The sequence below is a fragment of the Flagellimonas sp. 2504JD1-5 genome (assembly GCF_053618295.1).
Genome location: NZ_JBSIOU010000002.1, coordinates 459,360 through 574,702, shown reverse-complemented (window position 1 = coordinate 574,702; position 115,343 = coordinate 459,360). Strand labels below are relative to the sequence as shown.

The window sequence follows — 115,343 nt, the reverse complement described above, 5'->3', positions numbered from 1 at the left end:
ATTGGCAGCTCGACTTCCATAAATACCGGTCACCTCATCTCCTTTTAAGACTTCAACATTTTGAATCTCATTTTCATCCAGATCATCTTCCATAAATCCAGTCAAAGGAACACCATCTACAATATATAATGGAGGTTGTATTTTCGGTATACTGTTATGACCTCTAATGTTGACCCCTGCTACTCTTCCATTCAATGTTTCTGACGCACTATAACTGTAAGATTTTCTCTGAGACGTACCCAGTGAGGTCACCACCACCTCGTCCAACCTTGAAGCATCTTCTTCCATTTGTATATTTATGACTGATGAGTAAATGGGAATTTCATGTGTTACAAAACCGATATAGGAAATGGAAAGGTCTTTTCCGGATGCCACATCGAGCTCAAAATTCCCATCAAAATCGGTTGTGGTTCCCTTTGATGTTCCTTTTACAACCACGTTGGCTCCCGGAAGTGGGGCACCGGAAGCATCAACAACAGTTCCTGTAATTTTTCGAACCAATGGGTTATATGCGTATCCCTTTCGTTTTGGAGCAATATTTTTGCGCTTAACATAGCGGCTTACAAAGTTGAGGTACTTAGTGCCCAAGTTTGGTTTGCTCACGTTGATATTTGGATTTCCCGTGGAAAGCGTCACTTTTACGTTGTCCCAGTCCTTTCCGGTTTTTTGATATACGTGTGCCTTGTAGGCCAAATCTATGGGAGCATTGAGTTTTTTTGACTTGATATCGTAATTTGGAATCCAACCGGCATCCCTAACCAAATAAGAAATTGATAGGTCTAAGTTGGTAGATAGGGGAGCATCAAAGGTTATGGTTAGCTCACCTTGTTCTTCCTCAGGAGCATTATTGATTTCAGCCAGCTGTTTTTGAAGCTTGTTGATTTCTAATTTATGCGCATTGATTTTCAGGTTCGTTTTAAAAATTTCGTTCCGAATTGCTGTGATGCGCTCCCTGTAATAAGCACTGACTTGTTTCACTTTTTCTAAATCCAAAGCCTGTAACCTATTGTTTATGGACCTATTGGTAGTGATGACCTTTTCTTCTTCATCCAATCCTGCAATTGAATTGTTGTGCATTGTTATTTGATGTTGGCGCTCAATAATTTCATCTTCCCATTTTTTTATTTGAGGGTCACTTTCAGTTTTTTCTAAATAATTCAAGTCGTAAGACATGGATAAAATGGAAACAGATTGCAAACCTGAGATTTGAATACTGCTTTCGTCTACCTTATGGGAAAGTCCGGTGAACACAAGCTTGTTTTTGCCTTCTCTAAGTTGACATTGGGCCTTACGATAAATTTGAGCTCCACTAAGGTAAACGGTTACATCTTTTATTGTTGATGGAATCTTTTTGTCATTCCCAAGTGTCAAAAGAGGACAAAGGACCAATAAGAATAGTAGTTTTTTCATGACTGTTGGATTTAAAGTTTTGGTGAACTTAAACCCTAACTATTCGTATTCAAACCTAAAATGTGTGAACCAAGCCGGTTGTTAGGTGAAGTAGTTTTCTGGTTGAGTGATTAAAATTGGTTAAAGTTGAATGGTAACACCGAACACTACAATTTTGTTCAAATTTTAACTTTTTTATTGCCACTCTGCAATTTAAGTATTGAATAATGCAAGTATTTTGGTAAAGCACAGCGTTTTATTGGATTAATTTTGATACAATAAGTCATTTATATCTGACTTTGAATTCAAATTTGGACGATTCTAACAAACTTGACCCTAGATGAAAAGCAATAGCTTGATTTATATTGTAGCGCTCTCCATTGTGCTTGTGGCAATTCCCTTCTTACCTATAAAAGGTGGTGAAATACCTTGGTTTTTAGATTTCTTTGGAAAATTCCACCCTATTTTGGTACATCTGCCTATAGGTGCCCTATTGTGTCTTTTCATTCTTGAAATAGTGGTGCCAAAGCCACATATGTCGCATATCCGTGGTGTAATTTTAAAGTTTGTTGTTGTTACGGCCATACCTTCAGTACTGGCCGGAACTTTCTTGGCTGCCTCTGGTAGTTATGGGAGTGATGTTTTTGCGCTGCACAAGTGGTTTGGCTTAGCTACCGCTTTGTTAAGCATTTGGCTTTATGTGATCCATAAAAAGGAAATAACAAAAAAAATAGGACGATTCTCAGTATATCAACTTGCCCTTTTTACCAATGTTGCTCTCCTTACCATCGCTGGGCATTATGGTGGTTCTGTCACACATGGTTCAGATTATTTAACCAAAAATCTTCCAGATGGTTTCCGTTCATTCTTTGGGGATGACCCTTATGCATTAAAAGGGTTGGTGGCGATGGATAATTCCAAAGTGAACAAAACCCTTAGCGCCTATGATTTCGATACGGATATTAACCCTGTTATTGAAAAATACTGTGTGCAATGTCATGGATCAGAAGAACAAAAAGCGGGTCTTCGCTTGGATGGGATTGACCCGGACTTGATAAACGGGGAAGATGCAGCCACCTGGCGTGGAATGCTCGATATGATCAATAGTGGTGAAATGCCTCCTGAAGAGGAGGAACAACTTACGGACGAAGAACGTAGAATGCTTGTGGATTGGGTTACGGCTTCGGTGCAGAATGCGATAAAAATTAAAAAATCCAATCAAACTGCGGTAATTCGAAGGTTGACCAAAAAACAGTACACCAACTCTTTAAATCAGTTGTTGGATGTTACCGTTGATTTTGGTGAGGTGCTTCCCGATGATGAAAAATCTGAAATGGGTTTCAGCAACAACGGACATGAACTGCAAATTTCTCCGCTGCACATAGAATACTATAAAAAAATAGCTCGTGATGCATTGGATAAGGCCATTGCACCAGTTGAAAAGCCAAGGGCCACACACTATAGAATCAAGTTTGGTAAAGGAATAGGCGTAGACTTGCCCTCTGCCATGATTGGAGGGTACCAGAGTGCCCCAATAAGTTCAGATGATCTTATAGTTGATATCTTGGACGAAAATGGATTACCAGTTCAGCCAACGGACAGTATAGAAGAAGCCCTATATACCGAAATCAAAAAAAACATTGGAATAGGAATGCGGGGATCTCATGCAGATCGTTACGAAGTGGTCGAAAATGGGATTATCCTATATTCCGCATTGCCTCACAAAGAGGTAAGCCCAAAGTCATGGCAGGGCCCTTCACCAAACCTAAAATTATTGGTCAAGGACCATTTTCCCATGGAAGGAGACTTTGAGTTTCGAGTAAAAGCTTCCAAAGGGTACCAAGAGCATGTAAAAAAAGAAGGCTTGATCAGTCTAAGAACACCTGTTCCTGCTGAGAAATTGGAAAGCACCATATCACTTCGGTCCAATGCATTTACAAATAAAACCAACCTCGTGAACAAAGGCAAGTATACTCTTGCCGAGGACTTGACCAAATACAGTTACGCAAAAACCACCTTTTTTGCCCCCAAAACGGGATATTATCAGTTTGATTTTACGCACCCCTATGCAGCTCAAGATGGCATGCCCTCTGTAAATATTCGGTTAGATCAATTCCGTTTGCAAGAGCGGCTGCACTTGATAAAACCGGAAGATGGGCAACAGGACATGATTACTCCATTGACCTTGGCCTATTTAGAAGAAGGAAAACATACTCTTGAAATTGGCGGTCGATTTTTCGTGGGTTTTGGCGAAGTAATCGTGACCCCGTTCCCGGATGATCATCCAGTCTCCATACAGCTGGACAATGAGGAAGAAGAAAGTAGGTTGAAATATGAGATGGCTTCACCTATCATGCGGGTATTTGCTGGTTCTAGAACGGATGATGGCATCGATTATAAGAACTTTGATGACTTTAGAAATGTTATCAATTCTGAAACCCCAAGGCAATACATATTTAAAGGAAGACTTGAAGATTTGCCCATTCCAGTGATAGACACCTTGGAAACCGAAATCTTGGCCAATATTATGGGGATGGGAATCTGGAACGATTATTTGGTGAAAGATAACAGAGATTCCGGTCCGCCATTGCTGGTCCATGAACTGGAATTTGAAGCCCCGTATTATGCAGAATGGCCACCAAAAAGCCATACTGCCATATTTTTTGATTCCCCAGATAGTACCGATAAAGAAAAGTACACGGCACAAATACTGTCCAGATTTATGGAGAGAGCTTTTAGGCGTCCTTTGGAAAAAGAAGAAATAACGCCCTATCTAGAGTTTTGGAGAAGCATTAAGGGCGATTACGAACAATATGAAGATGGCGTCAAAGAAGTGCTTGTAGCGATATTGTGTTCGCCTAGCTTCATCTATTTGGCCGAACCGGAAGAAGGCACATCCGATGATGAAATGGAATTTTTCTTGGCTTCACGTTTATCCTATTTCCTTTGGGATTCTCCTCCAGATCAAGAATTGCTAGCACTGGCCGATAAAGGAAAACTTCATCGCAAAAAAGAGTTGAAAAAACAAGTGCAGCGGATGCTCCAAGACGACAAAATTTGGGAAATGGTCCGTAATTTCTCCAAAGAATGGCTTCGTCTTGACCGACACGAAACCATGAGTACCAATGTAAATGAGTATGCAGCTTATAGCCGATTTGTAAAAAGGGATATGGCCGAGGAAACCTATCAATTTGTGCACCATGTGCTCAATTGTAACATGTACATCGGTAATTTGATTGAATCCGACTTTGCCATGCTAAACCAAAATTTAGCAGAATTCTATGGCATCGAGAATGTAAAAGGCAATCACTTTAGGCCGGTTGCTTTGGCACCCGATTCAAAAAGGGGAGGATTACTTTCACAAGGTTCTTTCCTAAGCGGACATTCCGATGGAACACAAGCACACGCTATAAAACGTGCGGTATGGCTCCGTTCTAGAATTTTAGGCGACCGTCCACCAGATCCACCGCCAAACGTGCCAGAACTGGATCCCGAGACGCCCGGTTTTGAAAAGTTGACCTTGAAAGAGCAACTCTTTTTACATCGAAATAAAGTTTCATGCATGGATTGTCATGCTAAGATAGATCCCTACGGAATCGTGTTTGAAAACTATAATGCGGTCGGACTTTTCCAAACAGTGGCCAACAACGGAAACCCCATCGATGTAAAGGCGGAACTGCCTGATGGTAAGGTTGTTGATGGAATTGACGAAATAAAAGCGTATATTTTAAATGAGAAAATAGACGACTTTACACGCTCATTGGTAAAACATCTGTTCTCCTATGCAATCGGACGCGATATAACCTTTGTTGATGAACCCGAAATTGAATCCATAGTTAGCGCCATTAAGGAAGATGGCTATCGTTTTCAATCTGTATTTGAACATATTATTACAAGCAAATCGTTTATTGGTGATTTTTAAAAATTAGACTATGGCTCGCAAATCATGGCATTTAGATAGAAGAACATTCGTCAAAGGATTGGGTGTTAGTTGCATGATTCCGTATATGGAAGCAATGGGAATGGGAACCATGCTAAAAAGCACAAATACACCCAGCGAGGCAATGAAAAGGCTTTGCTGCGTATATTTTCCGAATGGTGTCGGACTACCTCCAGTCGAAAGTTCATTTCATAAGAAATGGAGCTGGTTTCCCATGGGAGAAGGTCGAGATTATCAAGTTACACAAACCTTAAAACCTTTGATAGAACATCGTGAGAACATGTCCATAATTGGTGGACTCAGTCACCCTAGAAGTAGAGCATTGCTGGGCCATTTGGCGGGCGACACCTGGTTAACAGGAGGTGATGTAAGAGGTAGTGCCTATATGAACAGTATTTCCCTTGACCAGTTGGTGGCTCAAAAATTCAGTAAACATACGCGTTATCCATATTTGGCCTTGTCTACTGATGGTGGAATTGGCTATAAATCAAGGGTTTCGACCTTGTCATTTGATTTATCAGGTAAACCTATCCCGTCAGAGCATAGGCATCGTGAAATCTTCGAACGCTATTTTGCGCCCGGAGGTGGGGCAACCACCCAAGCACGTCGAAAAAGTATTCAGCAAGACAAGAAAATTGTCGATTTGATACTGGAGGATAGCAAACGATTGCATAAACGTTTAGGAAAGCACGATCAGACCAAAATGGATGAATACATGCATTCTTTGAACTCTGTGGAGGAACAAGTAAAGCGAAATGAACAGTGGTTAGACATTCCGATGAAAGATTTTGATGCTGGCCACATTAATTTCAATGCAGATGTCAAAGTAGACCCCGAAGCATACATCAAAACCACCTTTGATCTAATGGTTTTGGGTATGGAAGTAGACCTTACTCGAGTAATGACCTATATGATGGCCCGGGAAGATGGGCTAGGTCTTGGCGAGAACTTCCCCAAATTGGCTTTAGGGCTTAGCAAAGGCCACCACACCATAAGTCATGATCTTAGTACCGGACATTGGGAAGAGTGGGGGCGTTACGATCAATGGTTGTCCAAACAATTTGCGTACTTCCTTGATCGGATGAAGAATACACATGATGAGCACGGATCACTATTGGACAATACCATGATTCTTTATGGAAGTGCCTGCAGTACTACCCATAATGCTGTCAATTATCCGACGATTTTGGCTGGAGGTGCCAATATGGGCTTGAACCATGGCACTTATGAGAAGTTTGACGAAGAACCAATGTCCAATTTATTTGTGAATATGTTGAATAGATTGGGTATTGAAACCGAAAGTTTTTCAGATAGCACTGAAGAACTACACTCAAAAGTATTGTAAACCAAGTTTGGGTGTCACCTCGAGCGCCGCGCCTTCCGAAGTTTCGTCCGGAGGACAGGCAGTCGAGAGGTCTTACTCCCTTACCAGTTGAAAATCCTTTTTATCCAACTCAACCCCATTTACAATTAGTGAAACTTGGTGCAATCCTACATGAAACTTTCGGGTTGTAATTATTTTAAAAGACTGTTTTCGCAAGATAGGAGTAGATGAACTTCCATCATAGTCCTTTTCACTGATTTTGAACACTTTTTTAGATAGAGTACCGTTGGCCTTTTGGTAATACAGACCATATTCCAAACGGATTTTAGTGCTTTTCCGATTGGTGTTGTTCAGTAAAAATGAGAAATTCATATCCTTACCAATGGTCACAACCGGAGTTAGGACCTCAAACTTTTCAATTTTAATGTTGTTGGTCTTTCCAAAACCAAACAATTGCATTACTTCTGGAATACCTTGTTTTAGCAATGTTCTGCAAGCATGTTTCACCACCCAATCCACTTCCTTGCTTTTTCCTTTCCATTTTTTGGCCAGGCGGATGACGATTTTGGGATTGTCTTTCGAAATATCATTCAAATTATTGGCAACGCTGCGTCGAACAGATTCCGATTCATCGGATTTTAATTTTTCAAGAATGGGAAGTATGGGGGTTGGGTCTTTTTTAAGGTCAGGTAGAGCCATGGCCCAAGGTAATCGTGGTCTACATCCTTCGGATGCAAGCCGTCGTACCATAGGGTGCTCATGATGGGACCAACGTATCATTTGTTGTAGCATTTTTTGCGGATGCTTAATGATAAATGGCCGCACAGCAAACTCACAACTTACAAACTTGGTAATCTCCTCAAATGCGTCTATGGAAATATCGTAATCATCGGCTCCATAGATTTCCACAAAATCTGGAAGGAAAATGAACTCCAGATTATCCGATCTAAAATCATTTTGCTTTAAAATGGGAATAAGATTGAGCAATAGCTTCACATTGGTATTTAGATCGGCTGTCAAATGGTCTTTAATCACATGGGTTATATGGCGCATCCGCTGCTTTAGTTCCTTGTTGTCCCAATCATCATTATAAATTGCGTTTAAAAAGGTATTTGTATCAAATTCAGGAAATACTTGTTCCATACATTCCGTAAATCGTTTAAAGAAGTCCGGATTGTAAATATTTTTAAAAAGTTCTGCCATAACTATAATTGCTGTACATAATTTTCCAATATTCGGCCTCCAAACTTTCGGATTAGATTGTTGGCAATGTCCTCGTTAAGTGCCAACCTAAAGCCTTCGATGTTCATTTTTAGTGATTCCTCGCTGTCTGCATCAAAATACTGACTCCATAGAAGTATTGTCTTTGCACCCTCACTTTTCAGCAGCAAGAAACCCAGTGAGTTTTTAAGGCCCAGTGCGTTGGGCTCTTCCGCCATTGAAGCTAAACCAACATTGGGTTGATACCATTTCATGATTTCGGTATGGGTGGTTTCTGGCATTCCTTCCTCCATGGGAAAAAAGGTACAGGTAAAACGTTGGCAATGATTGGAGTCATTATACTTGGCTTCCACTTTTTTTAATCCACTACTGTATTCTGGCATTCGTTCTAGTTTTCCAATTAGCTCCCAAACCTCTGTGGTCGAAGCATTCAGTTCTAATTCAATGCTATTTCTGAGTGGACTGGAAACAAAATCCGAGGCCAAAGGCACTTTAGGAGAGTGTCCGGAATTTTGTCCATAACCTGTTAATACTTGGCCCAATGCCAGGCAAATAATTGGGATTGATTTGTTTGCTATCATTGTTGTTATTTTGTTTGAAAGCAAAACTAAATCGAGTGGGTGACAGCCCTATGTCAGTGGTTGTAGAATTTTCCCATTTACTGTCAGGTCGAGCGGAGTCGAGACCTGTAAACAGAGAAATTGGTGCTATAATACCTCTCGACTTCGCTCGAGGTGACTTTTAAGTTACCCTAAAAATTTGGCCTTCAGCTCCGGGGTGGGAATCATACAAGCATCCTTTCTACCAAACCATTTGTAACGATTTTTTGCAATCAGGTCGTAAATCCCATCTCTAAATATCTTGGGGATCCAGGTGAAGATGGTCATGGCTTTCCAAAGCCCACCAAAATCTTGACTTATCTGTATTGCTGCGTCCGATTTGGTAAAATAGGCGACACTAGGCTCAATTAAGATTATGGAATCCACTTTGGACGTATCAATGGCACGTTCTGCGATCAGTTGTTTTCCAACCTCACTTTGCAGGGCCGCATAGCGGAACACATCCTTTTTATCCCGCTTAATAATAAATTGAACCGCTCCATTACAGAGGTTGCAGACTCCGTCAAACAAGATAATCTTCTTACTTTCTATGTCATTCCCACTAAAGTGGGAATCTATTGTTTTCATAACACAAAGATACGTCCCTTGAAGATCAAAGCCTAGTAAAGATAGAAGAGGAGCCCACAAGATGCAACCTTACGGGAACGAGATTATATCCACCTTCTGACTTTTTTCCTGTATTCTGAAAATTCTTTGGGAAATTTTGATGTCAAATATTTTTCCTCGGGTAATACTAGGAGCATATGCATCAAAATCAAAGCGAATAGAGAGCCGATTGCCCAAGTAAAAAAATTAAAAGTAATACCAAGCCCCAGCAACAGAATTGCGCATCCAAAATAAGTGGGATTACGGGTTAGGGCATAAATTCCCGTTTGTATGATTTGAGTGGTTGGTTTCCCTGGTTCGGAAGGTTGTTCTGCTTTATCCAATTCTGATTTGCTTTTCGCAATCAATGAAATACCAAACAGGAGCAATACGGTTCCCAATATGATTCTGAGGTATTCAGGTATCGGTAGCGACCAATGCCAAATAAAAAAATATTCAACCAACCCTCCAATAACTATAATAATGGTTAGAATAAAATCGGACGTGCGTAAAATTGATTTGTGGGCGTAATCTTGTGTCATGATTTAATCTTATTTCCTCTGGGTTAGCACAATGTCCTTGTACCAAACCTCATAAGGTCCTCTAGCCTGTATTTGCAAACAAATACATCCGTCTGTAGACTCATTGTCTTTCTCAGTGTATTTCGCTGTTTTAATTTCTCGGCCAATTACTTTGATATGAACATCATTCAAATGTTTATTAACTCCCAATTATCAATAGTATTCCGATTACGAATAGCACTATCCATCCGGGATGTTTTCCTTTTGTCCCGACCAAAACCAGTAGGGAACCTGTAAATATGGTACAAATTATGGCCCTAACTATGAATGTCCCAATTTCGTGATTCAAATCGTTGTAGGTTAAGGCAATCTTTATAAGTATTGCACCCAAACACCATCCGAAAACAGAGGATAAATGCCAATTGGCCCAAATTATGCGAAGGTGCCTTGTTCTCAATCCTGGATTTTTTTTAGTGGGGACAATACTTCCTTTATTCCTTTTACCATTAAATATTAGAATCTCGCCAAAAATGGAATGTGCGAGTCCCAATAGTATGCAAAGAATCCCAGCAGCTAAAAAGTATGTGTTCATATTGATTTATAATATGGGTGTTACTTTGTAAAATCATCCACTTCCCTAAATATCTCCACAGAAACACGTTCGCCCAGATTGTGCATAGAGCCCATTTGGCTGGGATTGCTATCCTGCCAAAATTGCTCCCAATCTTTGAGGGAATCCCACCGTGCTATGGTCTTTATTTCTGTAGGGTCTTTATCATTTTGTAACATAAAACTGCCTCTGGCACCTTTTACCGTTTCGTGGATATTGTTGGTGGTTTTTTTCCAGATCTCAATAAAAAGGTCCAATTTTTCAGGCGCTACTTTCCAATTATAGAGGATTCGAATCATTTCTGTTTTTAGGATTACAAGATACGACCTTGGGGAATTCTAAAGCTCATTTTTTGGCCTGATAATTTCGTCCAGCTTTAAAACCACAATACCCAAGAAATACCAAAAGTACTACCTGAAATACCTTTATCATGGTTAAAAGAACGGACATCATTCGTTCAACGGGATAACTTGCCCTGGAAAGCAGCTCACGTTCCATAGGGTCGTATGGAGTGATGAGAGCATCCATAAATGAAACAAAACCATCCAAGACCAACAGCATTACAATGGTGGCGACCATAGCAATGATGTTCATGGTTAAATTTTTAAAACCGTTTCGGAAAGTTCTATAAAGGTAGATTGTAAAGAATACGAAAACAGGGATAAGAAGCGTGAACTGAACCTTGGAAATTACCAAATAGGTGTCATGGATATTGATATCGAAAGTTGCATCTGGGTCAAACCCATCCAAACCGAAGAGCAGTACGGTAATTAGAAATACCAGACCCAAAGTGCCCAAAAACCAATAAAGTTCTCTTTTTGTCAAATGTAGGTTTGTTACTGTTTAAAATGATAGCCTTTAAGGGTTGAAGTTAGGCAAATCAGTAATAAGCTGTAAATCTATTTTCAAGGCATACAATCTTTCGGAAGTTAGGAGGAAAGAAACTATCCAAGCAATGTAACCAAACAGATAATATTCGCTGCTCCCAAAACAAGCTCGAACACAATACCTTGTTTAATTTTTTTATTGGGTTGGCCATCTGCGGCAATGCTCACAAATCTGCCTAAAGCAAAGCCCAAAAAGAGCAAAATGGCAATTGCATGTGAGGTGAGGGTCACTTCGGGGACAAAGATGCCCAGGAGAACGATAATTGCACCGATCAGCATATCGGCGCTGGTACCTCTAACCTCATTCAACAGGTCAACATCGTTGGTAATGGTAATTCCGGAGTTTTTAGCGTAGTTCTTTATAGGGTTGCTCAGTCGTGCTATGCCGACCATCAACAATAAAAGACCAGAAAGTATCAGTGTTACGATAGCAAATATTTCCATTTGTATTGGTTTTTAGTTATGATGCGCAAAAATAGAACCGTGTAATGACAAAGGTATGTCAGGGGGTATTTTATGCTTTTTGCAAAAATTATATGTTTAAATTAGGCTATTGAGGGCAGTGCTCCAGATAAAATTCGTAAAGCCCAACAATATCGGGAGTGCTGGAGTTTTTGGCAGATAAAGCTTGAATCATCTGTGGGCACTCGGAAAAATATTCGAGCAATCTCTTTTTTTTGAACCCCAAAATGCCCTGGGTAACCCTTACCATTTGATTGGAGCCAGGTTTGTGAAAAAAAGGAATGGAGTCCAAATAAAAGTTGTCGTCATGTACAAACAACTGCTCGTAATACACCAGATTTTCTGATTGTTTGATTACTTTCAAGAACTTCCGGGGCGCTCCCAAGTCTGAATAATACCTAATGACCCACATTTCTTGCTCTTCCCTAAAGGGAACGGATAGAAAATGATTTTCACCAAAACCATATCCCAAAATATCATCGGCATCATATTTTTTTAGTCTAGATGAGCCCTCTTGCTTAAATCGGATTTTGGAATAAAGTGATACAAAGGGTTCTGCAGACTTATCCTTGACAAAACCTGTTATGGTGTAGCCGCTGTGCTCAATAATGTAGCCTTCCTTAAAGGATTTGTTCTGCGCCGATAGAGTTTGTAGGCAAAATAAAAGAGCCAACAAAAAGAATGTTCTGCTTAAAATTACATGCATAGCACATGCTGGTCGCAAAAGTCATACCAAGACCGCGCACAAAGATAGACTGCGTTATCGTTCTTACAGTTTAAACTCAGCCATCACTGGATAATGATCCGATAATCCGTGCGTTTCTTTTTGGTTAAAGATTTCAAAGCCCTCACAGGTTGCTCCTAAACGTGGGCTAGCCAAAATATAGTCGATACGCACCCGGTTTTCCATTATGGATCTGTCATTATGGTCATATTTGCCAACTAAGACCGGAGAGGGAAAAGTATAGCCTTTGTTGACTAAATCCACTTTGTTTAAGGCGAGGTCCACAGCTGGGCAGGCCAAAAACTGACCAATCACGGAGTAGTCAAAATTTCCGTTCAAAAGGTTGGAGTGTTTGGCATCAGCGCTCTTGGGTCTATATTTTTCCCTTAAACCATTGTTCTTTTCGAGGGCATAGGCATCAAAAGGAGAGTTGGCGTTAAAATCGCCAAGGATAACATAGTTATCACGCTCACTTTCTTGAATATCCCGTACAATCATTTTGGCCTCTTTAAGCCTGAACTTGGCATCGGCAGGGGACAGGTGCACAACATAAAAATCTATGCCATAAGTCTCACAATGCAGTACGCCATGCCAGAAGTCATTTAATTTCCGCTCCTTTAATTGGATTGGTCTGTTGGAGGTCAATGCTGTCGGGTACCCGGCTGTTTTCAACAATAGCACGTATTGATGTCCCCATTTTAAGGCATCCTCTTTTAGCATTTCCTCAGTATAACCACATAATTCTTGCAGCGCCACCACATCGGGCTTTTTGCTCTTGATCCAGTCAACACATTTTTCTCTTCGGTCATTGTCCTTGCCCCAATCAAAGCCGTTCCAAATGTTATAGCTCATTACTTTGAGGGTTTCACCGTTGTGTTTACTTTGTGAAAAGCAATTAAGCGTCAGAAAAAACAGTAGAAGTAGGCGCAGAAGGTTTCTTTTGGTTTGGATCATTTTGTTCGGTTTCTATAATTGATGGTAAGAGCTGGGCTAAGATCGTCGAAATTTCCTTTACAGTCAATCGATTGAGGATGAAAAATTTAGGTCTTTTCAGTACCCTATAGCTCTTGAAAAGTGCGATTGGGCTAAAATTTATTCCGTGGTTTTTCAGAATTGTTAATTTAAGCAATCCAAAACTCAAAATAATGATAAGAGTAGTATGGTGTTTACTTTTTATGATCGGCCTATCCTGTAATTCAGATGGACAGGAGGTACCGTCAAAAGATAATGACACGGAACAGGGAACCTCTGAGGCCCGCATTGTGGGATATTTGCCAGCTGGTCGATTTGCGCTGAGTGAAAGCATTTCATATGAAAAATTGACCCATCTCAATTTGGCTTTTGCCAATCCAGATAGTGATGGAAATCTTATTATGCCGAGTATTGCTTCGGTACTGTTGGATGCACGGACGGCCAACCCCGATATTGTTATATGCCTATCCTTGGCCGGCGGGGTATTAAAAGCAGAAGAGGCCACCCATTGGTCCAATTTGATTGACAATGAGGAGAATATCCCGGGTTTTGTGACCAAAATTGTGGATTATGTCGTTGACAATGATCTTGATGGTATTGATATGGATTTGGAATGGGATAATGTCACCTCTGGCTATAGCTCATTTGTATTGGCTTTGAACACCGCTCTGGACGCTCATGATAAAATACTGACAGTTGCGTTGCCTCAAACCAGGTTTGCAAACATTACGGACGAAGCCTTGGCTGTTTTTGATTTTGTAAACATCATGTCTTATGACGCCACCGGTCCTTGGAACCCCTCCAAAGCAGGGCAACATAGTTCATTGGAGTATGCTAAAAGTGGTGTCGATTTTTGGAAAACAAATCAGGGTGTTCCCCAAGAAAAATTGAATCTTGGTGTGCCTTTCTATGGGTATGAATTTACGAGCCCCACAGAAGCCAGTGCCTTTGCATACAATGATATGGTACAAATGGATGAGAGTTATGCCAACTTGGACCAAATTGGAAATGCCTATTATAACGGTATTCCGACCATAAAAGCTAAGGTTGGTCTGGCAAATGACGAGAACCTGGGAGGAATAATGATCTGGGAGCTTGGCCAAGATTCTTTTGATGAGTATTCACTGCTATCTGCTATTCATAATGAATACACCTCTTTAGGAATTACCATAACCACAGATTGACGATTATAAAGTATTCAAGAATGTGGTTAAGTCGGTTTCTTTATCCAAATCCAATTTCTTTTTTAATCGATATTTCGACTTCAAAATACTATCTGGCAATACGTTTAGTGTAGCTGCAATTTCTTTGGTGGTTAGGTTCATGCGGAGAAAAGCCGCTAATCGTATCTCCTTTTCTGAAATATCAGGATAAAGCGTTTTTAGTTTTTGGTCAAAGTCGTTATGTACCTCTGAGAAATAGGATTTAAAAACTTCCCAATCTTTGTCAGAGGCATTCTGCTTTTTTAGGAGCATTACAATCCGTCTAAACTCCACTTTAAATTTTTCTGGGGAGTTTTTAAGGTTTTCCAGATTCTCCTTAAGCTCTTGGATAAAGGTGTTTTTCTGCACTAGATGTAAAGTCTGGCTTGCCAGTTCTTTTTTCTTGTGTGCTATTTCTTGTTTATAGATTTCTTCCTGTTTTTGGCGAGCGATTTTATTCTTTTTGATGCGCTGCCGGAATCCAAACACCAAAAGCCCGGAAAGGGCTAGGGCAGAGGTCATACCTCCGGCATAGAGTCCTTTAGTCAATTTGTCCACTTTTGCCTTCTCATTTAGGGTTTTGATTTCTTCTTCTTGCAGGGCAAGTGCGGCTTCTTTTTTCTCAGTTTCGTATATGGTCTTGAGTTCAGACATCCTCTGACTTGTCTTTAGATTATAAATACTGTCATTGAGAGCTTTAAATAATTTGTGGTTGTCCAATGCTGCTGAAGGATTTCCCAAACGCTCATTGTTAGTATAAATTATCTTGTAGGCCTCTACTTGATCTTCAAGCAGCCCAATTGAATCTGCCATGGATTTTGCCCGATGCGCCAGTTGAAGTGCAGTGCCCATATGGTTGTTTTTGCTCGCTATTCGTGCCAAAGCCAAATTTGAACTGATCTTATTCGCAGTTTGGCCTAATGAATCTGATAACCGTAAAGATTCATGCAGATGTTGCTTGGCCAGCTCATATTCTTTCGTTTTTTCATGATAAAGCCCAAGGCCGTAGTTTGCGTTTAATAAGCCACTGGGGCTTTTCAATTCGCCGGCCAGTCCCTTACTTTCGTTGAGCATCCCTTTTGCCTCTGTCTGTTTGTTGTTCTCGTTAGTGTAAATAAGCCCCATTTGGTATAGATTCACCATGGCGCCACGTTTATCATTATGTGTTCGATGTAGCTTCAATTCTTCTGTCAAGTATTCTAAGGCCAAGGTTGTATCTCCCATTTTAAGATAGTTCTGGGCGATTTTGTTCATAGCGACAACCTCATTCTGCCTTGCCCTATAATGGTCATAATTTTTATAGGTGTGCATTGCTTCAATGGCATTTTCCAATGATAATTGATGATGACCTTTTCTGAAATATACCGAAGCTATCAATAACTTGGAACTTGCATAACCAATAGAATCGGTCATTTTTAAAAACGCGGGTATTGCTTGCTCCGCATGATAAATAGTGCTGTCTTCCTGACTTATCATATTGAAGTTCGCCGCGATATTATAATGCATTGCAGCAACACAACTGTATTCATTCTTTTCAAGTCCAATCTTGATTCCTTTTCTATAGTATTCATTTGATGTTTCGTAGTCGTCAATGTAAGAATAAGAAATCCCCATACGCTGATAACCAGTATACTCTGCGGGTAGGTGATCTAGATCTTTTCCCAACCGAATCAACTCATCGGCATAAAAAAATGATTTTTCAATATCGTTGTGAATATGGGCACGCCAAAGATTGGTCAAAATCGAGGTCCGTATTGTGTCCCGTGGTGAAATTCTCAATAAATTTTCCAAACTATCTATCTGTTTGGGCGTAGCATCATATTGTGCAGCGGAAATGATTGGAAAAAACACAAACAAAAGAATGCAAAAACGAATGAGGTTGTTCATAGGTTGTTGGTTTTGACTTCTCTAAAGATAGATTAAAAGACGAGAATCCTAAAGGGGCGATTTACTATTGGTTTTTTCGAATGTCCATAGATTGTCCATGTTTTTACGACAGTAATCAAAAACCATATAACCTATAACTAATTTAAAATCAGATATTTGAACTATGTTTTTCATTTTTCAAAATTACCATTGTCCATTGCGGTTTTAAGCCAAAATTAGAAGACTTGTCCATACTTTGTCCATGTCGAAAATTAGGGCTGGAGAATTTTCTCGTCTAGGTTTGGAGTGTTGAATCCTAAAAACCAAAAAGTTATGAAAACAAAACACCAAACCTTAAGAGTATTTATGATAATACTGGTAAGTGTATCGTTATTCGGTGTAATTTCTTGCGGTAGCGAAATTGAGCCCGTAGAACCACCCGTTGAAACCGGTGGAGGAGAAAATCCTGATACTGAAAATCCAGAGGAGGAAACTCCAGAGCCAGAAAACAATCCAGATCTTGATGCAATCAATGAGGCGATAGCCAACTTAAGCTATGATCCCGAACAAATTTTAAATGTTCAAAGCACCACCGGTACAGAACCCACCAATGACCGGACCAATAAAAATACGGATTTGGGTTGGACTACAGAATGTAGAACCATTGACTATAATATCCGCTCCAATTTTGAGGACGTTGTGGTCTTTGATCCGACCATAGGTGTAATTTATCCCGGAGCTTTGGTTGTTGTAAATGGAGAATTATTGAATGGAGCTCCATTGCCCTTGCAAGTTTCCAAGGCGCCGACAAAACTTAGGGTAGATTTACCAGGAATAGGAGACGGAGGTAATATTACCGTTGATAACCCCACCTTTCAGAATACCCAAGCGAGTATCGATGAGGCTCTGGAATATTGGAATGCACAAATCCAACCTCAAGGATATGAAATCGATGCGGACACATATTTTGAGAAAACTACCGCATATAGTCGGGAACAAATGAGCCTTGATCTGGGTGTAAGCACGGAATGGTCCAAAGGATCATCTTTTGAATCACAGTTTGATTATACCAAGACCACAGAGAAAAGAGTAGCAACGCTATTGTATAGACAGGTTTTTTACGACGTGGTCATGGAGACCCCGGATAGTCCTGCTGCCGTTTTTGGTAATGATGTAGATCTGGCAACGGCACGGTCCATTCTTTCCAATGAAAATCCACCGGCCTATGTCAGCTCGGTGCAGTATGGAAGAATTATTATGATGCGTATGGAAACCACGGATACAGAAACCGATGTTAATCTAGAAGCTGTTTTGGAGTATAAAACCGCTAAAAAAGGCGCCACTGTTGAAATTAATGCCGAATATGAGAAAATTATCAAAGAATCGACCATCAATGTGGTGACTATTGGTGGAAACGCCCAAGTAGCCACGGAAGTAATCACAGGCAGTGAAATAGAGGAAGGCAAGGGAGGCCTTAACTATGTCATTTCAGAAGGAGCGCTCTACAGTCGTGATAACCCTGGAGCACCAATTGGTTATACCGTTAAGTATTTAAAGGACAACAGAATTGCGAAAATGGGATACAATACCGACTATCGTGTTGAAAAATGCACCACATTTGAGTATGTCCATAAGAATGCAAAGCTTAGAAAAGAGATTCTAGTTGATGTACGATTCCGATTCTCTTATAAAGTAAAGGGCACGCAGACGGTAAAAGAGACCGAATGGGAAAAAGTGGATAAACAGAACATATTCTTTAGCATGGCCCCACCCAAGGGCGCACATGATGTCAAGATTCAATTCCAGTACTGGGATTTGGTCTGGAGGACCCTTGGGGAAACAACCCTTGGGTATTTGGATAAGGAATACTGTTATGAGGCCTATTGTTCTAAACGTGTTTTAGGTCTTTGTACGCAGTACACATTCCAAAGTGTAAAATGTAATTAAGAATAAACAATCTATGCAGCTGGCCGCTCAGGTTGGGTTCAACAACCTGATGCCGGCTGTTATTTTATTTTGATTGTCATTTCCGCGAAGGCGGGAATCTTTCTTTTTAGGTCTCGACTGCGCTCGACCTGACATGGAGTTACTTTTTAGCTTCTACAAGTTCCAACTGATCTACACTTACATTCGTGGTAAACATGCCGTAGTTGACTACGGCTTTGTTTTTTTCTAAAGTGTCTATGCTGCCAACAGCTTTTCCATCCTGTAAACGCACTCTGTCGCCGACTTTAAATACTGGTCTTGGCTTGTTCTTTTCTTTTTGAATGGCCTTTTTCTTTTCAATCTTCTTCTCTTGCCTGACCTTGACGATTTTCTTTTCCAATTCTTGGGCGACTTGCTTTTTCTGTACCTGTTTAGCCTTGGTCTGCTTTGCCGTGGTCTTTTTGCGCTTACTATTTTCGGTTTCTACAATACGAAGGAGTTCCGAAATCAGGGAACGCTTTTTATTGTCCACAAAATAGCGCTCTGCAGCTGTATTGACTTTATCACCCAATTGGATCATACGCTGGTTGTGGTCATACAACTCTTGATAATTCTCCAGTTTGGATTTGATTTTCGCATTCAGCTTTTCCAAACGTTCTGCTTCTTCACGGGCTTTGGTTTCCTCATCTTGTAATCGAGAACCCGTCTGGACCATTTTGGAACGCTCTTTTTGCAATTTGGCAATGGTGGCATCAAAACGTACCTTGCCGCGTTCAATCTTTTTCTTGGCCTTATTTATAAGCGAATAGGGGATTCCATTTTTTTGAGCTACTTCAAACGTAAAAGAACTACCAGCTTCACCCAAAATCAGTTGAAATGTAGGTTCCAATGTTTTTGAATTAAAAAGCATATTGGCATTGGTGGCATGGGGAAGTTCATCCGCAAGTGCTTTTAGGTTGGCATAATGGGTGGTTATTACACCATAGGCTTCCCGCTCATAAAACACTTCTAAAAAGGCTTCTGCAAGGGCACCGCCCAATTCTGGATCACTACCTGTACCAAATTCATCAATCAAGAACAAGGTTTTGTTGTTGCATTTCTTTAAGAACTGATTCATGTTCTTCAATCTATAGCTGTAGGTGCTCAAATGGTTTTCTATGGATTGATTATCCCCAATATCTGTCAATATCTTATCAAATAAACAAACAGAACTCCTTTCATGAACGGGAATTAGAAGCCCAGATTGAAGCATTACTTGAAGCAAACCTATCGTCTTCAAAGTGATGCTTTTTCCTCCGGCATTGGGCCCGGAAATGACAATAATCCTATTTTCTTGGTGCAGTTGAATGGTCTGCGGCCAGGTCTTTTCCTTTTTGAATTTATTGGTCAAATAGAGGAGGGGGTGATAGGCATCCCGAAGGAACATTTCCTTTTTATCATTGATTTCTGGTAGAAGAGCTTTCATGTCCAAGGCATATTTTGCCTTTCCAGCGGTGATATCAATATGTATTAAAAATGCTTGGTAGGATGATAAGAGGTAATCAAAAGGGCGTATAGTGTCCGTCAACTCATTTAAAATGCGTTGAATCTCTTCTTTCTCTTCAAATTCCAAGTTGCTTAACTCACGGGTATGCGACAGTGTAGCTTCAGGAATGATATATACAATACTGCCGGTTTTGGAGCTACCCATAACCGTGCCCTTAACTTTTTTTCGGTGCATGGCCTTAACTGCCAAGACCCTACGGTTTTCCATCACAGACTCCTTTATTTCATCAAGCAACTCTGAGGAATGGTAGCGCGTAAGCGCAGCAGCAAAGCTTTGATTTATTTTTGAGCGCACTTCATTGATTTGCATCCGTATGCTACGTAGTTCCTCGGAAGCACCGTCCCGTATTTCCCCAAATTTGTCAATGACATGGTCAATAGCGGTTGGAATTTCAATATTCACCTCAAGTTTTTCTGAGCGATTGAAGAGTAGGGGGTAGTACTCCTTGAATTTTTTAAAGAATTTTTGATGTAATGTGACCGTTTTGCAGATGTTTCCGATTCTTCGAAAACCTGAAATCTCCAAAGTGGTATTTTCAATCTTCAACAGTTTCAATTCAGCATTGATACTGTCAAAGCCATGGTTTGGTATCCGGTTATCATTGGAAAATGAAGCGAGATATTCAGAAGTTTGCCCCAACACATCCATTAACAGCTCCTTGTCTGCAAGTGGCTGAATTTCCAATGCCTTTTCTTTACCCAATTCAGTATTGCAACGCGCGGAAACTTGTTCCAAAACCGTTGGAAATTCTAAATCTTGAAGTGTCTTGGGATGAATGTTCTGCATTTTCCTCTACTGGCGGGGCAAAGATAGCTATTCAATTCAGGTAACAAGGAAAGTCAATAATCAATTTATTAAACCTCCGACAGGCAAACCACTTGGTACATTTTCTGGAATGGATTTATCAAATTCTTCGTCATTCAATGTATTTAAAAATGAAATGATCAATGCCATTTCCTTAACCGACAGTCTAAGTTCACGAACAAAGGGATCAAATTGGTCTGGATCCACATTGGGGTTACGTTGCATATTGTTGGAAATGTCTTCGTAAAATTCCAATACCCTACGCAAGGTCATAAAGCTGCCATTGTGCATATATGGTGCAGTAAATCTTAGGTTTCGAAGCGTAGGTGTTCTAAATGCAAAACTGTCCTTGGCTCTAATATCAGCTACGCCTATATCCGCAGCGGGCAGTTTAGTATTTTCTGGTACGCCCAAAACATGCATTTTATAATCTGAAAACATGGGTCCGTTATGGCAATTTATGCATCCGACTTTTTTAAATAGTTCAAAACCGTCTTTTTCACTGATGGAAATAGCTCTGCTATCCCCTCTATTATATTGGTCAAAACGAGAATTGTTGGCAACGAGCGTTCTTTCAAAAGCGGCAATGGCTTTACCAAGGTTTTCGATTGTTACCGATTCTGGTTGGTTGAATGCATCGGCAAACAACTTTTTGTATTCAGGAATAGCTTTTAATCGCTCAATAACTATTTCCAAGATTTCATCCTCGGCAAAATTGCGTCCACGCATTTCCTCCAATGCCTTAATGGGTTCCAGTGCTTGTTTCTCCAAACTTTTAGCTCGATCATCCCAAAACATGGTAGCATTTTCGGGGATATACGCCTTATGACTTTCTAGACCATTGAAAGCGGAATTCAATATGGTTTGCGCATTTCTTTTTACAAATGGAATATTGTTTGGTTTATTAAACTTCCGCTTGCTTCCAAGACCGGTCGCATTGGTTCCTATTGAGATGTCCAGAAACTCAGCATATCCCATTTCCGGATGATGACAAGTTGCACAGGATATGTCCTTGCTGCCAGATAAGATAGGGTCATAAAACAATAATTTCCCTAGAGTTTCTTTTGCCTTGGATGCAGGGTTATCTTTTGGATGAATAACTTCTGTGGGCAAAGCGTTGACCGTTGGGATGGCCTTGGGTGTAGTTTCCATTGACACCTCTTTGGGCTGTGGCCTTTTGCAATGGGCCAAAAATAAAATTGATCCAAGAATCAATGCGATGTAAAGGCCCTGTTTCAAAATAAAACGACTTTAGTTATAAACCCGAATGACCTCACCATTTCTTCGACCCATTACGCTACGGACATAGGCGTTGACACTTTTTTCCATGGAAATGGGGTTATGGCCGGGAAAATAGTCCTTGTACTTCTCATAGGCATCAATTACAAGTTCCAACGAAACCACATTTAGCCGAACTCCATTTTCAATTTCCAAAGCTGCCGCCTGTACAAAACTGTGTAATGCGCCATTGACCATGGCTGCACTGGCAGTTTTTGGAACAGGGTTGTCGGCCAGAACACCAGTGGACAATGTTATTGAACCACCGGGGTTTAAATGATGTTGTCCGATACGCACAAGGTTGACTTGTCCCATTAATTTGCTTTTTATACCGATGTAGTAATCTTCTTCTGAAAGCTCATTAAAGTCCGCCCATTTTGCTTCACCTGCTATGCAGATAATGGCATCCAGTTTGCCAGTTTGCTGAAACATTTTTTCTATGGAGGCACCATCCGCAATATCCACAGTGACATTTCCATTCGTTCTTCCGGCAATTAAAACTTCATGGGTTTCTGAGAAATGAGTGCTTACTCTTTTTCCAATAGTCCCGTTTCCTCCTATGATAAGAATCTTCATCTTGTCGTTTAATTTTTAAAAATATACTCCAATAGTAAGCATTGTCATAGCCAAAATAGCAAGTAAGATGACTAAGGGCATAATAAACTTAAGCCATTTATCATAACCCACATTGACCAACGCCAAGGAAGCCAAAAGAATACCTGTTGGGCTAATAAATTTAAAGAGGCCCACTCCAAATTGGTAAGCATTGACCATAACATCACGTGCGATACCTACGCTATCAGCAAGCGGGGACATGATGGGCATGGTAAGTACCGCCATTCCGGATGAGGATGGAATAAAAAACGCTAGTCCATTATACAGGGCAAAAGTAACATTGATAAAAAGTCCTTTATGCATCCCAGATGTCAATTCGGAGGCATAATACAATAAAGTATCACTAACCTGTCCGTCTTCCATCAATACGGTAATCCCTCGAGCTATACCAATTATAAAAGCGACACTGAGTAAATCTTTAGCTCCGGACATAAATTGAGTCACAAATTGTTTTTCATTTATCCTTGCAATGAGACCAATCAACAAAGCTCCAGCCAAAAATACAGAGGTCATTTCCAAAAACCACCACCCTAACTGTGAAACACCATAAACCATAATTAGAAAAGTGCTGGCAAAGACCATAAGCACCAGCTTAAGCTTACCATTGAGCTTAGTGCAAACCAATGCCACTGACCCCATAAACTGTTTTTCTATTTCTTCTTTCTGATCATGAATCAACGAGCGTTTGGGGTTCTTTTTGACATTTTGAGCATACCTAATGATATAGGCAATGCATATAATAAGTCCAAGAACCAGCATAAACAAGCGACTATTTAGGCCTTCGGTCCAATTAATCCCAGCGGCATCCGAAGCTATAATTGTACTAAACGGGTTCACAGTTGAGGCTAAAGTACCTATGGATGAACCCACATAGATGGAAGCTACACAAACCAGCGCATCATATTTGGCTGCCAAAAAAATGGGAATTAAAATGGGATAAAAAGCGATGGTTTCTTCTTCTAGGCCAAAAGTAGTTCCGCCAAGAGCGATCAAAGTGGTCACCATAATAATGAGAATGAATTCGCGGCCTTTTAGTTTTTCAGCAAGCCAGGCGATTCCAGCTTCAAAAGCTTTGGTGGCGTTTACAATGCTAATAAGCCCTCCGATAATCAACACCAATAAAATAATATCCGCAGATTGCATGATTCCTTTTAAAGGCGCCTGTATAAACCCAACCGGTCCTTGTGGTTGGCCTTTAAGGTTCTTGTAGGTGTTCGGAATACTAATCGGTTTGGAAATGGCGCCGTTAGTGAACTTCTCCAATGGAATTTGAATGGCTAGTTCATCCAAAGTTTCTTGTGTCAATGGGTGCGTGACTGTTCCCTCTTGTGATTGAACAATGAATATCTTGTTTTCATTATCATAGGACAAACGATCATATTCACCAGCAGGAATTATCCAGGTAAGCAGACAAACAATTGCAGCAATAATAAAAAGAATGGTGTGCGCTGTTGGGAATTTTACTTTTTTGAAAAGAGACATAGGTTGGCATCAATCTTTAGTGGACAGGAAAGATATTATTTTTAGATTTATCCAAAGAAATTAGAAGCGTATTAATGAATGTGAATATAGATCCAAGCTGGAAGCCCTATTTACAGCAAGAATTTGACCAACCCTATTTTCAACAGCTTGTTCAATTTGTGAAACAGGAATATCAACAGTACACCTGTTATCCGAAGGGCAAAGATATTTTTGCTGCTTTTGATCATTGTCCATTTCATGATACCAAGGTGGTAGTGATTGGTCAAGACCCATATCATGGACCTAATCAAGCCAATGGGTTGTGTTTTTCTGTTAAAGATGGGATTGCACATCCACCATCATTGGTCAATATCTTTAAGGAAATCAAAGTGGATGTTGAAAAACCGTATCCCAAAAGCGGTAATCTTGAACGCTGGGCGGAGCAGGGGGTACTTCTTTTAAACGCCACCCTAACTGTGCGGGCACATCAAGCTGGCAGCCATCAAAAGAAAGGGTGGGAACAGTTTACTGATGCCGTGATCAAAACAATTTCTTCGGAGCTGGAAGGCGTTGTTTTTTTGCTTTGGGGAGGTTTTGCAAAGAAAAAGTCCACTTTGATAGATAATACCAAACATCACATTCTTACTTCGGGTCATCCATCACCTTTGAGTGCGAACCGAGGGCTTTGGTTTGGAAACCAGCATTTTAGCAAGACCAATGTTCTTTTGGCGCAAATGGGGAAACGGTTGATAAGTTGGTGAATTACTTCTTGCAAGTAAATTCTGAAAATATAATAAGAATTCGTACGTTTAAGAAAATAACCCCGTATAGGAAAATTCTTATATTTTGCGCAGACTCAAATCAGTACTTCTTGTTGATGATGATGACACCACCAATTTTCTGAACAGGTTTTTTGTAAAACAGCTTGATACAAACCTAACCGTGAACACAGCCTGTAACGGGAAAGAGGCCATTGAGTTTTTGGAGCAGGCACCCCAAGATGAAAATATGCCGTGCTTACTTATTTTAGACACCAATATGCCTGTGATGGATGGCTGGGAGTTTTTGGATATTTACGAAAGTAAATTCGACGAAAATTTCAAAAAAAATGTGGTTGTAGTCATGTTAACTGCCCTGGATACGGAGGAAACAACAGCACTGGCTCTTGCAAACCCGAATGTAAAAGATACTGCGCAAAAGCCCTTGTCTGATTTAAAATTTAGGGTATTAATCAACAAGTACTTCACTTAGAATCAAAAAAAAGGAACTCCTTTTGGTTTTTGATTTCCTCTATTAGGTTGAGACTTTGCAGCCTTTTTTGAACATCAAGTAATGTTTCTTCTGAAAGTTGTTTCTGTCCCCAATTAGTTTTGGTGAGCCATTCCCTTATATCTTCAAGTTTCTGGTCATATCTGTTGGCAAGGGTTCTGTCAATACTTGGAATTCTCTTAAATTCTGAGGTATATAGATTAATGACTTCGAGAATATGTTTTAAGAGATTGGAATTAACGCTTAAGAAAGTATTCGTTGCTGCGATAACAAAACAGGGCCATGGGGTGGGGCAGTCCCCAAGTCTTTTAAAGACACCCTTGTCCACCAATGGTTTTGTGGTAAAATGCTCCCACATGAAATATGCCCCGGACCCAGAACCAAGACTCTCTATGGCACCATTTAGATTGTTGATTATTTCAAATTCCAAAGTGGCAGTATTCCAACCTTGGTTTTGGGCATTTACATACGCCATTAGATGGCTGCCACTTCCCATACGGCTTATTGCTATTTTATCGTTCTTAAGTTCACTTATAGAAGTCCGTGCACTTTCTGCGGCCACATGGATTCCCCAAAGTAGCGGAGACGAGATGAACTCTTGAACAATTTTGGATGGATTGCCCTGCGAAATGCTTTTAACCAGTCCTTCAGTGAGAATAATGGCTAAATCCGTTTCGCCCTCCTGCAGCATTTGGCACATTCTTCCAGTTCCTTCAGGAATATCTGTCCATTCCAATCGGATTCCCCGTTGCTCAAAAGCATTTTCTTCTATAGCTAAATGCCATGGAAGGTTGAAATGTTCCGGTACACCAATAATTTTGACGGTTTTCATTTGGGTTTCAAATTATTGAGTTGAATATTGGATTACCAACTAGGAAACAATTTTTCCTAGGGCATATTTGATAAGACTGTCTACCGTTTTGTATGCATTCTGTGAAAATTCACCAGTTGCCCGGTTGGCCAAAATGGCATTTAATGAAATTGCCCGATGTCCATGCAACTTGGCAAGGCCATATATACCTGATGTTTCCATTTCCAAGTTAGTTATAGGTTGATTTTCATAGGAAAAAGCCGCAAGTTTGGTGTTAAAGTCCAGAACTTTGGGGGTTAGTCTCAATGTCCTTCCTTGTGGCCCATAAAACCCTGAATTTGTGACTGTTATTCCTAATCGTATACGATTTGAATTGAATTTTGCCAATAATTCCGTATCGGAATCCACGGCGTAGCCAGTAATATTGTGGTTGCTCCACCCTAAAAAAGTGTTTAGTTGTTCTTCCAGGTCCTTATTTCTGGCTTGTCCAGTCTCATAAAAATGTAAAAGACCTTCAAAACCAATTACAGATTTACTCATCAAGAACGAATCTACAGGAATATCAGATTGTATTGCTCCCGAAGTTCCAATACGGATAAAATCCAATTTGGTTTTGGTCTTTTTCTCACTCCTCGTATCAAAATCAATGTTGGCCAAGGCATCCAATTCGTTTAAAACAATATCAATATTGTCTGTGCCAATTCCCGTGGAGATTACGGTTATATCTTTCCCTTTATAGGTGCCTGTTTGTGTGAAAAATTCCCGTTTTTGCTTTTCAACATGGATGGCATCGAAGTATTTGGTCACCATAGGAACCCTACTTGGATCTCCGACCGTTATAATAGTAGAGCAAATATCTTTTGGTAAAAGGTTAAGATGGTAAATACTGCCATCAGGATTCAGAATAAGTTCTGAGTCGCCTAATGTGGACATATTAGAGTTTTAAGATGCGGTCTGTTGCAGTATTATATAAAAAGTTATACTTTAAAGAACCACCCAGATATAATTGATTATCACGTATTTGTGAATAATAATTAGCCTTGTTTTCTAGGATGTCACTGCCTTTTTTGGTAAGTTTTACCGGGTTAAAAGAACCAAAAAGTGGTTTTAATGAGGTAATAATACGATCATACTGCGTATCCCCGAAGCCGTAATATCCCTGATCCGTTAAGATCTCACCTAGCAATTGCTTTCTGGTTTCCGGTTTTTTGGACATTGCTGTCTCCAAAACGCGATTCTCCAATGCATTAAGTCCATTTTTTATGGTTGGAAACCGTTTTAAATGAGCTTTTAAGGCATCAGAAAGGTACTCAAATTGGAAATTGTTGTGGTTGATAAGATTTTCTAGTCGTATCGGGTTGTCACTGCAGTATAGCTGCCATACGTAGTCTGCATATTCAATGTCATCTTGTGATAAAATGGTTCTCTTTTCATAGAGCAGCATCAATTGCTCATCGCTTAGCTCCCCAAGACCATATAGTTTATCGCTTTCATCCTCATTCCCGCTGCACACCAATGATATTTCCGCGTGTCTTCTATGTGTTTTAAGCCAGCTAAGAACCGCTAGCATATTTATTTGGCAAAAAAGGTCATATTCAAACCAAAGCACAATCTGGTCTTGTTGCTTGTGGTTACATAGTGATCGGTATTCTTTTAAGGTTTTTTCAACGAACCACGATTTGGATACTTTGTAGTTCTTGTTCAAAAATTCAAAACGCGTCTTCCAAAAAGATTCACTCCCAACGTTGCAAAGCGTTTTTCCTTCGCAAAGCATTTCCCTCCACGTAATAATATCCCCCTTAAGATCTAATGATTGAAGTTTTGACGTGAAATTGTCCCCGTTGGTAATATGCAACAGTGATTTCATTTTCAGTTCGGTTTTCGTCGGTTAGAAGAATTAAAAGTAAGATTTAAACCAAGAACACAAAAATTTTTTTGTAAAACATTGATTGTCAGCACTAAATTTTAACACAGTATGGAAAATACTAATGAAATTGCCAGAAAAACACCTTAGCCTCCAACTCTTTTTACTGCAAAACCTTGGTCCTTTAAAAAATTCATGATTTTATCTCTATAGTCGCCCTGGATAATTATAGTGTCATTTTTATAGCTGCCTCCAACACTTAAATAGGATTTAAGGTCTTTGGTCAGTTTCTTGAAATCACCATCAGCACCTGTATAACCTTCTAAAATGGTCACAGGTTTGCCTTTTCTTTTTTCATACTTACAGATAATGGGTGCCTCTTGCATCCAATATTTGGGTTTTTCCTCCTTGGGTGTGTCTGAATCATCCGGGACGTGATCCGGGAAGAGGTTCTTAAGCTGATCTTGAAGATTCATTAATTACTTTTTTACCAATCCAAGTTCAATGAGCCTTTCATGCAGATATTCACCCGCCGTAATGTCCTCAAAACCTTTTGGATGATCATCATCAATGCAGTTTTCCAAGCAATTTAAGGACATTTCACTTATTGGATGCATAAAGAAAGGGATGGAATACCTTGATGTGCCCCAAAGCTCCTTGGGCGGATTTACAACTTGATGAATTGTCGACTTCAACTTGTTGTTGCTAAGTCTTGAGAGCATATCTCCTACATTGATCATAAGTTGGTCAGGTCTTGCAATTGCGTCGACCCATTCGCCTTGATGGTTTTTAACTTGGAGCCCTTTGCCGTGTGCGCCCATAAGCAATGTAATAAGATTGATATCTCCATGTGCCGCCGCTCTAACCGCATTTTTGGGTTCGCTGGTAATCGGTGGATAGTGGATAGGTCTTAAAATGGAGTTTCCGTTCTTGATCCATTCGTCAAAATAGTTTTCATCCAAATCCAAGTGCAATGCAAGGGCTCGAAGCACAAACTGTGCGGTTTTTTCAAGCATCTTATAGGTTTCTTTTCCAATCTCGTCAAAATCAGGGAGTTCACTTACCGAAACGTTATCTGGATATTCTGCCTCCAATTTTGGATTGTCCACTACATATTGACCGAAATGCCAAAACTCTTTTAGATCACCTTCTTTTTTGCCTTTAGCATGCTCTTTACCAAAGGATGTATATCCTCTTTGCCCCCCTATGCCTTCTATTTCATAGCTGTCTTTGACCTCTTGCGGCAATTGAAAGAACTTTTTAATTTCTTCATAAAGTCGCTCTACGAGCTCGTCCGACAGAAAATGCCCGCTTAAGGCTACAAAACCAATATTTTCAAATGCAGCGCCTATTTCGCGTATAAACTTTTCCTTTCTTGTGGAATCCCCTGAAACAAAATCCCTTAGATCAACACTTGGTATTGCACTCATAATATCAAATTTACGTTACCCCAAAAGTACAGAATATTGAGAAACCTTTCTGAAAATATAACTCGCCATCGATAGCTTTTTTATTACATTTAGCCCCATTGAATTTATATTGAATGAGATATCATATTGGTGGATTGGACCGACAAAAACTACTGGACTTATATTCAGGAATGCTTAAGCCCAGAATGATTGAGGAGAAAATGTTGGTCTTGCTGCGTCAGGGTAAAATTTCCAAATGGTTTAGTGGAATTGGGCAGGAAGCCATTTCTGTTGGCGTGACCCAGGCCTTGAAAACTGAAGAGTATATTTTACCAATGCACCGAAATTTGGGAGTCTTTACATCAAGAAACATCCCGTTGCACCGCCTTTTTGAACAATGGCAGGGCAAGTCGGGAGGTTTTACCCAAGGTAGGGATCGTAGTTTTCATTTCGGCACCCAGGAATATAAAATTGTTGGGATGATATCGCATTTAGGTCCTCAACTTGGAGTAGCTGATGGAATTGCACTTGCCGATATGTTACGAAGAAAGAAAAGAGTTACCGCCGTTTTTACTGGAGAAGGGGCAACGAGTGAAGGGGATTTTCATGAAGCTTTGAACATAGCATCCGTTTGGAGTTTACCTGTTTTATTCTGTATTGAAAATAATGGCTATGGCCTTTCTACGCCTACCAATGAACAATATAACTGTAAACATCTGGCGGATAGGGCCAGAGGATATGGTATTGAATCGCGGATAATTGATGGAAACAATATTTTGGAGGTATTTTCCAAGGCAAACGAACTGTGCAAGTCCATTCGAAAACGGCCTCGACCTATACTGGTTGAGTTCAAAACCTTTAGAATGCGTGGTCATGAAGAGGCCAGTGGAACCAAATATGTTCCGGAGAAATTGATGAAGAAATGGGCAAAAAAAGACCCAATAACCAATTATGAGGACTTTTTATTGAGGGAACAGATTATTTCTCAGGAGGAAATTGATAATCTTAAGGCAGAAATCACAGGGGAAATCAATTCCAATTTGAAATTGGCTTTTGACCAACCTCCTGTCAATTATGTTGAAACTAAAGAATTAAAAGAAGTATTTCAAGAATTTAATTATCAGCATATTAAGGATAATTCAAACTCAGAAAACATTCGATTCGTTGACGCTGTCTCTAAAGGATTGGAACAATCCATGGAAAAGTATAACGAACTCATCATTATGGGGCAGGATGTTGCCGAATACGGAGGGGTTTTTAAAATAACCGATGGCTTTATTGGAAAATTCGGTAGAAGCAGAGTGCGAAATACACCAATTTGCGAATCCGCAATAGTTTCTGCAGCTATGGGTCTTTCTATTAATGGAATGAAGGCAGTTGTAGAAATGCAATTTGCTGACTTTGTGAGCTCTGGATTTAATCCCATTGTAAATTACCTGGCAAAAGTCCATTATCGATGGGGGCAAAATGCAGATGTGGTTATTCGAATGCCCTGTGGCGGCGGAGTTGGAGCAGGACCCTTTCACTCGCAAACCAACGAAGCCTGGTTTACCAAAACACCGGGCCTTAAAGTGGTGTATCCAGCCTTTCCAAATGATGCAAAGGGACTTTTAAATACCGCAATCAACGATTCGAACCCGGTTCTATTTTTTGAGCATAAAGGGTTGTACCGAAGTATATATGGAGATGTTCCTACGGATTATTACACTTTGCCTTTTGGAAAAGCCAATGTCCTTAGAAAGGGTAACTCAGTTTCTATTGTTTCTTATGGTGCCGGAGTACACTGGGCCTTGGAAACTTTGGAAAAACATTCGGAAATTGACGCAGATGTTATAGATTTGCGAACACTTCAACCTCTTGATATTGATACTGTCTACCAATCGGTGAAGAAGACAGGAAAATTGATTGTTTTGCATGAAGACACCATTTTTGGTGGAATTGCGAGCGATATTGCTGCGATGGTCATGGAAAACTGCTTCGAGTATCTGGATGCACCGGTCCGAAGAGTGGGAAGTTTGGAAACCCCTGTCCCTTTTGCAAAAGCATTGGAGGAAAACTACCTTCCCAAACAAAGATTCGAAGCCATTTTATTGGAGCTCATTGCCTATTGATCTTTTGTTTTAACAAATTTTTAACAAAACGAAACGATAGATATGGTGTCTCAATCGTATATACTAAAATTTAAAACCAATTCTTATGGCAAAACAAACACTAATTTTTTCGGCATTGATTGGGGTTTTATTGATGTCCTGCTCTGTTTCTAAAAGTGCAAGAACCCAAAGAAACCTTTTCAGCGGCTCCTGGACCCTGAACGATGTGTCTTACGAGAACAACACAGGAAATTTTAAATCGGTAATCTTCAATGATGCGGAGGATATCTGCTTTGAGGGAAGTGATTGGTTCTTCAGAGATAACAACAGCACGGGTAGATATACCATTTCCCAAAGTACACTATGCCAAGGCGGAGATCGTTTTTTTAGGTGGTCTGTTGTAGAACCTTCCCAAAATTATAGTAGTCAACTACAATTCAAATTTATTGATGAAAAACGAAAGGACATTTCCGGAGGTGCAGGCTATCGTTTGAACATTGCCAATATCAATGAGCAATCAATGACGCTAAAATCTAATGTATCTGTAGATGGAGAACTAGTTACAATCGTTTACCAATTCACTAAAAAATAATAAGATGAAAAACATACTGATCAAAAATATGGCATTTGTAATGGCATTGAGCCTAATTGTAAGTTGCAATGCCGTAAAAAATGCTAACAACACCCAAAAAGGTGCCGCAATTGGAGCTGCAGGTGGTGCCGTGATTGGAGGAATAATAGGGAACAATGTGGGCAAAAAAGGCAACACAGCCCTTGGAGCCATCATCGGAGCTGTAGTTGGAGGTGCCGCTGGTGGATATATTGGAAATCGAATGGATCGTCAAGCTGAAAGAATTGAGGAAGAGATTCCTGGAGCTGAAGTAAAAAGGGTAGGCGAAGGAATCAACGTTACCTTCAACGAAGATGCTGGTGTATATTTTGATACAAATAAGTCTGATGTAAAAGGTACTTCGGCAACTACTTTGGATAAATTGGCAGGAATCTTCAAGGAATACCCAAAATCAGTTATTTTGGTTGAAGGACATACCGATAGTGCCGGAAGCGAAGAGTACAATTGGAACTTGTCCCAACAAAGAGCAGAGTCCGTTACCACTTATTTGGTAAGTAAAGGAATTTCAAACGGAAGGTTTACCACAAAGTGGTACGGTGAAACCCAGCCAAGAGAAAGCAATGAAACTGCTGAAGGTAAAGCCAAAAACCGACGAGTGGAATTAGCTATCATAGCAAGTGACGAGCTCAAGGAAGAAGCCTACGAAAAAACAAAAGGATAAATCGGACACTTTACTGACGATTTGTTAAAACCGACATATTTATGTCGGTTTTTTTGTTTCTGATCGACTATCTTCAATAAGTGAATCAATTTGAAGTAGTTATTATTGGGGGAGGACTTGCTGGATTAACCGCCGCACTGGATATGGCCAATCTGGGAAAGCAAGTTTTGGTAATCGAGAAAAACCAATACCCTGATCATAAGGTTTGTGGTGAATATGTTTCCAATGAAGTTATTCCCTATTTGGAGAAGCTTGGCGTTCGTCTGGATGATTTTAACCTTCCACAAATTGATACATTGCAACTTAGTTCAGGTAAAGGAAACACCATTACGGTGAAATTGCCTTTGGGTGGTTTTGGAATTAGCCGATACAAATTTGATTTTGAACTTTACAAACTTGCTCTAACCAAAGGAGTTCGATTTCTTCATGAAACAATTATTGATGTTCATTTTAATGGGAATGAATTCAAAGTTATACAATCAAATGGAGAGGTCATCCGAAGCAATGTCGTCTTGGGTGCTTTTGGTAAACGCTCCAATCTTGATATAAAGATGGAGCGAAGCTTTACCCAACAGAAATCCCCGTGGTTGGCCATAAAATGCCACTATAAGAATGCCCAACAACCAGCTAATGTAGTTTCTCTTCATAATTTTAACGGAGGTTATGGAGGATTGTCACAAGTGGAGGAAGGCGTGGTCAATTGCTGTTATCTTGTGAAATATGAAAATTTTAAAAGTACGTCCGATATTGATCAGTTCAATCATGCAGTAGTTTCCAAAAACCCATTTTTTCAGCAATTTTTAGCCAATGCCACTCCCTTATTTGAAAAACCCCTGGCCATAGCGCAGATTTCATTTAATAAAAAAGAACCAGTGGAAAATCATATGTTAATGTGCGGTGATACAGCGGGGTTAATACACCCCTTATGCGGAAACGGAATGGCCATGGCTATCCATAGTGCAAAATTGGCAGCCGATCAAGTAGTTTCGTTCCTGGAAAAACCAAATTTTAGCAGAAGAGATATGGAGGGAAACTATAAAAAACTATGGACAGCTCATTTTAATAGAAGGGTTTGGATGGGAAGACAATTACAAGCCCTAATGATGAATACCAAATGGTTTAATCTCGGAATGAACACTTTGGCTAAATCAAAAACATTGGTTCAAACTATGATTCGAACCACACATGGCAACCCAATTTTAGATTGATGGATTTAACAGTGCGCAGCAGGACATATGAAAAGATGGACGACCCAAATATGGAATTTGAGGAGTTGCAGGATGCATATAAGGACATCAACAAATGCAATAAATGGTTGGGTGGCGACAAGATAACCATCAATGCAGTATGGGATTTGGTCAAAACGGACAAAAAAAAATCGTATACGATTTTGGACATGGGTTGCGGAGATGGCAGCATGTTGCTGAAATTATCCAATTTTCTTAATAAACATCATGTTTCACACCATATGATTGGTATCGATTTAAGAGATGATGTTCTGCAAATCGCCAAGGACAACACCCTGCATTACCCAGACATTGAATTCAGGAAAATGGACATTCTAAAGGCTGATTCTAGCTTTGAATGCGATATAGTCATCAATACGTTGACCATGCATCATTTTGAAGAAGAGCGCATCGGTGCTTTTTTAACGCAATTTGTCAAATTGGCTAGGCAAGGGGTGGTCATCAATGATCTGCATCGTAGCCGATTGGCATATCATCTTTTCAAAATATTTAGTCATTTGTTCCTTAGGACTGAAGTGGCTCGGTACGATGGTTTGGTGTCCATACTAAAAGGTTTTAAAAAACGTGAGCTTGTTGCACTCTCAAAAAAAATACCAGATGTTATACACGACATCCGATGGAAATGGGCTTTTCGATATGTCTGGATAATGAAACTCAATCCCAAATAATCAATGAATCAGGTTCGCATAGTTTCGGTTGCCAAACAACTGCCAAAATACCATAGAAAAACATCGGATATTCTTCCTTTTGTCAATCTCTGGCTTTCTGGTCAAGAAGATCGTTTTCGAAGAAAGGTGATAAAGATATTTGAAGGGGCAGGTGTAGATCATCGGTATGGAATAATGGATATTGAAGAGGTTTTTATGGCAACATCGTTTGAAGAAAAGAATAACATCTATGTAAGGGAGATAAAACAGTTAGGAGAAAAAGTGCTTCAAAAGGCCTTGTCCAAGGCGAATTGGGAACCAGAATCACTTGATTTTATCATCACCGTAAGTTGCACCGGAATAATGATTCCTTCTTTAGACGCTTATCTTATAAATGCTTTGGGATTGAGTACTGATGTTGTAAGATTGCCTGTAACTGAAATGGGATGCGCCGCCGGAGTTTCCGGATTGATTTATGCGAAGAACTTTCTAAAGGCCAATCCTGGGAAACGCGCGGCAATTGTAGCTGTTGAAAGTCCAACCGCCACATTTCAATTGGATGACTACTCTATGGCCAATATGGTCAGTGCTGCAATCTTTGGCGATGGAGCTGCGTGTACTTTGCTATCTTCTGAACAAAAAGCGGTAGGCCCCAAGATTCTAGGAGAAGAAATGTATCATTTTAAAGAAGCAACACATCTTATGGGTTTTGATTTGACCAATACAGGACTCAAAATGATTTTGGACCCGGACGTTCCAGAAGTTATTTCCGACCATTTTCCCAATATTGTCCACCCATTCCTGGAAAAATACGGAACCTCTATAGAAAAAGTGGCTCATCTTATCTTTCATCCTGGCGGAAAAAAGATTGTAAGGACCGTTGAGGATTTGTTTGGTAAATTGGGAAAGAATATTGACGACACAAGAGAGATCCTTCGTGCCTTTGGTAATATGAGTAGCGTTACCGTGCTATATGTTCTCGAACGTTTTTTGGAAAAAGACATCCAAGAAGGGGAACAGGGCTTGGTTTTGAGTTTTGGTCCTGGATTTTCGGCACAGCGGGTGTTGCTCGAATGGTAATTGTATGAATAAGAAAGAAAAATGGGCTTTGATAATTGGCGGGAGTAGTGGACTTGGGCTGGCCACTGCCAAAAAATTTGCGCATCACCATTTTGGGATTATTGTTTTGCACAGGGACAGAAAAGTGGATATTGAAAAAATCCAAAAACAGTTTGATTCAATTGCCCTAAGTACTTCTGAGTTTCACAGTTTTAATGTAGATGCCGTAAACCCACAAAAAAGAGAGGAAATTCTTCAAGAAATCATAAAACTAATTGGAAAAAATAATATAAGTACGCTGGTACATAGCATTGCAAAAGGAAACCTGAAGCCAATGCATGCCCAAAATGAAAATGCACTGACGAATCAGGATTTTCATTTGACCATCGATGCCATGGCGATAAATCTATATGACTGGGTGAGAGAAATGGTTGGTCTAAAATTATTTTCTCTTGATGCGCGGATTATAGCTTACACCAGCGAAGGAAATGCAAAAGCTTGGAAAAACTATGCGGCGGTATCCGCCGCAAAAGTGGCTTTGGAGTCAATAGTACGAAATATTGCCTTGGAATTTGCCCATTTGGGAATAACCGCTAACTGCATTCAAGCAGGCGTGACTGACACAAAATCGTTGCGAATGATTCCTGATAGTGACATATTGAAAGCGCAGGCTCTGAGAAGGAATCCACATAACAGACTGACCACTCCAGAAGATGTCGCAAATGCTGCTTATTTATTAACATTACCGGAAGCTAAATGGATTACGGGTACAGTGATAAAAGTTGATGGAGGGGAAAGTTTGCAATAATGATCAATAAGGATAAAATACTTGCAAAATTACCCTACTCGAAACCCTTCCACTTCGTGGATGAACTGGATAAAGTTGATGAAAACTCAGTTGAAGGTAGTTTTACTTTTAAAAAAACAATGGATTTCTACCAAGGTCATTTTAAAAACAAATCTGTGACACCGGGAGTCATTCTAACTGAATGTTGTGCCCAAATAGGCTTGGTTTGCTTAGGAATTTATCTGTTGAACAAAACCGCGAAGCTTGATGAGAGCGAGGAGTTGCAAATTGCCATGTCCAGCTCCGAGATGGAGTTTTACCTGCCTGTATGGCCTGGTGAAACTGTAAAAGTGGTCTCTGAGAAGCAATACTTCCGTTTTAATAAATTAAAATGCAAGGTGAAAATGTTCAATGTTGAGGAAAAATTGGTCTGCCAAGGGACTTTGGCGGGAATGATTAAAACAGATGCCCATGCAAAATAGAGTAGTGGTGACCGGAATGGGTGTTTGCGCTCCGAATGGGGTTGGACTTTTCGAGTTTGCAAAAAATCTGAAAAACCAACGTAGTGGTGTCCGTTTTCAAAAAGAATTGAGAGAACTAAAATTTTCATGTCAAGTATCTGGAAAACCGAATATTGATACCGTCAATTTAAATGAATACTTCACAAATGTTCAATTAAAAGGATTAAACGCAAGCGGATTGGTTTATGGCGTTATTGCAGGACAAGGTGCATGGAAAGACGCTGGATTGTCCCCTGCAGAAAATCAAAATCCGGATTGGGACAGCGGTATCATCTTTGGAACCGGAATTCTAGGCGTTGATAAATTTAGGGAAGCCATCTACAAAGTAGATGAAGGCAATGTAAGGCGTCTGGGCAGTACATCGGTGGTTCAGACCATGGCAAGTGGAATTAGCGCATATTTAGGTGGAATGTTAGGTTGTGGTAACCAAGTTACGACCAATTCCTCAGCGTGCACCACGGGAACCGAGGCTATTTTAATGGCTTATGAACGTATTAAACAAGGAAAAGCCATTAGAATGTTAGCGGGAAGTTGCGGTGATAGTGGACCTTATATCTGGGGTGGCTTTGATGCCATGCGCATCCTTCCCAGAAATTACAATGATGATCCCGAGAAAGCAAGTAGGCCCATGAGCGCCTCCGCAGCAGGATTTGTTCCTGGAAGTGGTGCGGGGGCCTTAGTTTTGGAATCCTTGGAAAGTGCGCTACAGCGTGGTGCAAAAATCTATGGTGAAATTATTGGTGCTTCCGTAAATAGTGGAGGACAAAGAGGAGGAGGAACTATGACAGCTCCCAACAGCAAAGCGGTTATAAAATGTATCCAGAATGCAGTAACAGATGCTAAAGTAAGTCCCGAACAATTGGATAGTATTAACGGACATCTTACAGCTACCACAAAGGACCCAATTGAGGTACAAAATTGGAGCAACGCACTTGGGCTTTCCGGGAAACATTTTCCATATATTAATTCCTTTAAGGGTTTGGTGGGGCATTGTTTGGCAGCCGCAGGAAGTATTGAATGTGTGGGAACCTTATTGCAATTTCAGGAAAACCAGATTTTTGGAAATGTGAATTGCGAAGATATTCACCCAGAAATCCTTGTGGTGGTGGACGAATCTAAAATTCCTCGCAAGACCTTGAACATTGCCCCAAAAATTATTGCCAAGGCCAGTTTTGGTTTTGGAGATGTAAATGCCTGTGTTATTTTTAAAAAATATGAATAAGGTTAAACCGTCATTTCGTGTTTTTCTGTCAGACTGAGCCTGTCGAAGTCAAGAAAATTATGGAGATTAGGTTTCTAACACGATTTTAATCAAACTAATAAAAGCTATGCATGAAGAACGCTATCAAAAACTACGGGAAATCGTTGGCACCTATTTACCCGATGATGTTTCGGTGGAGTCCATTACCATGGACAGTAATTTTACCCAAGAGCTCAATATCAATTCTGCAAATTTGGTAGATATTGTTTTAGATGTAGAAGACGCTTTTGACATAATGCTCGAAAATGAGGATATGGATGGCATGCAAACGGTAAATGATGCGCTTAAAATTATCGACACCAAAATAGCGGACAAATAACTACGTTATTTTGAGTTTTTCTGTCACACTGAGCCTGTCGAAGTGTTGACGAAGTGTTGTCGAAGGACAGTTGAAGTCAAGGGAGAGTATCGAGAAATCTTTGCTAGCAAACGCATTTTATTCAAAACATAAAACAGCTTATGAAAGAATTCATCAACTACGCAAAACAAAAACTACAGGTGGATAAACGACTCATCATTATCTACTGTATGGTCTATTTTTTATGGGGAATGGGTATGGATTGGTTTGGCACCCAGGTCGAAATTGCAAAATTCACTTATTGGTGGCAGGTGATTACCTGTTATATTTTATATATGGTTCCAATTTCGCTCTTGTTGCGGGGACTTCCGTTTCATGCACAGTACGCCTACGGACTTGTAGCAATGGGGCTGCTGGAATTTGGTGGCTACGCCCTAAAAACCTCATACGCGTTCCCAGATAATATTTTGGACCAGTTTTTCAACATCCGTAATTTCAGTTTGGGGATGGCGCTTTTCTTTGCGTTGTACTTTCCACTTGGGAATTGGGGGGTCGGTAAAATCTATGCTATGCTTTTTGGTAATGGGGTAAAGGGCAAAAAGGTATAGGATGAAGGGTGAAAGGGTAGAACTTGAACTTTGGTTTTGAACTTAAACTTTAACCACAAGTCAGAGGTCAGAGGTCAGAGGTCTGATGTCTGAAATCTGAAATCTGAAATCTGAAGAAACTATTTTGTTTCAAAAACCATTTTGACCTTCACTAAATTGTCTTCCCTTTTTTTCTTGATCTTGATGCCGTAATCCATGGAATACAGCGAAGTTGTGCCAATCCATTTATTTTGGACTCTTTTAAAGGTAATGGCGATGGGTTTTGTGGTTTCCTTGATTGTCAATTGGCCTTTTACCTTTATTTCATTGCCATCAAGATAAACCGCCGTGCTCTGAAATTTGATTTTCGGATGGTCATCTACATCAAAATATTTACCACTGCGCAACGACCAATTACGAAGTCCGTTGTTGGTGTCAATGGTTTTGGAAAGTACGGAACCCTGAAAAACAGAATCCTCTAGATTGTCCAAATCTATATGGGATGTGGATTCAAATCCAGAAAAAGTACCATTTACATTCTTGGAAACAAAGACAAAAGAAATTTCAGCTTTGGTAATTTCAGCCTTTTGGGCTAGGAAGTTTGTAGGAGCCAAAACTAAGCCAAGAAGTATAAAAAAGGTTAAGAATGATTTCATTTTCGGCATATTTCCAAGATAATTAATTGGTCACTGGTACTGCAAGATACTTACACGCCTTTGCAAAACGTCATATTACCCAAGTTTTGACAGTCTTTTGAAACGATTCTTGGATTACCAAGACACTATATTGATCAAGCGATGTTTTACTTGTAAAATTTTGATTATAAAATTATTATGTAATTGTCAGATTGAACCTAAAATCGTTTTGAGGTTAAATTTAGCGTTAAATTCGTTGCATATTGTAGGATAATTAGTAACTTAAAGGGGAGTTTTATAACAATTGAGATAAAACTAAACGACATGGGAAATTTAACTCAAAAAAACACGGGACAAATCCAAGAACTGTTGATTCGAATGGATCGAAACAACACCATAATTCAAAAATTGTCCAAGAAATTAAATTCCTATACCTGTGAACCCCATGATTCTGCATGTTTTGAAAAACTTTATGTTCTAAAACACAACTTTGAGCAGTTCAATACCCATCAAGGGCGGCTCATGGCCCTTTTAAAAACCAAACCTAAACTTACCTCTGAAATTAATGCTGACATTAAAAAACATTTGGAGCGGTTCGGTGAACTTGAAAAAGACATGGCAGCTTATGTTCTGGATACTAATCAATACTTTTAAAAACCCTTTTTTAAAATCAATCAGAAAGTTTAGGTAAATCTTCGAACATCTATTTTCTACTCCTATAAACATCCGTAATATTGTAGGCATCAATCAGGCTTCAATGCGGAAATCCTCAAATGCAACTTCGGTTATCTTGGCTTTCTTTGCCATATACGTGATTTGGGGGTCAACCTATTTGCTCAATAAGATTGCGGTACTGGAACTTCCTCCATTTATGTTGGCTTCTTTTAGGTTCACCACCGCCGGGATTCTAATTTTTATCTGGGCCAAGATTATTGGCATAAAGATTTTCATTACCAAAAAGCAACTGGTCAATACTATTATTGCGGGGTTTTTGTTTTTAAGTTTTGGTAATGGGGTAGTGGTTTGGGCCCTTAAATATGTAGATACAGGCTTCGCAGCGTTGGAAATATCGGCACAGCCACTGATCATCTTGTTATTGATGTGGATTTTACAAGGAAAAAAGATTCAGCCGATGTCCATTATCGGTGTAATCTTGGGTTTTGTTGGAATTTATCTTTTGGTGAGCCAAAAACAGGTCATTACCAAAGAGGGTTCCGTTATGGGTATGATCATGATTTTTGCCTGTATGCTGAGCTGGGGGTATGGCAGTCTCTTTGTTGGAAAAGCAGACCTGCCATCCAATTACTTTGTAAACACCGGCTATCAAATGTTTACGGGTGGGATAATTTTGGCCATGATGAGTGTTGGCTTTGGTGAACAATGGTCTTCTCCGGTTGAATGGAGTGGTAAGGTGCAGTTGGTGATGGTACTTTTGGTAATTTTTGGTAGTATCTTGGCTTTTACGTCATTCAACTACTTGTTAAAAACCGTTTCTCCAGAAAAGGTGGCAACATCTACTTATGTAAACCCCATAGTGGCCCTAATTTTGGGTTGGTACTTTTTGGAGGAGAAAATTACTATGCAATCGATAATTGCAGCAGTGGTTTTGCTGACCGGTGTTTATTTTATAAACACAAAAAAGAGCTTGGCCATTTTTGCCCGTTTCAGAAAGTGATTTTCAGTAAGACTGCTTAAATCTGTGGTGCATTTGGATGAAATTCGTCAGTTTGAGTGAATTTTTACATTTATCAAATGAGAAAGTTTGTATCGAAAACAAGAATTTCAACTTCCTCGAGGTTCTCGATACGATTTTTTCGTTCTACTTCGACTTCACTCAGCAACCACTCAAAATCACTCGAACAGACGGTTTATCATAAGTTATTTGCGTAATGCACAACGGGTTAATTTAGTACGTCGATGCGGTGCGTGTACTTGACCGTTATGATTTGATTGTTCAACAAATCCAGATCATTATCATCCTTTACAATATTGAAGACTACAAAAAGGCCTGTATTCGCATTTTGAAGCCATCCAAATCGAACATTGGCCGAAGTAATTTCAGATACATTGTTACGTTGTACCAGACTTTGCACAAACATTCTGGGAGTGAACGAATACGAGAGTCGTAACCCGCCAACCAGTGCGGTCAGGTTTCCGGTATCCAATTGAATGTCACTGTGACTAAATATCAGCGAAGAATTAAAACGGTCTCCAATTCGATATCTTGCAGTACCACTATTGGTGATGCGTTTTCCGTTGAAATAACCTCCAATGAGCGTTCGGGTATCCAGTGAAAAGGCATTGTTGGGATTGGTAATGAGTACCAGTTGCAATTCTTCATTTTTATAATTGCCTACGGGGACCGTCACATCGGAAATATTAAAATCCTGCAGTACCCGTTCCGTGGTGAAATTTATCCCAGTGTGCACCTCAAACCCGCTTTTAAATTCCCAGTGATTGTCCACATGCAAAAACCCGGTGATAAGATCATCATCAAAATTCCAATACCCACGATACGAAACATGGGGGCGTATTTCTAGAAGTTTCCCTGCATTTTTTAAGCGATGTGCCTTCCATATTAAAAATTCAGGCTTACGGAAAGCAGTACGTTGTAAAAAACCAACCTCCGGATTAAAACCTTCGCCAACTTCGGTATAACCAGCCCTTAAATCCCATCCATTCCAATTGTAATTTGCCAAAATTTTGTAGGCATGGTCATCACTGTCAATCCCCGGAGTGGTGCTTTTGGCAATAAATCCATTAATTTCCGCCTTGTTGCCAATGCCCCATTTTCCGTCCATGGCATATACCCGATTGTAGTCGTTGTCCATACTTCCAAGTCCGGCCCTGTTGATGAAGATTCCGCCCAGCGAAGACCTCGTGCCTTGAAAATCATGATTGACCCTGGCTACGGAGAAATTGTTTTTTTCAATGCCCGCAGTTTCCACATCCTCTGTAAACATGCTGAGCAGTCCAACATTGGTTTGCCCAACCTTTCCAGACAAACGCGCCCCGCCAATAATGGGTACCAGGCTACCATCGTTTCCAATCCCTATTCTTCTACTGAAAAATAAATCCACCTCTCCTGGACTGCCCACACTGAATTGTCCAGCATTTTCCAAAAAGAAAGCCCTTTTTTCTGGAAAAAAAAGATTGAACCTATCCAGATTTACCTGCTGGTCATCAACTTCCACCTGGGCAAAGTCAGTATTATAGGTAAGATCCAGAGTCAAACTAGGAGTGATACTGTACTTAATATCTGCACCTACCTCAAAGTTGGAATCTGTTTCACTTGGCGATACGGAGTTATCGTTTACAAATTGCCCCAGAGCATATGGAATCAGTTTTAGATTTCCCGGGTTTTTCAGGTTGAGGGCATTGAGTTTTCCGGCCAATGAAAGTCGTTTCATATCAAAACCAAGTGGCAGAGAGGTCCAATAAGCTGTTTCTGTGTTCTTGCTGATGTTCCTTCTAAAATTGAGCCCCCAGGTTTTGTTTTTTCCCGGAGCAAACCGGAGCGAACGAAATGGAATGGCAAATTCAGCACTCCAACCATAATCCCCAAGTTGGGATTTAACAGTCCATGTGGCATCCCAATTTAGATTTGTGCCGCCAATAACCCCTCCTTGCTGTCTGTTGGTATTAAAGTTTCCTTTTCCTTCGTTATCAATTTGTGCATCATATTCCATTCCCTGGGCGTTGGTGCCAAAAAGAAACCCATTTTGCTGGTCGTTATAGGTATCGATGATAAACAAAAAACTGTCCTCGTCGTTTAAGCTGGCATCGCGGCGGGAATCGGAGACCACAATATTGGCCGCGTCTGTATCATAACAAACCACGGAAACATAAAATGTTTTGGAAGTATAGGCAATTCGTATTTCGGTTTTTTCTGAAACCGGCTGACCGTAATTGGGTCTTATTTGAACCAGATTTTCAATGGCCGGAACACTTTGCCAAATAAGATCGTTCAATATTTCACCGTCAACTTCTGGCCCTTGTTCAAGTTCAGTGGCTGAATATTGAGGTCGCACCTGTTCTGCATCTTGATTTAAGTTTTTTTGCGCTGATAAAGTAGAAAAAAATAAGGCTGAAAAAAAAACAGCACAGCAAAGCAGGACTTTCATAAATGTTGGTTGGGTTAAAAGTTAAAGATACTGTTTATATCGGAAATTATTTGAAGATCGTGTATCTTGTATAGGCTGAAAATTATGCCATGTCCGTATTTAAAAGAATTTCCTTTTTATTGTGTTTATCGATGACTTTAGCTTGTGGTCCACAGAAACAAATTGTTCCATCTGCTTCACAAATGGAAGCATTGAATACTTTGGTTGCCGATAAATCTTTTGTGATTGATGTGATTGCAGCCAGACCTTTGGCGACGGGGTCTGTGAGTAGAGTGGCCAATTCTGGTCTTTTGCCTCCCGGCAGCAATGTTAGTAGGATTGATCTTACCGGTATGTCGAGCTATTTGAGGGTTGTAGGGGATAGTGTGGCCGCTGATCTTCCTTATTATGGAGAGCGACAAATGTCGGCGCCTTATAATTCAAACAATACTGGTATTCGGTTTGAAGGTATTCCTAGGGATTTTGAAATTATACCCAATGACAAAACATCCGGATATACCGTCAAGTTTAGAATCAGTGATGGTCCCGAGGCGTTTGATGTTGCAGCGCAATTGCTACCTGATAAATCGAGTACTATAAATATCAACAGCACGCATCGAACAGCTATTTGGTACAACGGCACCGTATCAAAGTATAGCTTGGAATAGGGAGATTTACCAATTAATTGGTTTAAACGATTGTCCAATTTTTAATCGTATTCCCGAAGACAGGATAAGATATTCATCCCTTCCTTGTTTCTCTTTGGACTTTATTTGACTTTTATTGACAATGTACTTTCTATGAATTCGGATAAAACCCGGACCAAGGGATTTTGCCAATAAGCTAAGCTTTTCCCTTTTGATAAAGGTTTCGTTGGCCACATAAAAATTTGCATAGTGTCCATCAGCTTCAATCCATTCCACGCTCTGCAAGTCTATGGTCATTAATTTACGTCCTTTAAAAACATCAATGGTCGGAAACTTTTGTTGGCTAAGGTGGACATAAACTGCAGATCCCATAAGCATGATCAAATGATAAAGGGCCTCGCGTCCAAAGTAATACCGGGCATATTCCATATCAATAAAGTAATCAAAATAGCCAAGTCCGTGCAGTACCACATTTGAGATCAAATAAAAAAGGAAAAGACTAACGGGTGCCATAAGTAAAACCAGACCCCAATACCCATGTGGATATTTCTTGCGTATTGCTATCTGAATCTTTAAAGAAACCGCAATTACTGGAATGAAAAAAAGCACGGAAACGAATAGATAAACTATAGATACCCATATGCTATAACTTGCATGGTCGCTATATCTAATAATATTTTGAACCAAGGTAATGGCAAAAATCACGAGTAGGACAATTGCCGATAGGTACAAAAACCTTTTTTCGTTTCGAATAATCAACACGCTAATGAAAATTAAAAAGTATTCATGTAAGTTACCAAATAATACCAAATGGCGCGATAAAAAACTTAAGTCTAACCAAAAACTCCTTTGAGCATTTTTTCATTCAATCCTTTGGATTTCAACCATGCTGCCAGCTCTTTGCGTTCTCCCACTTCAGCATGATGAAGTAAGGTAAACCCATGTGGCCCAGGAGCATTTAAAAAATTTGGATAATCAGTGACCCATTTTTTTATAAAATCATCACAACCCAAAAACGCATAATTAAAAATATCCAATCTGGCCCCTCTGCTTACCAAAAAGTCGGCGATATCCTTTCTGCCCATATGGGATGCACCACCTACAGCTGTTTCAAAATCTCCTTTTTTAAACTGACTTGTGCAATTAAGCAAAAGTGGATACTTGTCCAGTATTTTTTTAGTTTCTTCCAAACTTCTATGGGCGGCGAATACGAATTCTAAAATTAATTCTTGATCAAAAAGATCGTCCTGTGCATTTCGCTGTCCCGCTATCAAAGTGCCTGTTCCTACTGTGAGCGCGCCACCTAAGAGTAAATTTTGCCTTAAAAATGTTTTTCTGTTCATTACTGTCCGTATTTTAAATGATGTTACAAAAAAGGAATATTAAACAGATTTAAATTGCTTTTGTACAGCCCTTTGTCTTGAAACTGCTTTGAAACGGCATGAAATTGCCGTTGGCTTAAACTCTAACACCATATCAATTCTTTGTGAAATGGACCTGAAGCTAAAAACAAAGCTTTTATAGCTATAGAAGATGCGCTTGTTTTTATGTATTTTAGGTGAATCGAATCAATCACAATAAATCTCCTGTAAAGAACAGCAAATCCTTCGACCAAGTTATGGTTGCATTTTCAAAAAACAACATTACCTAAACCTAAAATATGTCAAGAAAAACCACTTTTTTGATTGTTTTGTCACTATTGACCATTGCTTGTAATAGCAAAAAAAATCAAGAAAAAGACAAAGCTGATAATCTGCAAGACCAATCTGAAGAAGCTGTAAGCCATGAAACGAGTCTGCCTCTTGAAAATTTAAATTTACCACCAGGATTTAAGATTCATGTTTTTGCTGAGGGATTGGATGGAGCAAGGTCTATGACAATGGGCGATAATGGAACTTTGTTTGTTGGCACCCGAAATGAAAATACCATTTATGCACTACAGGATTTGGACAAGGACTTTTATGCCGAAAAAGTGATGGTTTTGGATACGACGCTTGAAGCACCCAATGGAGTTGCTTTTAAAGATGGTGCACTATACGTGGCTGAGGTGAGTCGCTTACTACGATATTCGAACATTGAAGAACAATTATCCGATTTGCCAGAACCAGAAGTGATTTATGATGATTATCCAACCGAGTTTCACCACGGATGGAAATATATAGCGTTCGGTCCTGACGATAAGCTTTATGTTCCGGTTGGAGCTCCCTGCAATATTTGTGAGCGCACGGACGAGGATGAACGTTTTGCAACCATAACCCGAATGGATCCCGATGGCAGCAATAGAGAAATATATGCCAAAGGTGTTCGAAATACCGTTGGATATACGTGGCACCCAGAAACTGGAGATCTTTGGTTTACCGACAATGGTCGTGATATGTTGGGTGACGACATTCCGCCATGTGAATTGAACAGGGCAACAGAAATTGGCCAACATTTTGGATATCCGTATTGTCATGGTGGAACAGTTAAGGACCCGGAATTTGGAGATAAATTTCCGTGTTCTGATTTTATTTCTCCGGTGCAGCCCATGGGTGCGCATGTGGCTCCGTTGGCTGTAAAATTTTATAGGGGGGAGATGTTTCCTGAAAAATACAAGGACTACGCATTTGTTGCTGAACACGGTTCATGGAACAGGTCTACTAAAGTCGGATACCGAATTTCTTTGGTCAAATTGGAAGGCAATGAAGCCGTAGGTTATGAAACCTTTATTGATGGATGGTTAGATCAAGAAAAGCAGGAAGCTTTTGGAAGACCGGTTGATATTCTTTTTTTGGAAGATGGCTCAATGTTGATATCAGATGATTTTGGTGATGCCATATATCGAGTGACCTATAATTAATATCCTTTAGCACAAACATATTTTATCATGCAGCGCAGAACCTTTTTAAAACAATCTACATTGGCCATGGCTAGCACAACCCTTCCGCTTTCAGCTTCCGGTTTTTCCATTGAGTCAAAACCCAAATATAAAATGGGGCTTCAATTGTTCACCATACGCGATGCAATGGAGAAGGATCCAATCGGAAGCTTGCAAACCGTAAGGAAATTGGGTTATGAAGATCTTGAGATTTACGGATATGATGGGGAGAAGGATACGTACTATGGCTATAAAACTTCCGACTTTGGAAAAATTCTGGAAGATCACGATTTAACGACTTCCAGTGGACACTACGGTCTAATGAACTTCTTTGACAAACCAGAAACTGAATTGATGCGTTATGTAGATCAATGTATTGAAGGAGCAACCCAACTAAAACAGGACTATATAACCTGGCCATGGCTAGACCCGAAATTTAGGAATGAAGAAGGATTTAAAAAGTTGGTGGATAAACTGAATATGATAGGGGAGCAGGTAAAGAAAGCTGGTTTAGGGTTTGCATACCATAACCACGGCTTTGAATTTGATGACCTAGGTGGAACAAACGGATATGAAATAGTGGTCGAAGGTACAGATTCTTCCTTGGTGAAATTGCAAATCGACTTGTATTGGGTGATGCATTCCTCAAAAAAGACCGCGATTGAAATTATTGCGGATCAACCCGACCGTTTTGTAATGTGGCATATCAAAGATATGGATAAGGTTACTCGTGATTATTCTGAATTGGGACAAGGATCCATCGACTATGTTGATATGCTTCCCAAATTGGACAAATCTGGTTTACGGTATTATTATTTGGAGCAAGGGGGAAATTTTGCAAAGAACTCTATCCAAAGTATTTCTGATAGTGCAGCTTTCTTTAAAAAAAAGCTGCAAAGATTTTTGTAGGTAAGTATTACTATCTAATATCGGTGTATTTGTGATGAGTTAAATCCCGCATTTTCCAAGCGTAATTTTCCTTCCCCTCTTTATCCTGTATCTCCAAGAAAATATGGTTGATACCACGTGCATCATTAGAAATTATTTTTTCAACTGCGTAATTCCAGTCCTCTTGCGAGAAAACGTACTCTTGCCTATCCGCAGGCGTGTTTTTTACGGAAACTCCATTTTTGATAATGAGATTTGGAGCATTTGAGGTTGAGTTTGGTTTCTTCCAACAGACGTACCTTATCGAGTTGTCTACAAGCCGGTCAATTCTAATGGTAAATTCAAAATTATCGCAAAGAATGAGATTGGCTTTTACATTTTTATAGAGTTCTAAAAGTGCCATTTCCTGCTCTGTTTGGTTGGCTTCAGCCTTAACATGTTTTGGTGCCTGGATTAATTGCTGTTCAACTTTGTTTAAATCTTTGGTTGTTCCTGAATTTTCACAGGAATAGGTAATTAGGAGTATTAGCCATATAAAACGATAACTTTTCATATCCCATTCCTTTTTTTCCAACTCATACCATGTAGAAAGCCGATCATATATAATATGATTGCGGATAGAATTAAACTAAATATTTGTAATCCACTTATAATCTCTAGCGTAGTCATTTTCTTATGAATTTTAAACCAAGCTATTGTTATTCTTTAGCGGTCAACTCATTCAATTGATAGATGCCTGTTTTGAGTTGAGGAAACAGGCAGTAGAGTCCATGAAATGTAAAATCGATGTTATTTTTGAAATTTTTTAATACCTTACCGAATGAATATTCGGTCTATGCTTAAACCTATCACTAAAAAAATCGATTTGTTGGAGACCTCTTTATCCCTTTTTGTAGATCAAGGTATTCAAAAGACCTCTATGGCACAGATTTCTGAAAAGTCAGGCGTTGCAGTAGGAACCATCTATCATCACTTTAAAAGCAAGGAAGAACTTATTGAAGGGGTTTACCTCTATATATTGGATGATTTGGGAAAACACATCGCCTTTTCAGCGGACGAAACCGTCTTGGATTTTAAAGAAAGATTCAGCCTGTTGTGGATGAAGGGTTTCAATTATTACATCAAATATCCAAACAGATTCAGATTTCATGACACTTATAGCTATTCTCCATTGATTTCCAATTCATTGCGAGAATATGCAAGGGCTTTCTATCAAACCGCATTTGACCTAGTACATGAAGGAATATCTAGCAAAATCCTTATCGATACACATCCCATTTTGATTATGAGATGGTTGTACAACAGTCTTTCTACAATCATTCAAATAAAACTCGACAATGAATTTGGGGTAACCGATAAGATGGTTTCCACAACATTGGAAATGACCTGGCAAAGTTTAACCTATAAAACCGAATAATGAAAAAAATATGGATTGCAACGTTTTCCTTGATACTGGTAAATACGGTGTTTGCACAAAACAACAAGTATCAAACCGTTGAGGAAACAGTAAATAAAATGCTCGAAATTATATCTGTGGATATTGGCGAAGAGCCCGACTGGAAGGAGTACAGAAATTTGTTTTTACCAACGGCCCAAAAAATTATGCGTAGCCCAAAAGCCAAAAACCCCGCAAATAAGGTTCGTTCATTTACAATTGAAGAGTTCATCCGTTATGTAGGCCCATTATATGCCCGGGATGGTTTCGATGAAAAAGTACTTGGTTTGAGCATCAACGAATTTAATGGGGTTGCAAACGCATTCCAGTCCTATCATTCCAAAAATTTAAAGGGGACCTATGATAAAAAGGGAATAAACAGTTATCAACTTGTGTGGGTGAATGGTAGATGGTGGATTGCCAGCACAACCTGGGCAACTGAAACTGAAGAGAGCAAAATTCCAGAGAAATATTTGGACAAATTATAGCTTCAAACGGCAATTTGGCCGTCAAATGAACTTGTAGCTTGTTGTGTTGATTGTGTAAAAACCGACAAATATTTATAAACCAAACACTTATATGCTTTACTTTTAAATATAGCCTATTCAAAAATGATGGATAGATTAAATATGTAACACTCTCGAATTATGAAGATTTTAAAAATGCTAGTTTGGACTTTGTTGTTAGTTGCTTGTTCCTCAGATGAGGTTAAAGAGGATGTCCCGGTTGATGAAGAGACAATATTCTTGCAAGAACTACAAGCTGTGGTGGATTCTAAAATTGGCTCCGATAAACTGCTTGGAGCTTCAATTTCAATTCGGGTCGATGGGGAAGAGCGATGGAAACTACAAGGGGGAATTTCCAATGCTGAAACACCAGTTTCTGGTGATATGCGATTTGGAATAGCCAGCATTACAAAAACTTTTGTTGCTGCTACTGTGCTAAAATTGGCAGAGGAAGGGGAATTGTCATTGGATGATCCAATTAGCAAGTGGCTCAGTTTAAATTCACCCAATATTGATGAAAGCATAACCGTTCAACAACTACTTGGACATTTCGCGGGGCTGCTCGGGTATTTTAGACATCCAGATATCTGGCCTCGAGTAGAAGGAAACTTAACAACTGCAATACCGCCCATTGAGTTGGCCGATTATGTCGGGGAGCCAGTGTTTAATCCTGGGGACAGATATGAATATTCAAACTCCAATTATTTGGTGTTGGGGTTGATTATTGAGTCGGTGACGCAAAAGACCGTGGGCGAAGTATTCCGTGAAAAACTTTTTAATCCCTTGCAATTGGGTAACATTTATTTCCCAGCAAATGAAAGTTTAATAGGTCCGGTTGCCACTCCGTGGCGCGATAGTAATGGAGATGGAACCCTACAAGATATATCCGACGAATTCGGACCAGCCTATCATAGCATTTTTTATACCGCAGCAGACGTATTTTCAACAGCCTCCGACCTTTCCATGTGGGCACAACACTTGTTCAATGGCACTTTATTATCCCAAGAAACCAAGAATCAAATGTTGAATTTCACACCCCTTGGAGACCCTATTGCCACAGGATATGGACTAGGTATAAGAGAGGTGACTTTTGTTGGTAAGTCCATGTGGGGCCATACCGGAGGTATGAGGGGCTACGGTTCCTATATGTTTTACGACCCAGTGAGCAAAGTAAGTATAGCCATGCTAAATAATCAGAGTAGGTCACAAAATGGTCCGTTATTGCGATATGAACTGGTTAATGAGTTACTTCAAAAAATCTTCTCAAAACCTTTATAATCAATGTGATAAATATTTTTGGCACAATGGGTAACCTTTGTGGGAAGAAGTAGTTTTCATTTGATAAAGAGGAAAGACTATACATCATTTTCTATCCTTTTTGTTCAATTTATTTTATTTAACTAGCCTAACTTCAAATCAAATTGTAATTTGAAGTCATATCCATCCAAAATACAAGCGACCACATGATTAAAATTGCATACATCGGAGCCGGAAGTCTTCAATTTGGCCCGATTATAGTTCAAGATATCTTGTTAAGCGAAAAATTATGTTCCAGGGGTTTGGAAATCCATCTTATGGATATTAAAAAATCGCATTTGACCCATGTCCATGCCCATGCCGACTATGTAAACAGTAAACTGAAACGCAACGCTAAGATTAGTTCTGGGACAAGCCGCAATGAGGCCATAAAAAATGCTGACTTTGTGATATGTGCACTTGAAAAAGACCGTAACGTCTATTGGGCACAGGATTTTCATATCCCTAGAAAGTACGGGTTTAAACAAGTTTATGGTGAAAATGGAGGAGTTGGCTCCCTGTTTCATGCCCTGCGGAACATTAAGGTCATCATGGATTTGGCCAGAGCTATGGAAAAACTTTGTCCCAAGGCACTTTTATTAAATTTCTCCAATCCTGAGCATAAAATATGTGAAGCAATCACCCGATTGACCAGTGTAAAGGCGGTTGGACTCTGTCACGGCGTTTTTATGGGACGTGAGCAATTATCGGAATTATTGGATGTTCCCTTGGACGAATTGCAAACAAAAGCCTGTGGGATTAATCATTTTACCTGGTTCCAAGAAATCAAACATAAACCTACAGGGGAGGACCTTTATCCCAAACTGAAGGAAATGGAGCAAAAAGGAGATTGGTTGGCCAAATGGCACGAGCTGGCTTTAGGAAGGATATTGTTTCGAAGGTTTGGGCAATGGCCTTCACCAGCTTCCAACCACTATGGGGAGTACATACGTTGGGCTGAGGAATTTGTGATTCCGCAGCTGCAATTTTTTTATGACCCTTATGATGGACATCCGTGGGAAAACAACCAGATTCCCGAAGGAGTGTATACTGTGGACAAGGTAGATTACGATCGCTCTTGGGACAAAGACTGGAGCAAAAAACTATTACCGGTTGGCAGTACGGAAGAAATTGTTTTGGAAAATGAGGACGGAAGTTTTAAAAGCTCTGGAGAAATAGCCACACTAATTATGGAAGCCATGGTCACCGGACAGAAACAATGGTTGGAAGCAGTTAATATTCCGAATAAGGGTGCCATTCCCAATTTACCCGATGATTTAGTGGTTGAGGTACCTGCGTATTGTGATGCGAATGGAATCCAAGGAATTCAGCTTCAACCCATGCCTGAGGCTATAGCTGCCACCATTCGTTTGCACGCAAGCATCCATCAACTATTGGTAGAAGCATATGAGAAAAAATCGAAGGATAAATTGTTGCAGGCCATTTTAATTGAACCCACGGTCGATTCATACAGAAACGCTGTTGCCATGTGCAACGAAATGTTGGAATTACAAAGCGAAGTTTTACCGGTCTTATGCTAATGGTAGATTCAGCTCAGCAAATAAATCAGGTAAATCATGGGCTTGAAACGCTCGATTGGGTCGTCATTGTGGTTTATATGCTGATTACAATTGCTATTGGTGCATTCGTTGCCAAACACAAATCCAAGAATATCACGGATTTTTTCGTCGCGGGGCGTAGTTTGCCTTGGTGGTTGTTGGGAACCTCAATTGCCGCAACATGGTTTGCTACAGATGCCCCTTTGGCAGTAACGGCTTTGGTAAGAAGCAAAGGAATTTATGGAAATTGGTTGTGGTGGTATTTGGGAATTGGTATAATGATGATGGTATTTTTTTATGCCAAATACTGGCGAAGAGCCGAAATTTTAACCGATGCCGAACTTATTGAAATGCGATACAGTGGTAAATCCGCTTCTGTGCTTCGAGGATTCACCGCTGCTTTCTACGGAATTTTCAAGAATTGTATCACCTTGGGCTGGGTTATGCTGGCCATGTTGAAATTTTCCCAGATCATGTTAGGATGGAGTGCCGAATTTGCATTGGTCATAACTTGTAGCTATGCATTGATACATACCTTGTTATCTGGTATTAAGGGAGTGGTCATTTTGGATATGCTTCACTTTTCGGCAGGTACGATCAGCACCATACTTTTGGCAATTTTGATTTTGGTGCAAATTGGAGGCCCAACCGAATTGGCTTCACAAATTGCATCACAGCCAGATGCCCCTGCAGGAGTAATGGATATGTTGCCCAATCTTTCCCATATCGGACCAACAGAAATGGTTGCTTTTGTCTGTCTTATTGGAATATTGTGGTTGGGACAAGCTCAAGGGGATGGTTACATTGTGCAACGACTCTTCTCGGCCAAAACTGAGAAACATGCAATAAAAGCCTCATTATGGTTTGCAGTTGCCGGGGTGGTAATCTTAACCTGGCCATGGATAGTGGTTGGTTTGGGCTCAATAGTGATCTTACCTATTTCAGAAGCATCTGAAGCATTGTTGGCAGACCCAGAACTGGCCTATCCCATGATGATTTTAGAAGTTCTTCCTTCCGGATTAAAAGGGCTTTTGGTTGCCGCATTCATGGCGGCTTTTATGAGTACTGTTGATACACATCTTTGCTGGGGAGGGTCATATATGGTGAACGATATTTACAAACGCTTTATAAAAAAAGAAGCCACCCCGGCACATTATTTAATGGTTTCACGTATCGGAATTACGGTGTTGTTGTTACTTTCGGCTATGGCAGCTTGGCAAATGGACAGTATTGCCGGAGCATGGATTTATATCATTGAAATTGTTTCTGGAATCGCTATCATTTTAATGCTACGATGGTTTTGGTGGCGCATTAATGCCTGGTCTGAAATAACTGCCATGATATCCGCTTTGGTACTTGCCAATGGACACTTAATTGCCATGGGAGCTCATAAAATAGGATGGATAGGAGAGTCGCTTCTCATCAAAATAAATTTTTGGTATAATGACGAGCATGCTCTGATTCGGGCAACCATTATTCTGTTGTTATGCACGGCAATCAGTCTGGTTGTGACCTTTATGACCAAACCGGTGGAATATGGTACCCTGATTGCCTTCTATAAAAAAGTCAATCCCAAAGGATGGTGGAGTCCAGTCTCATCGCAAATGACCGTTAATAAAGTAGATTCAGAAGGGAACGGAAAGAGTTGGATGGGATTCGTACTTGGGGTTATCTTTTTAAACAGCATTCTTTTTAGTGTGGGACATGCAGTTTTGGGAAGGTATCTATACGCATTGGCTTTATTAATTGTTGGATTGGTCAGTGGATGGCTTACACTTCAACTTGTTGAAAAAGTGAAAACCCAGGAATAGCATGAGAATTCAATATTTTGAAAACAAAAAAACCTTTACCTCGAAAGCCACTGGGTTAATGATTCAGGAAATAGACCGAAAACCAAACTTACTAATGTGCACAGCAACGGGAAATTCACCATTGCCGGTATATCGAAATTTGGTCAAGGACTTCAAGTTGAATCCGGAGCGGTATGCCAAACTTAGGATATTGAAATTGGATGAATGGGCAGGTTTAGCTAACATGTTTGGAAGCTGCGAGGCGTATTTGCAAAAGGAATTGATCAACCCGCTTAAAATTGCCAAGACGAACTATTTCGCTTTTGATGCGGAAACCAAAGACCCGGAAGGGGAATGTAGTAGGATAAAGAACCAGTTAAATAATGAGGGGCCGATTGGACTTTGTGTATTAGGGTTGGGAAAAAATGGACATCTCGGGTTCAATGAACCTCCAGCTTCAGCTGATCAAAAATGTCACGTGGCCAGATTGACTCCATCATCACAAAATCATGGAATGGTTGCAACTCATACCGAAAAACCTTCTTACGGAATGACCTTGGGGATACAGGAGATTTTAAACTCCAAACGAATATTACTTTTGATTTCAGGGGAGGGTAAAGAAAATGTCAAAAAACAATTTTTATCCAAAAAAGTTGACCCAGAATGTCCGGCTACGTTCTTGTGGTTGCATCCAAATGTGGATTGTTTCATTTTAGAAAACTAACTCAATTTAGATAAATCGTTTTTCCGGTTCTAAACGATTCATCAGCGGCCAAAACAATGTTCAAACTATTTATGGCATCCTCCAAGTGTTGAGATAAATCCAAATCCTCTTCAATGGCCTTTAACAAATATTCTTGTTCCAACTGACAAAGTTCGTCATGGGATGGTTCATTGTCAATAGGAATTTGCTCATCTTTTTTAATAAAGTTCCCGCTTTCATCCATATCACTGAAATGCAGATGTAATGCTCCTGTTTGTGTATGTTCATCTATGTTTTGGGATGCTGTATCCGTTTTTTCTGCGATGCTCACGCTTCCTTTTGGCCCGATTACATCTTTTACAAAAAAAGCCGTCTCACTGATCATAGGTCCCCATCCGGCTTCGTACCACCCCACAGAACCATCATCAAACGTAACCTGCAACTGTCCATAGTTGTACATTTCAGTGCCTATCTCCTGGGATAGTTTTGCGCCAATACCGCTTACCTTAACCGGTTTGGCCTGTGTCATCAAGCACATAATATCTACATAATGTACTCCGCAATCGACAATAGGTGACATTGATTTCATTAAATTTTTATGTGTCTCCCATTGAACTCCGCAGCTTTGCTGGTTCAAATTCATACGCATGACCAAAGGTTTTCCCAAGTTTTGTGCGAGTGACACAAATTTTTTCCATGCAGGATGTACCCTTAAAATATAACCAACCACTAATTTCAGGTCGTTGTCCTTGGCTAGTTGCACCAACTCCATTGAATCCTTAACATTGGTAGCAATGGGTTTTTCAACAAAAACGTGTGCCTTGGCGTTCAAACTCTTACGGATATAATCCGCATGTGTTTCGGGATAGGTGTTGATGGAAACCACGTCTGGCTTTGTTAGTTTTAAAGCCTCCTCAAAATCCGCATAAGTGGGCAAACCACCCAACTCATCGGATAATTTGTTTCTACTTTCTGGACTTCGACTTACCAACCCCACTATCTCAAATTGTTCCAGTTTATGATATGCCCTTGCATGGGAAGTTCCCATATTGCCACATCCAACCACCAAGACCTTGTATGTTTTCATTTTCTAAAGTTATTGCACATCAATATTAGGCATTGTGCGGAAAATAAAGAAGTACTCTCCAAAAATGGAAAAGAAAGTGGCATTTCCAACAAACTGGAACAGTCGGACTCAGTTGATCACAACAGTTTCGTCCAGAAAATCGATGCTGGTACTGCCCGTCAAATTGGCAAGTTTACTTTGTGAAACCTCTCCAGCACCTAAAAAACGGTAACGCACCCCGGCAATTCTACCAATACTTTCGTTATAACTTCCGGAAAAGAGTTTCTCGCCTTCTAAAAGTATGGTCAAATGCCTATCCTTCACCTGAATTTTGATATCCTTGGCCTCGGAGAGGTCCATACCGAGCTGTGAAAGGTCGTGCTCTTTACCGTTTAAGTACGTATCGTTCATCATCACATATAATTCCGAAGCGCAACCGGGAATACCAAATGCGATGACCATGGCGCCTTTGGTACCCAAAATGATGATGTATGACTTTTGGCATACAGCCCACTTATCGCGATAGATATTTTTAATGGTGGATACAAGTTCAAAGTTGTCGCCGGAAATAGGTTCAAAGTCTTTCACCATATGAAAAGTGGTGTTTATGGGCTCTTCTGCTGCCGCCACTTCGGAGATTATAGCTTCGGGCATGGAAACCCTATCCTTGTAAATGTCGTAGGATTCGATGTATTTTGGAATTGGTCTATAATCCAAAGTGCCCAACCAACCTTCGGTTTTTATAAAAAGATCATGTTGTTTTATGACCTGCCCGTCAACCAAAAGCTTCGCTCTAAAATAACCTGGAAAATAATATTGTCCGGTAGCTTGCGTTTGCCCTGGTTTTAAATTTATGGTCTTTGTTGGGTCCCAATATTGTTGAATGTGGATACTATCAGATTTAATTTCACTCAAATCGAAATTAAAAACAACGGAATTTGGCAATCCCTTGGCAAGAGGTCTGCTTTCGAAACCAATTATGGAAGCGTCTATGTGCACGGCATTATCGTTTGGGCCTTTTAAAGAGAAAAACGAAATAAAAATGATGGTCATTACAGAGGCACTCAACATGATCACTCCAAGATTGGCACTGATCATTTTGGAAATACCTGTCTTTTTTTTAGTTGAAGTTTTGGCTTTAAAATCCCTCCAATTTTCAAACCCGGCAAATTGCGCAAGCGTGTTCAATGTGGTAATACTGGGTTTACTCTTATAATCGATGCGACCCCACACCCTTTTTAAGGTCACCGGACTCAAAAGTACCTTGGTGTCTTGTTGGATTCGGTCACTCAATTCTAAAAACATGTCGTTATGCCAAGAATCTGAGGTACCCCAGCCCAGGGTTTCCTCAATCTGTAATAAACATTTTTGTACCAAGTGGCGTTCGGGATACATTTCTAGGATTTGTAAAACAAAGATCACAAAAAAAATGCAGCCTGAATGCGAATGAACCAACTTGAACCAACTTGTTTTTGCATTTTGCGTCTCTTGTTGGAGCTTTGGAATATCAAAAAATAAGAAGTCATGAACAAAACAATCATTTTATCCATTCTCTTTCTTTTTAATCTATTCTTTGGTTTCAGTCAAGAAGCTATTTCCTTAGATACAGTTCATCTGGAAATGAATACGCAGTCGTACATCTTTGAGGATTTCAAAGGACATAAGACCATTTATTTTAAGGGGGGAACAGTTGGTTTAAAGGATATTTCATTTTTAAATGGGACCATTGAATATGACATTTATTTAACCGAAGATCGTGGATTTCCTGGAGTGTACTTCAGAATAAATGATGGGAACGCGGAACAGTTTTATATCCGGCCACATCAGTCTGGAAACCCGGATGCCAACCAAGCTAATCCGGTAACCAATGGGCTTTCTAATTGGCAGTTTTATTTTGGCCCAAAGTATTCCTTTCCACATAAATATACCTTTGATAAATGGACCCATGTAAAAATTGTGGTCAACGACCGTCGGGCCCAGATATTTTTGGATCATTCGGAAACACCCCATCTTTCTTGGCAGTTGTTCCATGAGCCCGAAGCAGGAGGCATCAGTTTTTCAGGCGGGCTTGTTCGCGGTTTTCATATTGCCAACATTAAAATTGACCAACAGACCCCTGTCATCCAAAACTTTGAGCCTGGAAACAGGGAACCTATTGAGAATGTTATAGGGGAGTGGACAGTATCTGACAAATTCGAGGAAAAAGAACTGGAGGCCACAGAGAACATTGGCTCTTTGATTTCTCGCTTAAAATGGAACAAAAAAATTTTCGTGGAGGAAGGTGTCGCTGCCAATATCTCCAGAGCGGTTGAATTGCGGAACGATACACCTGGAAATACAGTGTTCGCAAGGTTGACTATAACTTCGGACAAAGATCAAATCAAACTTTTTGATTTTGGTTATAGCGATAGAGTAGTGGCCATTCTCAATGGCCAGCCCATTTATAAAGGAACTAATCGATTTCAGTCAAGAGATTATCGATACTTGGGAACCATAGGTCTTTTTGACGCAATTTATCTGGATTTAAAGAAAGGAAAGAACACCTTACTTTTAGCTGTTTCCGAAGACTTTGGTGGTTGGCTGGTAACGGGTAGATTTCCGAATTCCGAAGGCTTAAAAACAAAATAACCATAGTTTAAATCCTTTTGGGAGGATACCATCCCATTGAAGAAACTTAATCATAAAATAGTGTTGACCTAAGCACCAACATCCATAAAGTGTAGTGTTTGATTGTTTATGGATATCCTTTTGAGTAGCATCTAATTGTTTGTAACATCCTAGCAATCAAAGAAAAACCTTAATTTTTTTAAGGTTTTTCTGCAATGGGGTGTGCCGATAATTTCATACATTTAAAGTTCAAGAATTTCATCTTGAACTAAACTTCCCCCTTTTATAGTAAAGAAGTGTCAACTTGCATTGCAAGTGTGTTTTGTATACCAAAGTTTTTACTAAAAAGTACATCCTATGAATATTAAAAGGCATGTCATCACAGTTATTCTGTGCCTATGTTTACTGATTTTATTATTCAATTCCTGTTACTCCGTACGTTTACGAAGTGTTGAGGGTGCCTATAACCCTGCTGCCCCAATTGTCCGTGACGATTATTACCGCGATATGGAAGTGATAGAGTTGGATACGGTCATAACCATTGGTGCTGCAGATAAGGATTTTACCTATTTGATCAAGGTTACCGATAAATGCCCTACAGGAAAACTGCATACCATAGAGTACCGAAATACCTTGGGTGGGGTTCTTCTGAGCGCTGTGACCTTCGGTCGTAAGCGATTGGTGAAAATAAAGTATGTCTGCATGAAAAATCCATAATTCAAATTGTATGGCCCGAACAACAAAACTTTCGCTCAGCGACTGGGATACACTCCACGCCAACGGACCTTTCCCACTAAAAACACTTTATAAAACCAAATTGGAAGCGTCGGCATTAATGCCTTCAACTCTAGATCGGTACAATGATGCTGCCCAAGAAATCCAAAAATTAATCAAGGAAGCCAAAAATAAGAATCAGGGATTCCGAGCTTATGGCTCGGCATGGTCCATGTCCAAAATTGCACATCAAAAAGACAGCATGCACTACAATGCGCATATGAACACCTATTTCTCCTTTATGGACCAAGACCTGCATGCCCTATCGGGCTATGATGCATCCAATCTGTTTCTATTTCAATGTGGAAACAATATCAAGGAGATTTCTGAAAAGCTGGCCGGGCACGGCAAATCGTTAAAGACGTCTGGTGCAAGTAACGGACAAACCATTGCGGGTTGCATTTCTACAGGGGTGCATGGGTCCGGAATCAATGTAGGCTCTGTTCAGGATTATGTGGTTGGATTGAACATTATTATCGGCCCTGATCCAGGGGATATTGTGTATTTGGAACGACATACAAAACCCGCATTGAACGACGTATTTGTGCAAAAATTAAGGTCAAGGGTCATACGAAACGATGGACTTTTCAATGCGGCACTGGTAGGATTGGGATCTTTCGGATTTATCCATGGGGTGGTCATAGAGGCGCAAAATCTGTTTTTGATTAAGCGTTATGTGCGGGAGTTAAAAAAAGAAAAGGCCATTGCTTTGGCTGAGAGCATGGATTTTAAAGGATTTAAATCCATTCCTTCCGAATTGGATTCGGCCGGAAACGGAAATATGCCCTACCATTACAAAGTGTTTGTCAACCAATACAAGGATAATGGCAACTATGTGGTTGAACTGATGTACAAAAAGCCCTTTAAATTGAATTATCCCGATCCGTTTCCAGTGATTAAAAAATCCATTTATCGGGATTTGGTCAATCTGGCGGTGGAGATCGGCTCTCGTGTTCCAAGCACCATCCCACTTTTCATCAATGCGCTTAAAAATTCAATTTTGCCAAAGGTCAATGAGGAATCAACAGGTACTTTGGCCGAAACCTTTTGGGATGCACCGTACCAAGGACCTGCTTATGCCTGCTCTTTCGGAGTGGATCATAAAAATTCTAAAAAAGCCCTAGAGGTTCTTACGAAAGTTAGCATTGACGAAGGACCGATACCGGGCATTTTTGCCATGCGTTTTATCAAAAAATCAAAAGCTACACTATCCTTTGCGCGATTTCCAACAACCTGCATGGTTGAAATTGATGGGGTTTTGTGGAACGAGAAGAAGAATATTGGGACCCTGAAAGGCTTTTCCAAAAAAATGATTCAAGCCTTAAAGGACAACAATATTCCGTTTACCATCCACTGGGGAAAGAATGCAGATTGGGCATTTCCTGGGCTTATTGATCATATGTACGGTCAGGATGCCAAAACGTGGCGTGAATACCGTTGCGCACTACTGAGCAATGATATGCAAAAATTATTCTCCAACGAGTTTTTGACACAAACCGGTCTGGCGAAGAAAGAAACGGTCAACGATCCCAATTTGATCAAATCTTTGGTATAACACAGTTGAAAATACTAATTAGAGTACTATGGTAAGAAAATCTAGATTGGAAATGGAGTACGAACTAAGATTGACTAAGAAAATCTTAGAACGAATTATCGAAATGAACAAGGACAAAGACCTAAACACACCAGATGAACAAGAAATGGATAAGATTCAGGAAGACTTGAAAAATGAACTGGAGCGGGAATATCCTACTTATAAAATCCAAAAAAAATAAGCAATCATGGAAGGCAATATACTATCCAATATAGGACAACGATTGGAAAACATTGTGATCAAACCCAATGTGGACGAAAAACGGGAAAAAAACCGCGGCGTGTTGGCCATGGTTTTTGTGGTGCTATTCTTCTGTGTGATTTTTGTGACCTTCTTGATTGGGTACAACACCCAAGATTTTGGCACAAATGATTATAAAGACCTATTGACCACGGTGTCATCAATTCTATCTGGTCCCCTTGGGTTTATCATAGGGTTTTATTTTAAGGAAAGGCAATCGGCAGAGCCCAAGAAAGACGAATCTTTGGGATAGCAGCAGCTTAATTCAGGCAATGTCGGCCTATTTTCCTAATAACGGACCACAGGCCTGAACGAATCAAAATTTTCGTAAGCAATGGCCGAAGAAGCAGACCCTCTTTTTTTGAATTTATACAGAAAAGCTCCTTTTTTAGAAGAGGATTTGTCTTTTTGGTCCGTTTTGATGAGAATGTCCAATGACAGCATTTTTTTTCTGAAGTTCCCCGAGTCAAATTCGGTGCTATAGATTTTCTCGTACAGCGTCTGCAATTGGGACAGGGTAAAAAGCTCAGGGAGCAATTCAACACCAAAGGGCTGGTTACTTGCTTGCGCCCTAAGTTGGCGTATTGCATCCTGCACCATTTGTCCGTGATCAAAGATAAGTTCGGGAATCTCATCTAAATTGAACCATTGGGCATCATTGCTTTGAATGGAGTCCAAATGGAACTGCTCAATCCGAATCAAACTATAGTAAGCAACTGATATTACACGCTCTAAGGGATCTCGTTCAACCTCACCGTAGGTTTTAAGCTGTTGTAGATATACATCACTGAGGCCCGTTAGTCGGTATAGGACTTTCTTGGCTCCGTCATCCAGTGAATCTGAATTTCTGATCAGGGAACCGATAAGGGACCAAGAGTTGAGAAAAGGCTCCACCTTTCTTTTAAAAAGAAGCAATTTGAGGTTTTCACCATCAAACCCAAAAATTATACAGTCCACTGCAACGGTTATGTGTTGATTTAGGTCATACTTGCTGGCGGACATGCTATAATTGGATTGGCAGAGTTTAAATTAAATCTTGTTGTAAAAATAATGAAACATTTTCTGGATAGGTAAGAGGGTGCTCTTAAAGAAAACTTAATTATATGGACCGCCTGGTTGGTGTTCAGATGTATTTGTAAGACATGACTGCACTCACTAAAAAGATTGTTAAAATGGGGTTGACACTACAATTTTATTTGGTATTCAGTGGTACTGCAGTTGTTGGAAAGTATATAAATCAATTCAATAAAACATGACAAACGTCATGTTTTGAATCCTTTTTAAATCAGAAATTCCCATCCGAATTATAAACCCTTAATATTTCGACCTTGATGGAATTTTTCTACAAAAATGTTGTAAATTCAAACAAATCATCACAATCTTCAACCTCCAACCAAATGATACGAACTGCTGCCTGTTTGTTCCTTCTTTTATTTATGGCGCTGGCAACGCGTGCTCAGGTTAAGGTTGATGCAGAGATAAGGCCCCGTTTTGAATTCAGGCATGGTTTTCAATCGCTCTTTCCAGACAATGCGGATCCATCTGCATTTGTTTCGCAACGAACTCGATTGAATGCGGGGTATAAAAATGAGTATCTAAATTTTTACCTGAGTGTCCAGGACATACGAGTATGGGGAGACGTTCCCCAATTGAATAGGGCTGATCGTAACGGCTTCGGTGTCCACCAAGCGTGGGGTGAATTATTGTTTTCTCCTGAGCTTTCCCTAAAAATGGGTAGACAAGTGCTCAACTACGATGACCAGCGAATTTTTGGTGGTGTCGCATGGGCGCAACAAGCCCGAAGTCACGATGCTGCCGTATTGAAGTATAAAAAGGATGACTTCGGTTTTCATCTGGGGGCAGCTTTTAATCAAGATGGGGAAGCCAACCTGAATAATATACTTACAACCAATACCTATAAGAGCATACAATATGGCTGGTTTCATCAGGATTGGGATGGGGTATCCGCCAGTTTTCTGTTCTTGAACAATGGTTTACAATTTATCGATGCTTTTAATGCGGATAATAATGAAACACGATTCAGCCAAACCATTGGTACCCACCTTAAAGGTTCTGAAGAAAAATTGGGATGGTTCGCCAATCTGTATTATCAATTTGGAAAGGATATTGGTGATAATGACCTAAGTGCCTATTTGTTGGCGCTTGAAGGAAGCTATAAAATAGAGCCCAAGTGGTCTTTGATTCTTGGAGGTGAACTGATAAGTGGCAATGATAATGGAGCACCGTCCAACGGTGAAAATAAGGCCTTTACACCATTTTACGGAACCAACCATAAGTTCAACGGGCTCATGGACTACTTTTTTGTAGGCAACCATGGCAGTAATGTGGGGCTTTTGGATGTATATGTGGGGTCTGTAATAGGATTAGGAGAAAAGACCTCCCTCAGTGGACGTATCCATAATTTTTCTGCTGCTGCTGATTTAGCAACAACGGATTCCAAACAGTTGGGGGTAGAAGCAGATTTCGTCCTCAATTACAACTTTAAAAAAGATGTCAACATCAAAGCCGGATATTCCCATTTATTTGCTTCCGAAGGAATGGAATTCCTGAAGAACAATTTTGATGACAACTCCAATTATTGGGGTTGGGTTATGATAACCATTAAACCGACATTATTTCAAACTAACCTAGATCAGTAAGCATGCCGATAAAAAGTTATTTAGTGCATCCATCAGAAGGAAAAAAAGCCCAGTTGGCACAGCAACTGTCCAAAATGGAACACTGTGAGGTATTGCCAGCTGAAAACGAAGAAGTACTGATTTTGGTCACTGAGACCGATTCAAAACAGGAGGAACAAGAATTAAAGGAAAAACTAGAACAAATAAGTGATATAAAGCTAATGGCCATGGTGTCCGGCTTTGACACTCCAAAAAAAGCATAGTATGTATCAATCCGTACACACCAATAGGCGCGATTTTATTAAAAAAATGGCCATGTTGTCAGCAATGACAGCTGCGGCCAGTATGTTCCCGGGAATTATCTTCGCCAAAGAACAGGAAGAGGGAATCCCAGCTGAAGCCAACCTTGACTGGAAAAAAGCTCCATGCCGTTTTTGTGGTGTTGGCTGCGGAGTACTCATCGGAACTGAAAAAGGAAAGGCCATTGCCGTAAAAGGTGACCCAAAATCGCCTGTGAACAAAGGATTATGCTGTGTAAAGGGCTACCATTCCATCATGGCGATGTATGGGCAAGACCGTTTGACGAAACCTTTGGTGAAAAAGAATGGAAGGTATGTGGAAACCTCAATGCAAGAAGCGTTGGATTTGGTCGCTTCCAAAATGCAGGAAACCATCAAGGACCATGGCAAGGACTCCGTATCCATTTATGGGTCCGGTCAGTGGACCATACCCGATGGTTATGTCGCATCGAAACTCTTTAAAGGATGTATCGGAACCAACAATGTTGAAGCCAATGCCCGTTTGTGTATGGCCAGTGCGGTTACCGGTTTCTTGACTTCATTTGGAATTGATGAGCCCATGGGCTGCTATGAGGACATGGATCATGCAGATACATTTGTACTGTGGGGCAATAATATGGCCGAGATGCACCCTGTTTTGTTCTCTCGATTATTGGACCAGCGATTAAAAAGAGGCGTAAAGATCATAGATTTTGCTACCCGCACCACACGGACCAGCATGGCTGCGGATAAGTCGATCATCTTCTTACCGCAAACGGATCTGGCCGTTGCAAACGCTATCTGTTACGAGATAATCAACAATGGCTGGATGAACAAGGCCTTTGTGGAGGAGCATTGTAATCTTAGAAAAGGCCTGACCAATATGGGATATGGTCTGGAAGACAACTATAAATTCACCGATAAGCCAGAACCTATAACGCTAGAAGACTTCAAGAAGTTTTTAGAGGATTATACCCCCGAAAAGGTTTCCAAACTCTCTGGGGTTTCTGTCAAGGATATCAAATATTTGGCGGCGCATTATGGAGACCCTAATAAAAAGGTAATGTCGCTTTGGTGTATGGGAATGAACCAGCACACCAGGGGAACTTGGATAAACAACTTGGTGTACAATATCCATTTGCTTACTGGAAAAATTTCAAGCCCTGGGAACAGTCCCTTCTCCTTAACAGGCCAGCCAAGTGCCTGTGGAACAGTCAGGGAAGTGGGCACCTTAACCCATAAATTGCCTCACGGAGTAGTGATGAACAAAGAGCATCGAGAGTTTGCTGCGAAAATTTGGGATGTTCCGGTTGAAAACATCGACCCAAAACCCACCTACCATACTGTTGAAATGTTCAGGGCTTTGGATAGGGGAGATATTCGTTTTATGTGGATTCAGGTTACCAACCCTATGGTCACCATGCCCAAACTGAAAAGGTATCGTGATGGTGCCAAAAAGGAAGGCCGCTTTATTGTCGTCTCGGACATTTATCCGACACCCACTACGGATATAGCCGATGTGATTTTACCTTCTGCTATGTGGGTGGAACGGGAAGGAATGTATGGGAATTCAGAACGCCGCACCCAATATTTTGAGCAGATGGTAGAGCCGCCGGGAGAAGCCATGAGCGATACTCTTCAACTTATTGAAGTAGCGAAACGCATGGGCTACGAAAAACAATTCTACTACAAGGACGAGACCCATATTGAGGAAATCTATACCGAATACCGAAGGCATCACGACAACAAAAAGCATAATATGGCTCCGCTCGAGGTGCTGAAATCCCAACCTGGAGCCATGTGGCCGTATGTTGATGGCAAGGAGACCAAATGGCGTTTCAATGCCAAGTATGATCCCGCTTGTTCCAATGGAAAGGACTTCCATTTTTATGGAAAGAAAGATGGAAAGGCCATCATTTGGCAACGCCCCTACGAGCCTGCTGCGGAAGAACCTGATGCCGAATTCCCATATTGGCTGGGAACCGGAAGGGTAGTGGAGCATTGGCATACGGGATCAATGACAAGGCGGATTCCCGTCTTGCATCAGGCTATGCCACATGCTTATGTAGAATTACATCCAGATGATGCTAAACGAATGCAGATACGAACTGGGGATAAAGTGAAGCTCACTACGCGAAGGGGTGAAATTACCTTACCTGCTTCGGTTAATGAACGAGGAGTACCGGCACCCATGCAGGTCTTCGTGCCCTTTTTTGATGAGAATATGCTCATCAATGACATCACTCTGGATTCATTCTGTCCCATTTCCAAAGAACCAGACTATAAAAAATGTGCGGTAAAAGTTGAAAAAGCCTAAAATGAAAAAAAGAGTCGGCATCTTATTGGTTTTTGCCCTTTTGTTCATCGGGTTTTTGGCTAACTGGACCTATAGCTACTATCAAGGTCTGGAAGAAGCCTACATTCCCATTCATGAGGCTAGTGATATACCTGTTATTCCTTCGGAGAAAAAAGTCTTTGAGCGATCTGGGTATGCCTTGGATTATCTAAACATGCCTGTGGATGAAAACCATCAGCGAACCTTGGACACCTATTATAATAATAGGGCTTATACTGGAGCGCCACCGAGCATTCCACATCCAGTGAAGGAAAAACTGGGAATGGGAGGTAATATTTGTTTGCAATGTCATCAAAATGGAGGCTTTGTGGAAAAGTTCAATGCCTATGCACCGGTAACGCCCCATCCAGAAATGATCAATTGCAAGCAATGCCATGTGGAACAACAAACACAATCAACCTTTGTGGCCACTAATTTTTACAAGAAACCAGCCCCCGAAGTAGGAGTCAATAACGCCTTGCCAGGAAGTCCTCCCGCCATTCCACATCAATTGCAGATGCGGGAGAACTGCATTTCATGCCACGCAGGGCCTGCAGCTGTAAAAGAGCTTTGGATAGACCATCCGGAACGGGTCAATTGTAGACAATGCCATGTGCCCAAGGCTCAAGAAGTAAAAAATGTAGAACTGTTCGTAAGGGCCAATACCAATGTAGAATGAAAAAGCTTGGAATAGTTTGTAGTCTCATCATGCTGTGCGGTATGTTTTCATGCAAGCACAAAGAAGGCGAATACCATAGTCTAAAGGAAAAAATAGAGGAAGAGGGCAAACACTACCAAGACCCGGGAATTTCATCCGAAGCCTACATCGGTGACATTAACACCATCGAAATAACAGAAGGAGCACATACGTTTTTGATTCCCGAACGCAAAAGTCAGATAAAATCCTATGCCTGTACCGAATGCCATTCCAAACCTTTGGAACAAATGCAAAATGAGCCAGGGGAACAAAAGGCGCATTGGGATATCAAAATAAATCATGCCAATGCAAATGCCATGAACTGTGCTACCTGTCATAACGGAAATGACATGGACAATCTGCATAGCTTAACGGGCAATACTGTGGATTTTAACCAGAGCTATCAATCGTGTGCACAATGCCATAATAATCAGGTTGAAGATTGGAAGGGCGGTGCCCATGGCAAGAATATAGGCGGTTGGGCAAAACCAAGGGCGGCATTTACCTGTGTGAATTGTCATAACCCACATGAACCTCAGATAGCCTCAAAATGGCCTGCAAGGTTCAACACGGAAAAAGTAAAAGAAAGAAAATAACCATTTAATAAACGCATCATGGGAGACAAAAAGAAATGGTTTCAATTGGATCTGGGCCTCAACAAAAAACAAGCTGTGGCCGGTAGCTGCGGTTGCGGCAAAACAAATGGAGGTTGTGGTTCCCATGCTGCGGAACCTCCAAAAACTGAGCACACGATTTCTTCAGCGGAATTTGATGCTGCCGTAGAGCAAGAGCTTACCCAAGAAACCATGGTTGGGCAGACCCGTAAAGATGGTTTTCAACAGGTGTTCGATGTAAAAATGGATAGAAGGACGGCCTTTCGAAAACTGACCGCAAGTTTGATGGTAGGTGCTGGAGCTGTGCATACATCCTGTAGCGTCACCGCTGGTGAAGAAGCGAAGGAAAAAGCACAATTGGATTGGGAAGAACAGTTTAAGGGTAACTACAAACTGATGACCCAGGATGAAAAGCAAGCTACCGTAGATCGCTTGGTACGATCATATCAATTGCGGAAAAAAGAAAACATCAAAATGACGGCTACGGATGCGTCAAAAGATGTGCTCTTCGGTTATGCCTTCAATATTTCAAAATGCCAAGGGTATATGGATTGCGTAAGTGCCTGTGTAGAGGAAAATAACCAAGACCGCAATTCGCAGATGCAATATATCCGCATTCATGAGATGAAAGATGGGGAAGGCTTTAAATTTAACGAAGCGGATGACAATTATTACCACGAAGTACCAGCAGAAGGACATTTTTATATGGGCACGCAGTGTTTTCATTGCGACAATCCACCCTGTGTAGAAGTGTGCCCAGTTGAAGCCACATGGCGAGAGGAAGACGGCTTGGTGGTAATCGATTATGATTGGTGCATTGGGTGTCGCTATTGTATGGCGGCCTGCCCTTACGATGGTAGACGCTTTAATTGGAGCAAACCCGAAGTACCCGAAGATGAAATCAATAAAAACCAACATTATCTGGGGAATAGATTGCGCAAAAAAGGGGTGATGGAAAAATGCACCTTTTGTGTACAGCGTTCCAGATCGGGGAAAGACCCTGCTTGTGTTGAGGCCTGTCCCACCGGGGCCAGAATCTTTGGCAACTTATTGGACCCCGATAGCACAATCAGATGGGTATTGGAGAACAAACAGGTATTTCGCTTAAAAGAAGACTTGGGAACCGAACCCAAGTTCTGGTATTTTATGGATTAAAAATGATGTGCGGAGTAATATATGGATGAAAGGCGTCATTCCGAATGAGGTACGAGGAGGAATCTCATGATTGATTAGATTTCTCGTCGCTCACCCGATAAGTATCGGGATCGCTCTTTCGAAATGACAAATAAAAACTTGCAGGGTTTCACCCTTTAATGAAAAAACAATATGAATGGGAACATTTAGGGCATTTCGACATATGGTGAAGGACAGTTTGGATTACATTACCCATGGGTCCAAAACCTACCATATTTGGATGATATTTTTAACCGTGATCATGCTTATTGGCATGTATTGCTATTCCATTCAGTTGGATGAAGGCCTGAGCGTAACCGGAATGACCGATCGTGTAAGCTGGGGACTTTATATTTCCAATTTTACCTTTTTGGTCGGGGTTGCCGCCGCGGCCGTAATGCTGGTGATGCCCACCTATGTCCTAAAGGACATTGATTTTAAACAAGCGGTCTTGATTGGGGAAGGATTGGCCGTAGCCGCCCTTGTTATGTGTCTCGCCTTTGTGGTGGCCGATATGGGAGGCCCTTCGGTATTGTGGCATATGATTCCGGGAATAGGGGTCTTTAATTTCCCCAACTCCATGCTTGCTTGGGACGTTATCGTGCTAAATGGTTACCTCTTTATCAATATCACCATTCCATTGTACATTCTCTTTCGGCATTATCAAGGAAAAGAGGCAAAATCCAAAATATATATTCCCGGTTCCATTTTGTCCGTGCTTTGGGCCGTGGGCATCCATTTGGTTACTGCTTTTTTGTACGAAGGACTTCAGGCACGTCCGTTTTGGAACAATGCACTTTTGGGACCTCGATTTTTGGCATCGGCCTTTGCCGCCGGTCCTGCATTGATCATTCTGGTATTGGCAGCCATCCGAAAGTTTTCAGAATTCAAAATAGAAAATAAGACCATCAGCAAAATAGCGATGATCGTAACCGTAGCGGCGCAGATCAATCTGATCATGCTCGTTTCGGAACTCTTTAAAGAGTTTTATGCCCCTACGCACCATAGCGAAAGTGCCTATTACCTGTTTTTTGGATTGGAAGGAAAGACAGCATTGCTGCCTTGGATATGGACAGCCATCCCCTTGAATATTTTAGCAACCGTTTTATTGACATTCCATAAACTTCGCAATAACTTTAAGGTCTTGTATTTCTGTTGCTTTATTCTGTTTGTGGCCATTTGGATAGAAAAAGGATTCGGCTTGATCGTTCCCGGCTTTATTCCCGGACCCTACGGAAAAATAGCCGAATACACCCCCACCTGGATTGAAATCTGGGTAACTTTGGGTATCTGGGCCATGGGTGCCTTTGTGTTTACCATGTTGGCAAAAACCTCCATCGGTATAGAACTGGGCAAGTTGCGATATAAGAAAAAGAAAGTACTGGAATCAGAAACAGCTTAATTATGGTTAAGTTGAAATGTTGAATAAAATGTCAGGTCGAGCTGTCATCCTGAGAAATGTCACACTGAGCAATGTCATCCTGAGCTTGTCGAAGGACTGTCGAAGTGTTCTCGAAGGAGCTAGCGAGACCTAATAAGAAACAAAAAAATAACAGATGAAAATAAGAATCAAAGGGAATTCCGTCCGATATCGACTTACTAAAAGTGAGGTGGAAACTTTTTGCGATACAGGTCATTTTGCCGAAACCACCGAGTTCAACGGCCGAACCTTTATCTATGCCTTAAAAATATCGGAGACCAAAACCCATATGGATGCCGAATTTGTGGATAATACCATTACGTTGATCGTGCCCGAAGCGGTCTGCAAAGGTTGGAACGTAAACAATCAGGTAGGTTTTGAGCATACGGTGACCTTGAACAATGGAAACACCCTGTTTTTGCTAGTGGAAAAGGATTTTGTCTGTATGGATGAGACCAACGAAGATCAATCGGACAATTATCCAAATCCAAAAGCAGTTTGCTAAAAGCCGAGCAATGGCCACAACAAAAATATTGATTGCCGGAATAGGAGGGGTGGGGGGCTTCTTTGGAGGCCTGCTCGCCAAACAATTTGAGGACAGCAAAGCTGTGGAAGTCCATTTTTTGGCCCGTGGGGCACATTTGGAGCAAATACAAAAATCAGGATTACAGGTTATTGAAGGCGATGAGCAGTTTGTAGCCATTCCTAAGTTGGCTACGGACGATGCACACCAAATTGGTGAGGTTAACTATATTATAGTTAGCACCAAAAGTTATGATCTGGAGCAGACCATACAGCAGCTTTCGCCTTGTATTGGCCCGCAAACCGTGATTTTACCCCTGCTCAATGGGGTGGACTGTAGGGAACGTATCCAAAAACTATTGCCGAACAACTTGGTGTGCGATGGTTGTGTGTACATTATTGCACGACTATCTCGACCGGGGGTGGTGGAGAACTTTGGCAACATTAAAAAACTGTTTTTTGGGGTGGAAGGCATTTCCGATCCCCGGTTGGAGGTCTTGGAAAAGCTGTTCCAAGAGGCTGGGGTAGAAGTAACCCTGACCCCACAGATTGAAAAGGTAATCTGGGAAAAGTTTGTCTTTATCTCCGTGACTGCCACGGCGACCACCTATTTTGACGAGCCTGTAGGCCCCATAGTTGCCGACACCGACAAACGAAACACCGTGATTGCCCTGGTCAATGAAGTGGCCCAGATTGCAAAGCAAAAGGGCATTATTATCTCCAGCAATATGGCCGAACAGGTATTGGCCAAATTGGAAAGTCTGCCCCCTGCAGCAACCTCTTCACTACATTCTGATGTTACCGCCAAAAAAGCCAATACTGAAATACAGGCTTTGGTAGGTTATGTGGTCACCACGGCACAACACTTTAATGTTGATGCTCCAACCTATCAACAATTGTTTGCGGAGATCCAAAAGCGTAATTCTTAAAGCATACGAAATTTTGGTATTGATTCTTTAAGTATATTAGTATTAAATGACGCTTTCCGAATCTTATTTTTACATAGTAGTTATTCTGTACTTGTGTTTCGCTCTGTTGATTATAGCATTTACCGAAGATTTAAAGCGTAAAAAGATATTTAAAACCTATTTACTGCTATCATTGATTGTTGGATGCAGTGGAATAGTAATTGAATTGATAGGCTGGACATATTTTTGTAAATACAATTTGGGCCTCTTGTCTTTTTCCTCACTAATAACCTTGCTCTCATCCAAACTAATAACCAATACATTTAGAATGATTTTCCATGAAGAACCCTATGCCGTTTGGCACGGTAGATTGACGGATGGAATGTGGGTAAAAAATAAGGGAGACATAAAAAGGATAAACTATTACGCGTTTTATTCTATGGCAATATCTCTGATCCCTGGTGTTGCAATAACTATTGTTTTTACTTACTTAGAGAACCATTCTTGTTTTTGAGGCAAACGAGTAAAAGGAATTTTGATAAACATATCATGAAGTATTTTGGACCAAACAATGCAAGCCTTTTAACCGAATTTGAAATTTAATGGAATCGATTATCAGCTTGTTGTTTATAGGGGGTAGTATCGCTCTAATTTATTGGACCGTTTTGGGCAACTCAAAATTGCCAACGGAGCGAATCCATAAGTTTTTGGACGCTAAAAACTTGACTTATAGTAGCCATGAACGGGTCAAGAAGAGGTGGAACCCCAATTTTGAAAAGGGCGAATACCTTTTTACATTTTTTGCTTACCGCAAGCATTATTTTAAAATAGATGCATTGGATGCAAAAGGAGATGTTGTGGAAGTTGATGCTATATGGTATCAATCTCATTCCCTTTTTCATAAAAGCAAGGCGGTATTTAGCATAAATGGTAATTAAAGGCTTGGCTCGCTACATTCTGATGTTACCGCCAAAAAAGCAAATACCGAAGTACAGGCGTCGGTGGGCCGAAGCACAACACTTTAGTGTTGAGGCTCCAATTTGCAAAATGAGGATATGGATGAAAAAGAAAAAATAAAAATTCTTTTAAGTGAAGCTAACAGTCTAAATATTTCTTCACTTATTCCGAGTCTTGAAAACATTTTGCAAGCAAATGCATTTGTTGTTCAATCGTTATATGATTCAAGCCCAAAGTTGGACACAGGAGAGGTTTATCAAGAAACACTTTTAATCAAAATAATATTTACATCAAGAAGTATCCTAGAATTATCAAAAGGAATTGAATTTGGTATTTTAAATCGAGATGACCGACCGGCAATTATTGATAGATCATCTCTGTATATTTTGACAAGGTCGGTTATTGAAGCTTTTTTGACTTTAGAATATCTGTATTTTAACGATTTAACTAGAGATGAGCAAATATTTAGATACAACCTTTGGAGAATATCAGGTTTTATGTCAAGGCAAGATTTTGGCATAACAAAAAATGAGAAATTCATTTCCAAATTAGAAAGAGAAAAATCCGAAATAGAAGATTTAAAAGCGACAATTAAAACCAGCCCATTTTATTCAAACCTTAAAAAGCAAGATTTGTGGAAGTTAGATAAATTCGGCTTACCAAGGTTAATGAGTTGGTCATCTCTTATAAAGCAAAGCGTTTTAAAAACTGATCTATTTGATAGAGTCTTTAAATTATATTCAAATTATGCGCATTCAGAATTTATTGCAATGATTCAGTTAAATGAGGGAAAAATGAGTAAATACGATTCGTTTAACATTGAGACCACCGTCACAACCTTAAATAATATTCGAGTCATAAACTGTGTTGCCTTAATATCTTTTATTGATAAATATGAGTTTGCAAAAAATAAATATCTGGAAATTGATGAGACCTTGAGATTCGTGATTGAGTTTTGGAATAAATTCGGAATCAAACAATAAAAACCTACAACTTCCCCACCGCTGCCTCACTCAACCCCGTATATTTTTTAATCGTTTCAGCATCAACACCATCCGCTTTCATTTTCTTAGCAATATCCTTGGCCTTTTGTTTTTCTGCCCTTTTTCGTTCGGTATCGATCTTCCATTGTTCCAGCTCCTTTTTTTCGGGGCCCATGATCTCAAACAGGCCAGAGTTGCGTAGTTCGTCCATAATGCCAGCGTCGGCAAAGCTGGTATAACTGTCCTCGGTAATGATCAGGTGGTCCACCACTTTAATATTGATCAACTTGCCCACCTTTAGCATACGGTCGGTAAACTCAAGGTCCCCTTTAGAGGCATCCACGGAGCCACTGGGGTGGTTGTGCACCAAGATCAGCTTTACGGCCAGTTTGTAAATGGCCATACGGAACACATCGGGCGGGTCGGCATTTACCCGGTTTACCGCACCAAGGCCAATCAACTCTATAAAAAGAACTTTGTTCTTGGTATCGAGCCCCACCACCCAAAAATGTTCTTGGTTGCGGCGGATCTTGTTTTCGCGCAGCAATATCTGCTGCATTACAAAGTAGATATCAACAGAATTTAAGATCTTAATTTTCTGTTCTTTGGTAAGACGGACGTTCATATTTCAAATATACAATTTGTGGGGAACAGGGTGGGGCAGGCCCAAAAGAAGTATCCTAAAATTATCCACTACCCATTGTTCCATACTTTGGAAGTGCCGGTTATGGCCGAAACTTCATAAAATTGTTCCTTGATATCGTTAGAGCCAAGTGTTATGGTTGCAAAACCGTTGAGCACCCTAAACTCCAACAATTTGGTTGGGGGAGTGCTATTGGGCATGGGTGTTTGGGAAAAATAGTCTATCTCCGGATTGGTCTTGCCACCGGTATGCAATGATGTTCCTTTACCAAAAGGTATGGCGCCGTGGCCAACACAACGCAGTTTGGGACTTTCACCCGACGGACATCTATATTTACCCGACACAGACTGGTCGCTATACACAATACCATTATGAATATGGCCATAGTACCAGTAATCCGGAGCACGCCCCAGGGCATTGATGACCTGGGTGAACAAAGGTTTTTTAATGCTGGTGCCATCGTAGGTTGGTGGGGTAAGGTCTTTCCCATCGGCGGTCATACCCGTATGGTGTGTCATTAAAATAATTTTTTGCGAAGCAGCAATGTTCAAACTTTTGATGAAGTTTATTTGATGGGTATCGTACAAAGCTCCGTCCATATACAGTTTGCTGCTATCATAATAAGCGGTATCCAACCCTAAAATGACCCAATTACCAAAGGTAATGGCAAAATAACTGGTATTGTTCTGCTCTTTTAGGAACAAGGGATTAGCTAATGCCATGTCAAAATATCCGTTGGCACCGTCATACATTTCATGGTTGGAGTTAAGCGTGAAATTTGCCTTTTTGCTTCTGGGGAAATGTTTTAGAAGCTTGTTCATTTCTTCTTTGCCCAGGCCTGCGTAATAAACATCGCCAAGGTGGAGGGTTATGTCCGCTTTCTCTTCAGGGGGTAGATTTTTAATGGCATTGCCCACCAAAGAAGAGGGCGATGGAAATCCTTGATCATTATAGATTCCCGTACCCCAATCTCCCATAATGGCAATGGTAAGTTGGTCTTGACCCGTAATCTTGGTGGTCACGGGAGTTGTGCCAAATGTTGCATCCGCTTTTCTGTCCCATCTATAATACAGGTAATATACCAACGCCTCGGTCCAACGATAATCCAATTGTGCGTACAGTGTTTCCAGATACAGTGTGCCATCAGGAGCTACCACACCGGGACCATTGGTTACGTTTTTCATCCAAATGTCCCAATCTGTTTTATGGATGTCGGTATTGGGCATTCCCATCCATTTTAGAATGTCCACAACCCACTTGGGAAATTGATGTAATAGATAGAGTGCGGGGCCATATTCAAGATTACCATCTGAAGGTAATGGCTTGTCTTTCATAAAGTCGATAAATCGAATCTCACTTTCTTTGAGAAAGATCCAATCGGATTGGAGCGGATTATTAACAATTGGAGCCGTTTGATCTATGCTTAAAAGATCTTTGGTGAGTTGGTCGGATAATTCAGTAACGCTGGACATAAAGTGTTGTTAGAAGTTAATTGTCAGTAAGTTAACAATAATTACGAATTATCTTATCAAATTGTAAGAAAAGAAATTATATTATATTCCGATTTCTACTGAATTTTAACCAAAATACTTTCTTAAGGCTTTGGCCCTAGATCTTGTATTGTATGCTGTTCAGATATTTATTATATTGATAATGAATCCAATAAACCCAAATTTTCCAGCACTCCTCTTTATGCCAACAGCGCTTTTTATTTCAGGTAAAGAGGTGCTAAATGTCATGTTTTAAGAATAAAGAAATTGGGATTTTTATACACTAAACACTTAGGGTTATGAAGATATACGATGACAAACACATAAAGAACATTGTTTTTGTGGGTGCCCACAACAGCGGTAAGACCACCTTGGCCGAGACCATGCTTTTTGAGGCCGGCCTGATCAATAGGCGAGGCACGGTGGAAGGTAAAAATACGGTATCGGATTATCATGAAATAGAGCACCAGAGAGGTGCTTCTGTTTTTGCTACCCCTTTGCATACCGAATGGCGCAATTATAAGATCAACATTATAGACACTCCGGGCCTGGATGATTTTATTGGTGAGATACTTTCTTCCATCAGGGTGGCGGATACCATTGTTACCGTTGTAAATGCCCGTCACGGGGTGGAGATTGGTACACAGATCATCTGGAACCATATTGATCATTACAATAAACCCACCTTGTTTGTCGTAAACCAGATAGACCATAAAAGTGCCAATTTTGAGGATAGTTTTAAGGAGATCAAGGAATTGGTGGGCAATAATGCGGTCAAGATTCAATATCCCTTGGTCATTGATGGAGCGCAGTGCATTTTGGATGTGTTGAAAATGAAACTCTATAAATTTCCTCCGCAAGGCGGAAAACCTGAAAAATTGTCCATACCGGAAGATCAAAAAGAGCTGGCCGACCAATTGCACAATGAACTGGTGGAAAAAGCGGCAGAGAACGATGAGGATTTAATGGAACTATTCTTTGAAAAAGGAACACTGAGCGAGGACGAAATGCGCCAGGGAATCAAAGCTGGGATGCTGAACCATGAACTTTTTCCCGTTTTCTGCGTATCAGCACTTCAAGATATGGGCAGCGGTAGGTTAATGGGCTTCATTGACAATGTGGCTCCCGCCGCCGCAGATTTAAAACCTGAGCAAAGCGTGGAAGACAAAACTGTTTTGCGCACCAAAGAGGCTCCAACGGCCTTGTTTGTCTTTAAGACCGTACACATGCCCAACCTTGGGCAGCTGACATTCTTTAAAGTAAAATCTGGTGAGGTCAATGCCAATGATAAACTGGTGAATTCCAGAACTGGAGAGACCGAAATCCTGCACCAGCTTTTTATTATGGATGGAAAAAAACGGGAACCCGTTTCAAAACTGATGGTCGGTGATATTGGTGCCACATTGAAACTGAAGCATACAGAGACCAACGACACTTTGTACGAACAAGGGCATAAGTTGACCATAAGGCCCATAATTTATCCAGAACCCAGAACCCGTAAATCTGTAGTGGCGTTAAAGCAGGCCGATGAAGAAAAACTGAGTGATGCTTTAAAGAAACTCCATAGTCAAGATCCCACGGTGGTGGTTAGCTATTCCAAAGAATTAAAGCAACAGATTTTGGGCTGTCAGGGTGAGCTGCACTTGGCAACCATAGGATGGATACTTGAAAATGGCTATGGGGTAAAAGCGGAATTTGAACAACCAAAGATTGCATACAGGGAGACCATAAAACGTTCTTCAACGGCCAATTACCGTCATAAAAAACAATCGGGTGGGGCTGGGCAATTTGCCCAAGTGCACCTAAAAATAGAGCCTTGGTTTGAAGGCATGCCTGAACCCGAAGGGTTCAATATTAGGGGAAAGGAAGAGGTATCACTTCCCTGGGGCGGTAAACTACTTTTCTATAACTGCATTGTGGGAGGGGTGATAGACCTTAGATATTTGCCCTCCATTAGAAAAGGGATTTTAGAGGTGATGGAATCGGGCCCACTCACAGGTTCATATATTCGGGATGTACGAGTCATGGTCTACGACGGCAGGATGCATTCCGTAGATTCCAATGACATCGCTTTTAAAATTGCCGGTGCCCACGCTTTTAAGGCTGCATTTTTGAATGCCAAACCCAAATTGCTGGAACCGATTAGGGAATTAACGGTAAAAGTGCCCGAAGAAATGGTGGGCAGTGTAATGACCGATTTACAGTCCAGAAGGTCAGTCATCCTTGGGATAGACAATGCGGATCGCTATCAAATCCTCAAATGCAATACCCCAGAGGTAGAGCTGTATGGGTATTCCACCAACCTGCGTTCGCTGACCCAGGGAAAGGCCACATTCAATTCCGTGTTTTCTTCTTTCGAGGTAGTTCCTGATAATATTCAGCAGAATTTGGTTAGGACCTAGGCGTAGTCAGCATATAAAAATTATCTAATAAACCTTCTTCAAAGGTTAATGGTACTTTTTTGATTCCTTTGTGATTTTTTATTCTGACGGAATTATCATTTCGACAGCTTTTGTCGGTTTCCAGCCCTTATTTAGCCCCAACTTTAAATAAAAAATCATGTTTAAAAAATATCGGGTGCTGAAATGGACATCCCTTTTTATTGTCAGTGTTATTGTTTTTGTGGTGTGCTTTTGGTTTTGGTTCAAAAGTTTGATACCACCATTTGATAAATGCTTGGAGCTGACCCAAGTAAAAGACCTTCCCTACATATCGGAAAATATAGTTCCCCAAAGGGGAAAGATACTTGCTGTGGTAACAAGTACGGATATCATGGGAAACAGTGATAAAACCACAGGTTATGAACTTACCGAACTGGCGCGGGCCTATTACGTGTTTAAGGCCAATGGTTTTGAAGTGGATATTGCAAGCCCATTGGGAGGGGAGCCGCCAGTGGTTATTGACGATGAAGACATGGGCGCTTTTGATCATGCATTTTTAAATGATTCGATAGCTCAGTATAAGACGAGCCACACCATTCCCATGAAAGATGTTGTTGCGGAAGATTATGAAGCTGTGTTTTTTGCGGGGGGAAAAGGGGCCATGTTCGATTTTCCTGATAATGAGGCCATTCAATCCTTGGTGAAAAACTATTACCAGACCAACAAAGTCATTGGTGCGGTTTGCCATGGGCCTTCAGCTTTGGTCAATGTAACTTTGGACAATGGACACCCACTTTTGAAAAACAAAACCGTCAGTGGATTTACCAACAAAGAGGAATTGCTCTTGATTTCCGATGCAAAAACAATATTCCCTTTTCTTTTACAGGATAAGATGGTGGAACAAGGTGCCAATTTTAATGAGGGCCCTATGTATTTGGATAATCTCAGCCATGATAATAATCTGATAACCGGACAAAATCCCTGGTCAACATGGAGTATGGCCGAAGGTATGATCAAACAAATGGGCTACACACCAAAGCACCGGGAATTGACAGGCGAGGAAAATGCCATGAAAGTATTGTTGGCCTACGAGAAACATGGCAAGAAACAGGCCAAGCAAATGATTGAGACTCTGCAAAAAGAAAAGAAAGCGATGGACAGAATATTATTGGCAAAACATGGCATAATGGCTGTAATGAAGGGTGAGCTGGGTGACTTTCCCAAACTAATAGGTTTGGTTTCGTTTGCCAAAAAATGCGAATCCAAAAGCGAAAAAATATAGGTAAATTTGATAAAACAACCGCTTGGGGCTTTCAGAGATACTACTTATTATTGTTAGCAGTGCCGGCCTTTTACATGGTACGGCATTTGCTATTTATCTCGCTTTTGCCAAGAAGAAAAAAACACTTCACAACTACTTGTTGGCATTGATTCTGTTGTTTATGGCCTTCAGAATTGGGAAGTCGGTACTGTTGAATTTTGGCAATGATCTGGAGCCGGCCTTTATTTTTATCGGATTGGGCTTTATGCTTTTGATTGGCCCCTTGCTAAGATGGTATATTGCCGGGATGACCACGGTTGAATATAAACTACCTCGTTTTTATTTTCTGGAAATGGTTCCCTTTGCCCTGCTTTTTGCGGCCAGCCTTTTTGTGACGAAAAGCTGGTTCGAGACCAATAGCAGGGAAGTTATTATGGTCTTTGGGAGCGTCCTGATTTTTATTTACCTCCATTTTGCCTTTTATATTTTTCTCGCGGCCAGGGCAGTTAAAATGGTAAGGCAAAACTATCCTGAGGCATCAAGGACCAAATCCCAAAAAACAATTTTGGCTTGGTTGAAACTTGTGGTAATTGGTTTTATTCTCATCTGGATTTCCTACTTCCTGAACATTATTGAAGATACTGTTCCGTACATCATTGGGCCTATAATGTATTCAATTGTTGTCTACTTTTTGAGCTTTAAGGCATTTCAATTAAAAGTAACCGATGTTGATGGCAATACGTTCAAAAAGAATGATGATATGGCATTCTTCAACGAAATTTCTAAACTGATTGTGGAAGATAAGTTGGGTCTTGAACCTGATGTGTCCCTTTCCAGTGTTAGTAAGTTGATGGGGAAAAGCACTCAAAAGGTTTCTGAGGTAATTAATCAATATGCCAAGCGGAATTTTAACGATTTTGTAAATTACCATAGGGTTCAAGAGGCCAAAAAAATGCTATTGGATGATGAAAATGACAAGTACACCATATCAGCCATAGCTTTTGATTCTGGTTTTAGCAGTTTATCTTCATTCAACAGTGCCTTTAAAAAATTTGAGGGTATGACCCCATCTTCATATCGAAAGAAAAATAAATAGACGGCTTCATTTTTTGGTGAATTAGATTGGTGCAAACCATTTTGTGGTGTCATTTCCTTATTTTAGGGTTGCAAACCGTATCAACCTATGACCAAGCATCGCAAATTAGCGGCCATTATGTTTACCGACATGCAAGGTTATACCGCTATGATGCAAGACGATGAAGAAAATGCTATCAAACTTCGAAATCGCCATCGCGACATTTTTGAAACATGCACCAAAAGCCATCGGGGGAAGATCATTCAATACTTTGGTGATGGTACCTTGACCGTTTTTGACAGCTGTGTTGATGCGGTGGAATGCGCTTTGGAATTACAGAAGGCTTTTCTCGAAGATCCTGTGATACCCGTACGGATGGGAATTCATGTAGGCGATATTGTTTTTATGGAGAATGATATCATTGGCGATGCGGTGAACATTGCTTCCCGAATTGAATCCGTCGCCGAACCTGGGGCTGTGTTTTTCTCTGGTCATGTGAACGACCAGTTGCGAAGCCACAAGAAAATCGAAACCAAATACCTTAAGGTATTCCAATTTAAAAACGTGAAGGATGCCGTTCCTGTTTTTGCCCTGGTGGATGATGCTATCCATGTCCCCGAAGTAGTCGATGAGGATTCCCAAGGTAACTCCGAAGAGGAAGCTGCTTTAAATGATGGCACTTCAAACACCAACAGAAAAGGTAAGCTCCTAAGGTTGGCAGGATTTATTTTTTTGATAGCCGTGGTAACAGCAGGTTTGCTGTTTACCTATAAAAACTCCAATTCCGGTGCTAAAGAAGCGCAGGAAAGCTCAACCCTTTCAAGTTCCATTGCCATTTTGCCCATTCAGAACTTATCGGGCATGGACCAGAACGATGTTTTGACCGAATCTTTGACCGGGGAGCTTTTGCAGCAGTTGTCCAACACAGCGGAGCTCGGAAAGGTGGTGCCCAATTCCTTGGTCAATGATTTTCTGGATAGAGGAGGAGCTTTAAAGGATTTGGCGAATGCATTGGAGGTACGCTACATTTTGGAGGGTGCCCTGCACCATTCCGACAGTTTGTACAGCTTGGATATGCGCTTGGTGGATCCCTTAAAACAAAAATATATCTGGTCGCGGCGATACCTACATATTTCTGGAGCGAATTATAAAACTGAAATACAACGAATGATTGGCAACGAGATCGTTTCAAAGTTAAATGAAGATGTTAAGCAGACGGCCTATGTTCAGAACAATGAAGTGATCACCGAAAATAAACAGGCGTATGAATTAGTGCTCAAGGCAAATGCCTTTACTGACAAAATGGACAAGGAATCCTTCTATCAGGCCATACCCTTATATGAAAAGGCTGTTCAGCTTGACCCTGAGTTTGCCGAAGCATATATGGGACTTGGCAGGATTTATGCCATGGGTGGAATCATTTGGGGTGTTTTTAATCAGGAGCTTGCTGCTACCAAGGCCAAGGAAAATCTGCAACGTTCAATAGAATTAAAGCCCAATTTGGAAGCTTCCCAATTTTTATTGATCACTAAATTTTTCTTTGAGCAAAACTTTGGGTATGTAAATGAGCATTTATCGTTGGTGGCCATTTTACCTTCTTTTCCAGATGGTGCTTTTTATACCGTTTATTGTAATATAATGGGGAGATTTGATGAGAGCATCAGTTATGCCGAAAAATATGTCAAACGCTTTCCGGAGGTCGGTAATGGTTTTGCACAGCTGATTAGGGCACATTTTTTATCAGGTCAAGTAAAAAAGGCAGACAGCCTTATGAAGCGTTATGATGTCAAGTTCAAAAATGACCAATTTTATATGCGGGATGTGGCCATGGTACATTTGAACATGGGCAATATGGACACTTTTAAAAATATGAACAACATTCTTAATACAAACTTCTTGGACAAGGCTGCCGTACATCTGTATTATGATGCTGTGGAGATGACCTATGATGGTGCTGAACCGACAAAAATACAGGAGCGACTGGACATGTTAATGCATCAATATGATAATGGCACCGCTGGGTCGCCTGCATGGTTTTTGGCCATGTATTATTTGTATATAGGGGATGACAATACGGCCTTTGAGTGGCTACAGAGGTCCCATGATCGTATGGAGGTAGAGACTTGTTGGTTTAAAACGGAATACCAGTTGCAGCCTTTTAGAAAAGTAAAAGACCCTCGTTATATGGCCATTTATAATAAAATGGAATGGCCTGAATAATCAAAGATAAACAAGTGAATTTTTGGATTTATGCGTCAAACTATTAAGCAAAAACTTTTTGTTGTTTTACTGGCAATGCTGCCCTGTGGTTATTTGTATGGGCAGCAGTCCCTGATTTCATTGGATGGCTCAAGTTTGAGGGACCGATGGCTGATTGAAAATGACAGTGCCAAAACATTTAGGGTACTTCCTTACAAACCTGTATATGTGCTGGGTCTAAACTATACCGATAACATAAACAATTCACCTCAGAGTGACAATCCCTTGAACGTTGTTACAACACCTTCGGAATTCATTAATGCCGAGCTCACCTTTCAGTTGAGCTTTAAAACCCGAATGGTACGTTTGTTTAAAAACAAGAAACAAAAAGTGGATCTGTGGGTGGCCTATACCCAATTATCCAAATGGCAATTTTATAACGCTTTAATTTCAAGACCTTTCAGGGAAACCAATTACGAACCGGAAGCACTTATTGTTTTACCTGTAAATTATAAGTTCCTTGGATTGGACGGGGTATATTTTGGCATGGGGTTCAATCATCAAAGCAATGGGCGATCAAATCCACTTTCAAGGAGTTGGAACCGTGTTACCTTTCAGGCAGGCTGGGAAACCAAAGATTGGAGTATTGTCTTAAATCCATGGATACGAATTCAGGAAGATGAAATAGAAGACAATAACCCAAATATTGAAAACTATGTGGGCCGTGCAGAATTGCTCACAGCCTATTCCAAAAACCGGCACAACATTAGCCTGGCCCTAAGGCATTCACTAAAAGGAGGGGATGACAGTATGGGCAGCCTACGCTTGGATTATGCAATTCGTATTTTGGATTATTTACACTTACATGCCCAAGTGTTTCATGGTTATGGTGAAAATCTTATTGACTATAATCACAAACAGACGACAGTTGGAATCGGTTTTTCTTTGATTCGCTGGCGTTAACTTAAGGAACTGCTTCCCATTTCAAACTCTTGTTTCTTTCGACACCGAAATTTCTTCGGCCTCTATTTTTTTCATCAAAATCGAAATAACCCATCCGCAATGGGTAAAACCCCCGGAATTTTTAAGGTTTTGATGCAATTCTTTTGCTTTGATAATCAGTATCTTGCTGAACCCCTCACAGTTTTGTTTCCCCAATTATAAGTAAGCTAACCAGCGCAGGTAATTATAGTATTTGTGCAATTTAGGCATATAACCAACCTTAAAAACAGAAATCATGAAAACTACGATTAGTACAAAATCAAAATCATTAATTCTAATAGTGTTGTCTTGCTTGGTTTTTAGCTGTAAACCCAAGGCAGACAAACAAGTGGACAAAGTCCAAGAAGAAAAAGATGAAATTAAAACCGTCGCCTTGGTTGGTAAAAGAGGAATAAACCAACATACCTATGTAAATGAAATAGATCCCTTTGCAAATTCATATCTCACCTTACCCGAAGGTTATACTGGACCTTCTTTTGACCTCAAACATGATTATCCCGTAGAGGCCCCACCTCCAGTTGATTATCCATGGAAAAAGGTCACCAATAATGGACCAATAACCCAAGACAATTCATTGGACTATGTAAACGCATTGAAGGAATATGTTTCGGGAGATATGCACAAACTGATATTTGATTACAATAATTGGGACGATAAAACTATGCCCTGGTGGCAATCCATATGGCTGGGAACACAACGGGAGCCAATTCACGGAATGTACGTAGGTTCAGAATTTAATGCGGGAACGCTGGCGGAACAAGATGTCAATCTTACCACTTTTGTGTATACCTTATATGATGCCACTTCGGCCGTGACGCTCAATAGAATTTGGGGTGCTGATCTGTATGGTGCGGAGAATCCAAACCTTTCCGATGTTGATGCAGCACAATACATTGAAGGAAGTGTGATTGTAAAATTTGCATTTGTAACTGCATCCGGTGAACAATGGCCCCCAATGGAAGGCGCTGCTACATGGACGGTTTATACTGATGTTGATCCTGCTACTGGAAGCCGCTCTGGAGGGGAACCAAAGATGATGGATCTATATCTTATGCAGTTTGATATTATTGTAAAAGACAGCGAAGCTGCTCCGCAAACAGGTTGGGTATTCAGTACCTTGGTGTATGATAAGAATGCCACAGGAAATGATGCTTGGGACAAGATGGTTCCGCTTGGGGCCACCTGGGGAGATAATCCTGACGTAATAAACTTGAGTGAATCTGCTTTGATTCCTCCTGTTACCGTCAACTCCAACCTGTCTCAAAATTGGATCAATATGGACACTCCCGATTATGCCAGGAGTACCTTGGGATGGGATGGACGCTTGTCAGGACCAAATGACGGAGCTGTAATTGCACCGGCCATTACAACCACCAAGGTAAAATATGATGCAGTGGCAACTGTGGGTTGCCTTGGGTGCCATAGTAGTGCACAATATAAAAGTAAGTCATTCTTGTTGCCTGCCCCGTTTCCACCAAAACAAATAGGGGATACACTTGAGATTTACGACCCAGGATCTCAGGACTGGATGAAATGGTTTCAGAGCAATGATGGAAAAACTCCCATGGATGGTGGGCCTGGTCAAATAGGTCTTGACTATGATATGGTAACTTCCTTTAAGGCTATACCGATGTGGGAAGAGGCTATGAAACAAAAGGCAGGGACCACGGCCAGTATTCAATAAAAACTTTTGAAAATTTACTACAGGCTCTTCCTGTTCTTGGAACAAGGAGAGCCATTTATCACAAATTTGAGGATTGGTTCAGTTGTAACCAGAAAGCACCAATGTTCGTGATGGGCAATTCTGTTCTTTATGAGCAGAACAATGTCGTTCGGATAAAAAGTGGGCAGTTTACATGGTCAAAGCTCTATTTTCATCAGCAGTTAGCCATGAAATTCAACAATACCTTTTACCAACCGCTAAAAATTGTTGTCCTAATTTTTATTTTAGGACTTGATGTTTTTATAGGCAATGCCCAAAAAAAGAATGAAAACTTTCGATATCACATTCAAAAAACGACACAACCACTGGTTATTGATGGGATAGTGGACGAGAAAGCCTGGCAAGAAGCCGATGTGGCGAAAGATTTCTTTATGGTTTTACCAATGGATACCGGAAAGGCCAATGAGACTTCTGAGATTCGAATGACCTATGACGATAATAACATTTACTTGGCGGCTATTTTTTTTAACAGTATGCCCAGTAGGTATTATGTAGAGTCGCTACGTCGGGACTTTTCCTTTGGAAAGAACGACAACTTTTTGCTCTTCATAGATCCATTTAACAATCAAACAACCGGGTTTTCTTTTGGATCTAATGCTGCTGGGGCACAATGGGATGGCACCATGTTTGGAGGAGGAAGGGTCGATTTAAATTGGGATACCAAATGGGTGTCGAAAGTAAAGCAAGATCCCGACAAATGGGTGGTGGAAATGGCCATTCCCTTTAAATCCATTCGATATGAAGATGGTGTAACCGAATGGGGCATCAACTTTAGCAGGTTGGATCTAAAATCCAGCGAAAAATCTAGTTGGACCCCAATACCAAGGCAATTTCCCACAGCTTCTTTGGCGTATACCGGAGTACTGGTGTGGGATCAGCCCCCGCCAGCACCCAGAACAAACATTTCGGTGATTCCATATGTTTTAGGAGAGGTTGTTCAAGATTTAGATGGGGAAGATGATTTTGACAAAAGGATTGGGGGAGATGTAAAGGTCAGCCTAAGTTCTTCGCTTAATTTAGACTTGACGGTCAATCCTGATTTTTCACAAGTTGAAGTGGACCGTCAAGTAACCAATTTGGACCGATTTGAACTGTTCTTTCCTGAAAGGCGACAATTTTTCCTTGAAAATGCGGATTTGTTTGCCAATTTTGGGTATCCAACAATTCGACCATTTTTTTCCAGAAGAATTGGTTTGGGCGTCCCCATAAGGGCAGGAGCGAGGCTAAGTGGGAACTTGAATGAGAAATGGCGCTTGGGCGTTATGGATATGCAGACTGCAAAGGTTGAAGATATAGGTCGGCCTAGCCAAAATTTTGCGGTTTTATCCCTTCAGCGTAAAGTATTTAGTCGATCTAGTATTGGTTTGATGTTTGTGGACAAGGAATCACTGCGCTATCCACATGAAGCCGATTCACTGCGTACACAATTTCCCAGATTCAATCGTAATTTGGGAGTGGAATATAATTTGGCATCCTCCAATAATTTATGGACAGGTAAGGCCTTCATTTTAAAATCGTTTACACCAAGCAGAATTGATGGCAACGGGATTACCCAAGCTGGCCACCTAGAGTACAAAAGCCGTAAATGGAACTGGGGGATACAGGAACAATCGGTGGCGGAAAATTATACGGCCGAAGTCGGTTTTGTGCCGCGCAAAGACTACATAAATATAAATTCCTTTTTGGGACATACTTTTTTTCCAAAGAATATGGAAGGCAAGGTGTTGAGTCATGGGCCAAAATTGAACAGCAGCTATTTTTTCAATCAAAAATTGGAACGAACTGATAACCTGAACGAACTGGAATATCTGTTTAGTTTCCGAAATCGTAGCAGTTTTGAAATAGGACTTATCAATGAATATGTGGAATTACTGGCTCCTTTTGACCCTACCCGATCCGGCAAGGATTCTTTGGCCATCGGAACCAAACATCGTTGGAATGCCTTGCGTTTTGATTACGGATCAAAACCACAAAGCATGTTTACCTATACGGTAGCTGGCCGTTTTGGAGGTTATTATTTGGATGGTAAACGTATTAATCTAGGTGGAGAACTGGGATATCGCTTTCAGCCTTATGTAAGTTTAAATACCAATCTGAGTTATAACCATATAAGCCTGCCAGCGCCCTGGAACGATACTGAATTTTGGCTTATAGGTTCGGAGGTGGATATAACGTTTACCAATAAGTTGTTCTTTGCCACATTATTCCAGTACAATGAACAGTCGAAGAATTTTAATCTAAATTCCAGATTTCAATGGAGGTACAAACCGGCTTCCGACCTGTTCCTCGTCTACACAAATACGCAATTATTGGATCCCAATGTGGGGAAAAGTTGGTCCCTTACCTTGAAATTTACACATTGGTTTAATTGGTAGGAACGTTCATTTTACTCGTATTAAAAAATGAGCTAAATTATAGCAGGCTAAAGCCTACCACCGATATCCTTTGTCATCCAATGTTTTGAATAGGGATTAAGCTGAATGCACATACAAAAACCAATCCAATGAAAAATTATGTCTATTTATTGATAGCCATGATGTTTATTGTTTCCTGTAAGGAAAAGTCGAGCAATAATCATCAGAAAGAAGAAGCCGTAAACCTTGATGAGAAATCAATACAAAAAATAGATGTCCACGCTCATTATAAATACGATCGTGATTATCTGCAAGATTTTTTTAAAGAATGGAACATGAAGGGGATATTGGTCGATGTAGCTATCGAAGACTCAACTGGCATTAGAAGAAGTTGGCAAGAGTACACTGAATTGTCCCAAGCCAGACCAGAATTATTCTGGCTATGTTCCTCACTGATCGGAGTCGGAATAAGTGACCCTGATTTTGCAAAAAAGGAGATTGCGCGTCTTACTGAGGAAATAAAGCAAGGCGCCAAAATGGTCAAGGTTTGGAAGAATTTCGGTATGGTAACCAAAGATGCCAATGGAATTTTCATTCAGATAGATGATGAGCGGTTACAACCTATTTGGGATTTTCTGAAGGAAAAGGGAATACCCGTTATGGCCCATATAGGTGAACCTGTTCAAGCATGGCGTCCCTTGGACGACCCCAACAATCCCCACTATGGCTATTATACTCAAAACCCTCAGTATCATGCCTTTCAGCATCCTGAAATTCCAAACTATGAGACAATTATTTCAGCGAGGGATAACTGGATCTCCAAAAACCCCGATCTAAAGATATTGTGTGCCCATATGGGCAGTATGTCACATGACGTTGATATGATTGCGGAACGCTTGGACAAATTTGAGAATATTTATGTCGAGCCAGCGGCAAGATTTGGTGATTTAGCAGGTCAAGATTCAAAAAAAGTTCGAACCTTTTTTGAAAAATATCAAGATAGAATCATGTTCGGAACAGACTACGGCAACAACAGCTCCCAAGATTTATTTAGCGCCGATGCCTTTCAAAAAGAGCGCAACGAACTCCATGAGGCCTACAGTCAGAAATGGAGGTATTTGAGTAGTAGGGATTCATTGGAAATACGAAATCAAAAAACGGTGGGCCTAGGTCTTTCAAAAGCAGTTTTGCAAAAAGTCTATTATCAAAATATCGCAAATTTATTGAAACTCCAATAATAGCCTTTTAATTACACTTGTTTACTTTATTATCAAATATCCCAACCCCATACTTTATTTCAGCAAACGTCGTTATATTTATATAACGTTGATGTACAAAGTGTTATGGCCCCAATCACCTGCAATCCGTTTTCTGAAATTACATTCAAATTCAAGTATGCCTGTCAAGGGTTGAAAACAACCCAATTTGTGGTACTGTCTTTCATGTTTATACTTTTTGGTTGCAACAATTCACAGGACCCCGATTCGCCCGAAGTAGGAAATGACCCGGACGATGAAATTGTTGATCCAGGAAATGTGGCCCTTACGTACAGAAATCAATGTGGTGGCTGCCATGGGCAAGATTTGGCCTCTTTTGTTGAACGCGATTGGACTTATGGAAATTCCGCAGAAAATGTCATAGCATCCATATCTGATGGGTATTCGGGCAATGGCATGCCAGCCTATGGTTCAACCCTAACCGCACAACAAATCGAGGACCTGACCAACTATATTCTTACCGAGATCGACGGAAAAACAAAAGCGATGTTAGAGGAGGACAATCCCGATTTGTCCGGTTTGATCACATCGGACGATTTAACCTTCCGGTTGGAAACCATGACCGACGACATTCCCGGTGTTCCTTGGGGGATAGAACAATTGCCCAATGGTAATATTTTGGTGACCGAACGTGGGGGAGGACTGTATTCGGTGAGTACCGATAAACAATTAACGGAAATTACGGGAGTTCCAGATGTTGTTTCGCAAGGGCAAGGTGGATTGTTGGATGTGCTCATACATCCGGATTTTGAAAACAACGCATATGTTTATCTATCCTATTCCCGTGCCAATCCAGATAATGGATCCCAGCGTACCACAGCAGTTGCAAGAGCTAGGCTGCAGGGAAACAGCTTGGTTGATGTGGAGAACATATTTACGGCGCTTCCGTATCTCAATAGTTCCCACCACTACGGTTCAAGATTGGTATTCGACAACAGTGGGTACCTATATGTTTCCGTGGGGGATCGTGGATATCGCGATGTATACCCTCAGGAATTGGACAACGCCATCGGAAAAATACACCGTATCCATGACGATGGTCAAATTCCTACCGATAACCCTTTTTATAATACAGCTGGAGCATTCAATTCAATTTTTACCTATGGAACACGTAATCCCCAAGGCATGACCTTGCATCCAGAGACTGGAGCAATCTGGGAGGGCGAGCATGGACCCCAAGGTGGAGACGAAATCAATCTTTTGGAAGCTGGAGACAACAACGGTTGGCCCGTGATTTCATACGGCATCAATTATGATGGCACCACATTTACCGACCTCACCGAATTGGCTGGCATGGAACAGCCCGTACATTATTGGACGCCTTCCATAGCTCCTTGTGGAATGACATTTGTATCTTGCGATTTTTATGGCAATTGGAAAAATGACCTCTTTGTCGCTTCCCTTAAGTTCGAATACCTTCATCGTTTACAAATGAATGGCAACGAAGTTGTTAGCCATGAAACGCTATTGGATGGTATAGGTAGGGTACGTGATGCACAAATGGGAACTGACGGTTATCTTTACATTGCAGTAGAGGGTCCTGGCAGACTTATCCGCCTTGTGCCGGAGCAATAGCGCTCCAAATGAGTAGTAAATTAAATCAAACGAGCAAGTGTAGGATTGGAATCTAACTATTTTACAATTTTGCAGGAACCTTCCAGTTTTTCCAAGACAACAATCTTATACATAGCGCTGATGGGAACCTTATTGTTTTCAATCAATAAATAGGTCCTGGTTGCCTTTGTAACCCTGTCCAAATTGGCGATGTACGATTTATGGGTACGATGAAAATTATCAGATAACAACATAGTGATATTGATAAGTGTTTCCGTGATCAGGTACATTCTTGAATCCGTAAAGATCTTTAAATAGTTTCCAAAACTCTGGATGTACTGTATGGATTTAAGTGGGATATTTACCAGAACACCATCATGTTTTATTTGCAGTTCTTCATTGGAGCTATTTTTTTTGAACTCCTCTATTTTAGAAGACTCCACCTTATTTATGGCCTTTAAAAAACGTTCGATTTTTATGGGTTTTAATAAATAATCTACAACCCCATAATTATAACTTTCCAAAGCATACTCAGAATAGGCCGTGGTTAAAATAACTTTAGGTGGTTTGATCATAGATCGCAAGATTTCCATGCCGTTGAGTTCTGGCATTTCTATATCAAGAAAGATAAGGTCGACCTCGTTTTGCTGTACGAAATTGATAAACTCAAGTGGATTGCCTGTGCTCAACACCAATTGAAAATTGTTGATTTTGGAACAGTACTCCTCCAACACTTTACGTGCCAGTATTTCGTCGTCTATGATACCAATTTTAATCATTCGTGGTGTACTCCTGGGTCTGTTTTAAATCAATGGATAAATTTACATAATATGCTTTTTCCGTATCCTTGATTTCCAATGTATGGGAATTGGGATATAACAGGTTTAAACGCCTTCTGACGTTTTCAAGACCCAAGCCTTTTCTGTCCAATGTAGTATAGTTGCTGGGTTTGGAATTGGTAATCTGAAAATGAAAGACGGCACTTTTAATGGCGGCAACAACAGTGATTTCACTCTGTTCATTCGTGCTATGGGCACCATGTTTGACCGCGTTTTCCACAAATGGAATAAGCAACATGGGAGGGATCTTCAATCCCAATACATCGCCATCTATCGAAAACTCAATCGTACAACGTTTACTTAACCTTTTTTCTTCAAGCAGTAAATAATTTTCTATAAACTCAAGCTCTTCTTTTAGTAGTACAGTGTCTTTTTTAGAACTCTCCAATTGGTACCTCACTAAATCTGAAAGCTGCATGACAACATCAGGAGTTTCCGAGGATCGTTGTCTCGACAATGCATAAATACTGTTCAATGCATTAAATAAAAAATGCGGATTTACCTGTTCTTTCAAATAGTTGAGCTCCATGTCTTTTTGCAATTTTTCTTTTTCTTCCTTTTGTCTTTGCATGAGTACACTTCTCCTTAAAAAGAAAGCGGCCATTCCAGTACCTGTAGTGTAAATAAGAAAAGAAGACATTTTAGTAATACCTATCCAACTAAACTTCGGATATATTTTTATACTGACTCCAAGAAATATGGCTCCAATAAGTAGGAATACGTATAAAAAATATTTTTTCTTATCAAAAAAATATGGGATAAGAATAAAATGATTTATCCATATAACTGTCATAATACTGATAGTAAAACTAAGCCCCCATAAATAAAAGGAATAAAGCGTATCATATTTATCTACGAGCATCCAACCACCTAATAGCTCAAGCATGAGCACCAATACAAAGGCACCTATATTAATGAGCAGGGTATTGCGTAAAGATTTTTTCATCAGCATTCCCGAGGGGGTTTAAAAACGGAATAAAGATACTGCGTTGAAATTCAAGGTTTCATAATTTCTGTATAAATGCAGCATATCTATGATGAAATCATTTCATCATTTAATTGATCCGTTGATACAATTCTAAAAATCCGACACGAACTAAGACATAATTTTAGACGCCATTTAGTTGGATGCTAAAGGTGAATATATATCATCAACAAAAAGAATTTCAAAATGAAAGTCATCAAATTAGTAGTGCTAACGCTAACAATTAGTATAAATACTGCCTTTGCCCAGGAGAATGGCGCAAAAGGAACCCCATCAACAAACAGTGCTTCCTTGGTATTGCCACAGATCCAGGTTGTCCCGATAAAAGATACCAACACAGCAAGGAACTACGAACTTTATGTTGAGTTGCCAGAAGATTATGCTGAGAACCCTAATAAAACCTATCCTGTCCTTTATTATGCCGATGCTATGTGGCATCTCGAAATGCTATCCGGGGCCGCGGAGTTTATGCTGGAAGATGTTATTCTAGTCGGAATTTCCTGGCAGAAGGACGTGGCAGAAGATTTAAAGGAACAATATGGGGCGCATGCTAGCCGATTTACGGATTATTCGTTTTGGAAAAAGTCAAACCCCAATCATCCCAAACTGAAATTTGGCGAAGCCGAAAATCATTTGGCATTTATTCGAAACAACGTGATTACCTATGTGGATAAAAACTATCGAACCGATCCCAACAGCCGTAGCTATTTCGGTTACTCCCTAAGCGGTGCATTCGGTGCTTACATACTACTTGCCCAGCCTGATACTTTTGATAATTATATTCTTGGCAGTCCATTGAGCGAAAGTATAATACCCTATCTATCGGAGATCAATGACAAACTTGTAGCTGCCGAGTCGGATAAGAGCAAGACATTGCATGCCAATGTATTTATGGCTTACGGCACCTTGGAGGAAGGAAGGGACGAAACTACGGAGGCATTTAAGGATTTACTGAGGGCTAGAACAAAATTAAGGGTATCTGTGCAGAGCAAAACCATTGAAGGTGATCACGGAACGGCTTTCCCAAGGATCGCTGTAGAAAGTGTCGCCTGGTTGTCATCCTCGATGTCCCACATTGCAGTTGCGGACTACCAGGCATCATTCCGGGAAATCCCCCTCCTTAATAATGCCTTTGTGAGCACAGCTCCCGAGGATCGGGAAGATGGGATATCCGTTGGTGAATTATCCATGGACAGCAATAAAAAGAACGCAATCCTAAATGTTGCCCAAGAAATTTTTGAAGGCAACTATGGAAACTACGACGCCTTGCTGATTTCGCACAAAAACAAGCTTGTTTTTGAGTCTTATTATAAAAAAGGCCGTATCAATTTACCACACGGACAAGCGTCTGCCGTTAAAGGGTATACCAGTTTGATCTTGGGAAGAGCTATACAGTTAGGGTATCTGACCATGGAAGACCTGGACAGACCTTTGACTGATTTCTTAAAAGACTTAGACCCTAAAAAATTCACAAAGGGAACAGAGAAAATCACCCTTCATAAGGCATTGACCATGCAAGGGGGATTGACGATTGACCGGGAACTATGGAAAGAAGTTGAAAACGATTCCGTTACACTAAAAGGGAAGGGGTTGGTGCAGACACTGCTTGAACGTAGTGAGCCCATTACCAAGGAGACCCAGACCTATTTGTATGGCAATTTTAATCCCATGATGGTCATGACGGTTATTGACGCCGTGGTGCCCGGAACAGCTGAGGACTTTATACAGGAAGAGTTTCTAGACAAACTCGGTATTACCAATTATGAATGGTCCAAACATGCCAGCGGTTTGCCACAAGCAGGATGGCAGGCCAGCATTGTGCCTCGCGATATGCTCAAATTTGGGCATTTAGTGGAAAACAAGGGCAAATTGAATGGGGAACAGTTCATTTCTGCGGCCTATCTAGAAAAAGCTACCAGTGGTATTGTAAGACCAGCGATAGATTGGATGCCCAAGAATTATCTGTATGGATATTTTTGGTACCACACACCAGTACAGGTTGGTAACAAAAGCTATGATATGACCTTGGCCTGGGGAGGCGGTGGACAGCGTGTTATTGTCGTGGAAGAACTTGATTTGACCATGGTCATCTCTGGTTATGACCGGGATGATGACAAAATTATGAAGCCCATTTTTGAAACCGTTGTACCTGCATTTGGTAAAGAATAATTATTTTTTTTACGGATAAAAAAACATAATAAGATTTTAATGACCCTAGGCAATGCTTGGGGTTGTTTTTTTACCGGTTGTACTACAATTTTCTTGGGTTGTTGCTTTCCTAAACTTTTTGAAAAGGTGCGCTAAAATTCCCACTTTAAAATGCAAAGAATACGGTTTTGCCAAACCGCAAATGAATTCTTCGAAATTCTTTGAGTGGAGTAGAAGAGTAGGGGAGGTGAAAGTGTATGAGCAGAAGCGGAATATTGTTAAAATATCATAAACAATCTCACATTAATTTAGTATAAATGGTGTAAGTTTGAAATACAATTGTGGAAACTTTACTACAACTGAACCAAACCGACATCATTCAAGTGTTCCATGAATATTAGATTTCTGACTTTGGTGGCGATGACCATCACAACATTGTCCTACTCACATATAAAATATGAAAAAGATTACACTGTAAATACATATGACAGCGCTAGGGGCTGTTTTGGAAAAAATATAGATCAAGGGTGCTTCCATAAGAAAAAAAATGGAAGTAAGTATGTCGAGGAAATATTTGCTAATAATGGGTTGCATTATGTTGATAATTGGTGTAAACAACAATTACCATATACTAGAAAAAAATTGGACTCTGTTAGGAAAAAACTTGAAAGTTTTGAACTTCGCTCCAAATCACTATTGACGGTTTTCTTTGATGATATTGATCTTATGGATTATGGTGACGAAATAATTCAAAATAAAATCAATAATAGTAGATGGTTTAATCTATCAATAAGAATTGGGGTTAACAGGTCGTCATTTAGTATGGGTAATCCTAATTTCGAATCACGTAGAAACTTAGATTTTGGAAGCAAAACTAACCCTAGGATTGGATTAGAGGCCGAATTCGTATTACCTTTTAATAAAAATAAATGGGCAGTTATAGCTGAACCAACTTATCAATACTATAAGTCTAATTTGATCATTAATTCAGAAGATATTTCCGGTGGTATGATTCAAAGTGCGCTAAAATATAATTCTATTGAACTTCCTATAGGTATAAGACATTACCTATTTTTAAATCATTCAACCAAACTATTTGTGAATGCCTCTTATCATTTTGCGGATTTTGATTTTGATTCATTGGTAGATTTCAAAAGATCAGACGGTTCCAATTTCAATGACCCTTTGGCTTTTAGAAGAGAAACGCATTGGGCTGTTGGTACTGGCATTAAGGTTATGAATCGATATAGTTTGGAAATTAAATATTTAGGAAGTCCAAGAGCAATCAATGCTTTGTTTTGGAATTCCGAGTATGAGACTTTATCTTTTATTTTCGGGTTTACACTCTAAGACAAAAACAATAGAAAATAGTAACTATTCTAGACATGATATTTTTGCATAATTAATTAGATAATGACCAAAAAATCTTCTAAAGAAAATCGCACATATGATTGCAAACGTATCGGTCCAATTAAATTTGACAAACTCAACCCAACTATGAATATTAAGTTGACAGCATTGCTTTTGATAGCAATGACAACAATTGCCCATTCGCAAATAGAATTTGAAAAAGGATATATTGTGAACAATTCGGGCGAGCGTATAGAATGTTATATTAAAAATGCAGGCTGGAGCTATGCACCTAAAAAAATCGCATACAAGCTAACAAAAGATTCGGAAAAAAATATTGGAACAATTGAATCAATCAAAGAATTTTCTGTGCCAGGCGAGTTTAAGTATTCAAGACAAAAGGTAGCTATTGACCGGTCAAGCAATAGCATAATTCATTTAAGCTATGACAAAAATCCTGAATTTGTAGAGGAAACACTTTTTTTGGAGGTACTTGTTGATGGCCGCGCAACATTGTTTTATTATCACGAAAACTATTTTACCCGATTTTTTTACAAAAAGGGAGATGGTGTCATAGAGCAACTGGTATATAAACCTTACCGGACGTCAACACGTATAACGAATGAAAATAAGTATGTCCGAAAAATTCTTAAGAATAATAGAGGGTTAGCGGAGAACAACTGGTTTAGACAGCAATTGTGGAATGCTCTATACTGTGAGAGTTTCACCAAAAAGAGGTTTGAAAAACTTCGGTATCAAACCAAGCCCTTGGTTTCACTGTTTAATGATTTTAACAAATGTGTTTCCAAGGATAAATAAATCGAATGCCAACTGCTAAAAACGGAACAAAGGGTATTTGTACTATAATGTTCTTACGTAATGTAACTTGAGCTTTGGTACGGCCGAATGAAAAAGGTTTTGTAAACCTTTTGAAGTAGGGGCGAGGTGGTGCGCTGGCCAAGTTTATACCACATTTTCTGAAAAATTTATTGTAAAAACTTCTTTTGAAAAGGGAATGGAATACTGTTTTGCCGAACCATAAACGAATCCTTCGAGGCTTAAGAGGGAAATAGGAGAGCGGGGGAGGTGAGTGTGTGTAATGGCTAAAACCTGGTTTGTTAATAAAAACTACCTAAAACACTCTGAAATAACACAAAAACCCCAGAATTTTTAAGGTTTTCCTTTAATGAGGTTTAATCATCATTTTTTATATTAGAGTGTTCTAAATCAGTGATTTACTGTTTTATTCTCCCCCGAAAAATATCCAACTATAGGTGCGTATAACCATGTATAAAAGCAATGAGTTTACGCTATGGCTTCAGGGCTATGATAATTTAAATACATATTCTCCTTAAATAAAAAATTATGGCAAAATATATCATGTCAAATAGAAGGGCCGGTAAGTTTCAAACCGATGAAAAACTGGCATCAAGGAATTCAATTGAAACGGTTAAGACAAGTAAATTCATGTTTGGGTCTAGCATCATTAAAGAGAATGCGCCAAAACAGGAAACCTCCAGAAAGACCATAGTATTTGAAGCTAATCCTGCCGAAATTGAAGCCAAAAGAAATGATTTGCCGAATGATGTCATTGTTGAGCCTGAAATACTCCATTTCAATGATAACATCAGGCCCATGGACTTTCTTTTGAGTAATCGGAATGAACTATTAGCCCCGTTTGAATTTGGTGATATGGATGAACTTACTGTAAAAGTCAGAGGTAAAGGCAACCCAGTAGAAGGAGCACAGGTCATACTCTTTCTTCGTTCCCCCCAAGAAGGTGGAAGGGAAATTGAACTCATAACGGATTCCTCCGGAATTGTGAACTTTAGATTTTCCAGTTTTTTTATGCCTTCGGCACTCATCGTAGTTCCGGCTGGTGGCTTTTGGCCCATGGTTATAAGAGGGCCGGTGCAGCGCACGATCACGGTTACCCTCCCGGTATTGCCTAAAGCTGGTGCCTTTAAGGGATGGTGGCATCGTCAAATGGGAATTAGCCGATTTGATCAAGACCTCGGTGGTGGCGTCAATGTTGGTGTTATAGATACCGGCATAGGACCTCACCAAAACCTAATTCATGCGAATGATGTGGGTTCTTTTATTGATGGTGGGTTTGACCCAATGGGTGGTGCGGACGTTGATTCACATGGTACCCATGTTAGCGGTAGCATAGGGGCAAGAACTGGAGATTCAGAAGAATATGGTGGAATCGCTCCCGGGGCAAACTTATTTTCTGCACGGGTGTTTCCTCCTGGACAAGGCGCGAATCAAGGAGATATTGCAAATGCCGTAGATGAACTTTCAAAAGAAATAGGGGTTGATTTAATTAATATGAGTTTAGGTGCTTCAGTTGGTTCTGAAATTGAGAGGGATGCCATAGTTGATGCGCTTGAAAGGGGAACACTTTGTATATGTGCTGCCGGTAATTCCAACGGGCCAGTAGCTTTCCCTGCAGCTTTCCCCGAGACCATAGCGGTTTCCGCTATTGGACTTTTGGGTTGGGGCCCCAACGGCAGTATACCTTCTATGCGCCTACCTCAGGAAAGTGCTCGATTTGGTGATGACAATTTGTATCATGCCAATTTCAGCTGTTTTGGAGCTGAGATTTTTTCCGCAGGACCGGGTGTGGGAATCATATCAACAGTACCCGAAAGATTTGGATTGACTGCGCCTTATGCTTCCATGGGAGGAACCTCAATGGCCAGTCCGTTGGTATGTGGTGCCTTGGCAGCGATAATTTCAAAATCAAACGAATACATGGCGATGCCCAGAAACAAATCCAAAGCTTTAATGGCAAAGTTCTTACTGAGAAAGAATGCGCTATCCATTGGAATGAATCCCATATTTCAAGGAGAAGGAATGCCCAATGTGTAGGCTTGTGGCAATAGGGATTGTATGAAAGGATGCGTATCTTTAAAATCATGGAAAAGTATATCATTGCGATCAAAAGGGGTAAAGAGAAATTTGCAGATCCGGAATGGACCCAACGAATCCAAAAAATGCTCAACGTTGAATTGATAAGTAACTACCGTGACAAAAGAATCGTTGTTTCCACAGATGAAGACGGGGTTGTTCAAATCGAAAAGGAATTGTCAACTGACAATTTTCATATAGAACCCTTGATTGAGCATAAAAGAAGTACTATTCCCAAATTCATAAAAAGGTGGAATACCTTGGACTTTGATGATGAATCGGAATAGGTGATTGCTACAGGACAGGTAGAGGATGTCCAAAGGTATCCAATTGTTAATATAAAGAGTTTATTATGCCATACGACCCAGAATTTATTGACAGTCAACAGATTGTTCCACTTCCCACTCCCAATGATTCCGTAAGATCAAGGGCGTTTGGGGGTGACTATATCCACCATTCACGACATTCGATACTATTCAATCAAGAACGTGGTTTCGCTTTTGTTTCCGCACACAACATAGACGGTGCCACCTTGTCATCTGCTCAGTTTACCAGTCGTGATTTTGACGAAGATCCACAGATTCAACCCGCCACACTTCAAGTCGATAATAACCGTGGTTATCGGCAGAGTCGTGATGGTGTTTTTGGTCCTAACCCATGGGATAGAGGGCATCTGGCACGGCGCAAAAGTCTTTCTTGGGGAGACCGGGACGAGGCCTCGATTGCCGAACTCGAAAGTGATTTGTGGTCCAACATCGCACCACAACACGGAAATTTACATGATGATGCATGGGGTGAGATAGAAGATTGGATGTTGGAACGTGTTGAAAGCGACGGTCGACGTGCCTGCGTCTTTACAGGACCTGTGTTTACCGAAGACGATCCAGAGCACACAAATGGTCCCAATGAGGTTCCAATCAGGATTCCTGCTGGGTTTTGGAAGGTAATTACCGTAAGATTGAATGGAGCCATGCGTTCTGCAGGCTTTTTAGTATGGCAACGTGACTATGACAGTGACACCCCACTAGATTTTGCACCTGTACTGGAACAGGTTCGATTAACAACAATCGAAGTACTGACAGGATTGCGCTTTCCGGAGTTGCGCAGATTTGACCCATTGTTATTTGATCAACAGGGCGAAAGACGCACCACATCAATATCTATGGCACGAGAAGTGCTGGCCAGGCGAATGTCAGGACCCTTTGAAGCTGCACGTGGAGTCAATCCGGATCTTAGAGAGGAATTGCTACGTGAGGCCACTTCGCCAGGTACTGCGGCAATTACAAGAATGCGCGACATTGTGCTTTAGACAATCGTTTCGTTAAACCTTAGAAATTGCATAAATTTTGAGTTCTTAGGATTCACACCGAAAACACGAGGGATATTTTACATAATGAGGAATTATAGCTATCTAATGCCAACCGCTAAAAACTGAACAAAGGGCATTTGTACTATAATCCATATTATGTAAAATAGAATATTCAGTAACCCAGATTCGCACCGTTTTTCATTCCCTCCTTATGTACTGTTTCATTTATCGCAACCACAAAGGATATGGCTGCATTAAGCCGTTACGACACAGACCGTAGATATTCCGAGGGTGTAATTCCGGCTTGCTTTTTAAAAACCTTATTAAAGGTATTCTTGTTGCTAAACCCAGAATCGTATGCAATCGCCAATATGGTCAGGTGTCTGTACTGTGGGTCCTTTAACCGCAGTTTTACTTCTTCGAAGCGATACTCGTTTAAAAATTCGTAAAAGCCCTTGCCAAACTCTACATTCAACACTTGTGAGACCAAATATTTGGACTTGTTCAGGTCCTTGGCCAATTTGGAGAGCGAAAATTCATGGTCCAAATACGGCTTTTCAGCATCCATATAGGCCCTGATTTCCATCAAATGTTTGCTTAAATCTTCTTCCAAAAGCTTTGAATTCCGGTATTTGGGCTTGGTCAACCCCAAAAAGACTTCCATAAATACCCTATTCCTACCCATAGCCATAAAAACCAGCAAATGGATCGCAAATGCACAGCAGAACATGGTCAGATAATAGGCCCTGATATCAATATATCCCTGCTGAAAATACCAGAGCACCGCCAAGAAATCAACAACCCAGAACAGTAAGAATCCAACCGCAAACTTTTTTAACCAGCCTACCTTCCTGTCCATACCTTTTAAATGGGTCGCCAAGTCTTTTGTTTTCAGTAAGCGCATGGCCACTAACACATACATAAAACTATGGATGATCTGCGCCATGGTGAACACCTTGCTGGCCGCATCAAATTCCTGACCTCCAGGCCGTGTCTGGGCCTGTAAAAATTCAATTTTGGTCTCCCCTGCCAATCCAAAGAACGGCAACATAAACACCACCGCCACCAAAAATGGTATGCTGTGCAACAGATCCGTAGCGCTGAGCTTCAATTGATCCGTTAAGCTGGATTTGATATAATACAGGAACAAGGGGCCTATCAAAAACAATAAGGGAAGGCTTATATGCGCCAAATGCGGCAGGGTTGTATATAAATTCGTGTTGATGATCAGGTAATTCAACAAATTCAAAGAGATTACCATCACCAGCGAGACCAAGAAATACTTCGATTTTCTTCCGCTAAACCCTACCATAAGGGCAACACAGAAAAATATTCCCTGCAATAGCCCAAAAATTAAAAGGGCCGACCAAAGGTCAAATGTTATTTCGGAGAAGTGTTCCACAATTAAAAATGGTTCCGCATACTACAAATGTAAGATCTTCATTACCATCACCGAATCCAGAGTTAGAAAATGGGTCATTCTAAAGCTACAGACACGCGATTACCACGCTTGTGCCCTAACCTTGTTATCAAAATAAAATAGATATGGAAGGTTTAACGATACTACGCACCGCACTCAAAGCCAACGGATTTTTCTCGTTGACCATGGCGGCGGTGACACTCATATTGGGCAGCACGGTTATTGCGATCAATGAAATGGCCAATGGGCAACCCATGGCCCTTTCATTGCAACTCTTCATTTTTGCAGGCATGGTTCTGCTGGCCGCTTATCGGAAAAAGGTACCCACCATTCTGGTTTGGATAATCATTGTCCTCGACGTTTTATACGTCCTACTCGGATTGTATACCCTAAGTTTGGTCGCCTCCGAAATAAGCATGGGCGGAACCTTGTTGACCATCGGCACCAACCTTTTGGTAGCGGTGTTTGCCACCTTTCAGACCATTGGGTTGATTCGATATAAGAAATCCTTGAAATTGGCATCCCAATAAAAAACGACAAACAAAAAAAGCACCGACCTCGGTCGATGCTTTTTTATTTTATAAGGGAGATATCTTATAGTTCGATGTCTTCCACAGTTCCGTCAGGATAGGTCACAGAAGCTACATTGTCGCATTCCCCATCACCGAAATCAACGGTAACTTGTAATCCATTTTTAGATACTGTCATGCTACCACTGGTAAGATATTCACATCCCAAGCTGCCTTGAAGGTCATCAACGGTCGCTATGCTATACGTATTGCCATCGGCAGTGATGGTCCAGCTTCCAGAGATGCTAAACCCGCTATTTTCAAGTCCATCACCAAAGGTGAAACTAAAAGTTTTAGTGCCACTTTCGGTAATTTCGCTCTCATCTTCCATTACAATCGACAACTCGCTGGTCACGGTAAAGGAAATTGAACTCTGATCTGCTCCTGCACCAAGAACAAATGTTCTGGTACCGTTCAATTTTATGGTTCCAACGTAAAAATCTGCGTATGTTGCCGTATAGGAAATGGTCTCCCCCTCAAGTTTATAGGTTACGGTAAGGGTGCCATTAATATTTTCTGTTCCATTGAGGACACAATTGTTAAAAGTGGCGACATACCCTGTTTGGGTTTGTTCAACGGTATAGCATTCATTGGATTTTTGGGTAATTTTACCCGTTGTATTGCCTGCAAAAAGTTCCGTTAGAACAGTATCTACTGATCCCGTAATATCATCAGTTTCCAATATGGTTTTAAGCTCAGCCTGAGTCAATTCTTGCCCATCGCCTAAAGGATTTGCCGCGTCCTCGCTACATCCTTGGACAACTACTAAAACTAGGCTTAAAAACGAAACTAAAGAGATGATTCTTGTGAGTCTGTACATAGTACTTAAGTTTTGGTTACGTTTGGTGAACGCAGAGCAGCTGTTTTTAGTGTTTTTGGAATCTACTAATCGATGAAATACATAACTGTTAAAAAATGGGCTTTTCACTGCTTTTCTAAAAATTATATTATTTTACAGTAAATATTGTTTGAAAAAGATAGAATCATGAAAATGCTTAAAACGCTCTCAGTTTTGGCCTTATTCCTTGGCCTTTCATCTTGTAGTTCCGATGATGATGCCGGGACCGACGCCCTAAACTCCGCCGTAATCGGTATCTGGGATTTGGTCGAGGTCAATATTAGCAGCGCACAGGATATTGATAATGATGGAACAGCTTCCACTAACCTGTTGGATGAAGTTGATTGTATTTCAGGGACGCTATTAATTGATGGTGATTTGGTTTGGACCCTCGAACAATCCGTTATTAATGTCACCACAATCACCGGAGGTCAATTTTTCGCTGACTGCTCAGGGACCAATTCAACAACTGGGATTTGGAGTGCAAGTCAAACCTCGGTGTCTTTTAGTGGTGATGATGCGCCCAACCCTTTTAATATAATCAATGGTCAATTAGTGAACCAGATTGGAGATGATTTACCTGGTATACTTAGCTATGTCTATACTTTGAGGCCATAATGCCCATGTTGGATTATTTATAAAACTTATGATGATGCACAAGCTCATATTTCATGTTCTTTTGTTGGGTTTCTTTTCACTTCAGCTGAATTCACAGGCAAACCCAATTAAAATAGAAGAGAAAAAATCCAATAATCGGGTTACCTTCTATGCGGTAAACAAAACCTTTACCCCTTACGATGTGTTATTTGAGGTGAAGGGAAAGAACTTCAGACAGAGTGCTGCCAGACCTAGATGGATTCATGTTCCCGCAACCTCAAGAGTGAATTTGAAAACCGTTATTCTTTTTAGGGACAAACAACCTGTTTTTACCAAAAGTCTGAAGGTCAATGATAGCCTTTCACGTAGGGCGTTGAAAAAGGAATATGAAAAACTGGATATCCCACCCCCTAAGATTAAACCCAAAAAACAGATTACCATTTACAGCACCACCAATTGCGCAACTTGTGACAGTATAGTTTCCAAGCTTACCGTAGACAATTATCTTTTCAGAAATGTTTCACTGAGTGAGCAACCTGAGGTTAAGGAGCAGCTCGGTAAGTTTTTATCTAAATCCTCTGAAGAGATGGATTCCATTTCCAATCCTATTATCAGTTTAGGTGGAAAATTGTATAGTTGGATAGCTTCGTATGAGCAATTGCAGGAGGAATTGAATAAAGAATGAGATTTTAAGGAGTCTTTTGCGCAATGATCACCCACATTTGCTTGTTCTCCTCGCGCTCCCACGGCCCATGATCTTCTATTTCTGAAATTATGGTAAATCCGGCTTGTCGCAGCTCTTTCCGAACATATTCAGGTCCAAGGGAATGAGAACTTACCTGATCTGCCCTTGATTTACCCTTTACCCAATTCTTTAATTTTTCAAGAATCATGATCTTACCTCCAGGTTTAAGAGAGCGTCGAATAAGTCTTAACATTTTTTCATGCGAATCCATTTCGTGGTAGGTATCAATAACAAATACCATGTCGAGTTCTCGTTCTGGCAGTTTGGGGTCATCATAATCCCCTAATATGGTAATGATGTTTTTAAGATTCCTGTCACCTGCATTTTCACGCAAAGTTTTTAGGCGATCTTCACGGACATCAACGGCATAAACACGTCCGTTTTTCACTTTTTGCGCCAAATGGATGCTCAAATAGCCTTCATGGCATCCGATATCGGCGACCCTATCATTGTCGGATAGGTCGGCCAGCTCCAATAAAGTTTCGGTTTTCATCCACTCATCGCGTTCCTTCCAATCTTCCTTACTGTATTGGGCCCGGAGTCCCATGACTACTAATAGTGTAAAAAAGAGGAAGGAACGGTGAGTTTTCATTTATAATCTTAATCTTGTATAAGTCCTTGACTTTCAATCCATGGAGCTCCCGCTGCTTTAAGTTCAGCTTCAATTGCAGGCAACACAGCATTCGAAAGTGCGCTTAATTCACTTTTAAGGCTTTCCAATTGATTTTTGGCGCGTTGAACGGCCGCCTTTTGATTTCCTGTTGGTCCATAGGTGTTTCGTAATGCTACTAAGCCAACGAAGCTACCATCTTGAGGCGATGGCGGGGTCTTCTCTCCTATTTCATTTCTGGCCGGACTGCCATTCATGACTTTGTTCAGCTCTTGTAATTGACTTTTGGCATTGTTAATTTTTGTAGCGAGAGCCTCTGTTGGTCTTTCCGCTTCATCAAAGGCGCGTTTCATTGCATCCACTTTTTCCAAACTTTTTCCAAGAACCGAATTGGTGGCAGATAAATCTTGTCTGTATGCCTGGTACATTTCCCTAAAGGCATCTATTTCAGCAGTAGGTTTTGCAGGTAATGCTCCTTTGGCCAATGGTTTTACTTCAAATGTTTGTGCACTGGAAAGTTGTTGTAAACCTCCATTTACCCGCTGATATAACTCAACAGAATAATTGCCAGGTGTTGCCAAATAGGGAGACCCGAAAAAATCATCATCGTCATCACTTTTTGGATTTTTTAGTTTTACCCCTGTCCTATCCGCATAGGTAAGGTTCCATGCAACTCTATTAAACCCTTTCTTATTGGTTCCTTTTACGGTATTGACAACATTACCTTGGCTATCCTTTACCAATAATACAATGGATGGCTTATCTTGATTCTTTTCCGCATCCAAAGCATCCCACCCTGGGAAAGAAACATTGCTTTTGCTCTTATTTAGATTCTTTTCTTTTTCTTTCCGAGTTGCTTCCAATGATTTTAATTTCTCTGGAAGATAATAGGTGAAGGTGGCACCGAATGCCGGGTTTTTTGCAACATATTGATTGCTTCCTTGAGCGTACATTCCAGATTTCTCCACATACCAATAGGCTGGTCTGACCGAGTATAATGCGGCTTCGTTCATTTTTGAAGTATCAAAGTCACGAAGAGCCGACATGTCATCCAAAACATAAAAACCACGCCCAAAAGAAGCGGCTACCAAATCGTTTTCTCTTCGTTGTATGGTGATATCCCTAAAGGATATTGTTGGGAGTCCACCATCAAGTTCCAACCAATTGACGCCTCCATTACTACTGAAATAAATGCCAAACTCCGTTGCAGCAAACAATAATCCTGGTTTTACATGATCCTGAACAATTCTCCAGGTAACCAATCTTTTTGGAAGGTCTCCGTTCATAAAGGACCAGGTTCTACCTCTATCCCTACTCTTCAGCAAATAAGGCTTGTAATCTCCCTCTTTGTGATTATCCAAAACCAAATAGACTGTGTTGGCATCATAAAGGTCCGCTCGAACATCGTTTACAAAAGCCCTGTTCGGAACACCTTTAATGTTTCCGAGCATGATTTTCCGCCAAGTATTTCCACCATCTTCAGTCACCTGAAGAATCCCATCATCAGTACCGGCATAAATCAAGCCCTCCTGCACTGGCGATTCGGCCAATGAGGTGATGGTGTTATAATTGGACATGGCCAAGACATCCCATGGATTGTCCCAGCTTTGCTGTCTTCCCATAATGGGTAGCGCCAATCGCTCTTCATTTCGGGTAAGATCTCCAGAGATTGCGGTCCAGTCATCTCCCCTATTTTCAGATTTCCAAACACGATACGATGCGAAGTACAGTCGTGTAGGATTATGTGGACTCACCAATATTGGAGCATCCCAATTGAATCGTTCATGCGGTTCCCCTGCTGCCGGCTGGGGCTGAATAAATACGGTTTCACCAGTGGTTTGGTCTATTCTCCATAACCACCCTTGTTGAAATTCACCATAGGTGATATCGGGATTTCCAGGTTCAGTGGCAGATTGATGTCCATCTGCACCAAGGGTTACCCACCAATCAGAATTTAAGATTCCGGCGCTGCTACGTGTTCTTACTGGACCTCCATGGGAACCATTGTCTTGTGTTCCTCCATAAATGTTGTAGAAGGGTGCGGAGTCATCCACTGCAACCTTATAATATTGTGTAATGGGAAGGTTGCTGAAGTATCTCCATGTTTTTGTTAGATCATATGATTCATACAAACCTCCATCAGTTCCAAACAAAACATAATCGGGGTCTGAACTTTTAAAGGCCATCGCATGACTATCCACATGCTTGCCTTTTTCATTCATTTGTTCGAAATGCTTTCCATGGTCATCAGAAACCAGCACATAGTTGCTCATGAGGTACAGTTTACCTTCCTGATGAGGCGAAGCGTACAATTCTTGATAATAGTGCGGGCCTGTTCCACCGGAAATGGCATCAGATTGCTTACTCCACGAAGCGCCTTGGTTTTTTGAAATATAAAGCCCTCCTTTTCTACGATCGGTTTCGATGGCTGCATAGATCACATCACTATTGAATGGTGAAATAGCCAATCCTGTCTTTCCAAGATTCGATTTTGGGATTCCAGTCGTCAATTTTGACCATGTTTCACCTCCATCGGTGCTTTTATGAATGCCAGAACCAGGACCACCGCCAACATAAGCGGCTACGGTTCGGTGTCTGTCCCAAGTTGCCGCATAAAGAATGTTCGGATTATTGGGGTCCATCACAAGATCTGTAACACCAGTCCATTCGTTATCACCCAATGTTTTTTTCCAGGTTTTTCCACCATCTGTGGATTTATAGAAACCACGTTGTCCACCCTTGCTCCATAACGGACCTTGTGCTGCAACCATGATGGTGTTTGAATCTTCTGGGTGCACGATAACATTGGAGATGTGCTCTGAGGCAGTAAGCCCCATATTTTTCCAGGTCTTTCCTTCATCATGACTTACGTAGATTCCATCTCCGAAACCAACATGTCTGCCTCCAACATTTTCACCCGAGCCAACCCAAATGGTACTTGGTTTGTTGGGGTCAATGGCAACGCAGCCAATAGAATAACTAGCTTGTTTGTCGAAAATTGGTTTCCAGGTTGTTCCCGCGTTGCTGGTTTTCCAAACACCACCTGAACCTACGGCAACATACCAAACACTTTCGTTTTTAGGATGTATGGCAATGTCTGCAATCCGACCAGATGTCAATGCTGGTCCCAAACTTCTCCACTCCAAACCTTTGAAGGTGGTAGAGTCTGGTTTTTGGGAAAAGGAGTTTAAAGAAAATAGAAAAGTAAAGATTAGGACATAGGTTAATTTTGAGCAATATTTCATATGAATTGGTTTTCGTTGAATTAGCATTGAAAGATAACCAAAAGCATTAGCCCTGATTCTAAAAAAAATGTGAAAATAATTTGTTCTGCAAGGATTTTTCAGCCTCTATCTTTAAGTCGATAAACAAATTTCAATCCACTCCAATCTTCATCGATTGCAGCAACCTTGACATCGACCAGTCCTAGAGAAAGTAAATACTCCCGGATGGGATCTCGTTTCAAGTCGGTTGGGATAGTTGAAGAAGCTTTGGGCCAGCTTATCCAAAGCATTCCGTTCTTTTTAAGAAAGGGTTTGTATTGATTTACAAATTGCTGCAGGTCGTTAAATGTTGTTGCAAAAATATGGATGAAGTCAAGTGGGTTTCCTTTTGGTCTATCAATAATGATTACATCATCAGGAAAATCTGAAAACAAATTAAAATATTGTTTGGGGGGATTGTGTGCAAGCATGATGAAACCTTCCTTAATCCCCAGTTTCTTGGCAAGTGGTGTTCCTGAATAACCGGTTGATGATTTCAAGGTGAAGCTATATTGAATTTGATTAAAGGTAACAACAGTTTATGAATAAATAGCAACCAAAAAGTTGCACATTAAAATTTCTTTCGTATATTAGCAACCAATTAGTTGCATAATTAACTCTAAAATACGAATATTATGAAAGATGTAATCACCAAAGAGCATGTATTTGCCCACCCAATTAAAAAAATTTGGAATGCCATTTCCGTAGCCGAAGAAATATCAACTTGGTTTATAAAAGCCGATTTTAAGGCAGAAGTAGGCTATCAGTATACCTTTACCTCAAGTGAAGATCATGGATGTATGAATATTACCGGAGAAGTTAAAAGTGCCGCTCCATATACGCTGGTCTATACTTGGATGGTGGAAAACACAACAACAGAAACCTTGGTAAGCTGGAACCTTGTTGAAACGGATATGGGCACAAAATTGTATCTGGAGCATTCAGGAATCTCCAAATACCCGGGAGAAACAGCGGTTAAATACTTCAATGATTATAATGGTGGATGGGACGATTGTATCAACAAATTAAGTTCATTCTTAACTAAAGAAGTGCATGCAGGATAACATCACCAAAGTTTTAAAAGCTATTGCAGACCCAAAAAGGCGTGAAATTTTTCACGCCTTGATCATTGCCTCCTCTGCCCTATCCATTTCCCAGATTTCTGGTCAGTTCGACATTAGTCGACAGGGAGTTACCAAGCATATCAAAACTTTGGAGCAAGCGGGTTTAGTGGAAATTACGTCAAGTGGTAGGGAACGATTCTGTATTGCGGATGCGAAGCCTTTAAAGCAAATTACCGAGTGGGTAAGCTTTTACGAGAAGTTCTGGGATACTACTTTGGACAATCTTGGAAATTATTTGGATACCAACTAAGCTCCGCTTTTATTTTGTGTAAATTGAAGCAAACCGGATAGGGCCTTATCAACACTTTTCCGGAACAGCTTCTTACCTATAAGGGCGACAATCAGTTTTTTTATTGGTGACTTTACCTTCCAAAATACCTCTATTTCCAGTTCACTGCTATTTTCTGATTTTGGTGAAAAATGGTAGAATTGATAAAGCTCATCCACAAGCGGTGGATTGGTCAAAAGCTCGCCGTATATAATGCTTCCTTCCTTGGGTTCTTTGGTTACTGTGGTAAAGTTAAAATGCTTTCCATTTATTACACAGGTGTGCTCCGACCCTACCCTTGTCACTTCATGTTCGTTAAAATCCAATCGGTCCACTCCTTCTGTCCAAAGATGTCGTAACGAATAGTTTGTAACGTATTCCAATAGCGCTTCTGCCGAAACCGGATATTGTTCCTTCACTGCTACCGGAGCTGAATGATCAAAAGACACCTTGGTTGGATTTGAAAAGCTTCGAAGTTTCAACTCTTTAGGGTCAATCAGCGAATAAATGTATTCCACTTCTTTATCATCGTATGCATCTGAACCCTGTCTGAATCTATAAATTTTACTTGAATAATAGGGTGACAACATAATGTCCAATGCCAAAGTTCTACTGATTAAAACGTAGTTATCACTATCAACAGAATTTTTTAACAGTCTGTGCGCTTCTATGACCTGTTCTCCAAATGGTTTGCGGGTTCCCTGTACTTCAATATGTTGTAGATGTCCGCTATGTGCTATAATTTTCAATTCAAGATTTGGAGCTGTTGCACAGGCGTTGCATGGACATATTCTATTTTTCTCCAGCATTTTCAGATGACTGTAAAATGCAGTGAACATGGATTCAATCTGAGCCAAAAGATTCTCTTGTGATGGAATTTCGTTTTCCTTATAAAAGAAAAGTGCATCCCCTTCAATTTCTGCCAATTTTAATTCCTGGGTATTGGCATTCACCAAAACCTCCAAAAGTTCTGAGATAACATGCTGACTATGTTCAACCTCCGTTGTTTGAATAAATTTTGTGTATCCGGAGATATCAGGGATGAACAGTAGCGACTTGGACATTTTTTTGATTGAAGTTGTTTTCTAACTTGGTCTGAAAAAGGGGTCAAAGCTTACTTTTTCTGCTGCTCCATATCCTCCAAAAGCTGCTTAAATCCTACTGCAACACCATTGGTCCACCCAAAACCATCTTGGGTTTCATATTCGCCACCACCTGAAAGTAAAGTAAGGTCTTCCACATTATATTTCTCCATCATCTTCCCCGTGTTTTTATATACCTTCTCATTAAGCGCCAACCATCTTGTCATGATCTCAACGGCTTCATCTTCGTATCCATAGTTTATTAGCCCCTTAACTGCCATCCATTGTAAAGGCGCCCAACCATTGGGAGCATCCCATTGTTGACCGGAATGGTCCAGCGTTGTTACCAGACCACCATCTTTTAAAAATTTACCCATCACAACTTCCTTGACCTTTTCAGCTTGTTCTCGCGTAGCTAGTCCAAAATACAACGGATAAACTCCTGCCAAGGTCATTTCTGGAGTTGTGGTTTCTTCTTTAAAATTAAAATCGTGGAAATAGCCATTTTCCTCATTCCAGAAAAACTGTTGAATTGCCAACTTTCTTAGTTGGGACCTTTTGGAAAACTCATTTTGTGCCGTCTGATCTCCTTTCAGAACGCAGGCCCTATATAGAATCTTTTCCATGAAATAGAGCAAACAATTAAGGTCTACAGGTAAAATTGAAGTTGTTTCGGTGCTTCCAAAATCCCCTTTTTCACCATACCATCTTGAACTAAAGTCCCATCCTGAGGCAGCGGCAGACCTTAAATTTTTGTACAATCCTTGTTTCAACGAATCCGATGCCAATCCATCTGCCAGATGCAAGTCCTCCTTATATGCCTCTGGCCGGGGAGTATCGCCTTCATCCCAGTATCGATTTAAATAAACATTAAGTCCAATATCAACAACATGTTTTTGCGGTCTGGCCTGAACTACTTTATCACTTCCTTCCATCCAAAATTCGTATTCCTTGGCCAGCTCGGGGAGATAATATAAAATGAGGTTTTTATCTTTTCTTGCTAAAGCATCTACCATTAAAGCATAATATGGAGGTTGCGAACGAGTTTTGTAGTAATCTCGCGTACCATTCGGTATAAAGCCGATGGTATCAATTAGAAAACTAAAATTATCTACCATGGCTTTTGCCAGGTCATCCCTTCCATCTGCTATAAGGCCTTCAAGGGTGAAGTAACTATCCCAGTAGTATATCTCCTGAAAACGTCCACCAGGAACTACATATTTCTTGGGCAAAGGGATTCTTGATGAATGCAGGATTATGGAATCCGGGCCCCTGGTCAACTTGTCCCACATTACATTGATGTGCTCATACATGGTTTTGGTAGTATCGGTTTCAAACTCCAGGGCTTTCATAGACCTATCCTCAAAATTTTGGGCTACAAAAGACTCAATATCGAAGCCTTCTTTGTCTTTTTGAGACAGATATTCCGATTCCAAAATGGACACATCTTTTTTTGGAACCAAATCAACAAAGGTTTTCGAGTCTTTAAACGTGTCGCTCAATTGGACAGCCTTGAAAAGTTGGGTCTCATAAAAACTATCAACAGGTTTAATCTCCTTTTTACAGGAAGAAATCAAGAACACGGTTGATAAAATAAGTATGGAGTTTAATTTCATAGCGAGTTAGTCAGTTGTATGTATCACAAGAAAGTTAGTCTTGAAAAATAAGCAATAATTTTCAATTCATGATACGGCAATAACACCAAATATGAAGCGTATTCCTTACCCAATTACAGGGTTTATACCCAAGTTTCGACAATTTGCAACATTAAACCCTAAAAATCGTATACGATTTGTAAATTAGAGCTATGCTATCAACCTTCAACCTCCGGGATAAAGTCCGGTCACATCTGCTTGACCAAATTCGTAAGGGCGAATTGACTATTGGAAAAACTATAAATCTTGCCGCCTTGGCCAGACAAATGGGGATTAGTGTTACCCCCATTCGGGAAGCATTAAGTCAACTGGAGCAAGCCAGAATCATCAACGCTATTCCCAATCGCGGGTTTGTGGTAACTGCTTTAAGTCAAAAAGAAGCTCGAGACCTTTACGGAACCATAGCCCAATTGGAAGTAATGGCCTTGGAACATTCAAATTTTGACAATGAAGATCTAGAAAGGTTACAATCCAAGCAATCCGAATTAAAGTCAGCCGACAACTTTGGTGATAAATTACAGGCCAAATTTGAATTTCATAAATTGTTGGTCAACAATTGCCAGAATACGGTGTTACTGCAAATTTTGGATGATTTAAAGGCAAGACTTCATTTTTACGAATACGGTTTGATTCAGGATGCGGAGTTTTATGCCAACGTTGACCACCAAAGTTCAGCCATTGTGGATGCTATTGCCGAGGATAATACCCCAACAGCTGCTTTGATCCTAAAAATGAATTGGATGTCCGTGTTGGAATATGTTGAAAAAAGAATGCCGGTTACCCGTTAAAATATGAGAGCAAAACCTTCGTTTAGAATATACAAATGTCCTTTCCATGAAATTCTTAAATAGAGAAATCGAGACCTTGGTCAAAAACAAAAAGTTAAAATCGTTGGTCAAACGACAAATCTCATGTGGAATTTTCCAAGACTTGGAGAATTCCAAGCATCAGCGGAGAGAGCCTTCTAACCGTGCTGAACAATAAAAATTATTTGGTGAACAGGGATTTATCCAATCCTGGAATCAAGTTCATGGCATTTTTATAATATACTTTTTCCAATACTTCATCCGGAAGGTCCAATCCATACATAGCCCAGAAAGCGTGGTATTTTTTATAGTATGGAAAATATTCATCCGCCGTCTCCAGCACTCTAAAGTAGGTTGGAAATTCTTCTGGCTTCCAGCTATCCTTTCCGAATAAAATTCGGTCTTGGTATTTGATAAAAAATTCCCTCGCCCTTCGGGGTTGCCTACCCAGTTCGGCAATAATAGCACCTATGCCTACTGACATATTTGGAATCTCCTCCATTAACTCCTCTAACCTATCCAGATTGTTTGCATACCAACCCATATGGGCATTGATAAACTTTGTTTTTGAATGTTTTTTGAACATTCTATGCTGCTCGTCTATGATTTGTTGCCACGGCGCTGGATTAGAGGCGGAGCGTTTTCTTCGAGGTCTAGTTTTTAACTCTAGCCATCTCTCATTGTCTTTATTCATGGGGTCCCAAAACGATTTTGGGTCGGCGGCATGAATCAATACAGGGATACCAAGTTCTCCACATTTATCCCATACAGGGTCAAGTCTTGGGTCATCAATAGCAATTCTCTTTCCATTGATATCTTTGTTTCGAAGCCCCAAGCTTTTATAAATTTTTAATCCTTTTGCGCCACTTTTCACGTCAAGTTCAAGTTGAGCAGCTGCCATTTCCCCCCAATTGGAATTGCCAACACTGCTGAAATCAACATTTGCGAAGACAACAAATCGATTTGGATAATTGTCATTCACATTTTTCAACATGGCACGAAGACCTTCTCCCGTGCCACCACTCAGATTGACCATTACGCCCATGTTGAGCTGGTCCATATCTTTTATCAATTGAGATAAGTCTTGCGTTGCCATCCGAAATTGATGACTATGCACATCTATAAATGGAAACTTGGCTTTACTTACAGGATTTTCGGGTACGACCAGAGTGGATTTTGGATTATATTCTTCAAAACTCATTTCCTGAGCTTTCAGATTAGAACCAAAAATCAATAAAATAAGGCTTAAAGTAACAGTATATTTATTCATTTTTAAAATATTGTTTTCCAGTTATTTGATTATATTTTTCTCTTGTATCAACATCAACTTCTTTACCAGCTGCATCTACCAAGTTTAAAGACTCTTCATATTTTTTAATGATTTTTCTTGCTCCAAAATCCGAGTGTAAATCCTTAAGTTCAGAAAATAGGGAATTATCAAAAATTGCTGGCACTCCAGCTCCATCTGAATAAGTGGTTGCCGTGATTTTACATTCATTTTTGGTAAAATCCATACTCAATTGGGAAATAAAGGTAGTATCT

The 115,343-nt window shown here is 40.5% G+C and carries 107 protein-coding genes (2 of these 107 cut by a window edge); 65 read left to right on the top strand and 42 right to left on the bottom strand.

Translation table 11 applies throughout. From position 1 onward, the window contains the following. Positions 1 to 1,410: the 5' portion of a mucoidy inhibitor MuiA family protein gene (locus tag ACULLG_RS12090; RefSeq protein WP_452127054.1), read on the bottom strand. The gene continues 651 nt to the left of window position 1, outside the view; 1,410 of the gene's 2,061 nt are visible here — the first part of the coding sequence; its start codon is at positions 1,408 to 1,410; its stop codon lies off the left edge, out of view. 319 nt (positions 1,411 to 1,729) lie between these two features. Between ACULLG_RS12090 and ACULLG_RS12085 the strand changes: the two genes are divergently transcribed. Both ACULLG_RS12085 and ACULLG_RS12080 read left to right on the top strand, forming a co-directional pair. Further along, complete coding sequence (locus tag ACULLG_RS12085; protein ID WP_452127053.1) at positions 1,730 to 5,311, top strand: DUF1592 domain-containing protein; 3,582 nt, start codon at positions 1,730 to 1,732, stop codon at positions 5,309 to 5,311. A gap of 10 nt (positions 5,312 to 5,321) precedes the next feature. Next, positions 5,322 to 6,674, top strand: coding sequence for a DUF1552 domain-containing protein (locus ACULLG_RS12080; protein ID WP_452127052.1), 1,353 nt, complete (start codon positions 5,322 to 5,324; stop codon positions 6,672 to 6,674). Between the two features lie 72 nt (positions 6,675 to 6,746). Here the strand turns inward: ACULLG_RS12080 and ACULLG_RS12075 are convergent, their stop codons facing one another. From ACULLG_RS12075 to ACULLG_RS12030, 10 genes are all read right to left on the bottom strand, one after another. After that, a complete protein-coding gene (locus ACULLG_RS12075) occupies positions 6,747 to 7,856 on the bottom strand; it encodes a DNA alkylation repair protein (RefSeq protein WP_452127051.1) in 1,110 nt (369 codons plus the stop codon). Positions 7,857 to 7,858: 2 nt separating this feature from the next. Next, complete coding sequence (locus ACULLG_RS12070; RefSeq protein ID WP_452127050.1) at positions 7,859 to 8,455, bottom strand: SRPBCC family protein; 597 nt, start codon at positions 8,453 to 8,455, stop codon at positions 7,859 to 7,861. A 165-nt stretch (positions 8,456 to 8,620) separates the two neighbouring features. Then, positions 8,621 to 9,061 (bottom strand): thiol-disulfide oxidoreductase DCC family protein, encoded by a 441-nt coding sequence (locus ACULLG_RS12065; protein ID WP_452127049.1) that lies wholly within the window; start codon positions 9,059 to 9,061, stop codon positions 8,621 to 8,623. An 83-nt stretch (positions 9,062 to 9,144) separates the two neighbouring features. Then, on the bottom strand, positions 9,145 to 9,621 hold the full coding sequence (locus tag ACULLG_RS12060) for a methyltransferase family protein (protein WP_452127048.1): 477 nt from the start codon (positions 9,619 to 9,621) through the stop codon (positions 9,145 to 9,147). Positions 9,622 to 9,799: 178 nt separating this feature from the next. Then, complete coding sequence (locus tag ACULLG_RS12055; RefSeq protein WP_452127047.1) at positions 9,800 to 10,192, bottom strand: hypothetical protein; 393 nt, start codon at positions 10,190 to 10,192, stop codon at positions 9,800 to 9,802. Between the two features lie 20 nt (positions 10,193 to 10,212). Further along, positions 10,213 to 10,509, bottom strand: a complete 297-nt coding sequence (locus ACULLG_RS12050) for an antibiotic biosynthesis monooxygenase family protein (protein ID WP_452127046.1) — start codon at positions 10,507 to 10,509, stop codon at positions 10,213 to 10,215. Between the two features lie 46 nt (positions 10,510 to 10,555). Then, on the bottom strand, positions 10,556 to 11,035 hold the full coding sequence (locus ACULLG_RS12045) for a hypothetical protein (RefSeq protein WP_452127045.1): 480 nt from the start codon (positions 11,033 to 11,035) through the stop codon (positions 10,556 to 10,558). A gap of 119 nt (positions 11,036 to 11,154) precedes the next feature. Continuing rightward, positions 11,155 to 11,541, bottom strand: coding sequence for a DUF4345 family protein (locus ACULLG_RS12040; protein ID WP_452127044.1), 387 nt, complete (start codon positions 11,539 to 11,541; stop codon positions 11,155 to 11,157). Between the two features lie 106 nt (positions 11,542 to 11,647). Continuing rightward, a complete protein-coding gene (locus ACULLG_RS12035; protein ID WP_452127043.1) occupies positions 11,648 to 12,265 on the bottom strand; it encodes a hypothetical protein in 618 nt (205 codons plus the stop codon). 63 nt (positions 12,266 to 12,328) lie between these two features. Next, positions 12,329 to 13,135 carry an endonuclease/exonuclease/phosphatase family protein gene (locus ACULLG_RS12030; protein WP_452127042.1) on the bottom strand — a complete coding sequence of 269 codons (807 nt, stop codon included), beginning with the start codon at positions 13,133 to 13,135 and terminating at the stop codon, positions 12,329 to 12,331. A gap of 293 nt (positions 13,136 to 13,428) precedes the next feature. Here ACULLG_RS12030 and ACULLG_RS12025 point away from each other — a divergent pair, with 293 nt between their 5' ends. Continuing rightward, positions 13,429 to 14,439, top strand: coding sequence for a glycosyl hydrolase family 18 protein (locus ACULLG_RS12025; RefSeq protein WP_452127041.1), 1,011 nt, complete (start codon positions 13,429 to 13,431; stop codon positions 14,437 to 14,439). A 3-nt stretch (positions 14,440 to 14,442) separates the two neighbouring features. Here the strand turns inward: ACULLG_RS12025 and ACULLG_RS12020 are convergent, their stop codons facing one another. Next, positions 14,443 to 16,344 carry a tetratricopeptide repeat protein gene (locus ACULLG_RS12020; protein ID WP_452127040.1) on the bottom strand — a complete coding sequence of 634 codons (1,902 nt, stop codon included), beginning with the start codon at positions 16,342 to 16,344 and terminating at the stop codon, positions 14,443 to 14,445. Between the two features lie 312 nt (positions 16,345 to 16,656). Here ACULLG_RS12020 and ACULLG_RS12015 point away from each other — a divergent pair, with 312 nt between their 5' ends. After that, on the top strand, positions 16,657 to 18,270 hold the full coding sequence (locus ACULLG_RS12015) for a thiol-activated cytolysin family protein (protein ID WP_452127039.1): 1,614 nt from the start codon (positions 16,657 to 16,659) through the stop codon (positions 18,268 to 18,270). Between the two features lie 139 nt (positions 18,271 to 18,409). Here the strand turns inward: ACULLG_RS12015 and ACULLG_RS12010 are convergent, their stop codons facing one another. The 4 genes from ACULLG_RS12010 to ACULLG_RS11995 all read right to left on the bottom strand — a co-directional run bounded on the left by ACULLG_RS12010 (position 18,410) and on the right by ACULLG_RS11995 (position 23,974). Next, positions 18,410 to 20,581: an endonuclease MutS2 gene (locus tag ACULLG_RS12010; protein ID WP_452127038.1), complete on the bottom strand. Its 2,172-nt coding sequence runs from the start codon at positions 20,579 to 20,581 to the stop codon at positions 18,410 to 18,412. A gap of 60 nt (positions 20,582 to 20,641) precedes the next feature. Next, positions 20,642 to 21,751, bottom strand: a complete 1,110-nt coding sequence (locus tag ACULLG_RS12005) for a cytochrome-c peroxidase (protein WP_452127037.1) — start codon at positions 21,749 to 21,751, stop codon at positions 20,642 to 20,644. A 99-nt stretch (positions 21,752 to 21,850) separates the two neighbouring features. Further along, a complete protein-coding gene (locus tag ACULLG_RS12000) occupies positions 21,851 to 22,453 on the bottom strand; it encodes a short chain dehydrogenase (RefSeq protein WP_452127036.1) in 603 nt (200 codons plus the stop codon). A 15-nt stretch (positions 22,454 to 22,468) separates the two neighbouring features. Next, positions 22,469 to 23,974, bottom strand: coding sequence for a YfcC family protein (locus ACULLG_RS11995; RefSeq protein ID WP_452127035.1), 1,506 nt, complete (start codon positions 23,972 to 23,974; stop codon positions 22,469 to 22,471). 74 nt (positions 23,975 to 24,048) lie between these two features. On the opposite strand from ACULLG_RS11995, the gene ACULLG_RS11990 reads away from it, so the two are divergent. Both ACULLG_RS11990 and ACULLG_RS11985 read left to right on the top strand, forming a co-directional pair. Next, a complete protein-coding gene (locus ACULLG_RS11990; RefSeq protein ID WP_452127034.1) occupies positions 24,049 to 24,714 on the top strand; it encodes a uracil-DNA glycosylase in 666 nt (221 codons plus the stop codon). A gap of 85 nt (positions 24,715 to 24,799) precedes the next feature. Continuing rightward, positions 24,800 to 25,204, top strand: coding sequence for a response regulator (locus ACULLG_RS11985; protein ID WP_452127033.1), 405 nt, complete (start codon positions 24,800 to 24,802; stop codon positions 25,202 to 25,204). On the opposite strand, the gene ACULLG_RS11980 is transcribed toward ACULLG_RS11985, so the two are convergent. From ACULLG_RS11980 to ACULLG_RS11960, 5 genes are all read right to left on the bottom strand, one after another. Continuing rightward, entirely contained in the window at positions 25,197 to 26,054 is an 858-nt protein-coding gene (locus ACULLG_RS11980; RefSeq protein ID WP_452127032.1) for a substrate-binding domain-containing protein, read from the bottom strand. The two genes, ACULLG_RS11985 and ACULLG_RS11980, sit on opposite strands and share 8 nt — an antisense overlap. Positions 26,055 to 26,093: 39 nt before the next feature. Further along, the gene (locus ACULLG_RS11975; RefSeq protein WP_452127031.1) at positions 26,094 to 26,966 is read right to left on the bottom strand and encodes a nucleoside phosphorylase; all 873 of its coding nucleotides are present in this window, start codon (positions 26,964 to 26,966) and stop codon (positions 26,094 to 26,096) included. A 1-nt stretch (position 26,967) separates the two neighbouring features. After that, positions 26,968 to 27,900: a DUF1835 domain-containing protein gene (locus tag ACULLG_RS11970; protein WP_452127030.1), complete on the bottom strand. Its 933-nt coding sequence runs from the start codon at positions 27,898 to 27,900 to the stop codon at positions 26,968 to 26,970. Between the two features lie 143 nt (positions 27,901 to 28,043). Beyond that, the gene (locus tag ACULLG_RS11965) at positions 28,044 to 28,373 is read right to left on the bottom strand and encodes a translation initiation factor (RefSeq protein WP_452127029.1); all 330 of its coding nucleotides are present in this window, start codon (positions 28,371 to 28,373) and stop codon (positions 28,044 to 28,046) included. 3 nt (positions 28,374 to 28,376) lie between these two features. After that, entirely contained in the window at positions 28,377 to 29,327 is a 951-nt protein-coding gene (locus ACULLG_RS11960) for an isopenicillin N synthase family dioxygenase (protein WP_452127028.1), read from the bottom strand. Between the two features lie 113 nt (positions 29,328 to 29,440). Here ACULLG_RS11960 and ACULLG_RS11955 point away from each other — a divergent pair, with 113 nt between their 5' ends. From ACULLG_RS11955 to ACULLG_RS11905, 11 genes are all read left to right on the top strand, one after another. Further along, on the top strand, positions 29,441 to 31,417 hold the full coding sequence (locus ACULLG_RS11955) for an alpha-ketoacid dehydrogenase subunit alpha/beta (protein WP_452127027.1): 1,977 nt from the start codon (positions 29,441 to 29,443) through the stop codon (positions 31,415 to 31,417). Between the two features lie 85 nt (positions 31,418 to 31,502). Beyond that, a complete protein-coding gene (locus ACULLG_RS11950; RefSeq protein WP_452127026.1) occupies positions 31,503 to 31,988 on the top strand; it encodes a lipocalin family protein in 486 nt (161 codons plus the stop codon). Positions 31,989 to 31,992: 4 nt separating this feature from the next. Next, positions 31,993 to 32,688, top strand: coding sequence for an OmpA family protein (locus tag ACULLG_RS11945; RefSeq protein ID WP_452127025.1), 696 nt, complete (start codon positions 31,993 to 31,995; stop codon positions 32,686 to 32,688). Positions 32,689 to 32,768: 80 nt separating this feature from the next. Then, entirely contained in the window at positions 32,769 to 33,896 is a 1,128-nt protein-coding gene (locus tag ACULLG_RS11940; protein ID WP_452127024.1) for an NAD(P)/FAD-dependent oxidoreductase, read from the top strand. After that, positions 33,896 to 34,603 carry a methyltransferase domain-containing protein gene (locus ACULLG_RS11935; protein ID WP_452127023.1) on the top strand — a complete coding sequence of 236 codons (708 nt, stop codon included), beginning with the start codon at positions 33,896 to 33,898 and terminating at the stop codon, positions 34,601 to 34,603. The genes ACULLG_RS11940 and ACULLG_RS11935 overlap by 1 nt, the downstream gene beginning before the upstream one ends. Before the next feature lie 3 nt (positions 34,604 to 34,606). Further along, positions 34,607 to 35,662 carry a type III polyketide synthase gene (locus tag ACULLG_RS11930; RefSeq protein ID WP_452127022.1) on the top strand — a complete coding sequence of 352 codons (1,056 nt, stop codon included), beginning with the start codon at positions 34,607 to 34,609 and terminating at the stop codon, positions 35,660 to 35,662. Between the two features lie 4 nt (positions 35,663 to 35,666). After that, positions 35,667 to 36,449 (top strand): SDR family oxidoreductase, encoded by a 783-nt coding sequence (locus ACULLG_RS11925; protein WP_452127021.1) that lies wholly within the window; start codon positions 35,667 to 35,669, stop codon positions 36,447 to 36,449. After that, complete coding sequence (locus ACULLG_RS11920; RefSeq protein WP_452127020.1) at positions 36,449 to 36,910, top strand: 3-hydroxyacyl-ACP dehydratase FabZ family protein; 462 nt, start codon at positions 36,449 to 36,451, stop codon at positions 36,908 to 36,910. The genes ACULLG_RS11925 and ACULLG_RS11920 overlap by 1 nt, the downstream gene beginning before the upstream one ends. Continuing rightward, positions 36,900 to 38,171, top strand: coding sequence for a beta-ketoacyl-[acyl-carrier-protein] synthase family protein (locus ACULLG_RS11915; protein WP_452127019.1), 1,272 nt, complete (start codon positions 36,900 to 36,902; stop codon positions 38,169 to 38,171). Before ACULLG_RS11920 ends, ACULLG_RS11915 begins: the two co-directional genes overlap by 11 nt. Positions 38,172 to 38,277: 106 nt before the next feature. Continuing rightward, positions 38,278 to 38,529: an acyl carrier protein gene (locus ACULLG_RS11910; RefSeq protein WP_452127018.1), complete on the top strand. Its 252-nt coding sequence runs from the start codon at positions 38,278 to 38,280 to the stop codon at positions 38,527 to 38,529. A gap of 140 nt (positions 38,530 to 38,669) precedes the next feature. Beyond that, on the top strand, positions 38,670 to 39,116 hold the full coding sequence (locus ACULLG_RS11905) for a hypothetical protein (RefSeq protein WP_452127017.1): 447 nt from the start codon (positions 38,670 to 38,672) through the stop codon (positions 39,114 to 39,116). Between the two features lie 119 nt (positions 39,117 to 39,235). Here ACULLG_RS11905 and ACULLG_RS11900 read toward each other — a convergent pair whose 3' ends face one another. After that, a complete protein-coding gene (locus tag ACULLG_RS11900) occupies positions 39,236 to 39,751 on the bottom strand; it encodes a YceI family protein (RefSeq protein ID WP_452127016.1) in 516 nt (171 codons plus the stop codon). Positions 39,752 to 40,054: 303 nt separating this feature from the next. On the opposite strand from ACULLG_RS11900, the gene ACULLG_RS11895 reads away from it, so the two are divergent. Both ACULLG_RS11895 and ACULLG_RS11890 read left to right on the top strand, forming a co-directional pair. Further along, positions 40,055 to 40,384 (top strand): hypothetical protein, encoded by a 330-nt coding sequence (locus ACULLG_RS11895; protein WP_452127015.1) that lies wholly within the window; start codon positions 40,055 to 40,057, stop codon positions 40,382 to 40,384. A 103-nt stretch (positions 40,385 to 40,487) separates the two neighbouring features. Next, positions 40,488 to 41,405, top strand: a complete 918-nt coding sequence (locus ACULLG_RS11890; protein ID WP_452127014.1) for an EamA family transporter — start codon at positions 40,488 to 40,490, stop codon at positions 41,403 to 41,405. Between the two features lie 226 nt (positions 41,406 to 41,631). On the opposite strand, the gene ACULLG_RS11885 is transcribed toward ACULLG_RS11890, so the two are convergent. Further along, the gene (locus ACULLG_RS11885; protein ID WP_452127013.1) at positions 41,632 to 43,854 is read right to left on the bottom strand and encodes a DUF5916 domain-containing protein; all 2,223 of its coding nucleotides are present in this window, start codon (positions 43,852 to 43,854) and stop codon (positions 41,632 to 41,634) included. Positions 43,855 to 44,036: 182 nt separating this feature from the next. Here ACULLG_RS11885 and ACULLG_RS11880 point away from each other — a divergent pair, with 182 nt between their 5' ends. Then, the gene (locus ACULLG_RS11880; protein WP_452127012.1) at positions 44,037 to 44,501 is read left to right on the top strand and encodes a DUF4251 domain-containing protein; all 465 of its coding nucleotides are present in this window, start codon (positions 44,037 to 44,039) and stop codon (positions 44,499 to 44,501) included. Positions 44,502 to 44,507: 6 nt separating this feature from the next. On the opposite strand, the gene ACULLG_RS11875 is transcribed toward ACULLG_RS11880, so the two are convergent. Continuing rightward, entirely contained in the window at positions 44,508 to 45,242 is a 735-nt protein-coding gene (locus tag ACULLG_RS11875; protein WP_452127011.1) for a LytR/AlgR family response regulator transcription factor, read from the bottom strand. A 71-nt stretch (positions 45,243 to 45,313) separates the two neighbouring features. After that, positions 45,314 to 45,823: a hypothetical protein gene (locus ACULLG_RS11870; protein WP_452127010.1), complete on the bottom strand. Its 510-nt coding sequence runs from the start codon at positions 45,821 to 45,823 to the stop codon at positions 45,314 to 45,316. Between the two features lie 317 nt (positions 45,824 to 46,140). Between ACULLG_RS11870 and ACULLG_RS11865 the strand changes: the two genes are divergently transcribed. After that, the gene (locus ACULLG_RS11865; RefSeq protein ID WP_452127009.1) at positions 46,141 to 47,319 is read left to right on the top strand and encodes a PQQ-dependent sugar dehydrogenase; all 1,179 of its coding nucleotides are present in this window, start codon (positions 46,141 to 46,143) and stop codon (positions 47,317 to 47,319) included. A gap of 27 nt (positions 47,320 to 47,346) precedes the next feature. Continuing rightward, on the top strand, positions 47,347 to 48,246 hold the full coding sequence (locus ACULLG_RS11860) for a sugar phosphate isomerase/epimerase family protein (RefSeq protein ID WP_452127008.1): 900 nt from the start codon (positions 47,347 to 47,349) through the stop codon (positions 48,244 to 48,246). Positions 48,247 to 48,256: 10 nt separating this feature from the next. On the opposite strand, the gene ACULLG_RS11855 is transcribed toward ACULLG_RS11860, so the two are convergent. Beyond that, positions 48,257 to 48,778, bottom strand: a complete 522-nt coding sequence (locus ACULLG_RS11855) for a hypothetical protein (protein WP_452127007.1) — start codon at positions 48,776 to 48,778, stop codon at positions 48,257 to 48,259. A gap of 282 nt (positions 48,779 to 49,060) precedes the next feature. Between ACULLG_RS11855 and ACULLG_RS11850 the strand changes: the two genes are divergently transcribed. The 6 genes from ACULLG_RS11850 (at position 49,061) to ACULLG_RS11825 (ending at position 55,535) form a co-directional block, all read left to right on the top strand. Next, a complete protein-coding gene (locus tag ACULLG_RS11850) occupies positions 49,061 to 49,642 on the top strand; it encodes a TetR/AcrR family transcriptional regulator (protein ID WP_452127006.1) in 582 nt (193 codons plus the stop codon). Continuing rightward, positions 49,642 to 50,148, top strand: a complete 507-nt coding sequence (locus ACULLG_RS11845; RefSeq protein ID WP_452127005.1) for a hypothetical protein — start codon at positions 49,642 to 49,644, stop codon at positions 50,146 to 50,148. The genes ACULLG_RS11850 and ACULLG_RS11845 overlap by 1 nt, the downstream gene beginning before the upstream one ends. Before the next feature lie 159 nt (positions 50,149 to 50,307). After that, positions 50,308 to 51,444: a serine hydrolase domain-containing protein gene (locus tag ACULLG_RS11840; RefSeq protein WP_452127004.1), complete on the top strand. Its 1,137-nt coding sequence runs from the start codon at positions 50,308 to 50,310 to the stop codon at positions 51,442 to 51,444. A 185-nt stretch (positions 51,445 to 51,629) separates the two neighbouring features. Then, entirely contained in the window at positions 51,630 to 53,003 is a 1,374-nt protein-coding gene (locus ACULLG_RS11835; RefSeq protein ID WP_452127003.1) for a family 4 glycosyl hydrolase, read from the top strand. Beyond that, a complete protein-coding gene (locus ACULLG_RS11830; protein ID WP_452127002.1) occupies positions 52,952 to 54,832 on the top strand; it encodes a sodium:solute symporter family protein in 1,881 nt (626 codons plus the stop codon). The genes ACULLG_RS11835 and ACULLG_RS11830 overlap by 52 nt, the downstream gene beginning before the upstream one ends. A 1-nt stretch (position 54,833) precedes the next feature. Continuing rightward, positions 54,834 to 55,535, top strand: a complete 702-nt coding sequence (locus tag ACULLG_RS11825; protein WP_452127001.1) for a galactosamine-6-phosphate isomerase — start codon at positions 54,834 to 54,836, stop codon at positions 55,533 to 55,535. Position 55,536: 1 nt separating this feature from the next. Here the strand turns inward: ACULLG_RS11825 and ACULLG_RS11820 are convergent, their stop codons facing one another. Together ACULLG_RS11820 and ACULLG_RS11815 are read right to left on the bottom strand one after the other, a co-directional pair. Continuing rightward, positions 55,537 to 56,601 (bottom strand): Gfo/Idh/MocA family protein, encoded by a 1,065-nt coding sequence (locus tag ACULLG_RS11820; RefSeq protein ID WP_452127000.1) that lies wholly within the window; start codon positions 56,599 to 56,601, stop codon positions 55,537 to 55,539. A gap of 108 nt (positions 56,602 to 56,709) precedes the next feature. Then, positions 56,710 to 57,975, bottom strand: coding sequence for a hypothetical protein (locus tag ACULLG_RS11815; RefSeq protein WP_452126999.1), 1,266 nt, complete (start codon positions 57,973 to 57,975; stop codon positions 56,710 to 56,712). A gap of 129 nt (positions 57,976 to 58,104) precedes the next feature. Here ACULLG_RS11815 and ACULLG_RS11810 point away from each other — a divergent pair, with 129 nt between their 5' ends. From ACULLG_RS11810 to ACULLG_RS11790, 5 genes are all read left to right on the top strand, one after another. Next, positions 58,105 to 59,208, top strand: a complete 1,104-nt coding sequence (locus ACULLG_RS11810; protein ID WP_452126998.1) for a hypothetical protein — start codon at positions 58,105 to 58,107, stop codon at positions 59,206 to 59,208. 336 nt (positions 59,209 to 59,544) lie between these two features. Further along, complete coding sequence (locus ACULLG_RS11805) at positions 59,545 to 59,904, top strand: hypothetical protein (protein ID WP_452126997.1); 360 nt, start codon at positions 59,545 to 59,547, stop codon at positions 59,902 to 59,904. A 10-nt stretch (positions 59,905 to 59,914) separates the two neighbouring features. Then, positions 59,915 to 61,516 carry an FAD-binding protein gene (locus ACULLG_RS11800; RefSeq protein WP_452126996.1) on the top strand — a complete coding sequence of 534 codons (1,602 nt, stop codon included), beginning with the start codon at positions 59,915 to 59,917 and terminating at the stop codon, positions 61,514 to 61,516. 28 nt (positions 61,517 to 61,544) lie between these two features. Further along, on the top strand, positions 61,545 to 61,736 hold the full coding sequence (locus tag ACULLG_RS11795; protein WP_452126995.1) for a hypothetical protein: 192 nt from the start codon (positions 61,545 to 61,547) through the stop codon (positions 61,734 to 61,736). Positions 61,737 to 61,742: 6 nt separating this feature from the next. After that, entirely contained in the window at positions 61,743 to 62,048 is a 306-nt protein-coding gene (locus ACULLG_RS11790; RefSeq protein WP_452126994.1) for a hypothetical protein, read from the top strand. Positions 62,049 to 62,083: 35 nt separating this feature from the next. Here ACULLG_RS11790 and ACULLG_RS11785 read toward each other — a convergent pair whose 3' ends face one another. Continuing rightward, positions 62,084 to 62,797 (bottom strand): NUDIX hydrolase, encoded by a 714-nt coding sequence (locus tag ACULLG_RS11785; protein ID WP_452126993.1) that lies wholly within the window; start codon positions 62,795 to 62,797, stop codon positions 62,084 to 62,086. A 395-nt stretch (positions 62,798 to 63,192) separates the two neighbouring features. On the opposite strand from ACULLG_RS11785, the gene ACULLG_RS11780 reads away from it, so the two are divergent. The 11 genes from ACULLG_RS11780 to ACULLG_RS11730 all read left to right on the top strand — a co-directional run bounded on the left by ACULLG_RS11780 (position 63,193) and on the right by ACULLG_RS11730 (position 74,321). Continuing rightward, on the top strand, positions 63,193 to 64,455 hold the full coding sequence (locus ACULLG_RS11780; protein WP_452126992.1) for an alginate export family protein: 1,263 nt from the start codon (positions 63,193 to 63,195) through the stop codon (positions 64,453 to 64,455). Positions 64,456 to 64,457: 2 nt separating this feature from the next. After that, positions 64,458 to 64,697 carry a chaperone NapD gene (locus ACULLG_RS11775; RefSeq protein WP_452126991.1) on the top strand — a complete coding sequence of 80 codons (240 nt, stop codon included), beginning with the start codon at positions 64,458 to 64,460 and terminating at the stop codon, positions 64,695 to 64,697. A gap of 1 nt (position 64,698) precedes the next feature. After that, complete coding sequence (locus tag ACULLG_RS11770) at positions 64,699 to 67,029, top strand: molybdopterin-dependent oxidoreductase (RefSeq protein WP_452126990.1); 2,331 nt, start codon at positions 64,699 to 64,701, stop codon at positions 67,027 to 67,029. A gap of 1 nt (position 67,030) precedes the next feature. Then, a complete protein-coding gene (locus ACULLG_RS11765) occupies positions 67,031 to 67,726 on the top strand; it encodes a nitrate reductase cytochrome c-type subunit (protein WP_452126989.1) in 696 nt (231 codons plus the stop codon). Further along, a complete protein-coding gene (locus ACULLG_RS11760) occupies positions 67,723 to 68,340 on the top strand; it encodes a cytochrome c3 family protein (protein ID WP_452126988.1) in 618 nt (205 codons plus the stop codon). The genes ACULLG_RS11765 and ACULLG_RS11760 overlap by 4 nt, the downstream gene beginning before the upstream one ends. 18 nt (positions 68,341 to 68,358) lie before the next feature. Next, positions 68,359 to 69,513 carry a 4Fe-4S dicluster domain-containing protein gene (locus tag ACULLG_RS11755; protein ID WP_452126987.1) on the top strand — a complete coding sequence of 385 codons (1,155 nt, stop codon included), beginning with the start codon at positions 68,359 to 68,361 and terminating at the stop codon, positions 69,511 to 69,513. A gap of 175 nt (positions 69,514 to 69,688) precedes the next feature. Further along, positions 69,689 to 70,933, top strand: coding sequence for a sulfate reduction electron transfer complex DsrMKJOP subunit DsrP (dsrP, locus tag ACULLG_RS11750; protein WP_452126986.1), 1,245 nt, complete (start codon positions 69,689 to 69,691; stop codon positions 70,931 to 70,933). Positions 70,934 to 71,087: 154 nt separating this feature from the next. Beyond that, positions 71,088 to 71,456 carry a DUF7009 family protein gene (locus ACULLG_RS11745; protein ID WP_452126985.1) on the top strand — a complete coding sequence of 123 codons (369 nt, stop codon included), beginning with the start codon at positions 71,088 to 71,090 and terminating at the stop codon, positions 71,454 to 71,456. A gap of 10 nt (positions 71,457 to 71,466) precedes the next feature. Then, positions 71,467 to 72,402, top strand: a complete 936-nt coding sequence (locus ACULLG_RS11740) for a ketopantoate reductase family protein (protein ID WP_452126984.1) — start codon at positions 71,467 to 71,469, stop codon at positions 72,400 to 72,402. Positions 72,403 to 72,983: 581 nt separating this feature from the next. Continuing rightward, positions 72,984 to 73,319: a hypothetical protein gene (locus ACULLG_RS11735; protein ID WP_452126983.1), complete on the top strand. Its 336-nt coding sequence runs from the start codon at positions 72,984 to 72,986 to the stop codon at positions 73,317 to 73,319. A 117-nt stretch (positions 73,320 to 73,436) separates the two neighbouring features. Beyond that, the gene (locus tag ACULLG_RS11730; RefSeq protein ID WP_452126982.1) at positions 73,437 to 74,321 is read left to right on the top strand and encodes a DUF5677 domain-containing protein; all 885 of its coding nucleotides are present in this window, start codon (positions 73,437 to 73,439) and stop codon (positions 74,319 to 74,321) included. A gap of 4 nt (positions 74,322 to 74,325) precedes the next feature. Here the strand turns inward: ACULLG_RS11730 and ACULLG_RS11725 are convergent, their stop codons facing one another. After that, the gene (locus ACULLG_RS11725) at positions 74,326 to 74,946 is read right to left on the bottom strand and encodes a JAB domain-containing protein (protein ID WP_452126981.1); all 621 of its coding nucleotides are present in this window, start codon (positions 74,944 to 74,946) and stop codon (positions 74,326 to 74,328) included. 68 nt (positions 74,947 to 75,014) lie between these two features. Beyond that, entirely contained in the window at positions 75,015 to 76,436 is a 1,422-nt protein-coding gene (locus tag ACULLG_RS11720; RefSeq protein ID WP_452126980.1) for a metallophosphoesterase family protein, read from the bottom strand. Positions 76,437 to 76,753: 317 nt separating this feature from the next. Here ACULLG_RS11720 and ACULLG_RS11715 point away from each other — a divergent pair, with 317 nt between their 5' ends. The 9 genes from ACULLG_RS11715 (at position 76,754) to ACULLG_RS11675 (ending at position 91,301) form a co-directional block, all read left to right on the top strand. Next, a complete protein-coding gene (locus ACULLG_RS11715) occupies positions 76,754 to 78,856 on the top strand; it encodes an elongation factor G (protein WP_452126979.1) in 2,103 nt (700 codons plus the stop codon). A gap of 157 nt (positions 78,857 to 79,013) precedes the next feature. Beyond that, positions 79,014 to 80,117: a type 1 glutamine amidotransferase domain-containing protein gene (locus ACULLG_RS11710; protein ID WP_452126978.1), complete on the top strand. Its 1,104-nt coding sequence runs from the start codon at positions 79,014 to 79,016 to the stop codon at positions 80,115 to 80,117. 22 nt (positions 80,118 to 80,139) lie between these two features. Then, complete coding sequence (locus ACULLG_RS11705) at positions 80,140 to 81,192, top strand: helix-turn-helix domain-containing protein (protein WP_452126977.1); 1,053 nt, start codon at positions 80,140 to 80,142, stop codon at positions 81,190 to 81,192. A gap of 87 nt (positions 81,193 to 81,279) precedes the next feature. Continuing rightward, a complete protein-coding gene (locus ACULLG_RS11700) occupies positions 81,280 to 83,391 on the top strand; it encodes an adenylate/guanylate cyclase domain-containing protein (protein WP_452126976.1) in 2,112 nt (703 codons plus the stop codon). Between the two features lie 30 nt (positions 83,392 to 83,421). Then, complete coding sequence (locus tag ACULLG_RS11695) at positions 83,422 to 84,333, top strand: phospholipase A (protein ID WP_452126975.1); 912 nt, start codon at positions 83,422 to 83,424, stop codon at positions 84,331 to 84,333. A 274-nt stretch (positions 84,334 to 84,607) separates the two neighbouring features. Next, on the top strand, positions 84,608 to 86,056 hold the full coding sequence (locus ACULLG_RS11690) for a hypothetical protein (RefSeq protein WP_452126974.1): 1,449 nt from the start codon (positions 84,608 to 84,610) through the stop codon (positions 86,054 to 86,056). A gap of 110 nt (positions 86,057 to 86,166) precedes the next feature. Continuing rightward, on the top strand, positions 86,167 to 88,470 hold the full coding sequence (locus tag ACULLG_RS11685) for a DUF5916 domain-containing protein (RefSeq protein ID WP_452126973.1): 2,304 nt from the start codon (positions 86,167 to 86,169) through the stop codon (positions 88,468 to 88,470). Between the two features lie 128 nt (positions 88,471 to 88,598). After that, on the top strand, positions 88,599 to 89,687 hold the full coding sequence (locus ACULLG_RS11680; protein WP_452126972.1) for an amidohydrolase family protein: 1,089 nt from the start codon (positions 88,599 to 88,601) through the stop codon (positions 89,685 to 89,687). A gap of 105 nt (positions 89,688 to 89,792) precedes the next feature. After that, on the top strand, positions 89,793 to 91,301 hold the full coding sequence (locus ACULLG_RS11675) for a PQQ-dependent sugar dehydrogenase (protein ID WP_452126971.1): 1,509 nt from the start codon (positions 89,793 to 89,795) through the stop codon (positions 91,299 to 91,301). Positions 91,302 to 91,357: 56 nt separating this feature from the next. Here the strand turns inward: ACULLG_RS11675 and ACULLG_RS11670 are convergent, their stop codons facing one another. Further along, positions 91,358 to 92,059, bottom strand: a complete 702-nt coding sequence (locus ACULLG_RS11670) for a LytR/AlgR family response regulator transcription factor (RefSeq protein WP_452126970.1) — start codon at positions 92,057 to 92,059, stop codon at positions 91,358 to 91,360. Continuing rightward, positions 92,052 to 93,071, bottom strand: coding sequence for a sensor histidine kinase (locus ACULLG_RS11665; protein WP_452126969.1), 1,020 nt, complete (start codon positions 93,069 to 93,071; stop codon positions 92,052 to 92,054). Before ACULLG_RS11665 ends, ACULLG_RS11670 begins: the two co-directional genes overlap by 8 nt. A 219-nt stretch (positions 93,072 to 93,290) precedes the next feature. Here ACULLG_RS11665 and ACULLG_RS11660 point away from each other — a divergent pair, with 219 nt between their 5' ends. From ACULLG_RS11660 to ACULLG_RS11635, 6 genes are all read left to right on the top strand, one after another. Beyond that, positions 93,291 to 95,273: an alpha/beta hydrolase-fold protein gene (locus ACULLG_RS11660; RefSeq protein WP_452126968.1), complete on the top strand. Its 1,983-nt coding sequence runs from the start codon at positions 93,291 to 93,293 to the stop codon at positions 95,271 to 95,273. Between the two features lie 369 nt (positions 95,274 to 95,642). After that, positions 95,643 to 96,602 (top strand): porin family protein, encoded by a 960-nt coding sequence (locus ACULLG_RS11655; protein WP_452126967.1) that lies wholly within the window; start codon positions 95,643 to 95,645, stop codon positions 96,600 to 96,602. Between the two features lie 147 nt (positions 96,603 to 96,749). After that, positions 96,750 to 97,421: a hypothetical protein gene (locus tag ACULLG_RS11650; protein WP_452126966.1), complete on the top strand. Its 672-nt coding sequence runs from the start codon at positions 96,750 to 96,752 to the stop codon at positions 97,419 to 97,421. 546 nt (positions 97,422 to 97,967) lie between these two features. Then, positions 97,968 to 99,476: a S8 family serine peptidase gene (locus ACULLG_RS11645; RefSeq protein WP_452126965.1), complete on the top strand. Its 1,509-nt coding sequence runs from the start codon at positions 97,968 to 97,970 to the stop codon at positions 99,474 to 99,476. A 47-nt stretch (positions 99,477 to 99,523) separates the two neighbouring features. Next, entirely contained in the window at positions 99,524 to 99,802 is a 279-nt protein-coding gene (locus ACULLG_RS11640) for a hypothetical protein (protein ID WP_452126964.1), read from the top strand. Between the two features lie 65 nt (positions 99,803 to 99,867). Next, complete coding sequence (locus ACULLG_RS11635; RefSeq protein ID WP_452126963.1) at positions 99,868 to 100,824, top strand: DNA/RNA non-specific endonuclease; 957 nt, start codon at positions 99,868 to 99,870, stop codon at positions 100,822 to 100,824. 262 nt (positions 100,825 to 101,086) lie between these two features. Here the strand turns inward: ACULLG_RS11635 and ACULLG_RS11630 are convergent, their stop codons facing one another. Then, entirely contained in the window at positions 101,087 to 102,226 is a 1,140-nt protein-coding gene (locus ACULLG_RS11630; protein ID WP_452126962.1) for a helix-turn-helix domain-containing protein, read from the bottom strand. Positions 102,227 to 102,369: 143 nt separating this feature from the next. Here ACULLG_RS11630 and ACULLG_RS11625 point away from each other — a divergent pair, with 143 nt between their 5' ends. Then, positions 102,370 to 102,774 (top strand): hypothetical protein, encoded by a 405-nt coding sequence (locus ACULLG_RS11625; RefSeq protein ID WP_452126961.1) that lies wholly within the window; start codon positions 102,370 to 102,372, stop codon positions 102,772 to 102,774. A 64-nt stretch (positions 102,775 to 102,838) separates the two neighbouring features. Here ACULLG_RS11625 and ACULLG_RS11620 read toward each other — a convergent pair whose 3' ends face one another. Beyond that, positions 102,839 to 103,633 (bottom strand): hypothetical protein, encoded by a 795-nt coding sequence (locus ACULLG_RS11620; protein WP_452126960.1) that lies wholly within the window; start codon positions 103,631 to 103,633, stop codon positions 102,839 to 102,841. Positions 103,634 to 103,798: 165 nt separating this feature from the next. Here ACULLG_RS11620 and ACULLG_RS11615 point away from each other — a divergent pair, with 165 nt between their 5' ends. Both ACULLG_RS11615 and ACULLG_RS11610 read left to right on the top strand, forming a co-directional pair. Further along, positions 103,799 to 104,269 carry a hypothetical protein gene (locus ACULLG_RS11615; RefSeq protein WP_452126959.1) on the top strand — a complete coding sequence of 157 codons (471 nt, stop codon included), beginning with the start codon at positions 103,799 to 103,801 and terminating at the stop codon, positions 104,267 to 104,269. 34 nt (positions 104,270 to 104,303) lie between these two features. Next, positions 104,304 to 104,933 (top strand): hypothetical protein, encoded by a 630-nt coding sequence (locus ACULLG_RS11610; protein WP_452126958.1) that lies wholly within the window; start codon positions 104,304 to 104,306, stop codon positions 104,931 to 104,933. A 4-nt stretch (positions 104,934 to 104,937) separates the two neighbouring features. On the opposite strand, the gene ACULLG_RS11605 is transcribed toward ACULLG_RS11610, so the two are convergent. From ACULLG_RS11605 to ACULLG_RS11595, 3 genes are all read right to left on the bottom strand, one after another. Then, positions 104,938 to 105,540 (bottom strand): class I SAM-dependent methyltransferase, encoded by a 603-nt coding sequence (locus ACULLG_RS11605; RefSeq protein WP_452126957.1) that lies wholly within the window; start codon positions 105,538 to 105,540, stop codon positions 104,938 to 104,940. Positions 105,541 to 105,593: 53 nt separating this feature from the next. After that, on the bottom strand, positions 105,594 to 108,848 hold the full coding sequence (locus ACULLG_RS11600; RefSeq protein ID WP_452126956.1) for a VPS10 domain-containing protein: 3,255 nt from the start codon (positions 108,846 to 108,848) through the stop codon (positions 105,594 to 105,596). Between the two features lie 98 nt (positions 108,849 to 108,946). Continuing rightward, positions 108,947 to 109,366 carry a DUF3052 domain-containing protein gene (locus ACULLG_RS11595; RefSeq protein ID WP_452126955.1) on the bottom strand — a complete coding sequence of 140 codons (420 nt, stop codon included), beginning with the start codon at positions 109,364 to 109,366 and terminating at the stop codon, positions 108,947 to 108,949. Positions 109,367 to 109,501: 135 nt separating this feature from the next. Here ACULLG_RS11595 and ACULLG_RS11590 point away from each other — a divergent pair, with 135 nt between their 5' ends. Both ACULLG_RS11590 and ACULLG_RS11585 read left to right on the top strand, forming a co-directional pair. After that, entirely contained in the window at positions 109,502 to 109,930 is a 429-nt protein-coding gene (locus ACULLG_RS11590; protein ID WP_452126954.1) for an SRPBCC family protein, read from the top strand. Then, positions 109,920 to 110,240 carry an ArsR/SmtB family transcription factor gene (locus ACULLG_RS11585; protein WP_452126953.1) on the top strand — a complete coding sequence of 107 codons (321 nt, stop codon included), beginning with the start codon at positions 109,920 to 109,922 and terminating at the stop codon, positions 110,238 to 110,240. The genes ACULLG_RS11590 and ACULLG_RS11585 overlap by 11 nt, the downstream gene beginning before the upstream one ends. Here the strand turns inward: ACULLG_RS11585 and ACULLG_RS11580 are convergent. Further along, positions 110,237 to 111,322, bottom strand: a complete 1,086-nt coding sequence (locus ACULLG_RS11580) for a DUF2652 domain-containing protein (RefSeq protein WP_452126952.1) — start codon at positions 111,320 to 111,322, stop codon at positions 110,237 to 110,239. The genes ACULLG_RS11585 and ACULLG_RS11580 overlap by 4 nt on opposite strands. 50 nt (positions 111,323 to 111,372) lie before the next feature. Beyond that, a complete protein-coding gene (treF, locus tag ACULLG_RS11575; protein WP_452126951.1) occupies positions 111,373 to 112,956 on the bottom strand; it encodes an alpha,alpha-trehalase TreF in 1,584 nt (527 codons plus the stop codon). 191 nt (positions 112,957 to 113,147) lie between these two features. Here treF and ACULLG_RS11570 point away from each other — a divergent pair, with 191 nt between their 5' ends. Then, a complete protein-coding gene (locus tag ACULLG_RS11570) occupies positions 113,148 to 113,783 on the top strand; it encodes a GntR family transcriptional regulator (RefSeq protein ID WP_452126950.1) in 636 nt (211 codons plus the stop codon). 199 nt (positions 113,784 to 113,982) lie between these two features. Here ACULLG_RS11570 and ACULLG_RS11565 read toward each other — a convergent pair whose 3' ends face one another. Both ACULLG_RS11565 and ACULLG_RS11560 read right to left on the bottom strand, forming a co-directional pair. Beyond that, complete coding sequence (locus tag ACULLG_RS11565) at positions 113,983 to 115,071, bottom strand: amidohydrolase family protein (protein ID WP_452126949.1); 1,089 nt, start codon at positions 115,069 to 115,071, stop codon at positions 113,983 to 113,985. After that, positions 115,064 to 115,343, bottom strand: the end of a protein-coding gene (locus tag ACULLG_RS11560) for a nucleotidyltransferase family protein (RefSeq protein ID WP_452126948.1). The gene runs 326 nt beyond the window's last position; 280 of the gene's 606 nt are visible here — the last part of the coding sequence; the start codon falls outside the window, past its right edge — the gene reads right to left on this strand; its stop codon occupies positions 115,064 to 115,066. The genes ACULLG_RS11565 and ACULLG_RS11560 overlap by 8 nt, the downstream gene beginning before the upstream one ends.

Bases quoted from the DNA above. Each gene is read 5' to 3' on its own strand.
- ACULLG_RS12085 (WP_452127053.1), top strand. From the start codon at position 1,730: ATGAAAAGCAATAGCTTGATTTATATTGTAGCGCTCTCCATTGTGCTT.
- ACULLG_RS12080 (WP_452127052.1), top strand. From the start codon at position 5,322: ATGGCTCGCAAATCATGGCATTTAGATAGAAGAACATTCGTCAAAGGA.
- ACULLG_RS12075 (WP_452127051.1), bottom strand. From the start codon at position 7,856: ATGGCAGAACTTTTTAAAAATATTTACAATCCGGACTTCTTTAAACGA.
- ACULLG_RS12070 (WP_452127050.1), bottom strand. From the start codon at position 8,455: ATGATAGCAAACAAATCAATCCCAATTATTTGCCTGGCATTGGGCCAA.
- ACULLG_RS12065 (WP_452127049.1), bottom strand. From the start codon at position 9,061: ATGAAAACAATAGATTCCCACTTTAGTGGGAATGACATAGAAAGTAAG.
- ACULLG_RS12060 (WP_452127048.1), bottom strand. From the start codon at position 9,621: ATGACACAAGATTACGCCCACAAATCAATTTTACGCACGTCCGATTTT.
- ACULLG_RS12055 (WP_452127047.1), bottom strand. From the start codon at position 10,192: ATGAACACATACTTTTTAGCTGCTGGGATTCTTTGCATACTATTGGGA.
- ACULLG_RS12050 (WP_452127046.1), bottom strand. From the start codon at position 10,509: ATGATTCGAATCCTCTATAATTGGAAAGTAGCGCCTGAAAAATTGGAC.
- ACULLG_RS12040 (WP_452127044.1), bottom strand. From the start codon at position 11,541: ATGGAAATATTTGCTATCGTAACACTGATACTTTCTGGTCTTTTATTG.
- ACULLG_RS12035 (WP_452127043.1), bottom strand. From the start codon at position 12,265: ATGCATGTAATTTTAAGCAGAACATTCTTTTTGTTGGCTCTTTTATTT.
- ACULLG_RS12030 (WP_452127042.1), bottom strand. From the start codon at position 13,135: ATGAGCTATAACATTTGGAACGGCTTTGATTGGGGCAAGGACAATGAC.
- ACULLG_RS12025 (WP_452127041.1), top strand. From the start codon at position 13,429: ATGATAAGAGTAGTATGGTGTTTACTTTTTATGATCGGCCTATCCTGT.
- ACULLG_RS12020 (WP_452127040.1), bottom strand. From the start codon at position 16,344: ATGAACAACCTCATTCGTTTTTGCATTCTTTTGTTTGTGTTTTTTCCA.
- ACULLG_RS12015 (WP_452127039.1), top strand. From the start codon at position 16,657: ATGAAAACAAAACACCAAACCTTAAGAGTATTTATGATAATACTGGTA.
- ACULLG_RS12010 (WP_452127038.1), bottom strand. From the start codon at position 20,581: ATGCAGAACATTCATCCCAAGACACTTCAAGATTTAGAATTTCCAACG.
- ACULLG_RS12005 (WP_452127037.1), bottom strand. From the start codon at position 21,751: ATGGAAACTACACCCAAGGCCATCCCAACGGTCAACGCTTTGCCCACA.
- ACULLG_RS12000 (WP_452127036.1), bottom strand. From the start codon at position 22,453: ATGAAGATTCTTATCATAGGAGGAAACGGGACTATTGGAAAAAGAGTA.
- ACULLG_RS11995 (WP_452127035.1), bottom strand. From the start codon at position 23,974: ATGTCTCTTTTCAAAAAAGTAAAATTCCCAACAGCGCACACCATTCTT.
- ACULLG_RS11990 (WP_452127034.1), top strand. From the start codon at position 24,049: ATGAATGTGAATATAGATCCAAGCTGGAAGCCCTATTTACAGCAAGAA.
- ACULLG_RS11980 (WP_452127032.1), bottom strand. From the start codon at position 26,054: ATGAAAACCGTCAAAATTATTGGTGTACCGGAACATTTCAACCTTCCA.
- ACULLG_RS11975 (WP_452127031.1), bottom strand. From the start codon at position 26,966: ATGTCCACATTAGGCGACTCAGAACTTATTCTGAATCCTGATGGCAGT.
- ACULLG_RS11970 (WP_452127030.1), bottom strand. From the start codon at position 27,900: ATGAAATCACTGTTGCATATTACCAACGGGGACAATTTCACGTCAAAA.
- ACULLG_RS11965 (WP_452127029.1), bottom strand. From the start codon at position 28,373: ATGAATCTTCAAGATCAGCTTAAGAACCTCTTCCCGGATCACGTCCCG.
- ACULLG_RS11960 (WP_452127028.1), bottom strand. From the start codon at position 29,327: ATGAGTGCAATACCAAGTGTTGATCTAAGGGATTTTGTTTCAGGGGAT.
- ACULLG_RS11955 (WP_452127027.1), top strand. From the start codon at position 29,441: ATGAGATATCATATTGGTGGATTGGACCGACAAAAACTACTGGACTTA.
- ACULLG_RS11950 (WP_452127026.1), top strand. From the start codon at position 31,503: ATGGCAAAACAAACACTAATTTTTTCGGCATTGATTGGGGTTTTATTG.
- ACULLG_RS11945 (WP_452127025.1), top strand. From the start codon at position 31,993: ATGAAAAACATACTGATCAAAAATATGGCATTTGTAATGGCATTGAGC.
- ACULLG_RS11935 (WP_452127023.1), top strand. From the start codon at position 33,896: ATGGATTTAACAGTGCGCAGCAGGACATATGAAAAGATGGACGACCCA.
- ACULLG_RS11930 (WP_452127022.1), top strand. From the start codon at position 34,607: ATGAATCAGGTTCGCATAGTTTCGGTTGCCAAACAACTGCCAAAATAC.
- ACULLG_RS11925 (WP_452127021.1), top strand. From the start codon at position 35,667: ATGAATAAGAAAGAAAAATGGGCTTTGATAATTGGCGGGAGTAGTGGA.
- ACULLG_RS11920 (WP_452127020.1), top strand. From the start codon at position 36,449: ATGATCAATAAGGATAAAATACTTGCAAAATTACCCTACTCGAAACCC.
- ACULLG_RS11915 (WP_452127019.1), top strand. From the start codon at position 36,900: ATGCAAAATAGAGTAGTGGTGACCGGAATGGGTGTTTGCGCTCCGAAT.
- ACULLG_RS11910 (WP_452127018.1), top strand. From the start codon at position 38,278: ATGCATGAAGAACGCTATCAAAAACTACGGGAAATCGTTGGCACCTAT.
- ACULLG_RS11905 (WP_452127017.1), top strand. From the start codon at position 38,670: ATGAAAGAATTCATCAACTACGCAAAACAAAAACTACAGGTGGATAAA.
- ACULLG_RS11900 (WP_452127016.1), bottom strand. From the start codon at position 39,751: ATGAAATCATTCTTAACCTTTTTTATACTTCTTGGCTTAGTTTTGGCT.
- ACULLG_RS11895 (WP_452127015.1), top strand. From the start codon at position 40,055: ATGGGAAATTTAACTCAAAAAAACACGGGACAAATCCAAGAACTGTTG.
- ACULLG_RS11890 (WP_452127014.1), top strand. From the start codon at position 40,488: ATGCGGAAATCCTCAAATGCAACTTCGGTTATCTTGGCTTTCTTTGCC.
- ACULLG_RS11885 (WP_452127013.1), bottom strand. From the start codon at position 43,854: ATGAAAGTCCTGCTTTGCTGTGCTGTTTTTTTTTCAGCCTTATTTTTT.
- ACULLG_RS11880 (WP_452127012.1), top strand. From the start codon at position 44,037: ATGGAAGCATTGAATACTTTGGTTGCCGATAAATCTTTTGTGATTGAT.
- ACULLG_RS11870 (WP_452127010.1), bottom strand. From the start codon at position 45,823: ATGAACAGAAAAACATTTTTAAGGCAAAATTTACTCTTAGGTGGCGCG.
- ACULLG_RS11865 (WP_452127009.1), top strand. From the start codon at position 46,141: ATGTCAAGAAAAACCACTTTTTTGATTGTTTTGTCACTATTGACCATT.
- ACULLG_RS11860 (WP_452127008.1), top strand. From the start codon at position 47,347: ATGCAGCGCAGAACCTTTTTAAAACAATCTACATTGGCCATGGCTAGC.
- ACULLG_RS11855 (WP_452127007.1), bottom strand. From the start codon at position 48,778: ATGAAAAGTTATCGTTTTATATGGCTAATACTCCTAATTACCTATTCC.
- ACULLG_RS11850 (WP_452127006.1), top strand. From the start codon at position 49,061: ATGCTTAAACCTATCACTAAAAAAATCGATTTGTTGGAGACCTCTTTA.
- ACULLG_RS11845 (WP_452127005.1), top strand. From the start codon at position 49,642: ATGAAAAAAATATGGATTGCAACGTTTTCCTTGATACTGGTAAATACG.
- ACULLG_RS11840 (WP_452127004.1), top strand. From the start codon at position 50,308: ATGAAGATTTTAAAAATGCTAGTTTGGACTTTGTTGTTAGTTGCTTGT.
- ACULLG_RS11835 (WP_452127003.1), top strand. From the start codon at position 51,630: ATGATTAAAATTGCATACATCGGAGCCGGAAGTCTTCAATTTGGCCCG.
- ACULLG_RS11825 (WP_452127001.1), top strand. From the start codon at position 54,834: ATGAGAATTCAATATTTTGAAAACAAAAAAACCTTTACCTCGAAAGCC.
- ACULLG_RS11820 (WP_452127000.1), bottom strand. From the start codon at position 56,601: ATGAAAACATACAAGGTCTTGGTGGTTGGATGTGGCAATATGGGAACT.
- ACULLG_RS11815 (WP_452126999.1), bottom strand. From the start codon at position 57,975: ATGTATCCCGAACGCCACTTGGTACAAAAATGTTTATTACAGATTGAG.
- ACULLG_RS11810 (WP_452126998.1), top strand. From the start codon at position 58,105: ATGAACAAAACAATCATTTTATCCATTCTCTTTCTTTTTAATCTATTC.
- ACULLG_RS11805 (WP_452126997.1), top strand. From the start codon at position 59,545: ATGAATATTAAAAGGCATGTCATCACAGTTATTCTGTGCCTATGTTTA.
- ACULLG_RS11800 (WP_452126996.1), top strand. From the start codon at position 59,915: ATGGCCCGAACAACAAAACTTTCGCTCAGCGACTGGGATACACTCCAC.
- ACULLG_RS11795 (WP_452126995.1), top strand. From the start codon at position 61,545: ATGGTAAGAAAATCTAGATTGGAAATGGAGTACGAACTAAGATTGACT.
- ACULLG_RS11790 (WP_452126994.1), top strand. From the start codon at position 61,743: ATGGAAGGCAATATACTATCCAATATAGGACAACGATTGGAAAACATT.
- ACULLG_RS11785 (WP_452126993.1), bottom strand. From the start codon at position 62,797: ATGTCCGCCAGCAAGTATGACCTAAATCAACACATAACCGTTGCAGTG.
- ACULLG_RS11780 (WP_452126992.1), top strand. From the start codon at position 63,193: ATGATACGAACTGCTGCCTGTTTGTTCCTTCTTTTATTTATGGCGCTG.
- ACULLG_RS11775 (WP_452126991.1), top strand. From the start codon at position 64,458: ATGCCGATAAAAAGTTATTTAGTGCATCCATCAGAAGGAAAAAAAGCC.
- ACULLG_RS11770 (WP_452126990.1), top strand. From the start codon at position 64,699: ATGTATCAATCCGTACACACCAATAGGCGCGATTTTATTAAAAAAATG.
- ACULLG_RS11765 (WP_452126989.1), top strand. From the start codon at position 67,031: ATGAAAAAAAGAGTCGGCATCTTATTGGTTTTTGCCCTTTTGTTCATC.
- ACULLG_RS11760 (WP_452126988.1), top strand. From the start codon at position 67,723: ATGAAAAAGCTTGGAATAGTTTGTAGTCTCATCATGCTGTGCGGTATG.
- ACULLG_RS11755 (WP_452126987.1), top strand. From the start codon at position 68,359: ATGGGAGACAAAAAGAAATGGTTTCAATTGGATCTGGGCCTCAACAAA.
- dsrP (WP_452126986.1), top strand. From the start codon at position 69,689: ATGGGAACATTTAGGGCATTTCGACATATGGTGAAGGACAGTTTGGAT.
- ACULLG_RS11745 (WP_452126985.1), top strand. From the start codon at position 71,088: ATGAAAATAAGAATCAAAGGGAATTCCGTCCGATATCGACTTACTAAA.
- ACULLG_RS11740 (WP_452126984.1), top strand. From the start codon at position 71,467: ATGGCCACAACAAAAATATTGATTGCCGGAATAGGAGGGGTGGGGGGC.
- ACULLG_RS11735 (WP_452126983.1), top strand. From the start codon at position 72,984: ATGGAATCGATTATCAGCTTGTTGTTTATAGGGGGTAGTATCGCTCTA.
- ACULLG_RS11730 (WP_452126982.1), top strand. From the start codon at position 73,437: ATGGATGAAAAAGAAAAAATAAAAATTCTTTTAAGTGAAGCTAACAGT.
- ACULLG_RS11725 (WP_452126981.1), bottom strand. From the start codon at position 74,946: ATGAACGTCCGTCTTACCAAAGAACAGAAAATTAAGATCTTAAATTCT.
- ACULLG_RS11720 (WP_452126980.1), bottom strand. From the start codon at position 76,436: ATGTCCAGCGTTACTGAATTATCCGACCAACTCACCAAAGATCTTTTA.
- ACULLG_RS11715 (WP_452126979.1), top strand. From the start codon at position 76,754: ATGAAGATATACGATGACAAACACATAAAGAACATTGTTTTTGTGGGT.
- ACULLG_RS11710 (WP_452126978.1), top strand. From the start codon at position 79,014: ATGTTTAAAAAATATCGGGTGCTGAAATGGACATCCCTTTTTATTGTC.
- ACULLG_RS11700 (WP_452126976.1), top strand. From the start codon at position 81,280: ATGACCAAGCATCGCAAATTAGCGGCCATTATGTTTACCGACATGCAA.
- ACULLG_RS11695 (WP_452126975.1), top strand. From the start codon at position 83,422: ATGCGTCAAACTATTAAGCAAAAACTTTTTGTTGTTTTACTGGCAATG.
- ACULLG_RS11690 (WP_452126974.1), top strand. From the start codon at position 84,608: ATGAAAACTACGATTAGTACAAAATCAAAATCATTAATTCTAATAGTG.
- ACULLG_RS11685 (WP_452126973.1), top strand. From the start codon at position 86,167: ATGGGCAATTCTGTTCTTTATGAGCAGAACAATGTCGTTCGGATAAAA.
- ACULLG_RS11680 (WP_452126972.1), top strand. From the start codon at position 88,599: ATGAAAAATTATGTCTATTTATTGATAGCCATGATGTTTATTGTTTCC.
- ACULLG_RS11675 (WP_452126971.1), top strand. From the start codon at position 89,793: ATGGCCCCAATCACCTGCAATCCGTTTTCTGAAATTACATTCAAATTC.
- ACULLG_RS11670 (WP_452126970.1), bottom strand. From the start codon at position 92,059: ATGATTAAAATTGGTATCATAGACGACGAAATACTGGCACGTAAAGTG.
- ACULLG_RS11665 (WP_452126969.1), bottom strand. From the start codon at position 93,071: ATGCTGATGAAAAAATCTTTACGCAATACCCTGCTCATTAATATAGGT.
- ACULLG_RS11660 (WP_452126968.1), top strand. From the start codon at position 93,291: ATGAAAGTCATCAAATTAGTAGTGCTAACGCTAACAATTAGTATAAAT.
- ACULLG_RS11655 (WP_452126967.1), top strand. From the start codon at position 95,643: ATGAATATTAGATTTCTGACTTTGGTGGCGATGACCATCACAACATTG.
- ACULLG_RS11650 (WP_452126966.1), top strand. From the start codon at position 96,750: ATGAATATTAAGTTGACAGCATTGCTTTTGATAGCAATGACAACAATT.
- ACULLG_RS11645 (WP_452126965.1), top strand. From the start codon at position 97,968: ATGGCAAAATATATCATGTCAAATAGAAGGGCCGGTAAGTTTCAAACC.
- ACULLG_RS11640 (WP_452126964.1), top strand. From the start codon at position 99,524: ATGGAAAAGTATATCATTGCGATCAAAAGGGGTAAAGAGAAATTTGCA.
- ACULLG_RS11635 (WP_452126963.1), top strand. From the start codon at position 99,868: ATGCCATACGACCCAGAATTTATTGACAGTCAACAGATTGTTCCACTT.
- ACULLG_RS11625 (WP_452126961.1), top strand. From the start codon at position 102,370: ATGGAAGGTTTAACGATACTACGCACCGCACTCAAAGCCAACGGATTT.
- ACULLG_RS11620 (WP_452126960.1), bottom strand. From the start codon at position 103,633: ATGTACAGACTCACAAGAATCATCTCTTTAGTTTCGTTTTTAAGCCTA.
- ACULLG_RS11615 (WP_452126959.1), top strand. From the start codon at position 103,799: ATGAAAATGCTTAAAACGCTCTCAGTTTTGGCCTTATTCCTTGGCCTT.
- ACULLG_RS11610 (WP_452126958.1), top strand. From the start codon at position 104,304: ATGCACAAGCTCATATTTCATGTTCTTTTGTTGGGTTTCTTTTCACTT.
- ACULLG_RS11605 (WP_452126957.1), bottom strand. From the start codon at position 105,540: ATGGGACTCCGGGCCCAATACAGTAAGGAAGATTGGAAGGAACGCGAT.
- ACULLG_RS11600 (WP_452126956.1), bottom strand. From the start codon at position 108,848: ATGAAATATTGCTCAAAATTAACCTATGTCCTAATCTTTACTTTTCTA.
- ACULLG_RS11590 (WP_452126954.1), top strand. From the start codon at position 109,502: ATGAAAGATGTAATCACCAAAGAGCATGTATTTGCCCACCCAATTAAA.
- ACULLG_RS11585 (WP_452126953.1), top strand. From the start codon at position 109,920: ATGCAGGATAACATCACCAAAGTTTTAAAAGCTATTGCAGACCCAAAA.
- ACULLG_RS11580 (WP_452126952.1), bottom strand. From the start codon at position 111,322: ATGTCCAAGTCGCTACTGTTCATCCCTGATATCTCCGGATACACAAAA.
- treF (WP_452126951.1), bottom strand. From the start codon at position 112,956: ATGAAATTAAACTCCATACTTATTTTATCAACCGTGTTCTTGATTTCT.
- ACULLG_RS11570 (WP_452126950.1), top strand. From the start codon at position 113,148: ATGCTATCAACCTTCAACCTCCGGGATAAAGTCCGGTCACATCTGCTT.
- ACULLG_RS11565 (WP_452126949.1), bottom strand. From the start codon at position 115,071: ATGAATAAATATACTGTTACTTTAAGCCTTATTTTATTGATTTTTGGT.